The organism is Caulobacter sp. RHG1 (assembly GCF_013181195.1).
Classification (GTDB): Bacteria; Pseudomonadota; Alphaproteobacteria; order Caulobacterales; family Caulobacteraceae; genus Caulobacter.
Map to the genome: position 1 here is coordinate 683,179 of NZ_SMZP01000002.1, position 115,343 is coordinate 798,521.

94 protein-coding genes, 4 pseudogenes and 2 riboswitches (2 of these 100 only partly in view) are annotated in these 115,343 nt (G+C 68.6%); of the genes and pseudogenes, 50 read left to right on the forward strand and 48 right to left on the reverse strand.

The features are described from left to right. Positions 1–647, forward strand: the 3' portion of a protein-coding gene (locus E1H18_RS06940; RefSeq protein WP_172265221.1) for a LacI family DNA-binding transcriptional regulator. The gene continues 364 nt to the left of window position 1, outside the view; the window shows 647 of its 1,011 coding nt (coding positions 365–1,011); the start codon falls outside the window, past its left edge; it ends in the stop codon at positions 645–647. A 13-nt stretch (positions 648–660) separates the two neighbouring features. On the opposite strand, the gene E1H18_RS06945 is transcribed toward E1H18_RS06940, so the two are convergent. After that, positions 661–1,566, reverse strand: a complete 906-nt coding sequence (locus tag E1H18_RS06945; RefSeq protein ID WP_172265224.1) for a LysR family transcriptional regulator — start codon at positions 1,564–1,566, stop codon at positions 661–663. A gap of 170 nt (positions 1,567–1,736) precedes the next feature. On the opposite strand from E1H18_RS06945, the gene E1H18_RS06950 reads away from it, so the two are divergent. Further along, entirely contained in the window at positions 1,737–2,720 is a 984-nt protein-coding gene (locus E1H18_RS06950; protein ID WP_172265227.1) for an aldo/keto reductase, read from the forward strand. A 52-nt stretch (positions 2,721–2,772) separates the two neighbouring features. Next, on the forward strand, positions 2,773–3,609 hold the full coding sequence (locus tag E1H18_RS06955) for an SDR family oxidoreductase (protein ID WP_172265230.1): 837 nt from the start codon (positions 2,773–2,775) through the stop codon (positions 3,607–3,609). Here E1H18_RS06955 and E1H18_RS06960 read toward each other — a convergent pair. Then, the gene (locus E1H18_RS06960; protein ID WP_172265233.1) at positions 3,606–4,958 is read right to left on the reverse strand and encodes a HAMP domain-containing sensor histidine kinase; all 1,353 of its coding nucleotides are present in this window, start codon (positions 4,956–4,958) and stop codon (positions 3,606–3,608) included. The genes E1H18_RS06955 and E1H18_RS06960 overlap by 4 nt on opposite strands. Next, positions 4,945–5,619 carry a winged helix-turn-helix domain-containing protein gene (locus tag E1H18_RS06965; RefSeq protein WP_172265236.1) on the reverse strand — a complete coding sequence of 225 codons (675 nt, stop codon included), beginning with the start codon at positions 5,617–5,619 and terminating at the stop codon, positions 4,945–4,947. The genes E1H18_RS06960 and E1H18_RS06965 overlap by 14 nt, the downstream gene beginning before the upstream one ends. Before the next feature lie 284 nt (positions 5,620–5,903). Here E1H18_RS06965 and E1H18_RS06970 point away from each other — a divergent pair, with 284 nt between their 5' ends. Genes E1H18_RS06970 through E1H18_RS06980 form a run of 3 tightly spaced genes read left to right on the forward strand, consistent with a single transcriptional unit; the run spans position 5,904 to position 11,295 of the window. Next, the gene (locus tag E1H18_RS06970; RefSeq protein ID WP_172265239.1) at positions 5,904–7,226 is read left to right on the forward strand and encodes a TolC family protein; all 1,323 of its coding nucleotides are present in this window, start codon (positions 5,904–5,906) and stop codon (positions 7,224–7,226) included. Continuing rightward, on the forward strand, positions 7,223–8,251 hold the full coding sequence (locus tag E1H18_RS06975; RefSeq protein ID WP_172265242.1) for an efflux RND transporter periplasmic adaptor subunit: 1,029 nt from the start codon (positions 7,223–7,225) through the stop codon (positions 8,249–8,251). Before E1H18_RS06970 ends, E1H18_RS06975 begins: the two co-directional genes overlap by 4 nt. Then, the gene (locus tag E1H18_RS06980; RefSeq protein ID WP_206679037.1) at positions 8,248–11,295 is read left to right on the forward strand and encodes an efflux RND transporter permease subunit; all 3,048 of its coding nucleotides are present in this window, start codon (positions 8,248–8,250) and stop codon (positions 11,293–11,295) included. Before E1H18_RS06975 ends, E1H18_RS06980 begins: the two co-directional genes overlap by 4 nt. A 19-nt stretch (positions 11,296–11,314) precedes the next feature. Here E1H18_RS06980 and E1H18_RS06985 read toward each other — a convergent pair whose 3' ends face one another. Genes E1H18_RS06985 through E1H18_RS06995 form a run of 3 tightly spaced genes read right to left on the reverse strand, consistent with a single transcriptional unit; the run spans position 11,315 to position 14,317 of the window. Further along, positions 11,315–12,193: a hypothetical protein gene (locus tag E1H18_RS06985; protein ID WP_206679038.1), complete on the reverse strand. Its 879-nt coding sequence runs from the start codon at positions 12,191–12,193 to the stop codon at positions 11,315–11,317. Next, positions 12,186–13,103 (reverse strand): hypothetical protein, encoded by a 918-nt coding sequence (locus E1H18_RS06990; protein ID WP_194247889.1) that lies wholly within the window; start codon positions 13,101–13,103, stop codon positions 12,186–12,188. The genes E1H18_RS06985 and E1H18_RS06990 overlap by 8 nt, the downstream gene beginning before the upstream one ends. Beyond that, positions 13,100–14,317: a glycosyltransferase gene (locus tag E1H18_RS06995; RefSeq protein ID WP_172265245.1), complete on the reverse strand. Its 1,218-nt coding sequence runs from the start codon at positions 14,315–14,317 to the stop codon at positions 13,100–13,102. Before E1H18_RS06995 ends, E1H18_RS06990 begins: the two co-directional genes overlap by 4 nt. 156 nt (positions 14,318–14,473) lie before the next feature. Here E1H18_RS06995 and E1H18_RS07000 point away from each other — a divergent pair, with 156 nt between their 5' ends. The 3 genes from E1H18_RS07000 (at position 14,474) to E1H18_RS07010 (ending at position 19,907) form a co-directional block, all read left to right on the forward strand. Continuing rightward, positions 14,474–15,754: a glycosyltransferase family 1 protein gene (locus tag E1H18_RS07000; protein WP_172265248.1), complete on the forward strand. Its 1,281-nt coding sequence runs from the start codon at positions 14,474–14,476 to the stop codon at positions 15,752–15,754. A 17-nt stretch (positions 15,755–15,771) separates the two neighbouring features. Further along, positions 15,772–16,971 carry an LptF/LptG family permease gene (locus E1H18_RS07005; protein WP_172265251.1) on the forward strand — a complete coding sequence of 400 codons (1,200 nt, stop codon included), beginning with the start codon at positions 15,772–15,774 and terminating at the stop codon, positions 16,969–16,971. Positions 16,972–17,114: 143 nt separating this feature from the next. After that, positions 17,115–19,907, forward strand: coding sequence for a PAS domain-containing protein (locus E1H18_RS07010; RefSeq protein WP_194247890.1), 2,793 nt, complete (start codon positions 17,115–17,117; stop codon positions 19,905–19,907). On the opposite strand, the gene E1H18_RS07015 is transcribed toward E1H18_RS07010, so the two are convergent. Then, a complete protein-coding gene (locus E1H18_RS07015) occupies positions 19,904–20,362 on the reverse strand; it encodes an Lrp/AsnC family transcriptional regulator (protein ID WP_172265254.1) in 459 nt (152 codons plus the stop codon). The genes E1H18_RS07010 and E1H18_RS07015 overlap by 4 nt on opposite strands. 104 nt (positions 20,363–20,466) lie before the next feature. Here E1H18_RS07015 and E1H18_RS07020 point away from each other — a divergent pair, with 104 nt between their 5' ends. From E1H18_RS07020 to E1H18_RS07035, 4 genes are all read left to right on the forward strand, one after another. Continuing rightward, positions 20,467–21,258, forward strand: coding sequence for a tryptophan 2,3-dioxygenase (locus tag E1H18_RS07020; RefSeq protein WP_172265257.1), 792 nt, complete (start codon positions 20,467–20,469; stop codon positions 21,256–21,258). Beyond that, positions 21,255–22,424: an aminotransferase class V-fold PLP-dependent enzyme gene (locus E1H18_RS07025; RefSeq protein ID WP_370526444.1), complete on the forward strand. Its 1,170-nt coding sequence runs from the start codon at positions 21,255–21,257 to the stop codon at positions 22,422–22,424. Before E1H18_RS07020 ends, E1H18_RS07025 begins: the two co-directional genes overlap by 4 nt. 84 nt (positions 22,425–22,508) lie before the next feature. Next, entirely contained in the window at positions 22,509–22,886 is a 378-nt protein-coding gene (locus E1H18_RS07030) for a hypothetical protein (protein ID WP_172265260.1), read from the forward strand. Between the two features lie 159 nt (positions 22,887–23,045). Next, positions 23,046–25,202, forward strand: a complete 2,157-nt coding sequence (locus tag E1H18_RS07035) for a TonB-dependent receptor domain-containing protein (protein ID WP_172265263.1) — start codon at positions 23,046–23,048, stop codon at positions 25,200–25,202. Between the two features lie 27 nt (positions 25,203–25,229). Here E1H18_RS07035 and E1H18_RS07040 read toward each other — a convergent pair whose 3' ends face one another. The 6 genes from E1H18_RS07040 to E1H18_RS07065 all read right to left on the reverse strand — a co-directional run bounded on the left by E1H18_RS07040 (position 25,230) and on the right by E1H18_RS07065 (position 33,754). After that, entirely contained in the window at positions 25,230–25,592 is a 363-nt protein-coding gene (locus E1H18_RS07040; protein WP_172265266.1) for a response regulator, read from the reverse strand. A gap of 2 nt (positions 25,593–25,594) precedes the next feature. Further along, positions 25,595–25,987 (reverse strand): response regulator, encoded by a 393-nt coding sequence (locus tag E1H18_RS07045; RefSeq protein WP_172265269.1) that lies wholly within the window; start codon positions 25,985–25,987, stop codon positions 25,595–25,597. Between the two features lie 344 nt (positions 25,988–26,331). Continuing rightward, positions 26,332–27,321: an amidohydrolase family protein gene (locus tag E1H18_RS07050; protein WP_172265272.1), complete on the reverse strand. Its 990-nt coding sequence runs from the start codon at positions 27,319–27,321 to the stop codon at positions 26,332–26,334. Between the two features lie 64 nt (positions 27,322–27,385). Beyond that, positions 27,386–29,332, reverse strand: coding sequence for a prolyl oligopeptidase family serine peptidase (locus E1H18_RS07055; protein ID WP_172265275.1), 1,947 nt, complete (start codon positions 29,330–29,332; stop codon positions 27,386–27,388). Positions 29,333–29,410: 78 nt separating this feature from the next. Then, positions 29,411–32,110 carry a TonB-dependent receptor domain-containing protein gene (locus E1H18_RS07060; RefSeq protein ID WP_172265278.1) on the reverse strand — a complete coding sequence of 900 codons (2,700 nt, stop codon included), beginning with the start codon at positions 32,108–32,110 and terminating at the stop codon, positions 29,411–29,413. A gap of 116 nt (positions 32,111–32,226) precedes the next feature. Further along, positions 32,227–32,320, reverse strand: a riboswitch (glycine riboswitch). A gap of 3 nt (positions 32,321–32,323) precedes the next feature. Next, a riboswitch (glycine riboswitch) is annotated at positions 32,324–32,413 on the reverse strand. A gap of 264 nt (positions 32,414–32,677) precedes the next feature. Beyond that, complete coding sequence (locus E1H18_RS07065) at positions 32,678–33,754, reverse strand: ABC transporter substrate-binding protein (protein ID WP_172265281.1); 1,077 nt, start codon at positions 33,752–33,754, stop codon at positions 32,678–32,680. Between the two features lie 53 nt (positions 33,755–33,807). On the opposite strand from E1H18_RS07065, the gene E1H18_RS07070 reads away from it, so the two are divergent. Then, positions 33,808–34,476, forward strand: coding sequence for a response regulator transcription factor (locus E1H18_RS07070; protein ID WP_172265284.1), 669 nt, complete (start codon positions 33,808–33,810; stop codon positions 34,474–34,476). Next, positions 34,473–35,819, forward strand: coding sequence for a sensor histidine kinase (locus E1H18_RS07075; RefSeq protein ID WP_172265287.1), 1,347 nt, complete (start codon positions 34,473–34,475; stop codon positions 35,817–35,819). Before E1H18_RS07070 ends, E1H18_RS07075 begins: the two co-directional genes overlap by 4 nt. Here E1H18_RS07075 and E1H18_RS07080 read toward each other — a convergent pair whose 3' ends face one another. Next, positions 35,820–36,380 (reverse strand): hypothetical protein, encoded by a 561-nt coding sequence (locus tag E1H18_RS07080; RefSeq protein WP_172265290.1) that lies wholly within the window; start codon positions 36,378–36,380, stop codon positions 35,820–35,822. A gap of 238 nt (positions 36,381–36,618) precedes the next feature. On the opposite strand from E1H18_RS07080, the gene E1H18_RS07085 reads away from it, so the two are divergent. Both E1H18_RS07085 and E1H18_RS07090 read left to right on the forward strand, forming a co-directional pair. Next, the gene (locus E1H18_RS07085) at positions 36,619–38,121 is read left to right on the forward strand and encodes a DUF4118 domain-containing protein (protein ID WP_206679039.1); all 1,503 of its coding nucleotides are present in this window, start codon (positions 36,619–36,621) and stop codon (positions 38,119–38,121) included. Next, positions 38,111–38,815 (forward strand): response regulator transcription factor, encoded by a 705-nt coding sequence (locus E1H18_RS07090; protein WP_172265295.1) that lies wholly within the window; start codon positions 38,111–38,113, stop codon positions 38,813–38,815. Before E1H18_RS07085 ends, E1H18_RS07090 begins: the two co-directional genes overlap by 11 nt. Before the next feature lie 42 nt (positions 38,816–38,857). Here E1H18_RS07090 and pal read toward each other — a convergent pair whose 3' ends face one another. The 4 genes from pal to E1H18_RS07110 form a co-directional block, all read right to left on the reverse strand. Then, positions 38,858–39,400: a peptidoglycan-associated lipoprotein Pal gene (pal, locus tag E1H18_RS07095; protein WP_172265298.1), complete on the reverse strand. Its 543-nt coding sequence runs from the start codon at positions 39,398–39,400 to the stop codon at positions 38,858–38,860. 68 nt (positions 39,401–39,468) lie between these two features. After that, on the reverse strand, positions 39,469–40,809 hold the full coding sequence (locus tag E1H18_RS07100; RefSeq protein ID WP_172265301.1) for an ATP-binding protein: 1,341 nt from the start codon (positions 40,807–40,809) through the stop codon (positions 39,469–39,471). Further along, positions 40,806–41,471, reverse strand: a complete 666-nt coding sequence (locus E1H18_RS07105) for a response regulator transcription factor (RefSeq protein WP_172265304.1) — start codon at positions 41,469–41,471, stop codon at positions 40,806–40,808. Before E1H18_RS07105 ends, E1H18_RS07100 begins: the two co-directional genes overlap by 4 nt. Next, complete coding sequence (locus E1H18_RS07110; protein WP_172265307.1) at positions 41,472–41,798, reverse strand: PepSY domain-containing protein; 327 nt, start codon at positions 41,796–41,798, stop codon at positions 41,472–41,474. Between the two features lie 121 nt (positions 41,799–41,919). Between E1H18_RS07110 and E1H18_RS07115 the strand changes: the two genes are divergently transcribed. From E1H18_RS07115 to E1H18_RS07150, 8 genes are all read left to right on the forward strand, one after another. Then, positions 41,920–43,902, forward strand: coding sequence for a phytase (locus E1H18_RS07115; protein WP_172265748.1), 1,983 nt, complete (start codon positions 41,920–41,922; stop codon positions 43,900–43,902). Positions 43,903–44,095: 193 nt separating this feature from the next. Then, positions 44,096–44,401: a hypothetical protein gene (locus tag E1H18_RS07120; protein ID WP_172265310.1), complete on the forward strand. Its 306-nt coding sequence runs from the start codon at positions 44,096–44,098 to the stop codon at positions 44,399–44,401. Between the two features lie 286 nt (positions 44,402–44,687). Then, on the forward strand, positions 44,688–45,416 hold the full coding sequence (locus E1H18_RS07125) for a response regulator (RefSeq protein WP_172265313.1): 729 nt from the start codon (positions 44,688–44,690) through the stop codon (positions 45,414–45,416). Between the two features lie 5 nt (positions 45,417–45,421). Next, entirely contained in the window at positions 45,422–46,750 is a 1,329-nt protein-coding gene (locus tag E1H18_RS07130; RefSeq protein ID WP_172265316.1) for an ATP-binding protein, read from the forward strand. Between the two features lie 209 nt (positions 46,751–46,959). Further along, positions 46,960–47,655 carry a carbonic anhydrase gene (locus tag E1H18_RS07135; protein ID WP_172265319.1) on the forward strand — a complete coding sequence of 232 codons (696 nt, stop codon included), beginning with the start codon at positions 46,960–46,962 and terminating at the stop codon, positions 47,653–47,655. Further along, the gene (locus tag E1H18_RS07140) at positions 47,652–49,196 is read left to right on the forward strand and encodes a SulP family inorganic anion transporter (protein ID WP_172265322.1); all 1,545 of its coding nucleotides are present in this window, start codon (positions 47,652–47,654) and stop codon (positions 49,194–49,196) included. The genes E1H18_RS07135 and E1H18_RS07140 overlap by 4 nt, the downstream gene beginning before the upstream one ends. 82 nt (positions 49,197–49,278) lie before the next feature. Next, complete coding sequence (locus E1H18_RS07145) at positions 49,279–49,689, forward strand: MucR family transcriptional regulator (RefSeq protein WP_172265325.1); 411 nt, start codon at positions 49,279–49,281, stop codon at positions 49,687–49,689. A 233-nt stretch (positions 49,690–49,922) separates the two neighbouring features. After that, entirely contained in the window at positions 49,923–52,136 is a 2,214-nt protein-coding gene (locus E1H18_RS07150; RefSeq protein WP_172265328.1) for a transglycosylase domain-containing protein, read from the forward strand. Here the strand turns inward: E1H18_RS07150 and E1H18_RS07155 are convergent. Continuing rightward, entirely contained in the window at positions 52,133–52,723 is a 591-nt protein-coding gene (locus E1H18_RS07155) for a TetR/AcrR family transcriptional regulator (protein ID WP_172265331.1), read from the reverse strand. The genes E1H18_RS07150 and E1H18_RS07155 overlap by 4 nt on opposite strands. Positions 52,724–52,822: 99 nt before the next feature. On the opposite strand from E1H18_RS07155, the gene E1H18_RS07160 reads away from it, so the two are divergent. The 4 genes from E1H18_RS07160 to E1H18_RS07175 all read left to right on the forward strand — a co-directional run bounded on the left by E1H18_RS07160 (position 52,823) and on the right by E1H18_RS07175 (position 56,132). Next, on the forward strand, positions 52,823–53,287 hold the full coding sequence (locus E1H18_RS07160; protein ID WP_172265334.1) for a PaaI family thioesterase: 465 nt from the start codon (positions 52,823–52,825) through the stop codon (positions 53,285–53,287). 48 nt (positions 53,288–53,335) lie between these two features. Next, positions 53,336–54,028 (forward strand): aspartate/glutamate racemase family protein, encoded by a 693-nt coding sequence (locus tag E1H18_RS07165; RefSeq protein ID WP_172265337.1) that lies wholly within the window; start codon positions 53,336–53,338, stop codon positions 54,026–54,028. Between the two features lie 110 nt (positions 54,029–54,138). Continuing rightward, on the forward strand, positions 54,139–54,903 hold the full coding sequence (locus E1H18_RS07170) for a DeoR/GlpR family DNA-binding transcription regulator (protein ID WP_172265340.1): 765 nt from the start codon (positions 54,139–54,141) through the stop codon (positions 54,901–54,903). 38 nt (positions 54,904–54,941) lie between these two features. Beyond that, on the forward strand, positions 54,942–56,132 hold the full coding sequence (locus tag E1H18_RS07175) for an MFS transporter (protein ID WP_172265343.1): 1,191 nt from the start codon (positions 54,942–54,944) through the stop codon (positions 56,130–56,132). Here E1H18_RS07175 and E1H18_RS07180 read toward each other — a convergent pair. Beyond that, on the reverse strand, positions 56,089–56,493 hold the full coding sequence (locus tag E1H18_RS07180) for a DUF1636 family protein (protein ID WP_172265346.1): 405 nt from the start codon (positions 56,491–56,493) through the stop codon (positions 56,089–56,091). The two genes, E1H18_RS07175 and E1H18_RS07180, sit on opposite strands and share 44 nt — an antisense overlap. Next, the gene (locus E1H18_RS07185; RefSeq protein ID WP_172265349.1) at positions 56,490–57,980 is read right to left on the reverse strand and encodes an esterase-like activity of phytase family protein; all 1,491 of its coding nucleotides are present in this window, start codon (positions 57,978–57,980) and stop codon (positions 56,490–56,492) included. Before E1H18_RS07185 ends, E1H18_RS07180 begins: the two co-directional genes overlap by 4 nt. Positions 57,981–58,244: 264 nt before the next feature. Here E1H18_RS07185 and E1H18_RS07190 point away from each other — a divergent pair, with 264 nt between their 5' ends. Beyond that, the gene (locus E1H18_RS07190) at positions 58,245–60,584 is read left to right on the forward strand and encodes a TonB-dependent receptor (protein WP_172265352.1); all 2,340 of its coding nucleotides are present in this window, start codon (positions 58,245–58,247) and stop codon (positions 60,582–60,584) included. A 9-nt stretch (positions 60,585–60,593) separates the two neighbouring features. Here the strand turns inward: E1H18_RS07190 and treF are convergent, their stop codons facing one another. Then, on the reverse strand, positions 60,594–62,198 hold the full coding sequence (gene treF, locus E1H18_RS07195; RefSeq protein WP_172265355.1) for an alpha,alpha-trehalase TreF: 1,605 nt from the start codon (positions 62,196–62,198) through the stop codon (positions 60,594–60,596). 77 nt (positions 62,199–62,275) lie between these two features. Here treF and E1H18_RS07200 point away from each other — a divergent pair, with 77 nt between their 5' ends. After that, a complete protein-coding gene (locus tag E1H18_RS07200; RefSeq protein WP_172265358.1) occupies positions 62,276–62,623 on the forward strand; it encodes an arsenate reductase family protein in 348 nt (115 codons plus the stop codon). 122 nt (positions 62,624–62,745) lie between these two features. Next, a complete protein-coding gene (locus E1H18_RS07205; RefSeq protein ID WP_172265361.1) occupies positions 62,746–63,786 on the forward strand; it encodes a substrate-binding domain-containing protein in 1,041 nt (346 codons plus the stop codon). Between the two features lie 17 nt (positions 63,787–63,803). Here the strand turns inward: E1H18_RS07205 and E1H18_RS07210 are convergent, their stop codons facing one another. The 4 genes from E1H18_RS07210 to E1H18_RS07225 all read right to left on the reverse strand — a co-directional run bounded on the left by E1H18_RS07210 (position 63,804) and on the right by E1H18_RS07225 (position 66,946). After that, positions 63,804–64,184: a GFA family protein gene (locus tag E1H18_RS07210; protein WP_172265364.1), complete on the reverse strand. Its 381-nt coding sequence runs from the start codon at positions 64,182–64,184 to the stop codon at positions 63,804–63,806. 177 nt (positions 64,185–64,361) lie between these two features. After that, on the reverse strand, positions 64,362–64,709 hold the full coding sequence (locus E1H18_RS07215) for a hypothetical protein (RefSeq protein ID WP_172265367.1): 348 nt from the start codon (positions 64,707–64,709) through the stop codon (positions 64,362–64,364). A gap of 98 nt (positions 64,710–64,807) precedes the next feature. After that, complete coding sequence (locus tag E1H18_RS07220; protein ID WP_172265370.1) at positions 64,808–65,428, reverse strand: DUF882 domain-containing protein; 621 nt, start codon at positions 65,426–65,428, stop codon at positions 64,808–64,810. Positions 65,429–65,503: 75 nt separating this feature from the next. Continuing rightward, positions 65,504–66,946, reverse strand: coding sequence for a murein L,D-transpeptidase (locus E1H18_RS07225; RefSeq protein ID WP_241735911.1), 1,443 nt, complete (start codon positions 66,944–66,946; stop codon positions 65,504–65,506). A 225-nt stretch (positions 66,947–67,171) separates the two neighbouring features. Between E1H18_RS07225 and E1H18_RS07230 the strand changes: the two genes are divergently transcribed. From E1H18_RS07230 to otsA, 4 genes are all read left to right on the forward strand, one after another. Beyond that, positions 67,172–68,986: a glycoside hydrolase family 15 protein gene (locus tag E1H18_RS07230; RefSeq protein ID WP_172265376.1), complete on the forward strand. Its 1,815-nt coding sequence runs from the start codon at positions 67,172–67,174 to the stop codon at positions 68,984–68,986. 121 nt (positions 68,987–69,107) lie between these two features. Then, positions 69,108–71,981, forward strand: a complete 2,874-nt coding sequence (locus E1H18_RS07235; RefSeq protein ID WP_172265379.1) for a TonB-dependent receptor — start codon at positions 69,108–69,110, stop codon at positions 71,979–71,981. 133 nt (positions 71,982–72,114) lie between these two features. Further along, the gene (otsB, locus tag E1H18_RS07240) at positions 72,115–72,906 is read left to right on the forward strand and encodes a trehalose-phosphatase (protein ID WP_172265751.1); all 792 of its coding nucleotides are present in this window, start codon (positions 72,115–72,117) and stop codon (positions 72,904–72,906) included. After that, on the forward strand, positions 72,903–74,384 hold the full coding sequence (otsA, locus tag E1H18_RS07245; RefSeq protein WP_172265382.1) for an alpha,alpha-trehalose-phosphate synthase (UDP-forming): 1,482 nt from the start codon (positions 72,903–72,905) through the stop codon (positions 74,382–74,384). The genes otsB and otsA overlap by 4 nt, the downstream gene beginning before the upstream one ends. A 1-nt stretch (position 74,385) precedes the next feature. Here the strand turns inward: otsA and E1H18_RS07250 are convergent, their stop codons facing one another. From E1H18_RS07250 to E1H18_RS07265, 4 genes are all read right to left on the reverse strand, one after another. Continuing rightward, the gene (locus E1H18_RS07250) at positions 74,386–75,069 is read right to left on the reverse strand and encodes a Fe2+-dependent dioxygenase (RefSeq protein WP_172265385.1); all 684 of its coding nucleotides are present in this window, start codon (positions 75,067–75,069) and stop codon (positions 74,386–74,388) included. A gap of 146 nt (positions 75,070–75,215) precedes the next feature. After that, positions 75,216–77,540 (reverse strand): TonB-dependent siderophore receptor, encoded by a 2,325-nt coding sequence (locus E1H18_RS07255; RefSeq protein WP_172265388.1) that lies wholly within the window; start codon positions 77,538–77,540, stop codon positions 75,216–75,218. Between the two features lie 232 nt (positions 77,541–77,772). Next, positions 77,773–78,141: a BlaI/MecI/CopY family transcriptional regulator gene (locus tag E1H18_RS07260; RefSeq protein ID WP_172265391.1), complete on the reverse strand. Its 369-nt coding sequence runs from the start codon at positions 78,139–78,141 to the stop codon at positions 77,773–77,775. A gap of 98 nt (positions 78,142–78,239) precedes the next feature. After that, on the reverse strand, positions 78,240–80,756 hold the full coding sequence (locus E1H18_RS07265; RefSeq protein WP_172265394.1) for an ATP-binding protein: 2,517 nt from the start codon (positions 80,754–80,756) through the stop codon (positions 78,240–78,242). 217 nt (positions 80,757–80,973) lie between these two features. Between E1H18_RS07265 and E1H18_RS07270 the strand changes: the two genes are divergently transcribed. From E1H18_RS07270 to E1H18_RS07285, 4 genes are all read left to right on the forward strand, one after another. Beyond that, a complete protein-coding gene (locus E1H18_RS07270) occupies positions 80,974–81,795 on the forward strand; it encodes a fumarylacetoacetate hydrolase family protein (RefSeq protein ID WP_172265397.1) in 822 nt (273 codons plus the stop codon). An 11-nt stretch (positions 81,796–81,806) separates the two neighbouring features. Then, a complete protein-coding gene (locus E1H18_RS07275; protein ID WP_172265754.1) occupies positions 81,807–83,105 on the forward strand; it encodes an MFS transporter in 1,299 nt (432 codons plus the stop codon). 73 nt (positions 83,106–83,178) lie between these two features. Next, positions 83,179–84,237, forward strand: a complete 1,059-nt coding sequence (locus tag E1H18_RS07280) for an oxidoreductase (protein WP_172265400.1) — start codon at positions 83,179–83,181, stop codon at positions 84,235–84,237. Between the two features lie 60 nt (positions 84,238–84,297). After that, positions 84,298–85,530 carry a PQQ-dependent sugar dehydrogenase gene (locus E1H18_RS07285; protein WP_172265403.1) on the forward strand — a complete coding sequence of 411 codons (1,233 nt, stop codon included), beginning with the start codon at positions 84,298–84,300 and terminating at the stop codon, positions 85,528–85,530. Here the strand turns inward: E1H18_RS07285 and E1H18_RS07290 are convergent. Next, positions 85,527–86,270 carry a hypothetical protein gene (locus E1H18_RS07290; RefSeq protein WP_194247891.1) on the reverse strand — a complete coding sequence of 248 codons (744 nt, stop codon included), beginning with the start codon at positions 86,268–86,270 and terminating at the stop codon, positions 85,527–85,529. The two genes, E1H18_RS07285 and E1H18_RS07290, sit on opposite strands and share 4 nt — an antisense overlap. Before the next feature lie 95 nt (positions 86,271–86,365). Further along, a complete protein-coding gene (pip, locus tag E1H18_RS07295) occupies positions 86,366–87,451 on the reverse strand; it encodes a prolyl aminopeptidase (protein ID WP_172265406.1) in 1,086 nt (361 codons plus the stop codon). A gap of 70 nt (positions 87,452–87,521) precedes the next feature. On the opposite strand from pip, the gene E1H18_RS07300 reads away from it, so the two are divergent. Together E1H18_RS07300 and E1H18_RS07305 are read left to right on the forward strand one after the other, a co-directional pair. After that, the gene (locus E1H18_RS07300) at positions 87,522–87,833 is read left to right on the forward strand and encodes a DUF1244 domain-containing protein (protein WP_172265409.1); all 312 of its coding nucleotides are present in this window, start codon (positions 87,522–87,524) and stop codon (positions 87,831–87,833) included. Between the two features lie 623 nt (positions 87,834–88,456). Then, a complete protein-coding gene (locus E1H18_RS07305) occupies positions 88,457–88,684 on the forward strand; it encodes a hypothetical protein (RefSeq protein WP_172265412.1) in 228 nt (75 codons plus the stop codon). 13 nt (positions 88,685–88,697) lie between these two features. On the opposite strand, the gene E1H18_RS07310 is transcribed toward E1H18_RS07305, so the two are convergent. The 9 genes and pseudogenes from E1H18_RS07310 to E1H18_RS07340 all read right to left on the reverse strand — a co-directional run bounded on the left by E1H18_RS07310 (position 88,698) and on the right by E1H18_RS07340 (position 98,460). Then, positions 88,698–89,804, reverse strand: coding sequence for a sugar kinase (locus tag E1H18_RS07310; RefSeq protein ID WP_172265415.1), 1,107 nt, complete (start codon positions 89,802–89,804; stop codon positions 88,698–88,700). Between the two features lie 6 nt (positions 89,805–89,810). Then, a complete protein-coding gene (locus tag E1H18_RS07315) occupies positions 89,811–90,485 on the reverse strand; it encodes a bifunctional 4-hydroxy-2-oxoglutarate aldolase/2-dehydro-3-deoxy-phosphogluconate aldolase (protein WP_172265418.1) in 675 nt (224 codons plus the stop codon). Further along, positions 90,479–90,640 (reverse strand): annotated as a pseudogene (locus E1H18_RS27260) (hypothetical protein); the annotation flags it as partial. The gene E1H18_RS07315 and the pseudogene E1H18_RS27260, both read right to left, overlap by 7 nt. Positions 90,641–90,709: 69 nt before the next feature. Further along, positions 90,710–90,856: pseudogene (locus E1H18_RS27265) on the reverse strand (hypothetical protein); the annotation flags it as partial. Between the two features lie 323 nt (positions 90,857–91,179). Next, positions 91,180–93,906 carry a phosphoenolpyruvate carboxylase gene (gene ppc, locus E1H18_RS07320; RefSeq protein ID WP_172265421.1) on the reverse strand — a complete coding sequence of 909 codons (2,727 nt, stop codon included), beginning with the start codon at positions 93,904–93,906 and terminating at the stop codon, positions 91,180–91,182. A gap of 144 nt (positions 93,907–94,050) precedes the next feature. Further along, positions 94,051–94,809, reverse strand: a complete 759-nt coding sequence (kduD, locus tag E1H18_RS07325; RefSeq protein ID WP_172265424.1) for a 2-dehydro-3-deoxy-D-gluconate 5-dehydrogenase KduD — start codon at positions 94,807–94,809, stop codon at positions 94,051–94,053. 132 nt (positions 94,810–94,941) lie between these two features. Continuing rightward, positions 94,942–95,781, reverse strand: coding sequence for a 5-dehydro-4-deoxy-D-glucuronate isomerase (gene kduI, locus E1H18_RS07330; RefSeq protein WP_172265427.1), 840 nt, complete (start codon positions 95,779–95,781; stop codon positions 94,942–94,944). Between the two features lie 27 nt (positions 95,782–95,808). Next, entirely contained in the window at positions 95,809–97,266 is a 1,458-nt protein-coding gene (uxaC, locus tag E1H18_RS07335) for a glucuronate isomerase (RefSeq protein WP_172265430.1), read from the reverse strand. A gap of 105 nt (positions 97,267–97,371) precedes the next feature. Further along, a complete protein-coding gene (locus E1H18_RS07340) occupies positions 97,372–98,460 on the reverse strand; it encodes a substrate-binding domain-containing protein (RefSeq protein WP_172265433.1) in 1,089 nt (362 codons plus the stop codon). Positions 98,461–98,619: 159 nt separating this feature from the next. Between E1H18_RS07340 and E1H18_RS07345 the strand changes: the two genes are divergently transcribed. Beyond that, positions 98,620–100,128 carry a UxaA family hydrolase gene (locus E1H18_RS07345; RefSeq protein WP_172265436.1) on the forward strand — a complete coding sequence of 503 codons (1,509 nt, stop codon included), beginning with the start codon at positions 98,620–98,622 and terminating at the stop codon, positions 100,126–100,128. Next, positions 100,125–101,567: a mannitol dehydrogenase family protein gene (locus E1H18_RS07350; protein ID WP_172265439.1), complete on the forward strand. Its 1,443-nt coding sequence runs from the start codon at positions 100,125–100,127 to the stop codon at positions 101,565–101,567. Before E1H18_RS07345 ends, E1H18_RS07350 begins: the two co-directional genes overlap by 4 nt. A 108-nt stretch (positions 101,568–101,675) precedes the next feature. Here E1H18_RS07350 and E1H18_RS07355 read toward each other — a convergent pair whose 3' ends face one another. From E1H18_RS07355 to E1H18_RS07365, 3 genes are all read right to left on the reverse strand, one after another. After that, the gene (locus E1H18_RS07355; protein ID WP_172265441.1) at positions 101,676–102,236 is read right to left on the reverse strand and encodes a sugar transferase; all 561 of its coding nucleotides are present in this window, start codon (positions 102,234–102,236) and stop codon (positions 101,676–101,678) included. Beyond that, the gene (locus E1H18_RS07360) at positions 102,237–104,966 is read right to left on the reverse strand and encodes a polar localization protein TipN (protein ID WP_172265444.1); all 2,730 of its coding nucleotides are present in this window, start codon (positions 104,964–104,966) and stop codon (positions 102,237–102,239) included. A gap of 153 nt (positions 104,967–105,119) precedes the next feature. Next, positions 105,120–105,332: a hypothetical protein gene (locus E1H18_RS07365; protein ID WP_172265447.1), complete on the reverse strand. Its 213-nt coding sequence runs from the start codon at positions 105,330–105,332 to the stop codon at positions 105,120–105,122. A gap of 183 nt (positions 105,333–105,515) precedes the next feature. Between E1H18_RS07365 and cysD the strand changes: the two genes are divergently transcribed. After that, on the forward strand, positions 105,516–106,472 hold the full coding sequence (gene cysD / locus E1H18_RS07370) for a sulfate adenylyltransferase subunit CysD (RefSeq protein ID WP_172265450.1): 957 nt from the start codon (positions 105,516–105,518) through the stop codon (positions 106,470–106,472). Next, positions 106,472–108,379, forward strand: coding sequence for a sulfate adenylyltransferase subunit CysN (gene cysN, locus E1H18_RS07375; RefSeq protein ID WP_172265453.1), 1,908 nt, complete (start codon positions 106,472–106,474; stop codon positions 108,377–108,379). The genes cysD and cysN overlap by 1 nt, the downstream gene beginning before the upstream one ends. A 77-nt stretch (positions 108,380–108,456) precedes the next feature. On the opposite strand, the gene E1H18_RS07380 is transcribed toward cysN, so the two are convergent. Then, positions 108,457–109,677: an MFS transporter gene (locus tag E1H18_RS07380; RefSeq protein WP_172265456.1), complete on the reverse strand. Its 1,221-nt coding sequence runs from the start codon at positions 109,675–109,677 to the stop codon at positions 108,457–108,459. A 1-nt stretch (position 109,678) separates the two neighbouring features. Beyond that, positions 109,679–111,388 carry a methionine--tRNA ligase gene (gene metG, locus E1H18_RS07385; RefSeq protein WP_172265459.1) on the reverse strand — a complete coding sequence of 570 codons (1,710 nt, stop codon included), beginning with the start codon at positions 111,386–111,388 and terminating at the stop codon, positions 109,679–109,681. A gap of 99 nt (positions 111,389–111,487) precedes the next feature. Here metG and E1H18_RS27270 point away from each other — a divergent pair. Then, positions 111,488–111,603, forward strand: a pseudogene (locus E1H18_RS27270) (hypothetical protein). A gap of 133 nt (positions 111,604–111,736) precedes the next feature. Next, positions 111,737–111,805, forward strand: a pseudogene (locus E1H18_RS27275) (hypothetical protein); the annotation flags it as partial. Here the strand turns inward: E1H18_RS27275 and E1H18_RS07390 are convergent. Next, the gene (locus E1H18_RS07390) at positions 111,791–112,117 is read right to left on the reverse strand and encodes a YnfA family protein (protein WP_172265462.1); all 327 of its coding nucleotides are present in this window, start codon (positions 112,115–112,117) and stop codon (positions 111,791–111,793) included. The pseudogene E1H18_RS27275 and the gene E1H18_RS07390 overlap by 15 nt on opposite strands. Beyond that, positions 112,117–112,839, reverse strand: a complete 723-nt coding sequence (locus tag E1H18_RS07395) for an ATP12 family protein (RefSeq protein WP_172265465.1) — start codon at positions 112,837–112,839, stop codon at positions 112,117–112,119. The genes E1H18_RS07390 and E1H18_RS07395 overlap by 1 nt, the downstream gene beginning before the upstream one ends. A gap of 53 nt (positions 112,840–112,892) precedes the next feature. Between E1H18_RS07395 and E1H18_RS07400 the strand changes: the two genes are divergently transcribed. Then, the gene (locus E1H18_RS07400; RefSeq protein WP_172265468.1) at positions 112,893–114,320 is read left to right on the forward strand and encodes a DUF1800 family protein; all 1,428 of its coding nucleotides are present in this window, start codon (positions 112,893–112,895) and stop codon (positions 114,318–114,320) included. After that, positions 114,317–115,343 carry the 5' portion of a DUF1501 domain-containing protein gene (locus tag E1H18_RS07405; RefSeq protein ID WP_172265470.1) on the forward strand. Its footprint extends 179 nt past the window's final position, so only the first 1,027 of its 1,206 coding nucleotides appear in the window; its start codon is at positions 114,317–114,319; its stop codon lies off the right edge, out of view. The genes E1H18_RS07400 and E1H18_RS07405 overlap by 4 nt, the downstream gene beginning before the upstream one ends.

The following is a 115,343-nucleotide window of genomic DNA, read 5'->3' on the forward strand; positions in this document are numbered from 1 at the left end:
TGGGCCACCGCCTGCCCTCGACCCTGGTCGATCTGGTGGCGAAGAAGGGCGGCCAGGCCCCGGTGGTCAACGGCTGCGAGTTCAGCCCGGAGCTGGGCGTCTCCAGCGCCCATATCGACAACGCCAAGGCCGCCGGCGAGGCCATGGCCTATCTCTACGGCCTCGGCCACCGCCGCATCGGCGTGGTCACCGGTCCGCTGGCCAGCCCGATCAGCCGCGACCGCCTGGAAGGCGCCAAGGCGACCGCCGCCGAGCACGACGCCTGCGACCTGCTGGCTGTGGCGGTCGGCGATTTCTCGATCGAGTCGGGTTCGCGCGAGGCGCGGGCGCTGCTCGCAAGCCAGGACCCGCCGACGGCGATCTTCTGTTTCGGCGACGAGATGGCGATGGGCGCGCTGGGCGCGATCCGCGAACTCGGCCTCTCCTGCCCTGGCGACGTCTCGGTCGTCGGCTTCGACGACATCCGCTACTCGCGCTTCGTCACCCCGGCCCTGACCACGGTCAGCCAGCCGATGGAGCAGATCGGCCGCGAAGCGGTGCGTCTTCTGCTCGACGTACTGTCGGACAAGATCCAGGAGCCGATCAGCGTCACCCTGCCCCACGCGCTGATCGTGCGAGAAAGCACGGGGCCGCTGACGCCCCGATAAAGCCGTCGGGTCGTCAGCGCGAACGCTCTCCTCGGTACCGCAGGGCGTCGACGACGAGCGCGAAGGCCGCCGAAGGCTGTCGGCGGCTGGGGTAATAGAGGTGGTAGCCCGCGAACGGCGGACACCAGTCACCCAGAACCCGCACCAGCTCGCCCGAGGCCAGGGCCTCGGCCACCAGATCCTCGAGCACACAGGCAAGGCCCAGCCCATCGACCGCAGCGCGGACGATCATCCGCGAATTGTTGAAGATCAGCTGGCCGTCGACGCGGACGTGAAGGTCCCGACTGCCCTTCTCCAGCTCCCAGGCATAGAGGCCCCCGGCAGTTGGCAGGCGGAGGTTGATGCAGCGATGGTCAGCCAGATCCTGAGGCGCCTTGGGCTTCGGATGCTCCGCGAAATAGGACGGCGCCCCTACGACAGCCATGCGCAGCTCTGGACCGATCTGGATCGCCACCATGTCCTTGGCGATGGATTCCCCCAGGCGAACGCCGGCGTCGAAACGTTCGGTCACGATGTCCGTCAGACTGGAATCGATGACCAGCTCAACATTGAGGTCGGGGTAGCTGCGCAAAAGGGGTCGAAGCGCCGGCCACAGAACTGTGTGAGCCGCGTGCTCCGACGTGGTCATCCGGATCGTGCCGGCCGGCTTGTCGCGCAGCTCGCTCAGCGAGGCGATCCCGCCGTCGATCTCCGCGAACGCCGGACCGATCGTGCGCAGCAGCCGCTCCCCTGCTTCGGTCAGGGCGACGCTTCGCGTCGTACGCGACAGCAGGCGCAGGCCCAGCCGCGTCTCCAGGCGGCGAACCGTATGGCTGAGCGCCGACTGCGAGGTGGCCAGCTTCGCCGCCGCGCGTGTGAAGCTGCCCTCCTCGGCCACCGCCATGAACGCCAGCAGATCGCCGGCCTCATCCCGCTTCATTCATAACCTCAAAGCATGACTTCATGCGCAATCTAGCGGCTAATCAGCAGAATGAGCGAGGCCTATTGTCCCTCCATCGGTGAGGAGCCGACCTCGTGGTCACGCCGCGCGGCGCCCTTTTCACTGAAGTCCACCACGCCCGCGGCGTCTGTCGCGGAAGGAGACCCACGATGGAAAAGCGTACTCTTGGCGACAGCGGGCTGGAGGTTTCCGCCCTGGGTCTGGGATGCATGGGGCTGAGCTTCGGCTACGGCCCGCCGACCGACAAGGACACGGGCGTCGCCCTGATCCGCGGCGCCTTCGAGCGTGGCGTGACGTTCTTCGACACCGCCCAGGCCTACAGCCAGGGCGCCAACGAAGCGCTGCTGGGCGAAGCGGTCGCCCCGTTCCGCGACCAGGTGGTGATCGCCACCAAGTTCGGCTTCGTCGACGGCCTGGTCGCCAAGGGTCTGGACAGCCGCCCCGAGAACATTCGCGCCGTGACGGAAGCCTCGCTCAAGCTCCTGAAGACAGACACCATCGACCTGCTGTACCAGCATCGCGTCGATCCGAACGTGCCGATGGAGGACGTGGCCGGCGCGGTGAAGGACCTGATCCAGGCCGGCAAGGTCAAGCACTTCGGCATGTCCGAAGCCGGCGCCCAGTCGATCCGCAAGGCGCATGCGGTTCAGCCCGTGGCCGCGCTGCAGAGCGAGTACTCGCTGTTCTGGCGTGAACCGGAGACGGAAATCCTGCCGTTGCTGGAAGAACTGAGCATCGGCTTCGTGCCCTTCAGCCCGCTGGGCAAGGGCTTCCTCACCGGCGCCATCGACGACACCACGCAGTTCGCCGAAGGCGATTTCCGCACGGTCGTGCCTCGCTTCGAGGTCGAGAACCGCAGAGCCAACAGGGCGCTGGTCGACCAGGTGGGCGTGCTGGCCAAGAAGCATGGCGTCACCAACGCGCAGATCGCCCTGGCCTGGCTCCTGGCCCAGAAACCTTGGATCGCCCCGATCCCGGGCACGACCAAGCTCCATCGCCTGGAAGAGAACATCGGCGCCGCCAACGTCACGCTGTCGAGCGACGATTTACTGGAAATCGACACGGCGCTCTCGGCGATCGCTCTGGTTGGCGAACGCTACCCGGCCGCCATGCGCGACCGCCAGGGCCGCTGACCGGCCGCTCCCCTCAACAATGCGCGTTAAGCGCCAAAGCCATGGACTGTCCATGAACCCAGTGGTTGTCATCGTCGGCGCTGGCTCGATCGGCGTCGCGATCGCCCGGCGCATCAGCGCCGGCAAACATGTCCTCCTCGCGGACCTGAGGCTGGAGACCGCAGAGGCCGCGGCGAAGGTGCTCGCCGACGCCGGCTTTGCTGTCAGCACCACCGCGGTCGACATTTCCCAGCGCGCTTCCATCGAGGCGCTGGTCGCCAAGGCGACCGCGCTGGGGTCGGTCACGGGCTTGATCCACGCCGCCGGTGTCTCGCCCTCCCAGGCGCCGCCGGCGACGATCCTGCAGGTCGATCTCTACGGCACGGCTGTCATCCTCGAGACCTTCGGCGACGTCATCGCCCAAGGCGGCTCGGCCGTCGTCATCGCCTCGCAATCGGGCCACCGCCTTCCCGCCCTGACGGCCGAGCAGGACGCGCTGCTGGCGACGACGCCGGCCGACGAGCTCCTGGCCTTGGCCATGCTCCAGCCTGACCAGGTCACCGACCCGCTCAACGCTTATCAGATCTCCAAGCGCGCCAATGCCTTGCGCGTAAAAGCCGAAGCCGTGCGCTGGGGGCGGCGCGGCGCCCGCGTCAACACGATCAGCCCCGGGATCATCATGACACCCCTGGCCAATGACGAGCTGAGCGGTCCGCGCGGCGAAGGCTACCGACGGATGATCGACCTCTCCCCCGTGGGCCGCGCCGGCACGCCCGACGAGGTCGCAGCGGTCGGAGCGCTGCTGATGGGCGCCGAAGGGGCGTTCATCACCGGCAGCGACATCCTGATGGATGGCGGCGTGACCGCCAGCTGGTTCTACGGACCGCTGGCGCCGACGGCTCAAGCCTAGCCGGCGAAGACCAGCTCGACGCAGAAGCCGCTCGCACTGGGGGCGACGCGATAGCGCGCCTGGTGAAGGTCCGCGATGGCCGCCACCAGCGACAGGCCCAGCCCCGCCCCCGGCGTGGAGCGGCTGGCGTCGGCGCGATAGAACTTGTCGAACACCTTGTCGCGCTCGGCCTCGGCGATCCCGGGGCCATCGTCGCTGACCCGCGCCACCACCTGGCCGTCACGCGCGCTCAGATGGGTGGTGATCGTGACCCCAGGCGGCGTGTGGACGATGGCGTTCTCGACCAGGTTGATGAAGAGCTGGGTCAGCATCTCCCCATCGCCCTCCACGAACAGGCCCGGCTGATGGTCGCTGACCAGCCGGTGGTCGGCGTCCTCGACCACCGGCTCGTAGACCTGCCGCACCCGGTCCAGCAGTTCGCTGAGATCGACCGGGGCGAAGCGCTTGCGGCCCACGCCCCCCTCCATCATTCCGATGCGCAGCAAGGCCTGGAAGGTCGCCAGTATATCCTCGGTCTGCGCCACGGCCCCGTCGATGGCGGCCGGATCAACCGTCTCGGCCTCGCGCATGATGTCCAGGCTTTCGCGCAGGCGGGTCAGCGGCGTGCGCAGGTCGTGGGCGATGGCCGTGGAGACCTGCCGGACCGCGTCCATCGCCGCGGCCTTACGGTCGATCATGCGGTTGAGGTTGCGGGTCAGATGGTCGAACTCAGGCGCGACGCCGATGCTGGGCAGCCGCTCCTGGCCGTCGCCATCGACGATACGGTCGACCGCGCGGTTGACCCGATCCAGCCGTCCCAGGAACAGTCGTCCGGCCAGATATCCGCCGATCAGGGCGAACAGGGTGATGCCGACGCCGCTCAGCACGGTAAAGCGGACCAGTCGGCGCCGGACCTGATCGATATCGAAGGTGTCGGTGGCCACCACCAGGGTCAGGCCGCCAGGCAGCCGTTGGCCATAGCGCCTGAAGACCTGGGACAGGTCGGGCTCCTCCACCCGGGACTCGCCCCAGCCGACCTGTGCGGCGTCCGCCGGCAAGGTCCCGAACAGGCGCCGACCCTCGGCGTCGGTCAGCAGATACTGGAACTGCGCCTCCCGCTGGACGTCGCCATGGCGCCGCATGGCCTCGCTCAGCCCCGGCAGACCCTGGCGCTCGTAGTCGCCCGCCAGGACTTCGGCCTCGTTCAGCAGCATGGTCTCGGCAGCTTTCACCGCAAAGGTCCCGACCTGGCGCTCGACGGTCCAGAGCAGCAGGCCCGAGCCGCAGGCGAACACCAGGGCGAGCAGCAGCGCAAAGCGGAATGCGCCGCTGGCCAGTGCGCGGGGACCGCGCACCTCAGCCCGCGTCAAGGCGATAGCCTGCGCCGCGCACGGTCTGGATCAGCTCCCGCTCGAAGCCGCGGTCGATCTTGCCGCGCAACCGGCTCATGTGGCTTTCGATGACGTTGGTGCGCGGGTCGAAGTGGAACGACCAGACGTTCTCCAGCAGCATGGTGCGGGTGACCAGCTCGTCGGCGTGCAGCATCAGATATTCCAGCAGCTTGAATTCCTGGACCTGCAGGTCGATGCGCTTGCCGGCCCGGACGACGGTGCGCTTGAGCCGGTCCAGCTCCAGGTCCGCGACCCGCAGCACGGTGACGACCTCGGCGATCGGCGGACGGCGCGCCAGGGCGTTGACCCGAGCCAGCAGCTCGCTGGTCGCGAACGGCTTGGCCAGATAGTCGTCGGCGCCGGCCTCCAGCCCCTCGACCCGATCCTCGACGCCGGTCATGGCGGTCAGGAACAGCGCCGGGGTGCGCACCCCCGCCGCTCGCAGGGCCCGAAGCGCGTTCAACCCGTCCACCCCCGAGACCATCCGGTCCAGGATCAGCACGTCATAGGTGCTGCTGGTGGCGAGGAAGATCGCCTCCTGCCCCGTCGCGCAGGCGTCCAGCGTATGCCCGGCCGCGCTCAGCACCCGTTCCAGGTGACTGCGGGTGCGTTCATCGTCTTCGAGCAAAAGCAGCTTCACGGCGGCGGATCACTCCCTTTCAGGTGGATGATGCCGTTCCGCGACCCGGACGGGCAAGTTGGCAAGAATCAATGTTCGGCTCACCGGGGCCGAAGCTGTCGCCCCCTAGAACCGGGAACGAGCCCCTGCTGGCTCGACCACCCGGACGGACCTTGCCTTACAACGCCACGCCTTCCTCGCCCTTTTCGCCCCCCCAGGGCGATGACGGCAGTGCGCGTCTAAAGCCGTCCTCTGCCGCCGGAGCGCCTCGGCGTTCCGGCGGCCTTTTCTCCCGGATCGATCCCATGCTCGAAACCTCGCCGCGGCGCTGGCGCTGGGCGGCGTCCTGCGCCTTGCTGCTGGCCGGTTGCGCCCACTATACGCCCCTGCCCCTGCCGACCGCGCCGCCGCTCTCCGCCTCGCCGACGGTGACGGCGCCGCTCACGATCGACCAGGTCGCCGACCTGGCCCTGGCCAACAATCCCGACCTGAAGGCCGCGCGCCTGCGTCGCGGGGTCGCCGCAGGCCAGGCCAAGCAGGCCGGCATCCTGCCCAATCCCACTCTGAGCGGCTCGCTACTGCCGCTGATCTCGGGCGCAGGTTCGGCTCCGGCCTGGAATATCGGCCTGTCGCAGGACATTCGCGCCCTCATCACCTACGCCCCGCGCCGCCGCGCCGCGCAGGACAGCCAAGGCCAGGTCGCCGCCGACATCGTCTGGCAGGAATGGCAGGTCGCCGGCCGCGCCCGTCAGCTGGCCGCCGACCTGATCCTGGCCGACCGCGCACGGCCGTCCTACGCCTCTGCCTACCAGTTGCTGGCCCAGCGAAACGCCCGGCTCGAGCAGGCCCTGGCGGCGGGCAACCTGACCCTGACCGGCATCGCCCCCGACCGCGTGGCCCTGCAGGCCGCCCGGGCCGCGCTGGACGGCGTGGATCAGAAGCGGCTCGCGCTCAGGAGTCAGCTCAACACCTTGTTGGGCCTGGCGCCAGGAACCAACCTGCCGCTCGCCGCCGAGCCGACGGCGCGTCCATTCGATGCCGCTGCTATCCGCGCGGGCCTGCCCGACCTGCCAGGCCGCCGCCCTGACCTGCTGGCCCTGCGCCTGGGCTACGCCGCCGCCGACGAGACCGTGCGCGCCGAGATCCTGGGGCAGTTCCCCAACCTGGTGCTGGGCGCAGGCGTCAACAGCGACAACGCCCACGTCGTCAACGGCGGGCCGAACATCTCGCTGGGCCTGCCGATCTTCGACCGCAACCAGGGCGGCGTCGCCATCGCCAACGCCACCCGCGCCCAACTGCACGCCGAGTACGCCGCCCGCCTGGCCGCCGTGCAAGGCGAGGTCGGAGCCATGCTGGCCGAGATCGAGCAGCTTTCGGATCAGCTGACCATCGCCCGCCGCGACCTGCCTGCGGCGCAGGCCGCCGCTGGCCAGGCCCAGACGGCCTTCGACGCCGGCCGGCTGGATGAGCGCGGCTATGTCGACCTCGTCTCCAACCGCTTTGCCAAGGACCAGGAGATCATGACGCTGGAGAACGCGTTGCTGGATCGCCAGATCGCCATCGAGACCCTGGTCGGCGACGGCCTGCCGACCGCCGACCTTCCCGCCGAACCGGGGACTGGCCGATGAGGATCGCCGTCGCCCTGATCCCTTTGACCGCCCTGGCCCTATCCGGCTGCGGTCCCGCCGCTTCGCCCACCCCGCCGACGCCCAGCGTCGCGGTGACGACGGCCAAGGCGGCCCGCGGCGGTCTGCCCGCCATCGTGTCCGGTTACGGCACGGTGAGCCCGACGCTGGACGGCGCCCAGACCCTCAGCTCGGCCCAGCCTGGCCAGGTCGTCGGACTGACGACGACGCCGGGCGCGGCGGTCCAGGCCGGGCAAGCCCTGCTGACCTTCGCCGTGGCCCCCACCGCCCGCGGAACCTATCAGCAGGCCATCACCGCCCTGGCGACCGCCCAGAAGCAACGGGCCAACACCGCCCAGCTCCTGGCCCAGCAGCTGGCCACCACCGATCAGCTGGCTCAAGCCGACAAGGCCGTCACCGACGCCCGGGTCGTGCTCGACGCCCTGGGCGCGGAAGGCGCGAGCCAGGCGGTCCGCACCTTCGTCGCGCCGTTCGACGGCGTCGTCACCGCGATCCCCGTCGCGCTGGGCGATCGCACCGCCGCCGGCGCGCCGCTGGTCACCGTGGCCCGCAACGACGGCCTGGTCGTTACAGTCGGCATCGATCCGGCCCTGCGCAGCGGCGTCGCGGCCGGACAGTCCGCCAGCCTGACGCGTCTGAGCGGCGGCCAGGCCCTGACGGGACGGGTCGTACGCGCCGACAGCGCGCTCAATCCCCGCACGCGTCTGGTCGATGTCGATATCGCTTTCCCGACCGGCGCGCTGCTGCCGGGCGAGGCCCTGCAGGCGGCGATCTCCACCAACACCATGTCGGGCTGGATCGTGCCCCATGCGGCGGTGGTCACCGCGACCGCCCCGACCCGCATCTTCCAGGTCGCCGGCGGCAAGGCGCACGCCGTGCCCGTCCGGCTGCTGCTGTCGTCCGACGCCGGCGATGTCGTGGAAGGCGCGGTCGACGCCGCCAGCCCGGTGATCGTCGACGGCGCCTATCAAGTCAGCGACGGCGACGCCGTCCGGCGAGGTCAATGATGCTGGAACGCCTGCTGCGCTCGCAATCGCGGGTCGTCATCCTGGTCGCCGTCGCCCTGGCTGTGGCCGGCCTGGCCGCCGCCGCGGCCCTGCCGATCGGCCTCTTCCCGCAGGTCTCGTTCCCGCGCGTCGTGGTCGATCTGGACGCTGGCAGCCGCCCGGCGGCCCAGACCGCCCTCACCGTCACCCGTCCCGTGGAGGAGGCCATTCGGGCCGTGCCCGGCGTGCTCAACGTCCGCTCGGAGACCAGCCGCGGCTCGGCCCAGATCTCGGTCGATTTCGGCTGGGGCCGGGACATGGTCGCCAGCACCCTGCTGGTCGATTCCGCGGTCGCCCGCATCCTGCCGTCCCTGCCGCCCGGCGCGCAGTACAACGTCCGGCGGATGGACCCGACGGTCTTTCCGATCATCTCCTACGCCCTGGTCTCCGACACCGCCGACCCGGCCGCCCTGCAGGATCTGGCCCGCTACCAGATCACCCCGCTGCTGTCGTCGATCCCGGGCCTGGCCCGCGTCGGCGTCCAGGGCGGGCAGACCGCCGAGGTGCAGGTGCTGGCCGATCCGCACCGCCTGGCCGAACACAACCTGGCCATGACCGACGTCGCCGCCGCCATCCGCGCCGGCAACGTGCTGGGCGCCGTGGGCCAGGTGCAGGATCGCGGCCGCCTTTCGCTGGTCGTCGTCGACGCCAGCGCGATGACCGCCGCCCAGATCGGCGACATCGTCGTGCGCGCCGACCCGGCCGGCGTCGTGCGGGTGCGAGACCTGGCCACCGTCCAGAACGGCGCGGTCCTGCAATGGCAGCGCATCGTCGAGGACGGCCGTCCCGCCGTGCTGTTCAACATCTATGAGCAGCCCGACGGCAACGCCGTGCAGATCGCCCAGGCCGTGCGCCAGAAGCTGGCCGGCGTCGCCCTGCCGCCCGGCGTCAAGCTGGTGAACTGGTACGATCAGAGCGAACTGGTCGTGCAGTCGGTCGCCAGCGTCCGCGACGCGGTGCTGATCGGCCTGGTGCTGGCCGCCCTGGTGCTGCTGTGGTTCCTGCGCAGTTGGCGCGTGACCCTGGTGGCGATCATCGTCGTCCCCGCGACCCTGGCCATCACCATGCTGGTGCTCAGCATCCTGGGCATGAGCTTCAACATCATGACCCTGGGTGGCGTCGCCGCCGCCGTGGGCCTGCTGATCGACGACGTCATCGTCATGGTCGAGCACATCGCCCGCCGCGCGGGCGCTCCGGGTCCGGACGGCGAGCCCCTGGGCCGCGCAGCGGTCATCCCGGCCGCCCGCGAGTTCATGGCGCCCCTGACCGGCTCCAGCCTGGCCACCCTGATCGTCTTCGTGCCGCTGTCGTTCCTGAGCGGCGTGACCGGCGCCTTCTCCAAGGCCCTGTCGGTGACCATGGGCGCGGCCCTGCTGATCTCGTGGGCGATGAGCGCCTTCGTCGTGCCGATCCTGGTGGGCTGGCTGGTCGATTTCCGCAAGTGGCGCGACCCGGGCGAGGCCGGCGAAGGCCGGATGGCCGTCGTCCACGATGCGGCCCTGGATCGCCTGAACGCCAAGCCCTGGCTGCTGGCCGCCCTGCTCTTTCCAGTGCTGGCGATCGGCTATGTCGGCTATTCCCACGTCTCGACCGGCTTCATGCCCAAGGTCGACGAAGGCGGCTTCATCATGGACTACTTCACCGTGCCGGGCACGTCGCTGGACGAGACCGGGCGGCAGGTGGGCCAGATCGACGCCCTGCTGCGGGCCAACCCCGACGTCCTGACCTTCTCGCGCCGCCTGGGCACGGGCCTGGGCGGCGACCTGGGCCAAAGCTACCACGGCGACTATTTCGTCCGCCTCAAGCCCGGCCACGGCAGGCCGACCGCGGACGTCGCCGCCGCCGTGGCCGAGGAGGTCTCCGCCAAGGTCCCTGGCGTCGAGGTCGAGGTCGCCCAGCTGATGGAAGACCTGATCGGCGACCTGACGGCCGTGCCGCAGCCGATCGAGATCAAGCTGTACGCCGCCGACCCGACCATGCTGTACGCTCAGGCCCAGAAGGTCGCCGCGGTCGTCGGCAAGATCGACGGCGTCATCGAGGTCAAGGACGGGGTCCGCCTGGCCGGCGACGCCCTGGACGTCCAGGTCGATCCGGTGCGGGCCGGCCTGGAGGGCATCGCGCCCGCCGATGTCGAGAGCCAGCTTTCCGCGGCCTTGACCGGCGTCGTCGCCACCACCCTGGCCCAGCCCAGCAAGGCGGTCGACGTCCGCGTCCGGGTTCCCGACGCGACGGGCCTCAGCCAGACCCGCCTAGCCCAGCTGCCGCTGCGCGCCGCCGACGGCCACGTGTTCCCGCTGTCACGCGTGGCGACCCTGGTCCCGGTCGCGGGCCAGCCGCAGATCAGCCGCGAAAACCTGGAGCCGATGGTCGCGGTCACCGGCCGCATTCAGGGCCGCGGCATGAGCGCGGCGATCGCCGACGTGACCAAGGCGCTGGACCAGCCCGGCGTGCTGGCGCCCGGCGTACGCTACGAACTGGGCGGTCTCTACCAGCAGCAGCAGATCGCCTTCTCGGGCCTGATCAAGGTGTTCGCCGCCGCCCTGGTGGCCGAGTTGGTCCTGCTGCTGGCGCTGTATCGCCGCTTCTCGCTGGCCTTCATCGTGATCGGCTGCTCGCTGCTGTCGACGACGGCCGTCTTCACCGCCCTGTGGCTGGCCAAGGTCGACCTGAACATCACCGCGCTGATGGGCATGACCATGATCATCGGCATCGGCGCCGAGATGGCGATCTTCTACATCTCGGAGTTCGAGGAGCTGTCGCGCCACATGCCGCCGACCCAGGCCGCCCGCGAAGCCAGCCGCAACCGCCTGCGCCCGATCACCATGACGACCCTGGCGGCGATCCTGACCCTGGCCCCGCTGGCCCTGGCCATCGGTCAAGGCTCGGGCATCCAGCAGCCCCTGGCCATCGCCATCATCGCCGGCCTGCTGCTGCAGTATCCGCTGGTGCTGCTGGCCATGCCGGTGCTGGTCCGCCTGACCGCCCCGCCGCGCGCGGCAACCTGATCCCGGCTCTGGCCGGCGCTCAGCGCGCCGGCCAGAGCGACCGGTCGATCCGCTTGACGTCGAACAGAGTGACTGGCCCGCAGGCCGACAGCGTGTGCAGCCCGTGCCTGTAGCGCCCCACGCCGGACGGCAGATCCACAGGCGCAGACGCCTCGGCCTCGAAGGTGTTGGGCGTCAGCTTCAGGATGGTCAGCCGGCGGAGCCCGCCGCCATAGGTGCGCGTGCAATCCTGCACCGGCAGGCGCGGCAGGCCGTCCTCGATCCAGACCGTACCGCCGGGGCGGCTGGAGGCGCGATCGATCCGAACGGGATTTCCCGGATGCAGCCGCCACGGCCCGGTCAGGGTTTCGGCGAAGGCCAGATGCAGCCGTCCCTGCTTCCAGCGCTGTGGGCCGGTCGGCGAATAGGCCAGCCACCACAGACCATCGTAGCGGAACGGCGTGGCGTCGATGGCCGGCGTGTCCAGCGGCAGGCGAACGACCGGCTCCCACACGCGGGGGAACTCAGCTGCGCGATACAGGGTGAGCATGCCGGAACGATGGGCTTCGGGCAGCATCCAGACCTCGCCATCGGCCTCGAAGACCTGCGGATAGGACAGATGCCAGGGCTCTTCGAGCACCACCGCCCGACGCACCGGCGAGAAGTACGGCCCCAGCTCGAGCGCTTCGATGACGCCCTTGCGGGTGCGATAGTCGTAAGCTTCGGCGAAAAGATGTAGCCGCCCGTCACGCCAAAGGCCGAACGGATCAGCCAGGAACTTCAGCCCGCCCTCCTCGGCCAGCCAGCAGATCGGCGCATCAGGCGGAAAGCCGTTCCGGGCGACGTCGCCGATCGCGGCCTCGACCAGTCCGATCCGCCAGATGTCCCGACCGGGAATCCGCGTCGTCCAGTCAGTCATGAACGGCCTCGGCTGCGACGGGAGCGATCTCACCGCGCGCTCGCCAGACGCCGCGCGCCAAGCCGAGCGCCCCGAGGCCGACGATGACGGCCAGGTGCAGGAACAGGGTGATCAGCGCCAAGGCCGCCAGCAGCACCGCGACCGGCGCATGCGGCCCCAACACCAGCAGCATCAGATTGCCGAACACCAGTTCCTTGTTCGAGATGAATGGGATGCGTGAGACGAGGTAGCGGATAGTCAGGAACACGATCCACAGGCTGATGGCGACCTGCGGCAGCGCCATCCACCAGATCAGCACGGTAAGCCCGGTCACGACGATCAGCCGGAACGCATGGACCGCGCCGACGAACACCAGTTGGTCGCGCGGCAGCGAGAAGACCCGCCGCCCGAAGACCAGCAGCCCTAGCGAGATCGCCACCGGGATCAGTCCAGACCACAGGGCCGGGCCCAGTCGCTTGTCGAGCTCCAGGTCGCGCAGATGGGTCGCGCTGACCAGCGCCAGGGCCACGGTCAGCAGGTTGCCCAGCAGGGCCGACAGGATGTTGACGTCCTTGATGGCCTGGAACGGCGCAACCACCGCCCCGGCCGCCCGTCGCGCCCAGACATAGAGATAGGCCTCGCCGCTGTAGCCCAGCACCACCTCGTTGATAACGTTCTTGCGCAGCAGGGCCTCGAAGCCGGCGACCGGCATGTTCCAAAGCCGCCGGAAGACCACGAACTCGCAGAGCGGCTGCACCATGTAGAGCAGCACCAGGGCCGGCCAGACGAGCGGCGGCAGGCGGACGATCATGGTCATCGCGTCCGACGCGGCGCCGCGGAGTTGCCAGAGAATGGCGCCGACCAGCCCCACGAAGGCGGCGACGCCAAGCAGGCGCCATCCCAGAGACAGCTGTCGCGACTTGTCGCTCAAGGTCGGGCTCCGGCGGTCAGCAGCGAGGGGATCGGCGCGCGCGCCCTGGCCGGCCGGGTCTGCAGCGAGACGCGCTGGTAGTGGTCGAACAGATCGGCGAAGTGATCCATGTCGCCCCGAACGCCGGTGGCGGCTGCGACCGCCGCGGCCTTCAGCGTCGCAGCGTCGCGCGCCAGCAGCCGGCCGATGGCGGCGGCGGCGGCCTGGACGTCGCCCGAACGGTAGATCTCCGAGGTCGCCGGCCGAGCCAGATGGGCGAAGCCGCCGCGATCGGGTCCCACGACAGGCAGGCCGCTGGCCATGGCCTCGGCGGGCAGAAGGCCGAAGGTCTCCGACTCGCAGCCGTGGACCAGCGCATCCGCACTGGCCAGGTGCGCGGCCAACAGCGGCCGATCGTGGATGGGCGGCAGCACACGCACGTGCGGATTGCCGGCCGCCGCACGCGCGACCCGCACGCGGTCGATGCCGTCGCCGATCAAGACGAGGCCGATCGGCGTCGCGGCGCTGGCGCGCGTCACCGCCTCGATCACCATCGGCCAGCGCTTCTCGGGATGGAAGCGGCCGACGCCGAGGATGAGCTTGGCGTTCTCCGGGCAACCGCAGGCCTGCAGCAGGCGCGCTCTGAGGCTCTCGTCGCGCAGCGCGGGAGAAAAGGCTCCGCGGTCGATGCCCAGCGGCACGCTCGTCACCGCCTCGACTCCCTGCCCTTCCAGGCGTTCGGCCAGCCAGCCGCCGCCGGTGACGACGGAGGCGAAATGGCCCGTCAGATTGCGAAGGTAGAACCAGAACCAGCCGAACAGCTGATCGATCTGCTCGGGGCTGGCGATCGGAGCCAGCCAGCGCTGCGGATAGGACGCCACCGGATCGGCGTGCATGAACATGGCGCGCGCGACCGGTCCTTGCCAGTTGGCGACGATCCAGGCGCCGCGCCAGGGCGATGACGCCTCGACCAAATCCGGCGAAAGCTCGTCCAGCCAGCGGTGCACCGGCGCCGCGTCCCAGAACATGTGGTAGTTCGCATCGAACGGCAGTCGAGGCGACTTCACCTGGATGACGCCGCCCCCGCCGCGGGGCTCGAATCCATCCGCCGCCCCTGGAGCGATGACGAACAGCTCGTGGCCCATCTGGGCCGCGGCCTTGAATTTACGGTCGATATAGGTCCGCACGCCACCGCCGGTTGGCGAATAGAACTCGGCGACATCCACAACACGCATCGTGTTTTCCGGCCAGTTTCACGAAGAGGCCATATCGCCTCCGTATAAAGGCGTCGCGACAGCGCGCGAGTCTCACCGATTTCAAAATCCGTGTGGAGGGGGGGCATGTGCGACGTCGTAGTGCGCGGGGCTGGGCGTACACTTGGAAGGACGACTATGGACATCAAGACGCTGACGCACGCCGATGGCGCGCGCCCGTTGCGGATTGCCTTGTTCTCGGGGAACTACAACTACACGCTGGACGGCGCGAACAAGTCGCTGAACCGGCTGGTCGGTCACCTGCAGGATACGCTGGGCGCAACCGTGAGGGTCTATTCCCCCACCGCGCCGCAGGCGGCGTTCGAGCCCGTGGGCGATCTGGTCTCTGTGCCGTCGGTGAAAATCCCGTTCCGGAACGACTATCGTCTCGCTCTGGGCTTGCCCAAGGCCATCCGCCGCGACGTTCGGGCGTTCAAGCCCGATCTGGTCCACCTGTCCGCGCCAGACCTGCTGGGCAGCGCGGCCTTGAAGCTGGGTCGCGCGCTGAAGGTCCCGGTGGTCGCCAGCCTGCACACGCTGTTCGATTCCTATCTAGACTATTACGGCCTGGGCCGCCTGCAGCCCCTGGTGCGTCGCCAGCTGTGGAAGTTCTACGGCCAGTGCGACTACGTCATGGCTCCGACGGAAGCGATTGGCGACGAACTGCGAGCCCATACGCCGTCGACCCGCGTCCGCACCTGGGCGCGCGGCGTGGACTCCCATCTGTTCAACCCCGACCGTCGCAGCGAAGCCTGGCGGCTGAGCCAGGGCTTTTCGCCGGACCGTCCGGTGGTGGTGTTCCTGGGGCGACTGGTCATGGAAAAGGGCCTGGCGGCCTTCGCCGAGACCGTCCGGCGGCTTCAGGCCAACGGCCAGCCGCCGCAGGTCCTGGTGATCGGCGACGGCCCGTCGCGTCCGTGGTTCCAGGAGCAGCTTCCCGAGGCGGTCTTCGCCGGCTTCCTGTCGGGCGAGGCCCTGGCCACGGCGCTGGCCAGCGGCGACATCTTCTTCAATCCCAGCACGACCGAGACCTTCGGCAACGTCAATCTGGAGGCGATGGCGTCCCGGCTGACCATGGTCTGCGCCGACGCGCCCAACACGCGCGCCCTGCTCTGGCACGGCCGTAACGCCCTGCTCTGCGCCGACCAGCCGGCCGCCTATGCCGAGGCGCTTTCGCAAGTGATCCAGGATCGCGACGCCCAGCAGCGACTCGCGGCCGAGGCTCTGGACCGCAGCGCCGCCTATCGCTGGACGGAAATCCTGGACGAGGTCGTCGAGGTCTATGCCGAAGCCCTGGCCTCGCGCCCGACGCCCGCCATGGCGCTAGACCCCGGCATGCCGCAACCGCGCGCCCTGTGGCCAGCCCGCCGGACGGTGGCCGAGCCCCAGGCCGCCAGCCTGTCGGCGCTTTCCAGCTAGACGTCCGGTTCAGATCGATGATCCCGACAACGCTCGACCGGTACCTGCTGAGGCGCACCCTGGCGCCGATGACCGCCGTCCTGCTCAGTACGATGGTCGCCTTCCTGATGGAGCGCCTCATGCGCTCCTTCGACCTGCTGTCGCAGACGACGGAGGGCTTTCGCTTCCTGACTGAGCTGCTGGTGAACCTGGTGCCGCACTATGTCGGCCTCACCCTGCCCGGCGGCTTCTTCATCGGACTGTTCGTGGTGGTCAACGCCCTGAACAAGAGCTCGGAGATCGACGCCATCCTGGCCAGCGGCACGTCGCTGGGCCGCTTCGCCGCCCCCTTCGTAGGACTCGGGGCGGCGCTGATGCTGCTCAGCGTGCTGCTGTTCGGCTTCATCCAGCCCTATAGCCGCTACGCCTATCATGCCGTGCTGATCGCGGCCGAGAACGCCGGCTGGAACGGCGACGTGCGACCCAAGGCCCTGCTGTCCGCCGGCCCCGACATCCTCCTTACCGCCGACCGAACCGACCCCAGCGGGCGTCATCTGGAGCACATCTTCATCCGCCGGATCGCCGCAGAAGGCCGCGAGGACGTCCTGACCGCGGCCTCGGCTGTGGTCCGCAAGACCGACGGCGACCAGAGCGTGGCGCTGGAACTGGAAAACGGGCGCCAGGTCAGCACGACCCGCGACGCCCAGGTCTATGTCACCAACTTCTCGCGCGTGATGTTCAAACTCCCCCTGTCGCAGTCCACCAAGCTCCTGCGGCTGCGGGGCGACGACGTCAGCGAGCTGACCCTGATCGAGCTGGCGCAACAGGGTTTCGGCGCGGCGACGCCCGCCATGTTGCCGCGACAGTCCCTGCTCGCCGAGTTCTACTCGCGACTGGCCAGAGCGCTGATGCTGCCGCTGTTGCCCTTGCTCGCCGTGCCGTTCGGCCTGAGCGCCAAGCGCGCCGGATCGGGCTCGGCCATGGCGGTCGGCGGCATCCTGTTGTTCGCGTTCGAGACGGCGATGGTTCTGGGTCAGGCGATCGTTGCGGCTATCCACCTGCCGGCAGCCGTCATGATCGGAGGTCCGGCCGCCGTCTTCGCAAGCCTCTGCATCGCCACCTGGGTGGCCAGCCGCCGCCGGCCGGGCGAAAACCCGGTCAGCTGGATTTCCGAGCGCATCGCCGCGCTGTTCGCCGCGATCGCGAGAGCCGTCGGCGTGCGACGCCCAGCATCCTAGCGCTTCACCTCGGCCGCGTTTTCAACTCATGATGGGGAGACGACGACGTTTTCGTGTCATGAGCGTTTGTGCCGAGGAACCGCGGCGCTAGGCTCTGGGTCCTGGCGGGCGAGAGGGAACGGCGCGTGGGCGGTGATGGCGGCTTGGAACTGGACGCTGACGAAGCCGAACGCCTGGCCGCGCTCAAGCGCCACAACATTCTGGACACGCCGTCCGAACCCGCGTTCGACCGCATCGTCGCCCTGGCCAGGATCGTCTGTTCCGCGCCGATCGCCCTGATCAGCTTCATCGACCGCGACCGCCAATGGCTGAAGGCCAAGGTCGGCCTGGATGTCGACGAGACCCCGATCGACAAGTCGGTCTGCGCCCTGGCCATCCGCTGGCGCGCTCTGTTCCAGATCCAGGACCTTTCGACCGATCCGCGCACCCGGGACATGGCCCTGGACCGCGACGGCGAGCCGCTGCGTTTCTATGCCGGCATGCCGTTGGTCACCCGCGACGGCTTCGCCCTCGGCACGCTGTGCGTCGTGGACCTGCAGGCGCGCACCGGCCTGACCGATGACGAAGCGGCCGGCCTGGCGCTGCTGGCCCAGCAGATCATCGAGCTGATCGAGGTCCGCGTCGCCGTCGACGACCGCGCCCGGGTCGCCAGCGACAATCGCGAGAAGCTGGCCCTGGCCGTCAGCGCCGCCCGCATGGGGCAGTTCGACTATGTCCCGGCTACGGGCGAACTGGATTGGGACGATCGCTGCCGCGAGCTGTTCGGCCTGCCGCCGGGCGCGCCGGTGTCCTACGAGACCGCCTTTCTGGCCGGCCTGCATCCCGATGATCGCGACTATGCAGCGACGGCCGTCGGCGCGTCGCTGGAGGAAGGCAAGCCGTTCGACGTCGAGTACCGCACCATCGGTCTCGAGGATGGCGTCGAGCGCCACGTCCACGCCCAGGGCATGCCGATCCTGGAGAACGGCGCGCCCGTCCGACTGATCGGCACCGTCCAGGACGTCACCGCCGACCGTCTTCGCCGCGCCAAGCTGCTGGAGACCGAGGAACGGCTGCGGCTGGCCCACCGCGCCACCAATGACGCCATCTGGGACTGGGATCTGACCCGCGACCACGTCTTCTGGAATGAGGCGCTGTGCGAGGTGTACGGCTATCGTCCCGAGGATGTCGTCAACGACGGCGCCTGGTGGATCGAGCACATCCATCCCGACGACCGCGCCCGCATCGACGAGAGCATTCACCTGATCATCGACGGCGAGGCGTCCGACTGGACCGACGAGTACCGCTTCCGCCGAGCCGACGGGACCTATGCTGACATTCGCGATCGCGGCTACGTGCTGCGCGACGCGACCGGCAAGGCGGTGCGGATGATCGGCGCCATGCTGGACCAGTCCGAGCGCGTGGCCATCGAGCGCGGGCTGGTCAACCAGATCGCCCTCACCGCCTCGGAGCTGGAGCAGGTCTGGACCGCGACCAACGACCTGATGGGCCGCGTGGGTCAGGACGGACGGCTGCAGTCGATCAATCCGGCCTGGGAGCGCCTCCTGGGCTGGCGAGAGACCGATCTCCTGGGCCGCCCCTTCTTCGACCTGATCGACCCGGCGGACCGCACCGCGGCGGCCGGCGTAGCCCAGCGCCTGGCGCGCGGCGAACGTGTCAGCAACTTCGTCGACCGCCTGCTGGGCGCCGACGGCGACGCCCGGACGATCCTGTGGGACGCCATTCCCGACGGCGACCTCTTCTATGTCATCGGTCGCGACCTCACCGAACAGCGCGCCATCGAGGAACGCCTGCGCCAGAGCCAGAAGATGGAGGCGGTCGGCCAACTGACCGGCGGCCTGGCCCACGACTTCAACAACATGCTGACCGGCGTGATCGGCAGCCTGGAACTCTTGAAGCGCAACATCGCCGAGCAGCGCTTCGATCGCGTGGACCGCTACATCGACGCAGCGACCAGCTCGGCCCAGCGGGCGGCGGCCCTGACCCAGCGCCTGCTGGCCTTCTCGCGCCGCCAGTCGCTGGACGTGCGCACCGTCGACGTCGACCGCGTCATCGTCGGCATGGAAGAGCTGCTGCGGCGGACGCTGGGCGAAGGCGTCGGTCTGGACCTGAAGCTGGACGCCAAGGACTGGAACGCCCGCACGGACGCCAACCAGCTGGAAAGCGCCCTGCTGAACCTGGCCATCAACGCCCGCGACGCCATGCCGGACGGCGGCGTCCTGACCATCGAAAGCCACGACCGCACTTTGGACGTGGCGGCCGCCGGCGAACGGGAAGACCTGCGGCCTGGCGAATATGTCGAGATCACCGTGTCCGACACCGGCCAGGGCATGACCCCCGATGTCGCCGCCAAGGCCTTCGATCCGTTCTTCACCACCAAGCCGATCGGTCATGGCACGGGCCTGGGCCTGTCGATGATCTACGGCTTCGTCAAGCAGAGCGGCGGCGACGCCCGCATCAGTTCCGAGCCTGGCCATGGGGCGGTGATCCGGCTTTATCTGCCCCGCGACGCCGCCGAGGTCGAGGACCTCCCCGACGCGCCGACACTGCCCCTGGCCCCGGCCCGCGACGGCGAGCGGATCATGGTCGTCGAGGACGATCCCGCCGTGCGGATGCTGGTCACGGAGGTGCTGGGCGGCCTCGGCTACGGCCTGATCGAGGCGGCCGACGGGCGAGAAGCCTGCAGGCTGCTGGACGCCCGCCCCCAGATCGACCTCCTGGTCACCGATGTCGGCCTGCCAGGTCTGAACGGCCGCCAGCTGGCCGACTACGCCCGCCAGAAGCTGCCGGGCCTGCGGGTGCTGTTCATGACCGGCTATGCCGAGCAGGCGGCGGTGCGATCCGGCTTCCTGGAGCCCGGCATGGACATCGTCACCAAGCCCTTCGCCATCGACGCCCTGTCGGCCAAGATCCGTGAGATGCTGGAAAGCCGCTAGAGATCCGCTGTCAGCGCCCCGCCCTGCTTGATGGCTTTCATGCAGACCGTGGTCGAGAACCTCTGCACGCCCGGCAGCTGGCTGATTTCCTTGCGCAGCAGGTGATCCAGGGCGTCGACGTCGGCGGCGACGATACGCAGCAGGTAGTCGCCCGCCCCGGCCGTGGAGTGGCACTCGGTAATGGCCGGATGGCGCAACACGGCGGCCTCGAAGGCTTCGTAGCGCGCGAAATCGACGGTGGCCTGGGCGTAGACGGTCAGGCCCTTGCCCACGGCGCGGGCGTCGATGCGGGCGTGATAGCCGGCGATGACGCCCTGCTTCTCCAGCGCCTGGACCCGCGACCAGCACGGCGACTTCGACAGCCCCACCCGCTCGGCCAAGGCCGCGAACGAGATCCGGGCGTCGGCCTCCAGAATGCGGAGGATCGACAGGTCGATACGGCTCAGGGTCGACATTCGTTCTGCTCAGCCTTGGAAATTCGAGCCATCGTTCTAGCGCGAATGACGCCCGCCGCGCAAAGGAGGACAATGTGCCGAAGGAAGCCCCTTAAGGTTCCTCCATGGCCCAAGACATCACCTATGCGCGGTACCTCGCGCTCGACACCCTGCTTTCGGCGCAGCAGCCGCTGAGCGATCGGCATGACGAGCTGCTGTTCATCGTCATCCATCAGACCAAGGAGCTGTGGCTCAAGGAGATCATCCACGAGGTGACCCTGGCCAAGCGCCTGATCGCTTCCGGCGATGTCGAGCCGGCCTACAAGGCCCTCGCGCGGGTCTCGCGGATCCAGACGGTGATGACCCTGTCGTGGGACATCCTGGCGACCATGACCCCCGCCGACTACCTCAGCTTCCGGGGCTCGCTGGGGACCAGCTCGGGCTTCCAGTCGCACCAGTTCCGCACCCTGGAATACATGCTGGGGCTGAAGGACCAGAGCTTCCTGAAGTTCCACGAGGAAGGCTCCAGCGCGCTCGACCAGTTGCAGGCGGCGTTGTCTGCGCCCAGCCTGTATGACGTCGCTATCGCCCAGCTGCCGCGCCACGGCCTGACCGTGCCGGACGCGGCCTTGCACCGCGACTTCAGCCAGACCTACCAGCCCTCGCCCGAGATCGAAGCGGCGTGGCTGGAAGTCTATCGCGACACCCAGCGCTACTGGGAGCTCTATCAACTGGCCGAGAAGCTGGTCGACCTGGACGACGCCCTGGTCACCTGGCGCCACAAGCATGTGCTGACCGTCGAGCGGATCATCGGCGGTCGGCCTGGCACCGGCGGCACCGACGGCGTCGGCTATCTGGCCAGCACCCTGCGCCGCCGCGCCTTCCCGGAACTCTGGACCCTAAGAGGAAAGCTGTGACCGCCGCCCGCAAGGACCTGTTCTCGAAGGCCCTGGCCGCGCCTGGCCGACTGCACATGGCCGCCCACAGCCACCACCTGTGGCCCGACGTCACCCTGGCCGCCCAGGTCGAGGCCTGGGAGGACGCCGTCGTCCTGGCCGACCACAAGTGGGACAAGGCGCTGGGCGAGGTCTATCCGGCCGCGCAGGGGCTGGTGGCGCGCGAGCTGAACCTGCCGTCGCCCGAGACCGTGGTCTTTGGCCCCAACACCCACACCCTGCTGGCGACGCTGCTGTCGGCCTTTGACCGCAAGCCCGTGCGCGTGCTGGCCACCGACGGCGAGTTCCACTCGTTCCGCCGCCAGGCCCAGCGCTGGGTCGAGGCGGGCCAGATCGAACTGACCGCCATCGACAGCCAGGCCCCGGACTTCGCCGAGCGGTTTCTGGAGGCCGCGCGCGCCGGCGGCCACGACCTGATCTTCGCCAGCCATGTCTTCTTCAAGACCGGGACGGTGTTCGACCGCGCCTGGGAGCTGGCCGACCTGGCCCATCCCGAGGGTCCCTGGGTCGTGATCGACGGCTATCACGGCTTCCGCGCTGTCCCGACAGACCTGTCGGCCGTGGCCGATCGGATCTTCTACCTGGCGGGCGGCTACAAGTACGCCATGGCTGGCGAAGGCGCGGCGTTCCTGCATGCGCCGGCGGGCTTCGCGCCCCGCCCCGTGCTGACCGGCTGGTACGCCGAGTTCGGCGACCTGGAGGGCCCGCCCGGCGGGGTCGGCTACGCCCGTGACGCCAGCCGCTTCCTGGGCGCGACCTTCGATCCGTCGGGTCTGTATCGCTTCGTGGCGGCCGGTCGGATGCTGGAGGCCGAGGGCCTGACCAGCGCCAAGGTGGCCCAACATGTCAAAACCTTGCAGCACGACCTGCTAGGCCGCATCGCCGCCGGCGAGGCTGGGGCCCTGAAGGCCGCTATCGTGCTGAACCCGCCAGGCGAGCGTTCCCAGGCCCGTTTCCTGGCCCTACGCCATCCCGACGCCAATGCCTGGAAGCATGCGCTGGCCGAAAACGGCGTGGTGGTCGACGTCCGCGACGACGTGCTGCGGATCGGCCTGTCACTCTATCACGACGCCGACGACATCGCGGCTTTCACCGCCGCCTGCGCCCGATATATCGCCTCAGCATGACAATTTGATCTGGATTATTGCGAAGCATTGCTGAGCGGATATTTGGGATTGCGAATTATTCGCATTGCTCATAGAAGCCCGCCCGTGCTGTTCAACCTTCGCCTTTTTCTGGTCATGATTCACGCCGCCTTCGTGGTGGCGATGAGCCTGCAATCGGCGCTGGACACTCCACATCACTACACGCCGCCAGCCTATCAGGCTGAAGCGGCGGTCGGTGACCAAGGCGATGTCGGCCCAGGCAATCTTGGCCAAGACCAGATCCAGATCGCCGCCGACGACGCCTCGAACGCGCAGCACGAAACCGAGACCAGCGTCGATCACGCGATGATCGGCCCGGACGCCGTGGCGGGGCTCCCTCCCCTCCGGGCTCGGTCCCATCTCGACCTGACGACCGCCGGACTGCCTGGCAGCCGTCCGGCGACCACGATCGAACGCCCGCCGCGCGCCATTCTGGCCGCCTGAGGCGCCGGCGGAGCGCTGCTCCGCAACTGACTTCTAGACCCTAGCCCTAAGCCGCGGACGAAGCGCCGAACGGCCCTCCGCGTCCTTTTCCAAAGCTCGGACTGCGCGCGCCTGCGTGCGGCCACGGGCGCCTCTGTCTTCAACAATGGGGATCTGCCAATGTCCAAGTCGCTCAAACTGGCCCTGCTGGGCGCCGGCGCCAGCCTGACGCTCGCCCACGCCGCCGCGGCTCAGCAGCAGCTGGCCATGCTCGACACCGCCGTCGACAACAACAACACCAATGTCGACAGCCTGGTCGTCACCGCCGCCGGCTTCGAGCAGAAGATCGTCGACGCCCCCGCCAGCATCACCGTCATTCCGCGCCAGGAACTGGAAGAGATGCGGGCGGCCAGCCTGGCCGAGGTGCTCTCGACCGTCGAAGGCGTCGACGTCGGCGGCGCGGTCGGCAAGACTGGCGGCCTGACCATCAACATCCGTGGCATGGGCAGCGACTATACCCTGATCCTGATCGACGGCCGTCGCCAGAACACCGCCGGCAGCGTCACCCCGAACGGCTTCGGCGAGACCTCGACCAGCTTCATGCCGCCGGTCGCCGCGATCGACCGCATCGAGGTCGTGCGCGGCCCGGTTTCCACCCTCTACGGCTCGGACGCCATGGGCGGCGTCGTCAACATCATCACCCGCAAGGTCGGCAAGACGTGGACCGGCTCGGCCTCGGTCAACGGCACGCTGCAGGGCGACAGCGAGTTTGGCAATCTGTACGGCGGAGAGCTGTTCGCGACCGGTCCGCTCGTCGCCGATCGCCTGGGCCTGCAGGTGCGCGGCAGCTTCATGAACCGTGAAGCCTCGAAGCTGACCTTCGAGAACGTCACGGGCGCCGACGCCCCGATCACCGGCTTCGGCCGCAGCGCCACCAAGAGCGAGATCCGCAACATCGGCGGCCGCCTGACCCTGACGCCGCACAAGGACCACGACCTGTGGCTGGACGTCGACCACGCCACCCAGTGGTACGACAACTCGACCGGCCAGATGGGCACCAACACCTTGGCCGGCGGCTACGCCAACGCCCTGGAGTTCAACCGCACCCAGTACAGCCTGGCCCATGACTGGCGTCTGCCGTTCGGCACGCTGCAGAGCAACCTGTCGCGCGGCGAGACCGAAACCATCGGCCGCATCGTCCCCCCCGGCGTGGCCGGCGCCGGCGGCGCGCGCAAGCTGGAGTCGGTCAACACCATCTTCGACAGCAAGCTGCTGTCGCAGTGGCGCAACCACACCTTCACCGTCGGCGGCCAGTACTGGGACGCCAAGATGGTCGACGGCGTGGCGCCGGCCCCGTTCGTCTTCGAACAGTGGGCGATCTTCGCCGAGGACGAGTGGCGCTTCGCCAAGGACCTGGCCCTCACCGTGGGCGGTCGTCGCGACGACCACAGCACCTTCGGCAGCCAGTTCAGCCCGCGCGCCTATCTGGTGTGGACCGCCAGCCCGATGCTGACCGTCAAGGGCGGCGTGGCCCGCGGCTTCAAGACCCCGCGCCTCGAGCAGTTGGCCCCCGGCATCAACGGCTTCGGCAACCAGGGTCGCCTGCCGCTGATCGGCACCCCCACCCTGACGCCTGAAACCAGCACCAGCACCGAAGCCGGCGTCTACTACGACAACCTCAACGGCTTCACCGCCAACGTCACGGTCTTCAACAACGAGTTCAAGGACAAGATCGCCGCCGGCATCCCGGTGGCCAACTGCGCCTTCGGTCTCAACCAGGCCCAGTACGCCAGCGGCCAGGGCCGTCCGGCCGGCTGCGTCGACGTCGGCTTCTTCCCGGGTTCGGCGACCTTCGGCCAGACGGTCAATATCGACGAGGCGGTCACCCGCGGCGTCGAGGCGGCGGCCCGCTTCCGCTTCCTCGAGGACTGGACCCTGGGCCTGAACTACACCTACACCGACAGCGAGCAGAAGAGCGGCACGCAGTCGGGCCAGAAGCTGACCGACACGCCCGAGCACATGGTCAACGGCAATCTGCGCTGGCGCGTGACCGACAAGCTGAACGCCTGGGTGCGCGGCGAATATCGCAGCGAGCGCTTCCGCGGCGTGGGCGCGGCCTATGACGCCCTGGGCGACTACAAGGCCTACAGCCTGTTCCACCTGGGCGGCGCCTACCAGATCAGCGACAAGATCACGCTGAACGCCACGATCTACAACCTGTTCAACAAGGACTTCGTGCGTCAGCTGTCCTACGGGACGCCGATCGCCTATGCGCCGGAATACACCAACAACCAGGAGCCCCGCCGTCTGTGGGTCTCCCTGCGAGTGGACTTCTAGAGGCCAAGGATCCTGCCGGGTCGTCGCTCAGGCGGCCCGGCGGATTTCCGCGCCCAACCGGCCCACGGCATAGGGCTTGGCCAGGAAGCGGCCGCCCGTCGGCATCTGGTCCGCCGCCGGGCGCGCCTGGCCCGAGGTGAGCAGGCAACTGGTCCGCGGCCACCGCCGGCGGATCTCACAGGCCAGGTCCAGGCCGTTCATGCCCGGCATGTCGATGTCGGTGAACACCACGTCGACCCCGTGGCGCTCGGCGATCACGTCCAGCGCCTCTTCCGCGCAATCGGCCTCGTAGACGGTAAAGCCCTCGTCGCGCAGGCAGTCGGCCGCCACCATTCGCACCAGCGGCTCGTCGTCGACGACCAGCACCACGCAATCGTTCGGGGCGTCCATGCTCAGGCCTCCTCGCCGGCCAGGATCGGCTGCTCGGCCAGCACCTGGGCCAGCGCCGTCAGCATGTCCCGCGCGGTGAACGGCTTGGCGACGAAGCGCGCGCTATTCACGCCCTCGGCGGCGAAACGCCCGGCGCACAGGGCCGACATGTAGACCACGGGCAGATCGGGATGCCGCGCCCGCGCCTCGCGCGCCAGGTCGAAGCCGTCGGCCCCCTCGCCCAGATTGATGTCGGTCAGCAGCGCGTCCGGCGTCCCGCCCGTCTCCAGCCAGGTGCGGGCTTCGCGCACGCAGTCGGCCTGATGGACCTCAAAACCGGCGGCCGTCAGGATCGCCGAGCTCGCCTCGCGCAGCCCAGCGTTATCTTCGACAATAAGGACCAGAGAGCGTTCCATGCTTCCTCCTGATCAAGGAAAAGCGCGGAACGAAGATCAGTTTCAGGAAAATCGAGACTTAATTATTTGTAAATAATCGTTAATTCACAAGCTGTGGCAGTAAAGGCAGTAGCTATGCTTCTTCTGCCGCAAAATCAGGCCCCTCGGCCGGAAGGCGCCGCATCGCGTGGCGTTGGCGATGCGCGCGTCGCCTTCCGGCGCTCGGGTGTTTACGCCCTGCCCCGCTCGGCGCCAGCCTGAGATCGCAACAGGGAGTTTGCGACCATGCTCTCCAGACTGAAGACCGGCCTCTGGCAGATGATCCGCGACGGCTTCACCGGCAGCGACGGCCGTTACTGGCTGGCCTAGCGCTTACAGGATGTCCTCTCGGGCACGGTGGCGCTCATCACCTGGCCCCATTCGGTCGGGGTCAGGACAGGCCAGGCGAACTTGGTCGCGAAGTACGACTTGAGATCGCCGGAGAACGGCCAGTCCGAAGCGGCCAGGAAGTGGTCGGGCCCGATCCGGCGGATCAGGGCGGCCAGCTTGGCGCGATCGTCAGGCGACGTCTTGTCGGTCATCACCTGGGCCAGGTCGAAGCGCAGGGTCGCGCCCAGTTTCGGATCGGCCTGCAAGGCGTCGGCGAAGGCGCCCAGGGCGTCCAGGGTCACCACATCGATGCCGCCCCATCCGGCCGCATGGGCCAGCACCACCGACTGCTGGCCGGCGGCCGGCAGCACGTCTTTCAGGAACACCCGCACGTCCTGCGCGCCATAATCGGCGGCGCGGGTGCGCATGTGGATCATGATCGTCCAGCCGTTGCCGGCCGCGGCCTTGAACACCGCCGCCAGCTTGGCGACCTGGACCGGATCGCGCAGATCGACCTCGGAATTGGTCAGGTGCAGCTTCAAGCCCGTCACCGCACAGTCGCCCTTCCAGCGGGCGATCTCGTCCAGGGCGTCGGGGGCCAGCGGATTGACGCCGATGAAGATCGACAGGCGATCGGGCCGCGCCCGCGCCAGGCCGACCGTGAAGTCGTTGGCGTCGCGGGTGATCTGGGCCGCGTCGGGCAGCGCAGGGACCATCATCGGGCTGCGAGCCAGATAGGCCGTCGACATCAGCCAGCCATGCTGGACGCCGGCCTTGTCCATCTGCGCCAGAAGGTCGTCGACGGTCAGCGGTTCGGTGAAGCGCGGGTCGCACGCGCCCTTGCGGCCCGGACTGTCGCAATAGGCCGGCAGCATCTTCAGGATCGCCGGCGAGTGGACATGCATGTGGTAGTCGGTGCGAACTTGCGCCTCGGCGCCGCCCACCAGCGTCGCGGCAGCCAGAGCGCCCAGCAACAGGGTCTTCATCGGGGTCTCTTTCTCAGGAACGAAAAAGGGCGCGGAGTCCTCCGCGCCCTTCCCGGCTGCCGGCCTATTGGCCCAGCAGCGTCTTTCGCCAGAACATGATGCTGGTCCAGAAGTAGTAGTCCTCGTTCTCCTTCTTGCGGAAAACGTGGCCGTCGTTCTTGGCCAGCAGGTGCCAGGCCTCGCCGCCCTTGGCCCGGACGGCGCCGATCATCTGGTCGGCCTCCGAGGCCGGCACGCGCGGATCGGTGCCGCCTGTCGCCACCAGCAGCGGGATGGTGATCTTGTCGACGCTGGTCAGCGGCGAGATCTTCATCAGCTGGGCGCGCTGCTTGGCGTCGCGCTCGTCGCCATACTCCACCCGACGCAGGTCGCGGCGGTAGGACTGGGTGTTCTCCAGGAAGGTGACGAAGTTGGAGATCGCGACGTAGCAGTTGGCCCCCTTCAGGCGGGCGCTGTAGTGCGTGGCCGAGGCGTAGCACATGTAGCCGCCGTACGAGACGCCGTTGACCGCGAAGCGGCTGGCGTCCAGGGCCGGGTCCTTCTCCAGCGTGTCGAGGAAGGCGCCGATGTCCTTCACCGAGTCCTCACGCTTGAACGGGCCGTTGTCCAGGTTGACGAACCGCGAGCCAAAGCCCGAGGAGCCGCGCACGTTCGGGAAGAACAGCGCCACGCCAAGCTCGTTGAGCAGGTAGTTGTTCGGGCCCAGGAAGTCGGGACGGGTCTGGCCTTCCGGACCGCCGTGGATGTCGACGATCAGCGGGCGCTTGCCGGGGAACTTGGCCGGGTCGGGCTGATAGAGGAAGCCCGAGACCTTCTCGCCGTCGAAGCTGGCCACTTCGACCAGCTTGGGCTCGACGTTCTTCGTCGGGTCCAGGCCGCCAGTTTCGCTATGCGTCCACTGGGTGACGGCCAGGGTCTTGGGATCGATCGAGAAGGCGTCGCCCGGCACCTTGGCGCTGGACATCGACAGGCCGATCTGGCCCCAGGGCGAGACCTCGATGGCCGCACCGAGCGCGTAGGGAATGACCCCGTTCGGCAAGCCGTCCACGGTGCGCACGGCGCCGGTGGCGACGTCCATCACTCGCACGCGCGACACGCCGGCCTCGTTGATCGCATAGACCACGAAGCTGCCGTCCGGGGCGATGGCGTAGTCGCTGACGTCCCAGCGCGGCTCCTTGGAGACCGGGGCGAAGCCGCCCTTGGCGTCCAGCTTGCCCAGGCGCAGGAAGTCCGAACCCTTGTTCGAGGTCAGCCACACCGCGCCGTCATGGCCGTACTTGGGGTCGACGTAAGAGGCCTTGGTCTTGGCGTCGGTCAGGGCCTTCATCTTGCCGGTGGCCAGGTCCAGTTCGTAGACCATGGCCTCGTTGATCGACATGCGGTTCAGGACCAGAGCCTTCGAACCGTCGGCCGAGAAGTCGGCGATGTTCCAGCCGCCGCCCTTCACCTCGGCCACCAGGCGGTCGCTCTTCGGGTCGGCCGGATCGACGACGTACAGGTCCATGTCGGCGCCGTTGCGGCGCGACGAGGCGTAGCCCACGAGCTTGCCGGTCGGCGCCCAGGCGCCGAACCAGTTGCGGCTCTTGCCGTCGGTCAGCAGGCGCGGACGGCCGGCTTCCAGGGCGTAGAGCTGATAGAATTCGTCGCCGCCCTTGTCCTTCTGGATCACCAGCGTGTCGCCCTTGGGCGACAGGGCGGCGCCCGGGACCGGCTCCTTCTCGAAGCTGATCTGGCGGCGGTCGCCTTCCGGCTTGGCCACGACGTGGATCTGGTCGGTGTCGCCGAAACGGGTCTTGACCAGCATCGAGCGGTCGGCGGCGTTCCAGCCCAGGAAGTTGGCGTGGCGCGATTGCTGGTAGGGCGCGAGGCCGGCGACCAGTTCCTGCGGGATGGCGGGGGCGCCGTCGACGACCATGGCGGCCGGGGGAGCGACAGTCTGGGCCGCCAGCGGGGTCGCGACGACGGCCGCGCTGGCCAGCAAGGCCAGCGTCAGAGGAAGGCGAAGGGTCATTTGGGGATCACCTTGGAATAGGAAAAGCGCGCCACCGGGCTGGGGGGCCACCGGCGGCGCGCTGGGTGTCGGGCGGGCTTAGAAACGCATCCGCGCGCCGACGGTCACATAGCGACCGATCACGTCGTAGTAGGGGGAGTACAGCGAGCTGACCGGAGGCTTCTTGTCGAACAGGTTGGTCGCGTTAGCGTACAGTTCGACTTCCTTGCCGGCGATCTCGGGCAGGCGCGCCTGAACGCCCAGGTCCACATAGGTGTAGGCCTTGATGTGGTTGTTCACGAGATCGACGGTGTTGTTGTAGTTGCCCGCCGAGATGTAGCGAGCGCGGACGTTGGCGCTGAAGACGTCGCCGGCCCAGTCGAGCGAGGCGTTCGCACGGGTCTTGGGCGTGCCCAGGCCGAACGAGTAGCCCTGCGACTTGACGTACTCGATCTGGCTGACGCCGTCGTTGGTCGTCAGGCTGTTGATCCAGGTGCCCAGCAGGCGCGCGCGGACGCGGCCCGGTGCGCCCGGGATCAGGCGGTCGAACGCGGTCGAGTACGAGATCTCGGCGTCGAAGCCGTCGGTCTTGTAATTGGCCAGGTTGACGTAGGTCGAGACGATCCGGGTGATCGTGCCGCTGGCGTCACGGGTGACGCGCGAGCACAGGTCCTGGTTGCCGTTGGCGCAACGGGTGACGATGTCCTGAGCCGCGATCGTGGTGATCACGTTGTCGATGTTGATGTTGAAGTAGTCGAGCGACATGCTCAGGCCCGAGATCGACGGCGGCGAATAGACGAAGCCGGTCGTGAAGGTCTTGGCCGTCTCGGGGTTCAGGTTCGGGTTGCCGCCGCCGTTCGTCAGCACGTAGACGCTGGAGTTGTTCGTCGGGTCGGTCAGGGTGTTGTAACCCGTCGTCGTCGTCGTGAAGAGCTCGGTCAGGTTGGCCGAACGGATGTCACGCGACTGGGTGATGCGACCGCGGAAGCCCGGGAAGAACTCGTTGGTGGCGCCCAGCTTCCACGACCAGATCGAACCGGTGGTGTTGTAGTCCGAGACCCGCACCGCGGCGTTGACTTCCAGCTTGTTGAAGACGGGGATGTCGCGCACCACCGGCACCAGCACTTCGGCGAAGGCTTCCTTGACCGAGAAGCTGCCGGCCATGGCCGAGAAGCTGAACGAGCTGAAGGCCTTGGCCGCGTCCAGCGCGCCGACGCTGCGGTCGACGGACTCCTTGCGAGCCTCGGCGCCGACGGCGATCGAGACCGGGCCGGCCGGCAGCGAGAAGGGCTCGCCGCGCAGGCTGAAACCGCCGACGTCCAGCTTGGTGGTCTCACGCATCGACGGCGTGCCGGTGACATAGTTCAGCGCCGCCTGCGAGGGCGAGCCCTGGCCGAACAGGTTGATCGGCACGCAGTTGGTCGAGGCGTTGGTCAGGGCGACACGGCAGATGGCCTGGCCGGTCGTCGGGCTGATCACCGAGTCCACGGCGTTGGCGTAGTTCTGGGTCAGGAAGAACCCAGGCGTGTCGATGTTGTTCTCTTGCTCGCCGTGGCTGTAGTAGGCGCTCCAGCGCCAGCCGCCGTCGAGCTCGCCGTCCAGGGCGATCGTGCCCTGGGTCGCCACGCGCTCGAAGTCGATCGTCGGATAGGCCTCGGTGTTGAAGCGGCCCATGGTGAAGGTCGTCTGGCCGGCGGCGGCCATCGCCGTCTTCACGGCGGTCGGCAGGAAGGCGTTGTCCGACTTGATCGTCAGGTTGCCGCGGTTGTGGTCGCCAAACCAGATGTAGTTGTTCCACATCCGCGAGCGGCGCAGCTCGGCCGTCAGCTTGACTTTGTCGGTCAGGTCATAGGTGGCGCTGGCCATGGTGGCGTAGCGCTTCTGCGGCGTGACCAGCGGCGACAGGTCGTCGTTCGAGGGGCCTTCGCCGCCGATCGAGTTGGTGCCCTGTACCGTGCCGTAGTTGAAGTCGCGCAGGCTGCCGTCGGAATTGAAGGTCTTGCCGCGCAGCACGCCCGACATGATCAGGCCGCCAGGAGCCGCGTTCGCAAAGCCGACGTTCGGGGCCAGGATGAAACGACCCGCGCCGTTCGAGATGGTGGCCCAGCGGCCGATGTTCGGACGGCTGTTCTTGGGGATGACGCCGTCGTTGTCGAGATATTCGCCACCGATGACGAAGTGCCCGCGACCATTGGCGAAGGTCGTGCCCGCCGCGCCTTCGACGCGGATCTGCTTGGCGTCGTTGAACGACGACTCACCGCCTTCGATGCCGAACTTGAAGCCGTTGAAGTTGCGGTCGATCGACAGGTTGACGACGCCGGCCACGGCGCCCGAGCCCCAGGCGGCCGAGGCGCCGCCGGTCACGACGTCCACGCCCTTCAGCAGCACGCTGGGGATCATGTTCAGGTCGTTCTCGCCCGAGAAGCGACGACCATCCAGCAGAACCAGGGTGCGGTTGACGCCCAGGCCACGCAGGTCGACCGGAGCGACGCCCGCGCCGGTGTTGGTGCCGGTGGTCTGCGGCGAGGTGGTGGCGCGGAACTGCGGCAGGTCGTTCAGGGCCGCGGCCACGTTCGGACGAGCGCCGACGGACAGGTCCTCGGCGGTGACGCGCACGGTCGGGGTCGGGGCCTGGAAACCGGCGCGATCGATGCGCGAGCCGGTGACGACGATCTCGGCGACGCTGGAGTCTTCGGCGGTCGCGGTCTGCGCGAAGGCGGCGGTGTGCAGCATCATGGCGGCGGGCGCGATGGCGCAGCCCAGCAGCAGGCTACGGCGAGTTTGGCGAGAAATGGTCAAACGAGATCCCCTCGGTGTTGCAGTCGACAATCGCCCTTCCCCGCCGCCGCGTGATGCGGTCGGCCGGTCGCGGACCGGGGCTCCTCCCCCGATGCGCCAGGCGCTTCCTCTGCCCCCGCTGTCCTTGGGCCTGAGAGATTCAGGCGCCGCTCACGCCCTTGCTCCTTCGGCGAGGTCGCCCCTCTTAGAGGGCGATCCTACTTTCCAGCGTCCTCATGCTCTGCGGTCCGTTTGCCTGAGCGTTTCCGGGGCGGTTGCGCCTTCGGCGTCGGGCCGAAACCCGATCTCTTCCGCGAGAGCCATGACACCAAGCGCCGTGGTTCCGCTTTCGTCAAAACCCGCCAAACCGACAAAAACGGCCCCGAAACGCCGCTCCGAAGAGAAATCCTCCCAAGCTCGCGCCCTTCGCCGTCGGACTGTTCGCCGTTCTCCCATCGCACGACGGGGGCGTGACAGGTCCGTGACAGCTTCACCAAGGTTCAGAAACCGGCGCTATAATGGGTAGTGTTCGGAAAACGAACCCACAATGATCAATTATTGATCAAATCCAGATCAATAATTGAGCAATCAGCGTTCTTCGCCGGCTTTCGCAGCCCGCCAGCGGCTTAGCAAGGCCTCCCGCCGGCCCTGATCGAAGTTGGCCAACAACGCCGGCCCGACTCGGATCGGCCGCCCCCCTGCCGCCGCCGGCGCGCCCAGTCCGGCGCGGACCGGGGTCAGTCGCGCCTCCAGCAGGCGTCGCTGCCCGGCTTCCGACATCAGATAGTCCAGGAAGACCCTGGCCGCATGCGGATGCGGCGCCGCCTTGGCGATGAACGCCACCCGCGAGATCGACAGGTGATAGTCCTCGGGCACGATGTAGCCGATCTCGGCCTCGGTGCTGAGGTTGCGCCTGTACCAGTCGGCATAGGACCCGTTCATGTCGAAGGCCAGCAGGTGCTCGCCCGAGGCCACGCGATCCAGCATCGGCCGGCCAGGCACATAGGTCGCGCCGCCCACGTCCCGGATGGCGTCATACAGCGCCCAAGCGTCGGGATACACCTGGGTGTTGCTGGACAGATAGAGGAAGCCGACGGCGCTGCGCTCGGGGTCATACAGTCCCACCTTGCCCCGCCAGCGCCCGGGATCGGCCTTCAGCGCCGCCAGAAGCGCCGCGTGGCTGCGGGGCGCGTCCGGCAGCAGACGCTTGTTGTAGACGAAGACGATCGGCTCGTTGGTCATGCCGTAGCCCTGGTCGCGCCATCGCGCCCAGGCCGGCAGGTTGACGGCCTCGGGGCTGCGATAGGTCTGGGCGTAGCCGTCGTTGATCAGCTTGACCTGGGTGTCCATGGCCGAGGTCCAGACGACGTCGGCGACCGGCTGGCCGCTCTTGGCCTCCTGGATCACCTTCGCCTGCATGTCGCGCGAGGTCAGCACGACGAAGCGCAGCGTCACCTTCGGAAAGCGGCGCTCGAAATCCGCGACCACCTGCTCGTGGACGTCGTTGTTGATGTAGACGACGACCTCGCCTTCGCGCCCGGCCGCGCGGACGTCGGCGGCCCGCGTCGCCTGCCCCGGCGCGCCGGGACCACAGCCCGCCAGCATGGCTGCGCCGACCGCCCCGAGGCCGGCCAGGACGGCCCGTCTCTTGACCGCGACTGTCAATCGGCGTCGGATGGCCGCTTCTCCTGCTTTGCGCTTCGGTCCCTACATCCCCGATGAAGATACTCGTTGTCGAGGATGATCCGCCGTTGCGCCGCTCGCTGCAGGCCACGCTGGAAAGCGAGGGACATCAGCCGATCTGCGCCGAGACCGGCGAGGAAGCGCTCGCCCTGGCTCTCGCCGCCGGGGCCGATTTCGACGCCGTCGTGCTGGACATCGGCCTGCCCGACATCGACGGCTTCGAGATCCTGGGCCGCCTGCGCCGCGCCGGCTTGCTGACCCCGATCGTCATGCTGACCGCCCGCGACGCCGTGCGCGATCGCATCGCCGGCCTCGACATGGGGGCCGACGACTATGTTCTGAAACCCTTCGATCCGTTCGAGCTGGTCGCCCGCGTGCGCGCCGTGGCCCGCCGCCAGAGCGGTTATGCCTCGCCCACCGCCCATGTCGGCTCCCTGACCTGCGACTGGGAGGTCGGCGCGGCCTGGGTCGGCGACCGGCGCCTGGATCTGCGTCCGCGTGAGTGGGCAGTGCTGAAGGCCCTGGCCAGCCGTCCGGGCCGGGTCATCGAACGCGCCCGACTGGCCGCCGAGGTGTTTCCCGACGAGGAAGACCCCTCCCCCAACGCCCTGGACATCCATGTCGGCCGCCTGCGCCGCAAGCTGGCCCCGGATGGTCCGAACCTCAGCACGCTGCGCGGCGTCGGCTACCGGCTGGATCCGTGAGGAGACAACCTCCCAGCCTGGTCGGCCGCCTGCTGCTGGCCCAGGTCGCGCCGCTGGCCCTGCTGGGCGCGGCCCTGGCGGTGGCCGGCGCCCTGGTCGCCCATGCCGTGGTGGAGAAATCCTCCGACCGCCTGCTGGCCGGCTCGGTGGCCTCGATCGTCGCCCAGATCGGCGCCCGTGACGGCCAGGCCCAGGTCGCCCTGCCCCCGTGGTCGCTGGGCCTGCTGGACAGCCCCGAGCGCGACGCGGTGTTCTATGCCGTGCGCCAGGGTCCAAGGCTGATCACCGGCTATGACGACCTGCCGCGCCCGCCGCCGCCGGCCGCCAACGAGACCAATTTCAGCTACGCCCAGATGCGCGGCTATCGCGTCCGCATCGCCCAGTCGACGGTGAGGGTGCCGGGCGTGTCCCAGCCGGTGGTGGTCGCCGTGGCCCACACCCTGGACTCGCGCGAGGCCAGCGTGCGCGAGCTGCTGTTCAACCTGATCGGCCTGCCGGTGCTGCTGGTGCTGGCCGCCGGGGCGCTGGTCGCACCGGCCGTGCGCTGGGGCCTGGCCCCGCTGCGGCGGATGACCGACGACCTGACTGCCCGCTCCCTGGCCTCGCGCCCGGACCTGGCCTCGATCCGCGTCGACAATGCTCCGGCCGAACTCTCGCCGGTGGTCGAGGCCTTTAACCGCCTGATGCGCAGCCTGGAGCGCTTCACCCGGGCGCTGGAGCGGTTCTCGGCCGACGCCTCGCACCAGCTGCGCACGCCGCTGTCGGTGATCGTCGCCAACCTGGCCCTGCTGGAGCGCACCGCCGCCTCCCCCCGCGACAAGGCCCTCCTGAGCGACTCTCGCGAAGCCGCCGCCAACCTGCGCCAGGTGCTGTCGCAGTTCCTGGCCCTGGCCCGCTCGGAAGCCGCCGCCGCCGAGGGCGAGGCCGACCTCTCCGCCCTGCTGGGCGCCATCCAGGTCGAAGCCGTCCACGCCTTCCCCGAGGTCGAGGTGCTGGCCCGCCTGCCGCGCGACCTGCCGCACGCCCAGGGCAATCCTGTGCTGATCGGCGAGCTCTTGCGGAATCTGGTCTTCAACGCCTGCGCCTATGGCGGCGGTCAGGTGCGGATCGTCGCGCGCCAAGGCCGGGTCGTGATCTGGGACCACGGCCCCGGCGTCGCCGAGGCCGAGCTGGATCGGCTGTTCGCGCCGTTCAATCGCGGCGACTCCGACAAGCCGGGCGCTGGACTAGGCCTGGCCATCGTGCGCTCGATCGCCGACCGGCTAGGGATCGGCATCAGGCTACGCCTGCGCCGTCCCCGCCCAGGACTCGTCGTCGAGCTGACCTTCGAAAGAACGGCCTGATCAGGTGCCGCAGTAGGTCGCGATCACGCCCGCGCACGGGTCGTACGGCGCCGGCGTCGCGGCGGTGTTGGCCGCTCCCCCACCGCCGGCGCCGCTCGCGCCCTGCAGGCTTTGCAGGACGCTGACGCTCGTCCCGCCGATCGAGGCGGTCGCCATCTGGGCGCTCTGGCCGGTGGCCTGCAGCTGGGCGGTGACCGCCGGCGCGTTGGCGACCTGCTGGGCCATCTCGGGCGCGACGGCCGAGGCGATCGAGATCGCCACCCCCGCGCTGATGACGCCGGCGCCGACCGCGCTGATCAGGGCGGCCGAAATCTGTTCGGCGCTGGCGCCGCTGGCGGCCAGGGCCGCAGACACCGCCGCCTGGATCGCCGCCAGCTTCCGGGCGGGCGTCAGGCGCGAGAACCCAGGCTGGGCGGCGGCGCCGGCCGCGGCGCTGGCGATGGTCTGCTGCAGCGAGGCCGGCGTGACCGCCGGCGCCTGACGCGCCAAGGCGACGTTCGGCGCGGCCGAAGCGAACAGGGCCAGCGCGATCCCGCTGGCGACGATGGATTTGAAAGTCATGGTTCTGGTTCCCCCACCCGAATTGATGCGGCAGGGAGCGCTCCGGCGCGACCGCCGGCAAGTATAAGGAAATTATAATAAGTCGTTCAAAAACGGTGACTTACCACCGAATGATCGACCTTCTCACACGCCTGGATAGAACAGCTCAATCCGAAATCATACGCGCCGCCATAAGCGGTGCATAATTGCCCCGCGGACCGCCAGACCGCATGGTGCCGATCAGTCTTTCCGGATGACGATGCGCGCGTTCCCCGATTCCCGCTGGCGGCAGCCTCATCAGAAACGGGCCGATCAGCTGCGGGGTCTCTGGCGCTACGGCGCGGCCCTGGCGATCGTCGCGGCCTCGACCCTGGTCGCCGAGGGTTTCTATCGGGTCTTCGACACCACCCGCCTGTCGATGGTGTTCCTGGCCGGCATCCTGATCACCGCCGTGACCCTGGGCGCCTGGCCGGCCTATTTCGCCGCCGCCATCTCGTTCTTCCTCTACAACTTCTATCTGGTCGAGCCGCGCTTCACCTTCCAGCTGGTCTCGGCCGAGGACGTGCTGGTGCTGGTGGTGTTCGCCGCCGTCGCGTTCCTGACCGGCAGCCTGACGGGCCGCATCCGCGACCAGGCCCGACAGAGCGCCGACCGCGCCCACACCACCGCCGCTCTGTTCGAGGCCAGCCGCGAGCTGTCGGCCGCCGACGAGGAGGACCTGATCCGCGGCCGCATCGCCCAGCACATCGCCCAGGCCGCGCGCGGCGAGGCCCTGGTCTGGGACGCCGGCCGCACCTGGTGCGCGCCGATCGGGCTGAAGCCGCCGCCCGAACTGCTCGAAGCCCTGGCCTCCGCCGGCGGCGGCGAGCATCTGGTCGGCCCATGGCGCATCCGGCCCTTGCGGGCCGATGGCGCGCTGCTGGGCGTCGCCGCCTGGCGCGGTCCGGCCGACCAGGACGCCGCGCCCGAGGACGATCCGCTGGTCGCCGTGCTGGCCGACCTGGGCGCCGCGGCGGTGATGCGCGCCCGCCTGGCCGCAGCCCGTTCCGAGATCGAGGCCATGGCCCGCACCGAACAGCTGCGCAACGCCCTGCTGTCCTCGATCTCGCACGACCTGCGCACGCCCCTGGCCGCCATCCTGGCCTCGGCCAGCAGCCTCAAGGACTTCGGCGAGCGCTTCAGCCCCGAAGTCCGCGCCGACCTGGTGACGACCATCCAGGAGGAGGCCGTCCGCCTGAACCGCTTCGTCGCCAACCTGCTGAGCATGACCCGGCTGGAATCCGGCGCTCTGGACCTGGATCGCCAGACCTTTGGCGCGGCGGAGGTGATCGACCGCGTCGCCGTGCGGTTCGAGCGGCCCGGCCAGCCGATCCGCCGCGACCTGACCGACGGCGGTCTTCTGGCCAGCGGCGATCCGATCCTGCTGGAGCAGGCCCTGGGCAATGTCGTCGAGAACGCCCTCCGCTACGGGCCGGCCGGCGCGCCCGTGACCATCCGCGCCTGGCGCGACGATGGCGCGGTGCATATCGAGGTCGAGGACCAGGGGCGCGGCGTGCCGCCTGCGGATCTGGACCGCATCTTCGAGAAGTTCTACCGCTCGCCGGGCGCGGCGACGATCCAGGGCACCGGCCTTGGCCTGTCGATCGCCCGCGGCCTGGTCGAGGCCATGGACGGCTCGATCGCCGCCCGCGCCCGCGCCGACGGCGAGCCCGGCCTGGTCGTAGGCCTTATCCTGACGGGGAGTACGCCGCATGCAGCCTAGTCTGGGCCAGATCCTGCTGGTCGACGACGAGCCGCAGCTGGTGCGCGCCCTCACCCCCGCGCTGGGCGCGGCCGGCTACGAGGTCTCGGTCGCGGCAAGCGGCCAGGCGGCCCTGGAGCATCTGGCCGGCGAAGGCTGCGACGCCGTGATCCTGGACCTGGGCTTGCCCGACATGGATGGCAAGACAGTGATCGCCCGGATCCGCGAATGGTCCGAGGCCCCGATCGTCGTGCTGTCGGCCCGCGATATCGAGCAGGAGAAGATCGCCGCGCTGGACCTGGGCGCCGATGACTTCGTCAACAAGCCCTTCGCGGTCGGCGAGCTGCTGGCCCGGCTGCGGGCGGCCATGCGCGGGCGCGAGCGGCGCTTCTCGGCGCGGGCCCGATTCAAGGCCGGCGACCTTGAGATCAATTTCGCCGACCGGCGGGTCTTCCTGCAGGGCGACGAGGTGCGGCTGACGCCTCGGGAGTATGACCTGCTGCGAGCCCTGGCCCGCTATGCCGGCCGGGTGGTCACCCACCGCCAACTGATGGCGGCCGTCTGGGGTCCCAGCGCCCATATGGACGCCCAGTTCGTGCGAGTCCTGGTCGGCCAGGTGCGCCAGAAGATCGAGGAAGAGCCCTCGGCGCCGCGGATCCTGCTGACCGAGCCGGGGCTGGGCTATCGCCTGGTGGCCGAGGACGACGGCGGCTGACGGGCTGGCCAGCCGCCGCCTTCCCCGGCGCGCTCCGGAAGGTTAGAGCGGCGCGAGGTCGATGACGACGGAGCCGGCGTTGCGATTGCGCGACCACGCGTCCTCGCTGGCGCCGGCGTCGATCGGACGTTCCTTGCCGTACGAGACGGTCTGCAGGCGGGCGGCAGCGACGCCTTGCGCCACCAGGAAGTCACGAGCCGACGAAGCGCGGCGCGCGCCCAGGGCGAAGTTGTACTCGCGGGTGCCGCGTTCGTCGCAATTGCCGGCCACCATCACCCGGACGCCCGGATTGCGGATCAGCCACTGAGCCTGTGCGGCCAGGACGGCGCGGGCGTCGTCGCTCAGGGTGTGGCTGTCGAGGGCGAAGAACACGCGGTCGCCGGCGGCGGCGGCCAGTTGCTGCTGCAGGCTCAGAGCCTCGGCGCTCTGCGGCAGGGTCGGACGGCTGTCGTCCCAGCCCGGCGCCTCGGCCGGGGCTTGCGGCGCGGTGGCGACGGGCTGCGGCTTGGGCTTGGAGGCGCAGGCCGACAGGGCCAGAGCCAGGGTGATCGCGGCGGCGGCCGACAGGTGATGGGTCTTGAGCATGGCTAATCCGGACTGAGGGTTCGCCGCCCATGCAGCCGGCCCTCGCCGCAAGCTCAAGCATAAGAACCTTATAACGGCGAAGCTTGCGGCCAGGCGATGGAGGCCCGCAGCCCGCCCAGCGCCGAGCGGTCCATGCGCAGCGTCGCGCCCGAGGCCTCCGCCAGGTCGCGGACGATCGCCAGACCCAGCCCATGCCCCGGTCCCGCTTCGTCCAGCCGTGCGCCGCGCGCCAAGGCGGCTTCGGCGCGGCCTTCGTCCATGCCGGGGCCGTCGTCCTCGACGACTAGCAGCCCCGCTTCGCCTGAGATCCGCACCTGACGGCGGGCGAAGCGGGCGGCGTTCTCGATCAGGGCGCCCAGCATCTCGGTGACGGCGTCCTGCGAGGCCGGAACCTCAAGGTTTTCAGGGATCTCGACGTCGAACATCAACCGCTCGCCATCTGCCGTGCGCTCCAGCACCGCCACCAGCCGCTCGGCCACACGCAAGGGCGCGGTCGTGGCCGAGAAGGCGCTCTCGCGGGCGGCGGCGGCGCGCGCTCTCGCCAGCTCGGCCTCCAGGGCGGCGGCGACGGCGGCGATGGCGGCGTCGAGGCCGTCGGCAGCCTCGGCGGCGCCGGCCTCGCGGGCGCGACGGCTCTGAGCCGACAGCGCCGCCAGCGGCGTCTTCAGACTGTGGGCCAGATCGCCAGCCCGTCGGCGGGCCCGGGCGACGTCCCCTTCCCGCGCTTCGGCCAGGGCGTTGATGGCCTGGGCCAGGGGTGCGATCTCGCGCGGGTGGTCGTCGGACATGCGCGCCGCCGGGCTCTTGCGCAGGCGGGAAAGGTCCTCGCGCACCCGCGCCAGCGGCGAGAGGCCCAGGGTGACCTGAAGCGCGGCCGCCGCAGACAGCACGACCCACAATCCGGCCAGGAACAGCGCCAGATCGCGGCCGAACGCGCCGCGGGCCTCGCTCAAGGCCTTTGCGTCGCTGGCGGCCTGGACCAGCACCGGCGGGCCATGCTTGTCGGGCCGGACCATACGCTCGACCAGCAGCACGCGATCGTCGAACGGTCCGTCGGCCAGACGCGCGTGCCAGTCGTCGCCGTCGACCTTCGAGGCCGCCAGCGCCTGGTCCCACAGCGACACCGACCGCTGGCTGCCCGCCGGAGCGGTGACCTGCCAATAGAGCCCGCCGGCGGCCTTCATCAGGCGCGGATCGGCCAGGCGCGCTTCGACACTGGGTGTTCCGTCCGGCCCTAGCCGCAACCCCGCCACCACCGCCTGGCCGACGCGGGTCAGTTCGGCGGTCTCGCGGCGGACGATGTGGCGCTCGAACAGCCAGGTCATGGCCAGCCACGACACCGCCAGAGCCGCCAGAATCGCCAGCATGCCGCCGGCGATCAGCCGCCAACGGAGCGAGACGCCCTTCACGCGGTCACGCCCGTCAGCAGATAGCCGAAGCCGCGGCGGGTCTCGATCACCTCGGCCCCGACCTTGCGGCGCAGGCGGGTGACCAGGGCCTCGATCGCGTTGGCGTCCGCAGTGTCGGCGACGCCGTACAGTTGCTCGGCCAACTCGCCGGCCGAGACCGCGCGGCCCGGATTGTGCGCCAGGCAGTCCAGCAGCCGAAATTCCAGCGGCGACAGCTTGAGCGGCGCGCCGTCCAGGGTCGCCGACATCCGGCGGGTGTCCAGGGCCAGGCGACCGGCCTGAATCACCGGCGAGGTGCGGCCCGCCGCGCGGCGCACCAGCCCGCGGGCGCGCGCCAACAGCTCGCCCATCTGGAACGGCTTGGCCAGATAGTCGTCGGCCCCGGCCTCGATCCCCTCGACCTTCTCGGTCCAGTCGCCGCGCGCCGACAGGATCAGCACCGGAAAGGCCCGGCCGTCCTTGCGCCAGCGGCGCAGGACAGACAGGCCGTCCAGGCGCGGCAGGCCAAGGTCCAGGATCACGACGGCGTAGTCTTCGACCTCGCCCCTGTACGACGCATCCTCGCCGTCGCGGGATAGATCCACGACGAAGCCGGCCTCGCCCAGCGCCTTGGCCAGGTCGGGACCGACGACGGGATCGTCCTCGACGACAAGGGCGCGCATTCAGTCGTCCTCGAGCTTCAGGGTCGCGCCGGTCTTGGCGTCCAGCTCCAGCTCGCGGACGCGGCCGTTCTTGGAGAGAATCTTCAGGTCGTATTTCAAGCGGCCCTTGCCGGCCTCCTCCAGCTCGACCTCGATCACCTCGCCGGGCGCGCGCTGGGCGGCAATGGCCAGAATACGGGTCAGCGGCAGGACCTCCTTGCGCAGCAGCGCCTGGCGGGCGGCCTCGTGGGATTGCTTCTTCTTGTCGTCGGCGGACGCGCCGCTCGCGGACACGACGGTGACGGCGGCCAGCGCGAGCAAGGCGATGCGGATGGGATGCTTGATCATGGGCTCGATGATTCCACGGCTATCCTGACACGGCCCTGACGCACGGCAACGCTATCCGTCAGCCCGATGTCAGCCAGGCGCTTCTAAGGGAGCGGCCGACATGACCAGAGGGGCTACGACCATGAACCGCCTGAAGCTCGCCGCCAGCCTGCTGGCGCTCGCCGCCGCCACGCCGGCGCTTTCCCAGACCGTCGCGCCCATCGGGGCGACCGTTCCCACCGCCCAAGGCGGCGCCAACGGCGTGGCCTTGCTGAGGAATCCCTCGGATCCCGCCAAGAGCGTGATCCTGGCCAGCGGCGAACTGGGCGGCCTGGAAGCCTACGGCCTGGACGGCCAGCGCACCGGCGCGACGCCTGGCGGCGAGACCTACGCGGTCGACGTCCGCGACGACCTGATCGCCGTTCTCGACCGCAAGGAAGGCCGCCTGCGGCTGTCGCGCTACGACTTCGCCAGCGGCAAGACCACGGCCATCGGCGCCCGGCCGCTGACGCTGGGCTATGCCGGCGAAGGCGTGTGCCTGCATCGCAGCGCCCGCGACGGCGCGCTCTACGCCTTTTCGCTGGGCGGCGCGGGTCAGCTGGATCAGTGGCTGCTGTATCCCACGGCCGACGGCAAGATGGACGGCCGTATCGTGCGCCGCCTGACCCTGTCGTCGGAGGCCAAGTTCTGCGTCGCCGACGACGCCAGCGGCGCGCTCTATGTCGCCCAGGAAGCCGTCGGCGTCTGGCGCTACGACGCCGATCCCGAGGCCGAGGCGGTTCCCACGCTGATCGACGCCAACCGCCTGGGCAAGATCCAGGGCGAGGTCGGCGGCCTGGCGGTGTTCAATGGCGGCAAGGGCGGGAACTATCTCGTCGCCGCCAATGTCGAGGCCGGCGCGTTCAACGTCTACGACCGCAACGCCGACGATCGCTTCCTCGGGGCGTTCCAGGTCGCCATCGACAGCCCCTCGGGCCTGTACGGCCTGCGCGCGCCGGTCGGCGCGAGCCTTCCCGCCGGCGCGCTGCTGATCGCCGACGACCGCAAGCAAGGCGCCAACAGCAAGATCGTCTCGTGGGCCGACGTCGCCGCCGCCCTGAAGCTGCCCGTCGGCGAGGACGCGCCCGCCGTAGCGCCCAGCAAGCTGGCCCTGGTCCAGGCGTCCATGGAGACCACGCCGGTCGCCAATGACGGCGACGCCGCCGACGACCCGGCCATCTGGGTCCACCCGACCGATCCCGCCCAAAGCACGATCATCGGCACCAACAAGAAGCGTGGCCTGATGGTCTACGACCTGTCGGGCAAGCTCCTGCAGGACCTGCCGGACGGCAAGATGAACAATGTCGACGTCCGCCACGGCTTCAAGCTGGCCGGCAAGAGCGTGGCCCTGGTCGCCGCCAGCGACCGCACCCACAAGTCGATCGCTCTGTACACGGTCGATCCGGCGACACGGATGCTGACCAGCGTCGCCGACGGCCACATCCCGACCGGCCTGTCGGATCCGTACGGCCTGTGCATGTACCAGGACCGCAAGGGCGAGACCTTCGTGTTCATCGGCGATCCGGACGGCCTGATGCGCCAGTGGAAGCTGACCGCCACCGCCGCCGGCAAGGTCCGCGCCCTGCCCGTCCGCGACCTCAAGTTCGACACCCAGACCGAAGGCTGCGTCGCCGACGACGAGACCGGCGCGCTGTACGTCGCCGAAGAGGACGTCGCCCTGTGGAAGCTGGGCGCCGACGCCAAGACGGGCTCGGCCAAGACCGCCATCGCCCGCATCGCCGACAACCCGGCGCTCAAGGACGACCTGGAAGGCGTGGCGATCTACGCCCAGCCCAAAGGCAAGGGCTATGTCATCGTCTCCAGCCAGGGCAACAACACCTACGCCGTGTTCCGCCGCGAGGGCGACAACGCCTATGTCGGCAGCTTTGCGGTCAACGCCAACGGCGCCAGCGGCATCGACGGGATTTCCGAGACCGACGGCCTGGAGGTGACCTCCGCCTCGCTGGGCGCAGGCCTGGAGGGCGGAGCCTTCGTCGCCCAGGACGGCCGCAACGTTTCCCCGCCCGAAAACCAGAACTTCAAGCTGGTCCCGTGGTCGGTCATCGCCGAAAAGCTCAAACTCTGAGCAGAGGCGCCCAGACTCGCGGCGAGACATTCTTTGTCACGAACGCGATGCAGAACCGCAAGGCGTCCTCCCCAATCTTTAAACACAGCACGGCCGCTCCCACGATGGGGGCGGCCATCCCTTTTGAAGATGTGGATCGACGGCGACGGTCGGCCTTAGCCCCTCGCCCAGACGCCACCGGAGTCGTAACGTTATGAAAGTTCTCGCTTCCATCAGCCTCGCCGCCTTCGTGACCCTCGCCGCGGCTCCGGCCTTCGCGGGCCCGGCCGGCGAAGGTCGGACCTTCACCGAAGAAGTTCACAAGAAGCGCATGGTCACCGTCGAGGCGTCCATCGCCTGCGCCGCGCCGGCCGCCAAGACCCTGAGCGCCCGCGCCGACGTCGCCAAGGCTCAAGCTGGCGAAGGCGTGGTCCACGTGACCTTCCACAAGGCCTCCGCCGCCAAGTCGCAGGCCGACGCCGTGCGCGCCCAGGTCTCGGAAATCTGCCGCGCCGCCTAAGGCCCGGACACTAGACGCCGCTTCGGCGGCCAGCCTCCGCGCGTAATCCCCAATACCTGCAATACGCGCGGGGGCGCCCTTTCTTCACCGCGATGAAAGGCCGCGGCCAGCCCAGCCGGAAGACGCTTGGCGCCGAGGGAGGCCCGTCATACCCATTCCAGGGCAGCCCATTGCTGGGCGACGATGGCCGGAAAGCGCTAAGTTCACCTTGTTCGCGGCCTCGCCGCGCTTAAGTACCGGAATGATGGACTCTACAGGCCCAGGCACTATCGCTCTGCCCCGCGAGATGGCGACAGCTCCCGTCGCGCCCGTCGTGCTGATCGTCGAGGACGATCCGGCTCTGCGCACCCTGCTCATGCGCCTGCTGCGCGAGGAAGGCTTCCAGCCGCTCAGCGCCGCCCACGGCGCCGAGATGGCGCGGATGCTGGAGACCAACGCGGTCGACCTGATCCTGCTCGACATCATGCTGCCCGGCAGCAACGGCTTCGACCTGTGCCGCAGCATCCGCCGCGAGAGCGACGTGCCGATCGTCATGCTCAGCGCGCGCGACGACGAGACCGATCGCCTGATCGGCCTGGAGCTGGGCGCCGACGACTATATCGGCAAGCCCTTCAGCAAGAAGGAGTTGATCGCCCGCATCCGCGCGATCCTCCGCCGCACCCAGAACGGCGTTCAGACCGCCCAGCCGCGCGGCCATCAGCAGATGACCTTCGCTGGCTGGACGCTGGATCCGGGTCGTCGCGAGCTGCTGTCGCCCGACGGCGCCTTCGTGGACCTGTCCGGCGCCGAGTTCGACCTGCTGCTGGCGTTCCTCAGCTCACCGCAGCGCGTGATCGGTCGCGAGCGCCTGCTGGAGATGTCGCGCGCGCGCTTCTCCGACGCTTCGGATCGTAGTATCGACGTGCTGGTCAGCCGCCTGCGCCGCAAACTGGCCGTCACCGGTCAGGCCGAGGCTCTCCTGCGGACCGTCAGAGGCGTGGGGTACATCTTTACCGCCGCCGTGGAGCGTAGATAGCCTGCATGAAGCCGTTGCGGCTGTGGCCCCAGCGGCTGGTCGGCCAGGTCACCCTGGTCCTGATGCTGGCCGTGGCGCTGGAGTTCATCGGCAGCTCGATCCTCTTCGAGAACAGCCGGATCTATCCCAATCGCGACAACCAGATCCGGCGGGCCGCCGAACAGCTGGTGACCGCCGAAGCGCTTCTCGACGTCTCGCCGCCGGACATCCGTCCCTCGCACGCCGAGGAGATGTCCAGCCATGGCGTCAGCCTGCACTGGTCGGCGCTGCCGCCGCTGATCAACCATGATCGCGCCACCGAGCAGCAGATGCGGGAGCGTTTCCAGGACGCCGAGCCGACCCTGCGCGGCCGCGACCTGCGCTTCAATGCCGACATCGACCGCAGCCTGCCGCGCGACACCCACCTGAAGGTGGCGCTGAAGCTGCGCGACGGCACCTGGGTCACCCTGAAGACCAAGATCCGCGCCGCCTCATGGGCCGTCCTGCTCAGCAGCGCCGGCTCGGCCTTCATCCTGGGGCTGGGCGTCATCGCCGCCGCAGCCCTGGTGCTGCGCAATCTCAGCCGCCCCCTCCGCGCGCTGGCCGAGGCCGCCGACAAGATCGGCCAGGGCCAGGGCGCCCAGGTTCGGATCGCCGAAAGCGGGGCCGGCGACCTGAAGCTGGTGGCCAAGGCCTTCAACGCCATGCAGGACCGCATCGCCGGCTTGCTCAAGACCCGCACCGAGGCCCTCGCGGCCGTCAGCCACGATCTGCGCACCCCGCTCGCCCGCCTGCGCCTGCGCGCCGGCTTCGTCCAGGACACCGCCGCCCGCGAAGCGCTGGAGAACGACGTCGACGAAATGGCGGCGATGCTCAACTCCCTGCTGGCCTATCTGGGCGGCCAGGAGGATCCCGAACCGCCCCGCCGCATCGACCTGGCCGCGCTCGCCATGACCATCGTCGACGACGCCGCCGACGCCGAACGTCCGGCCACCTTCGCCGGCCTGGAACACGTTCCGGTCATGGCCCGACACCTGTCGTTGAAGCGCGCCATCAACAATCTCGTCGAGAACGCCCTGCACTATGGCGGCAACGCCGCGCTGACCCTGTCGCGCGAAGATCGCACCATCGTCCTGGCGGTCGAGGACAACGGCCCGGGCATTCCGGACGACCAGCTGGCGCAGGTTCTGCAACCTTTCCACAGGCTGGACGACGCCCGCGCCCGCAATACTGCAGGCCTGGGCCTGGGGCTGACCATCGTGCAACAGATATTGCAGCGCGAAGGCGGCAGCTTGGTGTTGAAGAACCGTGCTCAAGGCGGTTTGCGAGTTGAGCTTCGGCTTCCAGCGCTCTGAGAGCAGCTGATACCCTTTGTAACAAAACCGCTGCGACGCAGCAAAACCCCGACACGACCTTCGTAGTGTGTCAGGCGCCACCCGCCTGACGCCCGCCGCGGCGCCTGCCCCCCCTTTTCCAAGCGTCGCGGCGGATAAAGTTCACTTGAGGTTTGGCCCGTCGAGACCACCGCGTCTCGCCAGCCTGGCTTCAGCGCACGGAGGTTCCCTTGGAACAGTTTCTCGAACGCGCCGCGCTGTTCCGCGGCCAAGTCTTCCCCGCCCAGAGCGCCCTGTACGAGCGCCTGGCCAGCCACGGCCAAAGCCCGTCGGCCCTGATGATCTCGTGCGCCGATAGCCGCGTCGTTCCCGAGCTGATCACGCAAGCCGCGCCGGGCGACCTGTTCGTCTGCCGTAACGCCGGCAACATCGTGCCGCCGTTCAGCCAAGCCAATGGCGGCGTCTCGTCGGCCGTCGAATACGCCGTCATGGCGCTGGGCGTTCGCGACATCGTCGTCTGCGGCCACTCGGACTGCGGCGCCATGAAGGCGTTCTCGAACCCGGCCGCTCTGGAAAAGATGCCGAACGTCGCCGCCTGGCTGCGTCACGCTCACGCCGCCCACAGCGTCGTCTGCAACGCCTATCACGGCCTGGACGAGCACGGCACGACCCGCGCCCTGTCGCTGGAGAACGTCGTCGTTCAGCTGAATCATCTCCGGACTCACCCGTCGGTGGCCTCGGCCATGGCTCAGGGCAAGCTGACCCTGCACGGCTGGTTCTTCGAGATCGAGACCGGCCAGATCCAGGCCTATAACGGCGACACCGGCCAGTTCGAGCAAGTCTACGAAGGCTCGCCCCTGCCCGTCGCCGCCCGTCCGGCCAAGCGCATGGTCGCCGCCGATCACCTGGGCATCGCCGCCGAATGACCGCTCCCGCCGCCTCCTCCCCGGCTGCAAAGACCGGTTTCTCGGCGACCATCTCACGTGACTTCATCGCGTCGATCGTCGTCTTCCTCGTGGCGATGCCCCTGTGTATGGGCATCGCCGTCGCCTCGGGCGTTCCGGCCGAACGCGGCCTGATCACCGGCATCATCGGCGGCGTCATCGTCGGCGCCATGGCCGGCTCGCCCCTGCAGGTCAGCGGCCCCGCCGCCGGCCTGGCGGTCATCGTGTTCGAGATCGTGGCCAAGCACGGCCTGTCCATGCTGGGTCCGATCCTGGTCGTCGCCGGCCTGGTGCAACTGGTCGCCGGCGCGTTCAAGCTGGGCCAGTGGTTCCGCGCCATCTCGCCGGCCGTCGTGCACGGCATGCTGGCCGGTATCGGCGTGCTGATCGTCGCCGGTCAGTTCCACGTCCTGTTCGGAGACTCGCCCAAGGCCCACGGTCTGCAGAACCTGGCGGCCATCCCGGGCGCCATCGCCGGCGTGCAGTTCGCGACCCTGACCCAAGTCGAAGCGGCCCTGGCCGTCGGCGTGGTGACCATCGGTTCGATCCTGCTGTGGGAGAAGTTCCGTCCCAAGGCCCTGAAGCTGGTCCCGGGCGCCCTGCTCGGCGTCATCGCCGGCACCGTGCTGGCCATCGCGCTGAACCTGGACGTCCAGAAGATCGTCGTGCCGGAATCGATCGTCGCGGCGATCGCCATCCCCGGCGTCGCCGACTTCGCCAAGATGGCCAACCCCATGCTGCTGGTGACCGCTGTCGCGGTGGCCTTCATCGCCTCGGCCGAGACCCTGCTGTCGGCCGCCGCGGTGGACCGCATGCATGACGGCGAGCGTACGAAGTACAACAAGGAGCTGGGCGCCCAAGGCATCGGCAACATGTTGTGCGGCTTTGTCGGCGCCCTGCCGATGACCGGCGTGATCGTGCGCAGCTCGGCCAACGTCCAGGCCGGCGCCGTGACCCGCATGTCGGCCATCCTGCACGGCGTGTGGATCCTGGCCTTCGTCGCCCTGCTGCCCTGGCTGCTGCGCATGGTGCCGTCCGCGGCCCTGGCCGGTGTGCTGGTCGTGACAGGTTGGAAGCTGGTCAGCCTCGACCACGTCCGCCACCTGTTCGCCCGCTACGGCTTGCTGCCGGCCCTGATCTGGGGCGCCACCTTCGTGATGGTGGTGGCCACGGACCTGCTGACCGGCGTGCTGGTCGGTATGGCCCTGACGCTGCTGGAACTGGTTCCGAACCTCAAGAAGATGCGCCTGAACATCGCCCAGCAAGACGTGGGCGACGAGAAGGAAATCCGTCTCGAGGGCGCGGCCACCTTCGTCCAGCTGCCGAAGATCGCCAAGGTTCTGGACGCCGTTCCCAACAACGGTCGCGTCAAGCTCGACACCCGGGGCCTCACCAGCCTCGACCACACGGTGGCCGAAGCGCTGAGCGACTGGATGAAGGGCAAGGCGCGGGTCGGGGTTCACGTCGAACTCCCCAGCCCCTGCGCCTTCGGTGACCGCCTGCGCGCCGCCGGAGCCCACTAGGACCTAACCCGCCTACCCGGCCCGGGGACGCCCTTCCAAGCGTGTTCCCGGGCCTTTTTCTTAAGCGAAAGCGAGACTTGTGATGAACAAAGCTCAGGAACGCGCCGCGGAGATCGCCGCTCAGGTCGTCGCCGCCTATGTCAGCAACAATTCGGTCGCCGCCGACGACCTGCCGGGCCTGACCGCCCGCACCTACGCCGCCCTGGAGCTGGTGTTCGCCGGCCAGCCGGGCGCGATCGCGCCGCGCAACGCGCCTTCCGAGGAAGAGATCGCCGCCAGCATCACCGACGATGCGATCATCAGCTTCGAGAACGGCCGCCGCTATCGCTCGCTGCGCCGTCATCTGAACCAGTTGGGCCTGACCGACGACCAGTACCGCGCCAAGTGGGGTTTGCCGGACGACTACCCGCTGGTGGCCAAAAGCTTCTCGGACCTGCGCTCCAACGCCGCCCGCGCCCAGCGCTTCGGCGGCCTGGCCGTCGCGGCCGAATAGACAAACGCGCAAAAGAAAAGCCCGGGCGAAACCGTCCGGGCTGAGAAGTTAGGGAGGAAACGCCCAGGAAGGGCAGAGGCTCTCGCCTCACAGAGGGTGAGTTATGCTCGCTTTCTGGCCATTCAAGGGCGGGGTGCGAAAAAACTTCCCGTTCCGCGCGCTTGGCTTGCCGGGGCCGTGTGGTATTCCAGCCGCCGAGACGAGTGAGGGCGTGCGCCCGAAGCGAGCGCCCCATGTCCGACGATCCCAAAGACGTTTCTCCCGCAAGCCCGGCGCCGAAGCCGCGCAAGCCTCGCAAGCCCCGCGCTTCGGCGGCGATGTCGGCTTCGGCCGGCGAGCCGACCGCCACGGCCTCGGATCCCGCGCCGCCCAAGCCGCGTCGCCCGCGCAAGGTCGCCGCCGCACCGGTCGAGCCTGAAGTCGAGATCCCGGTCGTCGAGCCCGAAACGCCACCGCAGGACGCCGAGCCTGAGGTCGCGGAAACCGAACTCCCGGAAGCCGTCGAGGCCGTTCCCGAGGCCGCGCTTTCCCCGGCCGAGCCGGTCGCCAAGCCCGCCAAGAAGCCGATCTGGAAGCGCCCGCTGTGGATCGGCGGCGCAGCCGCCGCCCTGGTTCTGATTGCGGTGCTGGTCGCCTCGCTGTTCTGGTCGCTGCCGCTGAGCCGCGCCCTGGAGCCGCTGGACAACTCCGCCATCGTTCTGGTGGCCCAGGACGGCTCGCCGATCGCCCGCCGCGGCTCGTACAAGGAAGCCCCGATCGATGTGGCCAAGCTGCCGGCCTACGTGCCCGGCGCCTTCATCGCCATAGAGGATCGCCGCTTCCGCAGCCACATGGGCGTCGACCCCAAGGCCATCATGCGCGCCCTGGGCCGCAACGCCCAGGCCGGCGGCGTGTCCGAAGGCGGCTCGACCATCACCCAGCAGCTGGCCAAGAACGCCTTCCTGAGCAGCGACCGCAACCTGCGTCGCAAAGCGCAGGAGGCGATGATCGCGGTCTATCTGGAGATGCGCCTCTCCAAGGACGAGATCCTGTCGCGCTATCTGTCGTCGGTCTATTTCGGCGACGGCGCCTTCGGCCTGCGCGCCGCGGCCCGCCACTATTTCGGCAAGTCGCCCGAACAGCTGTCGGTCGGTGAGGCCGCCATGCTGGCCGGCATGGTCAAGGCCCCCTCGCGCCTGGCCCCCACCGGCAACCTCGACGGCGCCCGCGAGCGCATGGCCGTGGTGCTGGAAGCCATGGTCGAGACCGGCACGATCACCCGCGCCCAGGCCGACGGCGTGCGCAACGTCGCCCCGGTCGAAGCGCAGGACAAGCTGCCGACCGGCTCGTACTTCGCCGACTGGGTCCTGCCCCAGGCCCGCGCCACGATCGGCGCCCGCTATGGCGAGACGCAGGTCCGCACCACCCTGGATCCCAAGCTGCAGGCCCGCGCCGAGCAGATCCTCAACGACTACATCAGCCGCGACGGCAAGGTGCTGAACGTCACGCAAGGCGCCCTGGTGGCCATGCGCAAGGACGGCCGCATCGTGGCCATGGTCGGCGGCCGCGACTATGCGACGAGCCAGTTCAACCGCGCCGACGCCGAGCGCCAGCCGGGCTCGGCCTTCAAGCTGTTCGTCTATCTGGCCGGCCTGCGCGAGGGCATGACCGTCACCAGCCCGATCCTGGACACCCCGGTAGCGGTCAGCGGCTACATGCCCAAGAACCACGAGGGCAAGTATCACGGCCGCGAAGTGCCGCTGATCACCGCCTTCGCCGGCTCGTCCAACGTCGCCGCCGTGCGCCTGGCCCACGAGCTGGGTCCGGCAAAGGTCATCAAGGTCGCCCGCGACCTGGGCGTCACCGAGGACATCCCCACCGACCTGACCATGGCGCTGGGCACCGGTCCGATGAGCCTGACCCGACTGACGGCGGCCTACGCCTCGGTGGCGGCGGGCGAGTATCCGATCGTCGCCCACGGCCTGGAGACCTTCCAGAAGCCGGCCACGCGCCAATACGACAAGGCGGTGCTGGCCAACATGCGCGACCTGCTGCGCTCGGCCACCCATCGCGGCACGGGCCTGGAAGCGGCGATCGCCGGCGCCTACGGCAAGACCGGCACCACCCAGAACTATCACGACGCCCTGTTCGTCGGTTACGTCGAGGACCTGGTGGTCGGCGTCTGGCTGGGCAACGACAACAACAGCCCGATGAACGGCGTCGTCGGCGGCGGCGAGCCGGCCAAGATCTGGAAGGCCTTCATGCTGGCGGCCCTGGGCCGTCCGGCCGCCGCGCCGGTCGAAGTCGATCCGCTGGAAGACCTGGGCCTGCCGCTGGAAGGCGAGATCGGCCCCGACGGCCTGCCGCTGGCCCCGCTGGTCGTGCCGGACGCGCCTGAAGCGCCGCCTGCCGCCCCCGCGGCGCCCGCGGCGCCCATCGCACCCCCTCCGCCTGAGCCGCGCCCCTAGACCACGTAGCCGAGATAGGCGCGGCCCAGCCGCACCAGCTCGTCCTCGAACGCCTGGCTCTGCAGGAAATCGGCGCCCTCCAGCACGGCCGCCCGCAGGGCCCCGTGCACCGCGCGTGACAGCACGAAGGCCTGGACGCGGGTCAGCGGCTGACCGTTCGCATCGAGGATGCCTTCCTCGGCCGCCGAGAACCGCGCCGCCAGCTCGGCATGGTCGGCCTGGGCCAGCATCGCCGACGCCGCGATCCGTCGCGCCCGGTTGCGGCCGGCAAAGGCCTGCACGAAGGCGCGGATGATGGCCCGGTCACGAGCCAGACCCGGCGCGCCGTCCTCGACCACCGCCATCACGGCGCGCCGGTGCGCCTCGGTCTCGCGCAGGGCCAGGGCGCGCAGGATCGACTGCTTGTCGGGAAAGTAGCGATAGAGGGCGCCGATGCTGACCCCCGCCCGCTCGGCGACGGCGTTGGTGTTGAACCCGGCCTCGCCCGAGGCTTCCAAAAGCTGAGCCGCCGCCTCCAGCACGACGTCGACCGTGTCCTGGGCGCGGCTCTGGCGCGGGATTTTCCGCATGTTTTCAGCGGTGTCCATTCCAAGCCCTCCCCGGCCCGGCAGTCCCCGGAAAGTCGAGTAACAGAGCCGGGCCGCCTCCCCTAGCCTTCCGTCAGGTTCGACAAGCCGGAGACTGCCATGACCTGGGCCACCGATCGACTGGACGCGCTGAAGGCCGGGACGGCGACGCCGCCCCCGATCGTCGAGACCCTGAGACTGGGCCTGATCGACGACTGGGGCGACGGCTGGGTGCGCAAGTCCTGGCGGCCGACGCCCGAACTGGCCACCGCCGACGGCTCGCTGTTCGGTGGCTATCTGGCCGCCCTCGCCGACCAGGTCCTGGCCTTCGCAGCCATGACCGTCGTGCCGCACGACCGGCTCTATCGCACCGTGAACCTGCAGATGAGCTTTCTGAAGATCGGACGCGATGGCCCCCTGGCGATCGAAGCCCGCATCGTGGCCCGGACCCGCCAGCTGATCACCGCGCGGGCGGAGTTTCGGCGCGCGGACGGCGCCCTGATCGCCGAGGCGACCGCCCAGCAGATCCTGCTGGCCTTCGACCACTGGCCCGCCGAGCAGGCGGCGATCCAGGCCCTGGCCTAGACTCGCGGCGTCCGCCTAGACTGGCCGCTCAAGTTCAGGAGTGATGCGATGCGCAAGATCGGGCTGGTCGGCGGAATGAGCTTCGAAGCCACGGCGATCTACTATCGCAAGATCAACGAGGCGGTTCGCGCCCGGCTGGGCGGCTTCAACTCGGCCGACCTGGTGCTGGGCTCGGTGAACTTCCAGGAGGTCGTCGACATGCAGAAGTCGGCCCGCTGGGATGACGCCGGCCGCCATCTTGGTGCGGTCGCCAAGGCGCTGGAAGGCGCCGGCGCCCAGTGCGTGCTGATCTGCGCAGTGACCATGCACCTGGTCGCCCCGGCCGTCGAAGCCGCCGTCAGCGTCCCGGTCATCCACGTGATCGACGAGACCGCCGCCAAGCTGAAGGCGGCCGGCTTCCGCCGCCCCCTGCTGATCGCCACGCGCTACACGATGGAGAACGGCTTCTACCAGGCGCGCATGGAGCGCCACGGGATCGACGTCGTCGTCCCCGACGCCGAAGGCCGCACAGCGACCCACGACATCATCTTCGAGGAACTGTGCGCCGGCGTCGTCAAGGACAGCTCGCGTGAGGTGCTGTTGGGCCTGATCCAGACCGCCAAGGCCCAGGGCGCCGACAGCCTGATCTTCGGATGCACCGAGATCTGCATGATCCTGGACGTCGAAACCTCACCCCTGCCCGCCTTCGACAGCACCGATATCCACGCCAATGCCGCTGTGGACTTCGCGCTGGCGGAGTGAGGCAAGGCGACGAAACATGCAAAAACATGCATAGCTCACCACGCACATCGACGACACTGCAGCCAAACACGACTTGAAATGCACGATTTTGCACGATATGGCGTGCAATCATGAACGACACTCCTCCCGTCGCGCGTCGCGAGCTGATCGCCAAAAGGCTGGACCAGGGCCAGACCGTCGTCGCGGCGGCGCTCGCCGAAGAGTTCTCGGTCTCCGAGGACGCCATTCGCCGCGACCTGCGCGCCCTGGCCGCGCAGGGCCGCTGCCGACGCGTCTATGGCGGGGCGCTGCCGATCTCGCCGATCTCGGCGTCGATGAGCGTTCGCGCCGCTGAGGACGTGGACCGCAAACGGACCCTCGCGCGGGCGGCGGCCCGGCTGGTCACCCCCGGCGAGGTCGTCTTCCTGGACAACGGCAGCGCCAATCTGGCCCTGGCCGCCGAACTGCCCGACGACCTGGACCTGAAGGTCATCACCAACTCGGTGCCGATCGCCTCGGTCTTGTTCGAGCGCCAAAGCCTGGACTTCATGATCCTGGGCGGAATGGTCAATCGCGAGGTGGGCGGCGTGATCGACGCCTCGGCGGTGCTGGCGGTTCAACAGCTGAGCATCGACCGCTGCTTCCTGGGCGCCTGCGCGTTGTCGGTCCGCCACGGGGCCTGCATTTTCGACGCCGGCGACGCGGCCTTCAAACGCGCCCTGGTCGGCGTCAGCGAAGCCATCGTGCTGATGGCCGTCACCGAAAAGCTGGAGACCCGCGCACCGCACCGCGTGGCCCCGCTCGAGGCTCTGGACACCCTGATCCTGGAAGCCGACGCGCCCCAGGGCGTCCGGGATGACCTGGCCCAGGGCGGCGCCCGGATCATCCTGGCCTAGCAACCTCCACCGCAGATCGTCTCCCGGAGCTCCCCACCATGGCCTTGCCGTCTTCCGCGGCGGCGCGCCTCGCCACGCGCCTCGCCTTCCTCGTCGCCGGCTTCGGGGTCGCCTCCTGGGCCCCGCTGGTGCCCTTCGCCAAGACCCGGCTGGCGATCGGCGACGGCGCCATGGGCATGTTGCTGCTGTGCCTGGGCCTGGGCTCGGTCGTGACCATGTCGGCGACGGGCGCGCTCGCCGGCCGCTTTGGCAGCCGTCCGATCATCATTCTGGGCGGCGTGGGCGTCAGCGTGTTCCTGCCGCTGCTGGCGATCGCCGACTCGCCGGTGGCGCTGGGCGCGGCGCTCTTCGCCTTCGGCGCGGCGCTGGGCACTCTGGACGTGGCCATGAACATCCATGCCGTCGATGTCGAGCGCGTCTCGGATCGGCCGCTGATGTCGGGCTTTCACGCGCTCTACAGCATCGGCGGCGTCGCGGGCGCGACCGCGATGACCGTCATGCTGTCGCTGGGACTGTCGCCGCTGACCGGCGTGATCATCAACGCCGTCCTGATGCTGGCGGCCATGGGCCTGACCGCCCCGCGCCTGATCCGCGCCAAGGGCGATCCGGACGGCGCTGGGTTCGCCCTGCCGCGCGGCGTCGTGCTGCTGCTGTCCCTGCTGGCGGCGGCGACCTTCCTGGCGGAGGGCGCGATGCTGGACTGGAGCGCGCTGCTCATCACCAAGAACGGCTTGGTGGCGGTGGCGCAGGGCGGCCTGGGCTTCATGCTGTTCTCGATCGCCATGACCGCCGGACGCCTGGTCGGCGACAAGGTCGTCGCGCGCCTGGGCGACGAGACGGTGCTGCGCTGGGGCGGGCTCCTGGCGGTAGCCGGGTTCGTCGTGCTGCTGGCAGCCCCGGTGGCCGTCGTGGCGCTGAGCGGCTTCATCCTGATCGGCCTGGGTGCGGCCAATATCGTGCCGGTGCTGTTCCGCCTGGCCGGCGTCCAGACCGCCATGCCGGCCGCCCAGGCGATCTCGGCCCTGTCGACCATAGGCTATGCCGGCATCCTGATCGGCCCGGCCGGGATCGGCGGCGTCGCACAGATCACCGGCCTGCACGGCGCCTTCTGGCTGCTGGCCGGCCTGTTCGCCCTGACGCCGCTGCTGGCGGGCCGACTGACGGCGCCAGCGCGCGACCGCGAGGTCAGTCCGCCACCAGCTTCCCAGCCGGCGGAACCCGGACGATGAAATGGCCCTTCACGCCCTCGGGCCACTGGCGGTAGGGCACGACGCCTTCTTCGCTGGCGGCGTAGGCCCGGGCGTAGGCGACGATGGCTTCGGCGGCCTCGGCCGTGGGCTCGAACCGGCCCAGGACGTAGCCGATCTTTCCGGGCGCGCGCAGGTGGATCGAGCAGTGTTGCGCGCAGTTGAACAGGCACGGCATCTCCTGGATCGCCACGTCCGTACCGGCCGCGGCTTCGCGCAGGGCCGACGCCAGCAGCGCGCCGCCGCGCACGCCCTCGGGCGTCTCGCGCTCCTCCGCCGAGACCCGGCAGGTGTTGCAGACGACGATGGCGGCCGCATCGTCGGCGTCGCGCAGAACCGTCACTGCGGCAGGGCCAGTCGGTAGACGAGGACCAGGCTGTCGTTGTCGCCCGTCCCGGTCTCGCCCTTCAGGCCCGCGTCGAAGTCCTGGCCGTTGACGTAGCCCTTGGCGGTGGCGAAGTCGTTGTCCGAGCCGACCAGCAGGAAGACGTCGTTGGGCGCCGCCGCGTCGAAGGCCGAGCCGACGGCCAGGGCCTCGATCTTCTCCGGCAGGCTGGTTTGGGTCGAGGGAGACACCTCCAGATTCAGGCCGAACCTGGCCAGTTGCACGGGGTTGAGGATGTTGACCAGCTCGGCCTGGGCGGCGGGCTTGATGTCGGGGTTCAACACGCCGTCCTTGGCGATCGGCTTGGCGTCCTGTTCGTAGGGCGTGCCGGCCAGATTGGAGGCCCGCTCCAGGTCGACCAGCAGGATGCTCTTGTAGACCGGGACGTTGGGCGTGCCCTTGCCCCGGCCATTGCCGTCGCGGGCCAGGACCAGAAGGCGCGTGTCGCTGAGCGCCAGGGCCTCGGACTGGGCGGCGGTGATGTCTGCAGGCCGGCCATCGCCGGCTTCGCGCACGATCGGCAGCTGCAGCACGTAGTGACCGATCGGGGCCTTGGGCAGCTTGGTCCTGGTGATGTCGTAGACCAGCACGCGGGTGTTGTTGCGGGTGGCGTTGTCGCCCGACTGGTCCTGCATGGCCGCGCTCTGCAGCACGGCGATCAGGCGCTTGCCGTCGGGGCTGACGGTCAGAGCCTCCAGGCCCTGGTTGTTGCGACGACCGGTCGTCGGCGCCTTCTCGGCCCCGAAGTCCAGCTGACCCTTCTTCATCGGCAGCAGGGCCGGCACGGTCTGGATGGCGCCGACCAGCTTTGCGGTCTTGTCGAACAGGTAGATGCCCGCCGCATACTCGTCCGAGACGTAGAAGCTTCCATCCGGCAGGTAAGCGATGGCCTCGCTGTCCAGGCTGATCTTGCCTGCGCCCTCGCCGCTGGCCGGCGAGGGATAGCGCACCTCGCCGCGCACGACGACGTTCGAGCCCGGATCCATGCCGGTGAACGGCTGGCCGGCCTGGTCCTTCAACAGGACGCCGCCGGTGGGGGTGATGGTCAGCCCCTGACCCGGAACCAGGCGGACCTGATGCTCGTGGACGCGGTTGGCGTAGTCGGTCGTGCCGACGAACGGTCCGACCATGTTCGGCCCGCGATCCGGCAGGGTCCGCAAGGTCCCGACATAGGCGCCGTCGGCCATCTTCTTCCAGTTGGACAGCGCCATGCTGGAGAACGAACCCAGGGTCTCGCCCTGGAAATCACGCGTCGCAGCCGGCAGCCAGCCCACGGCCACCAGGCCGCGGTTGATGTAGGTCTTGCCGCCGAAGGTCACCGCCGTCTCGCCCGCGCTCTGGTCCCAGTGCGGCGTGAGATAGGCCTGAGACTGGGCCGCAGCTTCGCCGGTCAGGGTCAGGGCCAACAGGCCCGCAAGAGTTCCGGCGAGACGGCGACGCGACATCAGGCGTTCCTCATAAGGGGTGGCGGACTTTCCCAGCGCGCCATCGCACGCCGCCGCAACAAGACGCAATGCGCGCCTGGAGTCGACGAGAATCCGGCAGGCCCACAGCTACCGCTCTCAGCGCCCTTCAACCGATAACGCCTCGCCATTGCGGGGCCAACAGCAGCAAAAGTGTCATCAAGCTGTGAAATAGACGCGACGCTCAAGAACAAACCCAGCGTCAGACGCGAATCCGCGCGGCGCTTGATATCGGGGGATATCCCAATGCTGCTGAGATCCGCTAGCGTGGTGGCCATCGCCGCCAGCCTGATGCTTGCCGCCCAAGCCCATGCCGCCGACGCGCCAGCCCCGGCCGCCGCAGACAACACCGAACTGGACGCCGTCGTCATCGTCGGCGCCGGTCAGACCCGCTCGGTCTCGACCCTGGTTCCGGCGCACCTGGAAGTGCTGCCGCCGGGCTCGAGCGTCCAGAAGGCCCTGAACTTCCTGCCGGGCGTCAGCGCCCAGTCGATCGACGCCCTGGGCGTCAACGAGCAGTCGCTGACCCTGCAGGTGCGCGGCTTCAACACCACCCACCTGGGCTATTCGCTGGACGGCATGCCGCTGGGCGACGGCGCCTACAACAACTACAACGGCCTGACCATCAGCCGCGCCCTGATCTCGGAAAACCTGGGCCGCGCCGACCTGGCCACCGGCATCGCCGGCCTCAGCATCCCGTCGACCAGCAACCTGGGCGGCGCGCTGATCTACGTGTCCAACGATCCTAAGAAGGACATGGGCCTGTCGGTCAGCCAGAGCTTCGGCAGCGAAGACACCTACCGCACGTTCGTCCGCGTCGACACCGGCGAGCACAAGGGCTGGTCGGCCTATCTGTCGGGCCACTACGCCCAGCAGGACCTGTTCGTGAACCAGGGCGCCTACAACAAGTCGACCGGCAAGCAGTTCAACGGCAAGGTCACCTACAAGGGCGAGCGCGGCCAGCTGACGGCCTTCGTCGACCTGTCGCGCACCAACCAGGCCGACGACGCCTACCTGTCCAAGGACATGCTGAACCGCCTGGGCTGGGACTGGGCCGGCTACGCCCCGGACTGGAACAAGTACGTCAGCCGCGCCGCCTGTTCGGTGGCCTCGCAGGCCTCCAAGTGCGTTCAGCCGACCGGTCCGGAGAAGCTGAGCGACATCACCTTCACCAACGGTCAGATCCTGCGGAACGACGACCTGTTCTACATCGCCGGCGACTACAACATCACGCCGACCCTGAAGGCCCACGCCCAGGTCTACCGCCACACCGACAAGGGCGCCGGCAACAACTTCATCACCGGCCTGTCCAACCAGGGCACGACCGACACCTCGGACGACCTGCCGGTCCAGATCCGCGACACCCGCTACACGATCGAACGTGACGGCGTCGTCGCCAGCCTGTCGTGGAACATCGGCTTCAACCACATCCAGGCCGGCCTGTGGCTGGAGCAGAACACCAGCAGCGCCGCGCGCTACATCTGGACCAACGTCACGGGCCCGTTCAGCCTGGCGCAGTTCCTGAAGGGCCGTCCGGACACCGCCCAGTGGGTGCAGTCCACCGACTGGAACACCCAGCAGTTCTACATCCAGGACACCATCACCCTGCTGAACGACGCCTTGAGCATCGACTTCGGCTTCAAGAGCACCAACGCCAAGTCGAACGCCCGGGCCCTCCCCGGCATCGCCAAGGCCCCGGCCGCGGCGGCGACCCAGTTCGCCACCGGCTCGCTGAAGGCTTCTGACAACTTCCTGCCGGAAGCCGGCGTGCGTTGGCGCATCGCTGAAGGCCACGAGGTCTTCGCCAGCTACGCCGAGAACATGGCCATGTTCCAGGGCGGCTTCAAACTGGGTCCGCAATCGGTGTCGCAAGCCGTCTGGGACGCCCAGGGCCGCTATCTCGAGCCCGAGACCTCGACCAGCTTCGAAGGCGGCTATCGCTACATCAGCGGCCCGCTGCAGGTGTCGATCTCGGCCTATGAGGTCGACTTCAACAACCGCCTGCTGCAGTACAATCCCTGCCCGACCAACCAGCAGCAGAACCCGGGTTGCGGCAACTCCTTCCACAACGCTGGCAGCGTCACCAGCAAGGGCGCCGAGATCGGCGTGATGTGGCGTCCGACCGCGTGGCTGAACTGGTACAACTCGGCCTCGTACAACAAGTCGACCTACGACGAAGACCTGAACTGGTGCACGGGCGCCACCTGCGTGATCAAGAAGACCGCCGGCAAGCAGCAGGTCGACACGCCGAAGGAAATGTTCGCCTCGATGCTGATGCTCAAGCAGGGCGGCTTCTCGGCCTCGCTGCAGGGCAAGTACACGGGCCGTCGCTACTACACCTACACCAACGACCAGGGCTTCGGCGGCTACACCACCTTCGACCTGGGCGTCAGCTACAAGTTCGAAGACGTGGGCTTCATGAAGGGCGCCAAGGCGTCGCTGAACGTCACCAACCTGACGAACAAGCGCTACGCCTCCAACTTCGACGGCAGCGTCTATGCGCCGGACGACGCGGCCGGCGCGATCGTGGTCTTCCACTCGTCGGCGCCGCGCCAGTTCTTCGGCACGCTCAGCTTCGACTTCTAAGAGCCGAGACTACGACTCCTCTCCGCCTTCGGGCGGAGAGGAGATGCTCGGCTCCATCAGCGCGCGCGTGACGCCGTTGGTCCAGCCGAAGCCGTCCTGGGTGGGATACTCCCCGCCCCCGCCGGCCCTGACCTCCTGGATATCGTACTTCTCCAGCATCTTGCCGCTGGCCTGGTACTCGCGCTCGACCGTCGCCAGCCAGCGCTTGGCGATCTCGCCCGACAGCGCCTGTTCGCCGTAGCGGCGCAGCCCCGCCACCGCCACCCACTGCAACGGCGCCCAGCCGTTGGGATCGTCCCACTGCTGGCCGGTCTGTTCGGTCGTGGTGCGCAGGCCGCCGGGGGCCAGCAGCTCGTCCCAGGCCTTCATCGCCACGATGTGCGCGCGGCGCTCGTCCGAAGCCCCGACGAACAGCGGATAGAAGGTCGCCGCGCTCAGGTGGTCCAGGCGCTCGCCGGTCTTCCACAGCGCGTCGAGATAGCCGCCCTTGGGACCATCCCACAGGTGATGGGTGATCGCCGCCGCCCGCGCCTTGGCCCGGCCATCATAGGCCTGGACGCACGCCGCGTCGGCCAGCTTGGCGCAGCCTTCCGAGATCGCCTTTTCGAGGCCGAACAGCAGGCTGTTGAGGTCGACCGGCGCGATGGCCGTGGTGCGGATCGTGGCCAGCGTCTTGCCGTCGTCCATCCAGCGCGAGGAATAGTCCCAGCCGCTCTCGGCCCCGGCCCGCAGGTCGCGGAACACCTGCGCGGGCAGCCGACCGCTGTGCAGCGCCGTCTCCAGGTCCTCGCGGTAGGACTCGTCGCGCGGCGTGTCGCGGTCGTCCCAATAGCGATTGAGGATCGCGCCATCCGGCATGGCCACCACCCGGCGATGGGCCTCTCCGGGTTTCAGGCCCTGCTCGCCATCCATCCAGAAGGCGTGCTCGCGCCGCATCCGCTCGACCCGCGCCTTGACCACCGCTGGGTCGGAAACGTCCGACAGCCCGACCATGGCGTAGAAGAACGGCGGCTGCGAGCGGCTGACATAATAGGTCCGGGCGCCGTTGGGGATGTGGCCATAGGCGTCGATCAGCCCGCCGAAGTCGTCGATCATGTTTTCCACCAGATCGGCGCGGCCGTCGGCCTTCAGGCCCAGCATCGTGAAATAGCTGTCCCAGTAGTAGATCTCGCGGAAACGCCCGCCCGGCACGACGAACGGCTTGTCCATGGCCAGGGCCGAACCACCGGCCACGGCCTTGACCGGCGGCCGGGTCAGCTGCGGCCACAGGCTGGCGATGTGGGCCTTGAGGTCGGTGCGCGTGGGGGTCGCCTTGGCCGCAGCCCCCTGCTCCGGGACCACGAAGTTGGCGTGGACGAAGCGCTTGAGCGCCGCGTCGCTGAACCGGGCCCGCGCGCGATAATCGGCCATGATCGCGGCCGGGGCGCGCTTGGGGACCGCATCGACGAAGGTCTTGCCGTCGGCGAACAGCTTACGGGTCTGCACCTGGTGGAACAGCGGGCCGTACAGGTCGGCCGGCGTCTGGACCGAGGTCGCGCTGGGGGTCTGGGCGTGGGCGGACACGGCCAGGCTCAGGGCGACGGCGGCGATCGTGAACGGGCGGATGCGGACCATGCGGACTCCTCGACTGGGCCGGGACTTTACATCCCGCGCCCTGGCTGGTTCACGGAGCGCACCCAGGAGACTCCCGCATGTCCGTCACCGTCTATCACAATCCAAAATGCAGCACCTCGACCAAGGTTGTCGCCCTGCTGCGCGAAGCCGGTCACGATCCCAAGGTGGTCGAGTATCTGAAGACGGGCTGGACCCGCGAGCAGTTGCAGGACCTGACCGCCCGCTCGGACACCGACCTCAAGGGTCTGCTGCGCAAGATGGGCACGCCGGCCGAAGAGCTGGGCCTCCTTGAGGCTGACGTCTCCGACGACGCCCTGCTCAGCGCCATGGTCGAGCACCCGATCCTGGTCAACCGCCCCATCGTCGACGGCCCCAAGGGCGTGGTCCTGGCGCGTCCGATCGAGAAGGCGCTGACGGTCGTCTAGCCGTCCAGACGCCCCCTGCCCGCGTCGCAAAACTGTCTTTAAGCTGTGACACAAGCCCGGACATCGGTCCGGCAAGGTCGCCCTATCGTCGCCCGCCTCGGCCGAACAGGATCCAGACGACAATGAACAAGCTTCTCGGCGCCGTCGCCACGCTCGCCCTGCTCGCCGTCGCCGACAACGCCCATGCCGCCCGCGACTACGTCTGGTCCGCCGGCTCGTCGACCGTGTTCCCCTTCACCACCCGCGTGGCCGAGAACTACTCCAAGAAGACCGGCCGCAAGTCGCCCAAGGTCGAGAGCCTGGGCACCGGCGGCGGCGTCAAGATGTTCTGCGGCGGCCTGGGCGAGCGCTTCCCCGACATGGCCAACGCCTCGCGTCCGATGAAGGCGTCCGAATACGCCAACTGTCAGAAGAACGGCGTCAAGGACATCATCGAGATCCAGTTCGGCTTCGACGGCATCGTCATCGCCAGCGACAAGAAGGGCCCGACCTTCGACTTCAAGCTGGAGCAGATCTATCTGGGACTCGCCAACCAGACCTTGCGGGGCGGCCAGCTGGTCAAACAGCCCTACAAGACCTGGAACGAGGTCGGCGCCAACCTGCCCAAGGCCCGCATCCTGGCCTATGGCCCGCCGCCCACCTCGGGCACCCGCGACGCCTTCGTCGAGCTGGGCATGGAAGCCGGCGCGGCCAAGCTGCCGACCCTGGCGGCGATGAAGAAGGCCGACGAGAAGAAGTTCAAGGCCACCGTCTCGCCGATGCGCACCGACGGCGGCTGGATCGACGCCGGCGAGAACGACAACGCCATCGTCGGCACGATCGAAAAGACCCCCAACGCGCTGGGCGTGTTCGGCTTCTCCTTCCTCGGCGAGAACGCGGCCCGCATCAAGGGCGCGGCGATCAACGGCGTCCTGCCGACCCCGCACACCATCGCCACCGGCCAGTACCCGCTGTCGCGCTCGCTGTACGTCTATGTGAAGAAGTCGCAGATCGGCGTCACGCCGGGCCTGCGCGAGTTCATCAACGAGCTGGTCTCCGACGCCGCTACCGGCCGTGGCGGCTATCTGCGCACCCGCGGCCTGATCCTGCTGCCCGCCCCGCTGCACGCGACGATGAAGGCCGAAGCCAAGGCCGGCAAGGTCATGGCTCCGCCGAAGGACTAGGCTCAGCGGGTCCGTCCTCACCCTGAGCCTGTCGAAGGGCGGGGTTTTCGGTCCCACGGCGCTTGATCCGGCTCGTATTCGTGGAAGGTCGTCGTGATCCCCGGATCGTCGTCCAGGCAATTGGCGGCGATGGCCAGGATGCGGCCGCTCTCTGGATCGCCTAGCGACGCGCCGCAGCGCTTGCAGAAGGTCCGCGTGAAGCGGTGTGGCGGCTTGGGGCGGTAGCGGGTCAAAAGGTCCCGCCCCGCCAGCCAGCGGAACGCTTCGGCCCGGACATAGACATAGGCCTCCGATCCCGCCTTGCGGCACCGCGAGCAGTGGCACACGCCGAGCATCGCCGGCGGCTCGAACAGCTCGAACCGCACCCCGCCGCAGCAGCAGCTTCCCTTGATGGTCAATACAGGCCTCCAGCATCGCCCGCTGTGGACGACCTGGGGATAATTGCGCCTCCCCTGCCGCCAGCGCGGTGTCAGCAGAGGTGGGACGGCGGTGTGGCGGGGTGTCGCGGCTTGGCTCGGACAACCAAACCCGTCATCCCGCGCTTTATGCGCGGGATGACGACGAAGGAGGAGCGTCTACCGCGTCCGCGAGGTCATGCCCGCTGCGGCCGCGTCATCGGCCACCTGCGGATCCAGCTCGTGCGGAACCGTCGCCGGGCGTTCGACCGGCGCAGCAACCACCGGCGCCGTCGCTGCGGGCGGCGTGGCCTGTTCCATCCGGTGCGGAGGCGGTTGCGACGCGCTGGTCTCGCCATTCATCGCCGCGGTGGCCGCATCATCGGCAGCGGTGCGGATCTCGGACGGACCGTCCTCGTAGCCGCCATCGCTGGAGCTGAGAAACAGGATCACCCCGAAAGTGGCCAGCACACCGACGATGAAGCCGAGAATGACCCAACCAAACGGGTTACCGCGACGTTCGCTCATGGGGTGCGCATCTCCTGCAGGCCAGAACGGCCCGCTACCATGCTCTAAACGCGCAAACTAGAGCATGGTTACTGTTTCGGCTGTGAGGCGAACCCAGTTCAGGTCCCAGACCATTTGCGCACGCGACCCACGTCGACGTGCACGAACTTGCTGACCGGATAATAGCCGACGCCCCCCTTGCCGACGTCCAGGGCGGCGGCCTGTAGATGCTTCAGGTCGACGTCTTCCAGGAAGACATCCATGGCCTGGCCATCCATGTGCAGGCTGTGCTTGGCGACCTCGCCGCTGCGGGCGGCCAGCATCTTGTTGGTCGCCGGCGAGCGATAGCCCGAGATCACCTGGAACGGCGTCTTGGCTTCGGTCTTCACGTGGATCTGGTTGAGAATGTCGTAGAGCCCCGTGTCCATCGGGTGGCTCTCGTCGTTGCGATAGTCGCGCAGCACCTTGTTCAGGGCCTGCACCGCGTCGGGCACGTACTCGCCCTTTTCCCAGTAGACGGCTTCCAGCTTTTCGCCGGTGTGCACGTTGCGCAGGTTCACCCACTTGGGCTCGACCAGCGGAACCGCCGCCGCCGTGGGAACCACTGGCGCGGGAAGCGGTTTCCCTTCCAGGATCGCGCCGATGATGTCTTCCTGCGTGCGCGCATTCGCGTCCGCGACCGGCAAAAGGCCAGCGCCAAGCGCGCTGAGGCCCAGCTGAAACAGCTTACGTCGATGCATTCAGGGTACGCCCTATCCCGACACTAAGGTGCGGGAGGACACCCCAAGAATGTTACAATTGCAAGCGGAGCCGGATCACAGTGCGGCGATCCGCTGCACCAGGTCACGATCCCAACCATACGGATCGTCGCGGAAGTTCACCTGCCCGTCCGGGGTCACATAGGCCGTCCAGTACAGCAGGAAGACCGCGATCTGTTGCGGCAGCTTGGCGCGCACGGTGTCGCCGCCGGCCAGGGTCGCGTCGATCTTTTCCGGCGTCCACAGCGGGTCGCCCGACAGCAGCGCCTTGGCCAGCTCGATCGGCTTCTGCAGGCGCACGCAGCCGTGGCTGGCCAGGCGACTGAAGCTGTCGAAGCGGGCGCGGCTGGGCGTGTCGTGCAGATAGACGCCATAGGGGTTGTTGAAGTCGAACTTCACCTTGCCCAGCGCCGCCAGCGGGCCGGCCTTCTGCTGCAGGCGCGAACCACCGCCCCCGGTCGGGATGACGATGAAGTCGTTGCGGCGGAAGTAGCCGGGGCTCTTGCGTTCCTTGGGCCACAGCTCCTTGGTCGCGATCGACTGGGGCACGTTCCACGGCGGGTTCAGCACGATCGAGTGGATCATCGACTGCAGCATCGGCGTCTCGTCGCCGGGACGGCCGGTGACCGCGCGCATGGTCAGGGTCGGAGTGTCGTGGCTGAACACCGACAGGATAGCGGCGGCGACATTCACCTGGATGCGATCGGCCGGCAGGGTCTGGGGCAGCCAGCGCCAGCGCTCCATATTGGCGTTGATCTGGTCGATGCGCAGCTCGACGGGCGTATTCAGGGCCGCAAGGGTCTGCTTGCTGACGATCCCGGTCGGATTGAGGCCAAAGCGCTTCTGGGCCCGCTGCACGGCCTGGGTCAGGGCGGCGTCGAAGATCGGCGCGCCGTCGACGGCGATGGTCGGGTCCTCGGCGGCCAGACGCGCTTCCAGCGCCACGACGCGCGGACCGGTCGAGCCTTCCTTCAGGTCGGGACCGGCGGCGATCGGCTGCCAGCCGCCGCGCGCGGCGATGTCGCGATAGGTCGCCAAGCCCACGCGCAGGGTCTGATAGCCGGTATAGGGCGGCGGCAAGGTATCCAGCCACTGGGCCAGGCGGTCCTGCTGCACGGCGTTGATGAAGTCGACGGTCGGGTCGTAGGCCGCCGGGCGCAGGCCCCACTCGTTCTTGAAGCCGCTGGCCGGCAGCTGGCCGGTGCGCACGGCCTTGGCATACGCCAGCGCCATGCCGATCAGCTGGCCTTGCGTCTGGGCGCGGTCGGGCGCGAACTGACCCGGCTTGAAGCCGTGGGTGTGGGCGTCGCCCAGCACGCGGCGCAGCACCTCGACCTGATCCTGGCGCAGTTGCACGCTGGCGATGTCGGGCTGGAAAGTGTTCGGACGCGGCGCCACCAGCGGAACGTTCTGGACCTGACGGCCGCCGGCCAGCATCGGGCGCTGCGATTGCGCCTCCGCGGCCGCCAGCGACAGAACGCTGAACGACGCCGCCAGCAAGGCGCAGGATCTGGAAACTCGCTTCACCGTCGAACCGCTCGCCACACTCGTGCGGCCAGGCCGCGTTAAGATTTCCAGATGGCGGGCACAGGGCGCCCCCGTCAACGCCAGGAGCGTGAAAGGCGAACCCAAGGCCCCGGCCCGACACCGGATTTTCAAGGACAGGAACCCGCAAGCCACACCGTTGGTTTCACCCGGACCGGGGATGTACGCGTAGAGGGCCAAATGACGGACAAGACTGTGAACAAGAAGACGCTGGACCTCTATTCGATCGGCAACTGCGCGGTCAGCGCGCTGATCGACACCGCGGGCCGCTTCGTCTGGGGCTGCGCGCCGCGCGTCGACTCCGACCCGATCTTCAGCGCCCTGCTGGACGACGCCGATCCCGATGGGCCCGAGGCCAAGGGCGTGTGGGAGGTGCTGGTCGACCACCAGGCCGAGGTCCGCCAGGGCTATCTGCGCAACACGCCGATCCTGCGCACCGAGATCGCCGACCAGGATGGCGCACGGATCGAGATCATCGACTTCTGCCCCCGCTACCAGCAGTTCGGCCGCACGTTCCGGCCCACCGCCTACATCCGGCTGATCCGCCCGATCGTCGGCGTGGCCCGCGTCACCCTGCGCCTGCGGCCGACCGCCGACTGGGGCGCCAAGGTCGCCGAGCACACTTCGGGCTCGAACCATATCCGCTATCGCTGCGCCGACATGACCCTGCGCCTGACCACCAACGCGCCGGTCTCGCACATCCTGGAAGAGCGCACGTTCCGGCTGGAGCGGCCGATCGCCATGTTCCTGGGCCCGGACGAAGGCTTCGACGCCGACGTCACCCAGACCTGCGAACGCATGCTGCGCGAGACCGACAACTACTGGAAACTCTGGGTGCGGGGCCTGTCCCTGCCGCTGGACTGGCAGACGGCGGTGATCCGCGCCGCCATCACCCTGAAGCTGTGCATGCACGAGGAGACGGGCGCGATCGTCGCGGCCCTGACCACCTCGATCCCCGAGCACGAGGGCAGCCAGCGCAATTGGGACTATCGCTACTGCTGGCTGCGTGACGCCTATTACGTGGTCCAGGCCCTGAACCGCCTGGGCGCGGTCGACATCCTCGAGAACTATCTGGGCTATCTGCGCAACATCGTCGATCGGGCCGAGGGCGGCCATATCCAGCCGCTGTTTGGCGTGGGTTTCGAGGAGACCCTGACCGAGCGCTTCGCCCCCGACCTGCCCGGCTATCGCGGCATGGGACCGGTGCGGGTCGGCAACCAGGCCTTCGAGCACCTGCAGCACGACGTCTACGGCCAGATCGTGCTGTCGACCGTGCAGGCCTTCTTCGACGAGCGCCTGCTGCGTCCGGCCACCGTCGAGGACTTCGAGGCCCTCGAGCCCGTCGGCGAGCGGGCCTACAAGCTGCACGACCAGCCCGACGCCAGCCTGTGGGAGTTCCGCGGCCGCGCCAATGTCCACACCTATTCCTCGGCCATGTGCTGGGCGGCCTGCGACCGCCTGGGCAACGCCGCCGAGAAGCTGGGCCTGAAGGACAAGGCGGCGCTGTGGAACGCCCGCGCCGCCGAGGTGCGGATGGTCATCGAGACCCGCGCCTGGAACGACACGCTGGGCCGCTATTCGGCGACCTTCGAGGGCGACGTGCTGGACGCCTCCCTGCTGCAGCTCGTCGATCTGCGCTTCCACAAGGCCGAGGACGCCCGCAACTTGGCCACCCTGGCGGCGGTCGAGGATGGCCTGCGCCGCGGCGCCTATCTGCTGCGCTACGCCATCCCCGACGACTTCGGCTCGCCGCAGACGGCGTTCAACATCTGCACCTTCTGGCTGATCGAGGCCCTGCACATGTCGGGCCGCGGCGACGAGGCGCGCGAGCTGTTCGAGGACATGCTGTCGCGTCGCACCGGCGCGGGCCTGCTGTCGGAGGACATCGGCTTCGCGGACGGCGAGCTGTGGGGCAACTACCCCCAAACCTATTCGCTGGTCGGCCTGATCAACTGCGCGGTGCTGCTCAGCAAGCCCTGGACGGCGGTCCGCTGAGCCCCAAGGGCCGGCATTTTGGCAACACCATTGTTGCAACGAAGCCAAAAACTGAAATGCGCTCGTCATGCAACGCGGCGATGTGCAAGCCAGGGACATATTTGAATCGGAGAAGACGTCCATGAGCCGCAAATTGGCCCTGGTCGGTGTCCTGGGAGTCGTCGCGTCCGGCGCGGCTCACGCGCAGCAGACTGCCCCTACCGCCCCTGCTCCCGCGCAACCCGCCCGGCAGGCCGCCGCGCCTGTGCAGCATGAGGCGGACGACACCGAGGTCGAAGCCGTCACCATCACAGCCAGCGGCAAGCCGTTCGGCGCCGTGGTGGGCGACATCAAGCCCGAAGAGACCTTCAACATGGCCGACATCCGCTCGTTCGGGGTGTCGTCGATGGAGGATCTGCTGGCCGAGCTGACGCCGCAGACCACCAGCGGCTTGGGCGGCGCGCCCGTGACCCTGCTGAACGGCCGGCGCATCTCGGGCATGGGCGAGATCCGCGACATCCCTACCGAGGCCATCCAGCGCGTCGAGGTGCTGCCCGAGGAAGTCGCGCTGAAGTACGGCTATGCGGCTGACCAGAAGGTCGTGAACGTCGTGCTGCGCCAGCGCTTCCGCGCCTCCACCCTGGACGGCCAGATCGGCGGCCCGACCGAAGGCGGCCAGCTCAGCCAGCAAGGCGCGTGGAGCCAGCTGCAGCTGAACCGCCAGGGCCGCACCAACCTGGCGATCAAGGTGCAGAACAGCGACTGGCTGCGCGAGAGCGACCGCGACCTGATCAGCAACGCCCAGAGCGGCCTCTACGACTTCGTCGGCAATGTCGCTGCGCCCAATGGCGATCCCCTGGCCAGCCTCAGCGCCTTGGCCGGCCAGCCGGTCACCGTGGTCGGCGTCCCGGGCTCGGCCGCGAACGGCGCGCAACCGCTGTCGGCCTTCCTGCCCGGCGCGAACCTGGCCAACACCAGCGATCTCTCCGACAGCCGCACCCTGCTGCCGGCCAGCCAGCAGGTGACGATCAACAGCGTCACCAACCGCTATATCCTGGACGACGTGTCGGCGACGCTGAACCTCAGCCTTACCGCCAACAAGAGCCAGTCCCTGTCCGGGCCGGCCCGCGCCCTGCTGCGCATCCCCGGCGCCAGCCCGTTCTCGCCGTTCGGCCAGGACGTGTCGCTGTATCGCTACCTCAACGAATTCCCGGCCCTGTCCCAGACCTCGCGCAGCCTGCAAGGCCACGCCGGCTTCACGCTGAACAAGGACACCGAGGACCTTCGCCTGTCCCTGACCGGCAACTACGACCGCACCATCAGCCGCACCCTGACCGACCGCGGCGTCGACCTGACCGGGGTGCAGTCGCGCCTGACCGCCCTGGACGCCAACCTCAACCCGTTCTCCGCCCTGGGCGGCCTGCCGGTGACGCAGGATCGCGCCCGCTCGACCACCGACAGCGCCGACCTGCAACTGGTCGCCAACCGCGCTCTGGCCAAGCTGCGCGCCGGCGACCTCTCCACCACCCTCAAGGTGGGCGTCAGCGGCTCGCGCCTGAAAGGCACGTCGATCCGCTCGGGCGTCGAGGTCGAGAACGAGCAGTCGCGCGGCGACGCCAACGCCCAGGTCAGCTTCGACCTGCCGCTGGCCAGCCGCCGCAAGGGCGTGCGCGCCGGCATCGGCGACCTGTCCACCAACCTGAACATGGCCGTGCGCCAGGTCTCCGACTACGGCGCCCTGACCACGATCGGCGGCGGCGTGAACTGGTCGCCGCTGGCGCCGATCAGCTTCACTGTCCAGGCCAGCCGCCAGGAAAACGCCCCCAGCATCGCCCAGTTGGCCAACCCGCTGGTCACCACGCCCGACGCCCGGGTGTTCGACTATGTGCGCGGTCAGACCGTGGACGTCACCCGCATCACCGGCGGTAACGCCGACCTGAAGGGCGAGGAGCGCAACACCCTGCGCGTTGGCGTTAACTTCCGCCCCGTCCAGGTCACCGGCCTGACCCTGAACGCCAACTACAGCCGCACGCGCATCGACAATCCGGTGGCCAGCTTCCCGGCCGCCACCGCCGCCGTCGAGGCCGCCTTCCCGGACCGCTTCCTGCGCAACGCCGATGGCGACCTCGTCCGCATCGACACGCGCCCCGTCAATTTCGTCAAACGCGAGAGCGAGCAGGTCCGTTGGGGCTTCAACTTCTCGCGTCAGATCGGCAAGACCCCGCCTCCGCTGGCCGGCGGCTGGCGCAACCGCCAGGGCCAGCAGGGCGCGGCGGCGGTTCCTGGCGGCGAATTGCTCCAGCAGCGCGGCCAGCGCGACGAGAGCGCGCCGCGTCCGCCCTCGACCGAGCCCGAGCAGCAGAACCGCCCAGACGACAACACGCCGGCGCGCACCGACGGCGCGCCGCCTTCGGACGCGCCGCGCAACTTCGGCGGTGACGGCCCTCGCTTCGGCGGCGACGGCCCGCGCGGTCCGGGCGGCGGCGGCTTCGGCGGCCGAGGCCCCGGCGGCGGCGGCAATCCCCGCGCCACCCGCCTGCAAATGTCGCTCTATCACACCGTCCACCTCAGCGAGCAGGTGGTGGTCGCCAGCGGCATTCCCGCCCTCGACCTGCTGGACGGCGACGTCCTGGGCTCGAGCGGCGGCCAGCCGCGCAACGAGATCGAGGCCCAGGCCGGCCTCACCCGCTACGGCCTGGGCGCGCGCGTCACGGCCAATTGGCAGAGCGGCAGCCAGGTCCGCGCCGGACTGGGCGGCGCATCCCAGGACCTGGACTTCTCCAGCCTGGCGACGGTCAACCTGCGCCTGTTCGCCGACCTGGGCGTGCGCCGCGAGCTTGTTCAGAAGCACCCGATCCTGCGAGGGACGCGCCTGACGCTCTCGGTCAACAACCTGTTCAACGAGCGTCAGACGGTGCGCGACGCCAACGGCGCGACGCCGATCAACTATCAGCCGGACTACCTGGACCCACGCGGGCGGGTCATCCAGTTCAGCGCCCGGAAGCTGCTTTTCTAGGCATTCCGCCCCAATGCCGGCCACGCGTCGCATTGGGGCGAAAATCCGGCGAGCTTGAGCTTCGGATAGGGATCGAACTGTCGCGCACGGCGTTCTGTGCGGCATGTTGCATACCAATCAGGGGGTTTTCGCCATGGCCTCGGCCCAGCCGGTCCTGCGTACGGAGTCCGTCGTGCTCCCGCCCCCGCCCCTCGACCTTCCGCGCCGCTCGGCCCTGTTCCTGGACCTGGACGGCACCCTGGCGCCGATCATGCCGCGGCCTGACGACGTGGGTCCCGACCCGCGCCGCGCCCGCCTGATCCAGCGCCTGCACCAGGCGTTCGACAACCGCGTCGCCGTGGTCAGCGGTCGCGATCTGCCGAACCTCGACTACATCCTCGGCGGCGGCGTCAAAGCCATCGGCGCGGTCCACGGTCTGATGCGTCGGGCTGCCGACGGACAGGTGGTGTCTCGCGAACCGCATGCCGGCCTCGCCGACGCGCGCCGCATCCTGGTCGAGCTGGCCCATTGCGAACGCGGACTGCTGTTCGAAGACAAGGGCCTGTCCGTCGCCCTGCACTATCGCAACGCTCCGGCCTGCGCCGACGCCGTGATCGAGGCGGGCGAGCGCCTGTCCCAGGCCACCGGCCTGGTCCTCCAGCTGGGCGACATGGTCGTCGAGCTGCGCACGCCCGGCGCCGACAAGGGCGCGGCCGTCACCGCTTTCCTGCGCGAAGCCCCGTTCCTGGGCGCGACGCCGGTGTTCGTCGGCGACGACCTGACCGACGAGGACGGCTTCCTGGCCGCCGCGCGCCTGGGCGGCTTTGGCGTCCTGGTGGGCGAGCCCCGCCCGACCGCCGCCCGCTATCGCCTGGACGACACCCACGCCGTCGCCCGGTGGCTGGAGGGGCTGACAGCCCCCGCCGAGCTGGGGATCCCCGCATGAGCCGGCTGATCGTCGTTTCCAACCGGGTCAATCCGCCCAACCCCGCCGAGGGCGGCGAAGGCAGCGTCGGCGGCCTGGCCATGGCCCTGGCGGCGGCCCTGCGCGAATATTCTGGCATCTGGTTCGGCTGGTCGGGCAAGACCATCCCCGAGTTCACCGGCCAGCTGAACATGCAGCGGATCGAGGGCGTCACGGTCGCCACCGTCGACCTCGAGGAGACCGACTATCAGGAATACTACAACGGCTACGCCAACAAGACGCTGTGGCCGCTGTTCCACTACCGCGTCGACCTGACCGCCTACGACCGCTCGTTCGGCGAGGGCTATGAGCGGGTCAACAAGCGCTTCGCCGAGACCCTGCTGCCGCTGATCGAGCCCGACGACATCGTCTGGGTCCACGACTACCACCTGATCCCCCTGGCCAAGGAACTGCGGCGGATGGGCGTGAAGAACCGCATCGGCTTCTTCCTGCACATCCCCTGGCCGGCCCACCAGTTGGTGGTCACCCTGCCCCGTCACCGGCAACTGGTCGAAGCCCTGTTCGACTACGACCTGATCGGCTTCCAGACCGAGGAGTCGCTGCAGGCCTTCGAAGGCTACGTCTATTCCGAGGTCCACGGGACCAAGAACGCCCGCGGCGAGCTGGAGGCCTTCGGCCGCCGCGCCCAGGCCGCCGCCTTCCCGATCGGCGTCGACGCCGACGACTTTGCCTCGATCGTAAAGGGCGAGACGGCGCGCAAGACCTACGACCGGATGATGGCCCACAGCGTCTTCCGCAAGATGGTCGTGGGCGTCGACCGCCTCGACTATTCCAAGGGCCTGGAAGAGCGGCTGATCGGCTTCGAGCGGTTCCTGCACGACCACCCCGACATGGTGCGCGAGGTCATGCTGCTGCAGATCGCCCCGCTGTCGCGCGACGAGGTCGAGGCCTATCAGGATCTGCGCGGACGCCTCGACGGCCTGATCGGCCGCATCAACGGCGCCTATGCCGAGATGGACTCCACGCCGATCCGCTACGTCAATCGCTCGTACCGCCGTGACGAGCTGGCCGGGGTCTATCGCGCCGCCAAGGCCGCCCTGGTCACGCCCCTTCGCGACGGCATGAACCTGGTGGCCAAGGAATATGTCGCCGCCCAGGACCCGGAAGATCCCGGCGTGCTGATCCTGTCGCGCTTCGCCGGCGCGGCCCGGCAGATGAAGGACGCCCTGATCATCAATCCCAACAGCCCGGAAGAAATCTCCGACGCCCTCGAACGCGCCCTCTCGATGGACGTGTCCGAGCGCAAGCGCCGCTGGGAGGCCCTGTTCGACAACGTCCAGCGCGAGGACGTCACCGCCTGGCGCGACAACTTCGTCACCGCCCTGCGGGGCCGACCGGAAGCCGGCGACGAAGAGGCGCCCGCCCCGGTTCGCAGCCTGGACGTGGCCAGCAAGGTGCTGCGGGCCAAGACGCCCGAGGCCAAGGCGATGCGAGCCTAGGTCAGACCTCGGACCACTGCCTCAGCAGGTTGTGGTAGACGCCGGTCAGCGACAGGATGCCCTGGTTGTCCGGCTCGACCTCGCGCGCCAGGCGCTGGATGGCGACGTCCATGTCCAGCAGGATGGTGCGCTTGGCGTCGTCGCGGATCAGGCTCTGGATCCAGAAGAAGCTGGCCGTGCGCCGCCCGCGGGTCACGGGCGTAACGTGGTGCAGGCTGGTGCTGGGATAGAGGATCAGGTCGCCGGCCTCCAGCTTGACGACGTGGTCGCCATAGAGGTCGTTCACGACCAGCTCGCCGCCGTCGTAGTTCTCGGGCTCTTCCAGGAAGAGCGTCGCCGACAGGTCGGTGCGCAGGGTGCGGCCGCTGACCGGATCGCGGCGGATGGCGTTGTCGACATGGTCCTTGAAGCCCATGCCCTGGCCGTAGCGGTTGAACATCGGCGGCAGGATGAAGTTGGGCAGCGCCGCCGAGACGAACAGCGGGTTGGCGTTCAGCGCCTGGACGATCGCGGCACCGACGGTGCGGGCGGCTTCGCTCTCCTGCGGCAGTTGCTCGTTGCTCTTGGCCATGGCGGCCTGGAAGCCCGAGGTCAGGTTGCCGTCGACCCACGGGCCAGCGTCCAGGATCGCGCGGCACTCGGCCACCTGCGCCTTGGTGAGAACCTGGGGAATCTGCAACATCATCTGGACCGCTCCTCGTCGTCCCCGAGCCTTAGGCCCTGCCCCGCCCTTCCCCCTTGATCAGGATCAGGTCAAGAGCGGGAAAATAAAGCGCCCCGCTCGTCGCGAAACGAGCGGGGCGTAAGCCTGAAGGACTGAAAGGGGAAAGATCAGTACTTCACGGCAAGGGTCAGGATCGCCTGGCGACCCGGCGCCGGGTCGGCGTGGTGCACGCCGTTGGTGCGGGCGATGTAGCGCTTGTCCGTCAGGTTCTGGACGTTCAGCTGCAGGTCGACCTTGCTGTTGATCCGGTACGAGGCGAACGCATCCAGGCGGGTGTAGGACGGGGCGAAGACCTTGTTGGTCCCGCCGCCGGCGCCGCCCTGGTTGCCGCCGAACATCTTCGACACGTAGTAGACGCCGCCGCCGACCGACAGCGCGGGGATCACGCGATAGGTCGAGAACACGCTGACGGTGTGCTTGGGCGTATTGGCCAGCGGGTCGCCGATGTTGACGCTGGTGTAGGGGCCCTTCACCAGCTCGCTGTCCATGTAGGTATAGCCGCCGAACACCTGCCAGGCGCGGGTGACGTTGCCCGAGACGCCCAGCTCCAGGCCCTGGACGCGGACTTCGCCAGCCTGGGCGATTTCCGTGGCGCTCAGCGCGATCTGGGCGTTCTTGCGCTCGGTGCGGAAGACCGCGCCCGAGAGGGCCAGCTTGTCGTGGAACACGTTCCACTTGGCGCCGGCCTCGATGCTGGTGCTGTCTTCCGGATCCAGCACGACCTGGGCCGGGGTGGCCGCGGTGTTCTGGTCGCCGCCGGCGATGTTCGGCGGCGTCGAGGACGTGGCGTACGACACATAGAGGCTGCTGGACGGGGTGGGCTTGTAGTTCAGGCCGACCTGGTAGTTGACGAAGTCCCAGCCGCCCTTGGGCAGGGTGGCGTAGGTGACGCCGGTGACGACGCCGTTCACCGTGGTGGCGGTCGCATTGACGCCTTGGGTCGAATAGTCGTCGTAGCGGACGCCCACGTTCAGCAGCAGCTTCTCGGTCAGGTGGACCGTGTCGAAGCCGTAGATCGAGCCGTTGCGGGTCTTGGATTCCGAGGCTGGGCCACGCTTGATGACGCCCGTCCAGGCGTCGCCCGGATTGGGGGCGTAGAGACGGGTGCAGCCGGCAGTCGCGCCGGTGAAGCCGGTCGGACAGGCCGAGCCGCCGGTGGTGAAGAAGGTGTAGCTGGCGTTCTCGTTGATCTCGCGCGACAGCTCCAGACCCAGGTTGAAGCGGTTTTCCATGCCGCCCAGGTCGAACTTGCCGGTCAGGTCGGTGACGAAGGCCGTCGTCGTGGCGTCGTTCCAGCGCGACTTGGTGCCCCGCAGCATCCACCACTCGCCGGCCACGAACTGAGCCGCGCCGCCGTCGCCAGGGTTGGTGACGAAGTAGTCGTTGACCGTCTTGGACAGGCGGATGACCTGGCGCACGGCGAGGTCGTCATTGATCTCGTGACGGATGGCGAAGGTGCCGATGTCGGCCTTGGTCTTCATCCAGTCGCGGTCGAGGCCGTAATAGGCGTTGCGCGAGACATCCAGGATGCCGTTGGCCGGCCGCGTGCGGCCGTCGGTGCCGGCCACGCCCCAGGTGCGCTTGGACGCCAGCGGGATGCCGTAGTCGGGGTCCTGGTCGGTGTCGAGGTGATAGAAGCTCAGGGTCGCCTGGGTCTGGGTGTCGATGCCGACGGCGACCGACGGGGCCACGCCCCAGCGCTTGAACTGGATGTGGTCGCGGCCGGGCGTGTCGCCGCCGGTGGCCATCAGGTTGACGCGGAAGGCCGCGTTCTGGGTCAGGGCGTAGTTGCCGTCGGCGGTGACGCGATAATACGAGTCCGTGCCCGCGGCGGCCGAACCGGATGCGAAGCTCTTGGCCTTGGGGGTCTTGGTCGACAGGTTGATGCTGCCGCCGCCCGAACCGCGGCCGCTGTAGACCGAGTCAGGGCCCTTCACGACCTCGACCTGTTCCAGGTTGAAGACCTCGCGGGTCTGGCCGCCGGTGTCGCGCACGCCGTCCACGAAGATGTTGTTGCCCGAGCTCTGGCCGCGGATGAACGGACGGTCGGCCAGCGGCTGGCCGCCCTCGCCCGCGCCGAAGGTGATGCCCGGCGAGGTGCGCAGGATGTCCTGCAGCGACGTGGCGGCGGTCTGCTCGATGATGCGCGAGGGAATGACCGTGACCGAGCGCGGGGTGTCCAACAGCGGCGCGGTAAACTTGCTCGAGGACGGATCGACGGTGCGCTTGGCGTCGATACTGACGCTCGAGACCTCGTTCTTGTCCTTTTCCTTGTCGGCGGCCGGCGCGGTGGCGACCGGCGCATCGGCGGCCATGTCAGGCGCGGCGATCGCGGCTTGGGCCAGGCCCAGACCGGCCAGGCCGGCGACGGCGGCGACGCTCAAGGCGTGACGAGGCCGGCTCATGACGCCGGCAGAGGTCGATTTACGCATGATAGGTCCTATCCCCCAGCGGACGCGGTGAAAGGCGTCCGTCCTGAATCTGCGGGGGCGGTCTACAGCTCCTGCAACGCAGTCGCAATGATAATCACTCTCAATTGCGCCCATTGTGACCGGAAAGCTACAACCGACAACGGCAGCCGCCGGCAGGCGGCGCCCGTTGAACAGATCATCAGCAGCTATTGCAGAGCTTTCGGCGGTCGATGCGCCGACGCAGGCCGCGGGGCTAGCGCTTCTCTTCCAGGCCCGCGATCAGGGTCTTCAGCTTTTCGACCTCATCGGCCTTCAGCGGACGGTGCTGGGCGAAGTGGCTGATCAGCGGCGCAAGTTGGCCGTCGAACAGACGGTCCAGCAGGCCCTGGCTCTCGGTCTGGACATAGGCCTCGCGCTCGACCAGCGGGCGATAGCCATGCTTGCCCTCGGCCCGCTCTGACTTGATCGCCTTCTTCTTCAGCAGGCGATTGATCAGGGTCTTGACCGTGGCGTCGCCCCAGCTCTGGGCGGCCCCGACCTCGGCGACCAGTTCGTCGGCCGACAAGGGGTGGCGGCGCCAGAGCGCTTCCATGACCTGGGCTTCGGCGGAAGTGATGTGCATGACGCTTACATCCGTAATTCTCGCCGGACGCTATACCCGCTATTACGGGTGTCAAGCACATGCGGCTCTGGCCGGGTGAGAATGCCCGGACAGCCGGCCTAGGTCGTCCCTCGGTTCCGCTGCAAAGCCAGGTTGATGCCTTCCAGCAGACGCTCAAGAACGACCGGCTTGGCGACGTGGCCGTCAGCACCGGCCTCGCGACCGCGCCGTTGATCCTCACTGCTGGCGTCGGCCGAGAAGATGACGATGGTCGTCCGGGCCCTCCCCGTCTCGGCCTCAAGGGCGCGGATGGCGCGCGTCGCGTCCAAGCCGCCCATGACCGGCATCTGCATGTCCATCAGCACGACGTCGAAGGTGTCGGCGGCGAAGGCGTCCAGCGCCTCCTGGCCGTTCTCGGCGTAGTGCAGCTCGGTGGAGTCGTCGTCCAGCAGCATGCCCAGGATGGTGCGGTTGGCGACATGGTCGTCGACGATCAACAGCTTCAGCGCATGCTCGCTCGCCTCTTCAGGGGGCAGCTGGTCATCCGGCGCGGCCGCGGGAGCCTCGGCAGGCGGCAGCGGAATCTCGAACCAGAAGCGCGAGCCCTCGCCCGGTGTGCTGTCGCAATCCAGCTCGCCGCCCATCAGGTCCACCAGTTGGCGACAGATCGACAGGCCAAGGCCCGTGCCGCCGAAGCGCCGGGTGATCGAGCCGTCCGCCTGCTGGAACCGCTCGAAGATCTTCTGCTTCTGCGCGGCGTCAAAACCCACCCCGGTGTCGCTGATCGTGAACCGGATACGATCGCCCTGCCCCGCGGCGGCTGTAAGAATGACCTGCCCCTCGGCCGTGAACTTCAGGGCGTTGCTGACCAGGTTGTTCAGCACCTGGCTCAGTCGAACGCGATCGCCCATGGCCCAACGGTCGACGACAGGGTCCAGGCGCGCCTCGACCGTCACGCCCTTCTTCTGGGCGGCCTGGGTCCAAAGCGCCTCGATCTCGCCGACGGTTTCCCCCAGGTCGAACGGGATCACCTCGATCTCGATCTGACCCGCCTCCATCTTGGCGCTGTCGAGGATGTCGGAAAGCAGCCGCTCCAGGGTAGCGCCGGACGAGGCGATGATCCGGACCATGTGCGCGGCCTGGTCGTTCAGCGCCATGCGCCCCAGGGCGTCGGCCATGGCCACCACCCCGTTCAGAGGCGTGCGGATCTCGTGGCTCATATTGGCGAAGAAGGCCGACTTGGCGTCATAGGCCTCCTGCAGGCGGCGACCGGCCAGGGCCAGCTGAGCGCTCAGCTGACGCTGCCGCCAGAACATTAGCGCCGCGCCCAGCGCCAGCACGATCGTCAGGCCGATCAGCCAGCGCTGGGTGGTGATGACCTTGGCCTTGAGGGCGTTCTGGTCCGTGGCGGTCTTCAGCTGCTCGTCGATCCCGACGACCACTTGCTCCATGGCGGCGGCGGCGGACTTCGAGGCCTTGAGGAAGCGATCGAGGTGGTACTCTCGCAGCAGGGGCACGCCTTGGGCATAGTTCCCCTGGGCGATCATCAGCTCGGCCCGGGCGCGCTTCACGGCCCCGCCGGCGACCATGCGTCCCGCGGCGACCCGCTTGTCGATCTCGGCCATGTCGCGCTGGGCCAGGGCCACCTGCCCCGTGCGGGCATAGGCCGCCGCGCGCTGCGGCAGCATGATGTCGGCGACCACTTCCGGCGCGGCCAGGTCGGGCCCGAACGGCGCCAGGCACTGCAGCACCACCGGCCAGTCGTCACGCGCCGTGGCCGCATAGGCGCACAGATTGGCGGCATAGGCTCGCGAGGTCGGGGTGTTGGTCCGCGCCGCCAGCCGGGCATAGGTCTGGACCAAGATCGAGGCTTCGTCGTAGCGGCCCAGAAAGCCCAGCGACTGGGCCAGATTGTAGACCGACTCATAGTCGGGACGCGGATAGTCGGACGCGGCCATGTAGGCCTCGGTCCGGTCGATCGCCTTGAGATAACCGGGAACGTCGTCGACCATCATGTGGGCGATGGAGACCCGGTCCCAGGCCGAGGCGGCGACGCTGGCGACGCCGGCCTGATCCTCGGGAATGGTCGGGATCACCTGCGCCAGCAGCCGGATGGCGTCGCCATTGCGCCGCTCGTCGATCAGCATGCGCGCCACGCCGGTCTGGGCGACGGCCCTGGCCAGCCAGTCGGTCTGGGCGTCGGCCAAAGCCTGCATCTGGGCCAAGGTGACGTTGTGGTCGCGGAAGTGAGCGATCTGCAGGGCGTTGGCCTGGGCGATCGCCAGATAGGGCGCGCTCTTCTGGCGCTCGGCCGACTGCTTGAGCGCCGCGTTCCAGCGCTCGGCCGTCGGAAAGTCTTCCTGGTTGATCATGATCCAGGTGACGTGCTGAAGGCGGCTCAGGCCTTCGGCGTCCTGGCGCTGGATGGCGGCGCGGCCGAACGCCTCCAACGCAGCGAAACTGGTGCGAGACGCCCGCTGCTCAACGCGGCGGGCATGAGCCACCGCGGCGCTGGGCGGATCTTTCTGAGCAACCGGCGAAACGGATCCGGCAGAAGCCCAGGTCAGCGACGCCGAAAACAGCACGATACAGAACGAAAGCGCGCATAGGCGGATGGCGTTAAGCATGCTCTTCATTCGACGAACGCTACAAGTTGAGTTGTCACCGAAAGATTATCGTACGTGGCGCCGTCCAGGACTGAAACAGCCCTCTGCGCGCGCCCTTCCTCCCCCGCGTGATCGCCCCTTCCGCGTCCGTTAACGGCCGCATTGTCAATGACACCGGTTTCCACTAGACACGTGACAAACCCGCCAAGCGGGGCTTGTACCGAAGTATCGAGGGAGGATTTACGGCGTGACCGTTTCTGAGGCCGACAGCAAGGTTTTCACCCCTGCGGCGATCGCTCCCCAATTCGTAAAGGCCCGTCAGGAAGGCGTCTTCGTTCCCGGCTATCCGGGCGACGTGATTCCCGACAGCATGGCGCAAGGCTATGCCGTCCAGGACATCGCCATCGACCTGTGGCCCGACGAACTGGTCGGCTGGAAGGTGGGCCTCGTCCCGCCGCAGCACCGTGAACGCCTGGGCGCCGAGCGCCTGGCCGGCTGCATCTTCAAGAGCAAGGTTCAGGACGCCAAGGTCGGCGCTCCGAACGAATACCGCGCCATCGAAGGCGGCTTCTGCGCCGTCGAGGCCGAGTTCATCATCCGCGTGGGCAAGGACGCTCCGGCCGACAAGACCGAGTGGACCGCCGAAGAGGCCGCCGAGTACGTGGGCGAAGTGATCGTCGGCGTCGAGATCGCCGGCAGCCCGCTGGCCACCATCAACAAGCTGGGCCCGCCGGTCGTGTCGTCGGACTTCGGCAACAACGACGGCCAGATCCTGGGCCAGGTGATTCCCAACTGGCGCGACGTCGCCTGGGAAGACATGCCGGTCGAGACCATCATCAACGGCGTGTCGCTGGGCAAGGCCACGGCCGCGACCATTCCAGGCACGCCCCTGGCCGCCTTCGCCTTCCTGCTGGGCCTGGTGGCCTCGCGCGGCAAGCCGCTGAAAGCGGGCCAGATCGTCACCACCGGCGCGACCACCGGCATCCACGACGTGGTCGCCGGCGACGTGGCCAAGATTGACTTTGGCCCCTACGGCGTCATCGAGTGCGTCGCCGTTCCGGCCAAATAAAAAGAAAACCCCTGGGGAAGGAAAGCGTGTCCATGGTGGACTTTTCCAAAGCGCCCGCGCCGTCCGAGAAGATCGGACGGTATCGGTGGATCATCGTCTCGCTGCTGTTCGCGGCGATGGTCATCAACTACGTCGATCGCCAGACGATCGGTCTGCTGAAGCCCAACCTCTCGCATGAGTTCGGTTGGGACGAGAAAGACTACGCCGACCTCGTCTTCTACTTCCAGATGTCCTACGCCATCGCCTATCTGGCCTGGGGCAAGATCATGGACAAGATCGGGGCCCGCTGGGGCTTCGGCATCGCCTTCCTGATCTGGCAGCTGGCCCACATCGCCCACGCCGGCGCACGGGGCCTCAACGGCTTCATCTTCGCCCGCATGGGCCTGGGCGTCGGCGAAGCCGGCGGCTTCCCGGGCGGCATCAAGGCCGTGGCCGAGTGGTTCCCCAAGAAGGAACGCGCGTTCGCCACCGGCATCTTCAACGCCGGCACCAACATCGGCGCCATCGTCACGCCGCTGGTCGTGCCGGGCATCGTGCTGGCCTGGGGCTGGCAGATGGCCTTCATCGTCACCGGTCTGGCCGGCCTGATCTGGCTGCCGATCTGGCTGCTGGTCTATCGCCGTCCGCGCGAAGTGAAGAAGCTCGGTGCCGCCGAACTGGCCCATATCGAGCAGGATCCGGCCGACCCGGTCGAGAAGATCGCCTGGACCAAGCTGCTGACCAAGAAGGAAACCTGGGCCTATTCGCTCGGCAAGTTCCTGATCGACCCGATCTGGTGGATGTTCCTGTTCTGGCTGCCCGACTTCCTGGGCAAGCGCTATGGCCTGGACCTGAAGTCGTTCGGTCCGCCGCTGATCGCCATCTACCTGCTGTCGGACGTCGGCAGCGTGGGCGGCGGCTGGCTGTCGTCGAACTTCATGAAGATGGGCTGGAGCATCAACAAGTCGCGCAAGATCACCATGCTGATCTGCGCCCTGCTGGCCGTGCCGGTGATGTTCGCGGCCAATGTCGACAACCTGTGGCTGGCCGTCCTGATCATCGGTATCGCCACCGCGGCCCACCAGGGCTTCTCGGCCAACCTCTACACCCTGCCGTCGGACGTGTTCCCGCGCGGCGCGGTCGGTTCGGTCGTGGGTATCGGCGGCATGCTGGGCGCCTTCGGCGGCATGGTGTTCTCGAAGTACATCGGCCAGGTCCTCGAGAGCATCGGCACCTACACGCCGATCTTCATCGTGGCCGGCAGCGCCTACCTGATCGCTCTGCTGGTCGTGCACCTGCTGAGCCCCAAGATGGAAGAAGTGAAGATCTAAGGATCGTCACCCTCTATCGAGACGACGAAGGCCGGGGAGAAATCCCCGGCCTTTTTCGTGCTAGCAAGGCGGCATGACCGCCTCCCCTCCCCTGAACGTCGCCCTCATCGGCTACGGCTATGTCGGCAAGACGTTCCACGCTCCGCTGGTCGCCGCCACGCCGGGGCTGACCTTGCACACCGTGGTGTCCAGCGACGCGGCCAAGGTGGCGGCCGATTTCCCGGACGCGCGGGTCGTGGCCGAGCTGGACATGGCCTTGGCCGATCCCGCCATCGACCTCGTCGTCATCGCCACGCCCAACGCCCTGCACGCGCCCCAGGCCCTGGCGGCCTTCGCGGCCGGCAAGTCCGTGGTCGTGGACAAGCCGTTCGCGCTCGATGCGGCCCAGGCCCGCCAGATGGCCGACGCCGCCCAGGCCGCCGGCAAGCTGCTGGCGGTGTTCCACAACCGCCGCTGGGACAGCGACTTCCTCACCCTGCAGCGCCTGATCGCCGAGGACGCCCTGGGCGAGGTGGTCCAGTACGAGAGCCACTTCGATCGCTTCCGCCCGCAGGTCCGCGACCGCTGGCGCGAGCGGGCCGGTCCGGGCTCGGGGGCCTGGATGGACCTGGGGCCGCACCTGCTGGATCAGGCGCTGGTGCTGTTCGGCAAGCCGCTGGGCGTTTCGGCCGACATCGGCGTCCAGCGCGAGGGCCCATCTGGGCAAATTGGGGCCGACGACTATTTCCATGTGGTGCTGCGCTATCCGACCTTGCGCGCCATCCTGCACGGCAGCCTGCTGACGGCGGCCTCCGACCTGCGGCTGGCGGTGCACGGGACCAAGGGCAGCTATCTCAAGCACGGCCTGGACCCGCAGGAGGCCCAGCTGAAGGCCGGCATGACCCCCGGCGCGCCCGGCTGGGGCCGCGACAGCCGGCACGGCGTGCTGGTCACGGTCGAGGACGACCACCAGATCCGCGCCGACGTCCGCCCCGAGATCGCCGGCTACCGCACCTTCTATGCCGGGGTCCGCGAGGCGATCCTGCACGGCGCCCCGTCGCCGGTTCCGATTGAGGACGCGCTGCGCATGATGGACCTGCTGGAACTGGCCCAGCGAGCGAGCGACGAGCGGCGGGAGCTGGCGGTCAGCTAGCAAAGAAACGTCACGTCCAGACGGGTAGCCGCTACAGGCGAAACCGGCTTAACCTCCGGCATGCGCCAGATCCTGCTCACCGCCGCCTCCGCCCTCGTCGTGCTCGCCGCTTGCGGCCCCGCGCCCGCCCAGCCGGGACAAGCCGCCGGCGCCGCCGCGCCCGTCGAGAGCCGACCCGCCAACGCCAGCAGCCAGAAGCCGGCCCTCGCAGGGCAGACCCGGGCGCCGGGGCTGAACTCCAACACTGTCGGCCAGTACACGACCGTGGCCAGCGGCCTGGATCACCCCTGGGGCCTGGCCTTCCTGCCGACCGGCGAGATCCTGGTCACCGAGCGCGCCGGCCGTCTGCGCGTCGTGGGCAAGGACGGCGCCCTGTCGCCCGCCGTCGCCAACCTGCCGGCCGTGTACGCCTCGGGCCAGGGCGGCCTGCTGGGCGTGGCGATCGATCCCGACTACGCCAACAACGGCCTCGTCTACTGGGCCTTCTCCGAGGAACAGGACGGCGCCAACGGCACGAGCGTGGCGCGCGGCAAGCTGAGCCTGGGCCCCGCCCCCAAGCTCGACAATGTCCAGGTGATCTGGCGCCAGGCGCCGAAGATGAAGTCCAGCCTGCACTTCGGCGGCCGCCTGGTGTTCGCCAAGGACGGCAAGCTCTTCGTCACCACCGGCGAGCGCTCGGTGCGCCCCGGCCGCGTCCAGGCCCAGCAGCTGGACGGGACCCTGGGCAAGGTGGTGCGCATCAACGCCGACGGCTCGATCCCCTCGGACAACCCCTTCATCGGCCAGGCCGGCGCCAAGGCCGAGATCTGGTCGCTGGGACACCGCAACCTGCAGTCGGCCGCGCTCGATCCCCAGGGCCGCCTCTGGACCGTCGAGCACGGCGCGCAGGGCGGCGACGAGCTGAACCGTCCCGAGCCGGGCAAGAACTACGGCTGGCCGACCATCACCTACGGCCAGGAATATTCCGGCCAGCCGATCGGCGACGGCCTCACCCAGAAGGCCGGCCTCGAGCAGCCGGTCTATTACTGGGATCCGGTCATCGCGCCCTCGGGCATGACCTTCTACGAAGGCGACCTCTTCCCGGCCCTGAAGGGCAGCGTCCTGATCGGCTCGATGGCCGGCCTGAACGTCACCCGCCTGGTGCTGAAGGACGACAAGGTCGTGGGCGAGGAACGCCTGTTCTCCGACATCGGCGCGCGCATCCGCGACGTCGTGGCCGGGCCGGACGGGGCGATCTACGTCCTGACCGACGAAGGCGACGGCAAGCTGATCAAGATCACGCCCAAGGGCTAGAAGCCCGGAACCTCGGCGGCCGTCGCCACCACGTTCAGGGGCGGCTGGGTCGGACCAAACGGGATGCTGCCGACCGGCGGAGCAACCGGCGCCGGCGGCGGGACCTCCGGCGCGGCCACCTGCACAGGCGCGGGCGGCGGGACGGGCTCCGCCGCCACGAAGACCGGCTTGGGCGCGGCCTTGGCCGAGACGAACACCAGGCGGTCGCCCTTGCAGGTCCCGGCGTTCTGCAGGCCCTTCAGATAGCCGCGACGCACGAAACCCGCCTTGATTGCGTCACGCACCAGCTGGTCGTGGCGCTCGGCCCCAGTCAGGCGGCGCACCCAGCCGCGCATCGGGATGACGTCGGTGATCGTGCGCGCCACCACGCCCATAACCGGGCGCGACAGACCGCCGGCCTCGGGGTCGTTCTTGCCGTCGTCCTTGGGGTCGTCGTAGTCGTCGCCCAGCACGGCGTCGAGATTGTCGATCTCGGTCTTCAGCGGCGCGCAGCCGGTAGCCGGCGGCGCATAGGGATCGGCCATGGCCGTCTTCAGCAGGTCGGGGATCTGCGAGCGCACCACATTGATGTCGCGCAACGGCGCCACCACGGCCGAGCCCAGGTTCTCGCTGTTGGCCTCAGCGGAGGTCTGTGGCGGCTTGGCCTGCTTGCCGGCCAGCGCCGCGCTGCTGGCGCCGACGCCGAAACACAGCGCCACGGTCGCCATGCCATACCGGCTCATGCGAAGGGGCGAAGTCATTGTCCGGCGCTCACGCTGTTGTCTCACGCCGAAACAACCCGGGAATCGCCCGCGCCGTTCCGTTCGGCGCGGGATCGTGATCCGCAGTCTGGGTTCTAGATCCGGGGCAACCCGTCCATGATCGCCGTCAGGGCCAGGACGGTCTGGCCTTCCATGGCGCTGTGGCCGGCGTCGGTGCGGACATAGGTCGCCGGCGGCGTACCCGCCGCGTTGAGCGCCTGGACCAGGCGCGAGGCCTGGGTCAGCGGACACACCTGATCGAAGCGGCCGTGGACGATGTGGACCGGCACGTCCTTCAGCGCCCCCACCCCATCGGTGATCTCGTCGGGTTTGAGGAACAGGTCGTTGGCGAAGAAGTGGGCCTCGATCTGGGCGAACGACAGCGCGAACGCGGCCTCGCCGAACTTGCCCGGGTCGGCAGCGGCCGGGATCATGTTCGAGATCGTGCCTTCCCAGACCGACCAGGCGACGGCGGCCTGAAGCTGGCGCTCGCGCCCTTCGTCCGTCGACGGACGGCTATCGAAGATCGCCTTGTAGGCCCCCATGATGTCGCCGCGCTGCTCGGGCGCGATGACCTCGACGAAGGCCTTCCACTCTTCGGGATAGGTGATGTAGGCGCCCGGCTCGGTCAGGGCGTAGGGCTGCGTCTCGAACGTCGCCGCGTTGCCCTGGTACATGTAGAGCAGGTCTTCCTGCCGGCCCAGGAAGATGCCGCGCAGGATCAGCGAGGCGACCTTCTCCGGATTGCGGATGGCGTAGACCAGCGCCAGGGTGCTGCCCCAGCTGCCGCCGAAGACGTGCATCTTGCCGGTGATCCCCAGCGCTTCGCGCAGGGCGTTGATGTCGGCCACGAGGTGGTCGGTGGTGTTGTGCGCCAGGGCCTTCTCCGGACCGTCGGCGGCCACGGTCGGGCGGCTCTGGCCACAGCCGCGCTGGTCGAACAGGATCACCCGGTAGCGGGCCGGATCGAAGAACCGCGACATCACCGGCGCGCACGCCCCGCCGGGTCCGCCGTGCAGGAACATCACCGGCTCGCCGTCGGCGTTTCCGTATTCCTCCCAGTAGAGTTCGTGATCAGGCGCGGTGTCGACCCGCAGCCAGCCGGTGCGCAGGGCCTGACCTTGCGGGTAGGTCCATTCGGTCGTGACCTTGCTGGTCTTGCGCAGCGCCGCGAAATCCATGGTCGAATCCTGTCGTATGAGATCGTCATAGTCTTTAGACCAAATGCGGCCTGAAGACGGATCAAAGCCCATGCCTAACGAGATCGAAGACCGCCACGCCGCCGCCGCGTTCCGCCGCCTGGTCGAGCACCTGCGCATGCGCACCGACGCCCAGAACGTCGACCTGATGGGCCTGGCCGGCTTCTGCCGCAACTGCCTGGGCGACTGGGTCGAGGAAGCCTCGGAAGGGACACTGGACAAGGCCCAGGCGCGCGAAGCGATCTACGGCATGCCGCAGAGCGAGTGGAAGGCCAAGCACCAGGCGCCGGCCAGCCCGGAGCAGCTGGCGCGGATGGAGGAAAGCGTGGCGCTGAACGCGAAGCTGCGCGGCGAGCGCTCGTAAAGCTTCCTCGTCATCCCGGGCCTCGTGCCCGGGAACCCTATATCCCCGGCAAGCGAGGAGCGGAAATTCGCGCTCACGTGTGAACTGAACCAGGGGTCCCGGGCACAAGGCCCGGGATGACGGGTGTTTTTGGCTCAGAGCCAAAGTCACACTCACGAGCGCATCACGAGCATTCCCGCCGTTCCGTCCTCCCCTCCGAAACCTGACGTATCCTCTACCCACCTCGAAGCACTGGGGAGGGCGCGCGGCCAGCGACCTTCGCGGCTTCGGGAGGCGGTCGAGCGGGGACAGGTCTGAGGGGGATACTCGGACGGTCCGGGGATCTGGTTCGCTGACCAGGCCCGCCCGCCGCCGGCGTGGTCGAAGGCAAAAGGGCGTCCTTGGCGTAAGCCCGTCCTCTTCGACCGTCGGAGCCTGCTGGAAACAGCCGGATCCGGGTCCCGTTAAGGCCTGAACAGGGCCACCCGGCGGGTCGCTGGCGGATAACGGTCGCGCGGAGCGTCTGGCTTCGTCGAAACGGTACTCCACTTCCCTGCTCCGGACGCTGTCCGGCGCTCCGCATCCCTCCCCGTCCGCCCTCGCGGCTTCCGCCGCGAGCCGATCTGTCATGCCTGGAGGTTTGGATGCCCCACCCCCGCAAGCCCCGTCCCGAGCGTTTCGCCGGCGAGACGCGCTCTCGCCGTCGCCACATCCGCCAATGCGTGTGGCTCTATCACCAGCTCGAGGAGCGGTTCGCCTATGTCGCTGACCTGATCGAGCAACAGCGCCAGCAAATCGCCCATGAAAAAGCCCTCGGCCATGCGGCCGAGGGCTGTTCCAATGTTGTCCTCCCGGGCGAAGACCCGGGATGACAGTCCTGGCGGACTAGCGGATGACCCGCGCGCCCTTGCCCTTCATCACGGCTTCGACTTCCGCGGCCTTCACCATCGAGGTGTCGCCCGGGGTGGTCATGGCCAGGGCGCCGTGAGCCGCGCCGTACTCGACGGCGGCCTGGGGACCCTTGCCTTCCATGAAGCCGTAGGCCAGGCCCGAGGCGAAGCCGTCGCCGCCGCCGACGCGGTCGTAGATCTCGAGGTTCTCGCGCATCATCGAGGCGTAGAACTCGCCGCCGGCGTACAGGATCGCCGACCAGTCGTTGACCGAGGCGGTCTTGGCGTTACGCAGCGTGGTGGCGGCGACCTTGAAGTTCGGGAACTGCTTCACGGCAGTCTCGATCATCTTCTTGAAGTTGGCCGGATCGATCGAGCTGATGTGCTCGTCCAGGCCTTCGACTTCAAAGCCCAGGCAGGCGGTGAAGTCTTCTTCGTTGCCGATCATCACGTCGACGTATTGCGCGATGTTGCGGTTGACCTTCTGGGCGCCTTCCTTGCCGCCCTGCGACTTCCACAGCGAGGCGCGGTAGTTCAGGTCGTAGGAGACGACGGTGCCGTACTTGCGGGCCACTTCCACGGCTTCGATTACGGCTTCGGCCGTGTTCGAGGACAGGGCGGCGAAGATGCCACCGGTGTGGAACCAGCGAACGCCTTCTTCGCCGAACAGCTTTTCCCAGTTCACTTCACCGGGGCGGATCTGCGAGGCGGCGGTGTGGCCACGGTCCGAGCAGCCCAGGGCCGGACGGACGCCGAAGCCCTTTTCCGTGAAGTTCAGGCCGACGCGGGTGTTGCGGCCCAGGCCGTCGAAGTCGCGCCAGATGACGTGCGACTGGTCGACGCCGCCTTGCATCATCAGGTCTTCGACCAGCCAGCCCAGGTCGTTGTTCGGCAGGGCCGTGACGACGGTCGAGCGCTTGCCCCAGCACTTCTTGAAGGCGCGGGCGACGTTGTACTCGCCGCCGCCTTCCCAGACGTTGAACTGGCGCGCGTTGCGAACCCGGCCGAAGCCCGGGTCGAAGCGCAGCATGACTTCACCGAAGGACGCGCAGTCCCACTTGGTTTCCGATTCCGGACGGATGTTCAGGATGTTGTCGGTCATTTGGTCTTAGGCCTTCCCACGAACCTTCTTGATCAGATCGACGGTCTCACGGACCTTGGCGGTGATGCCGGCGTAGTCGCCCGCATCCAGCAGCTCCTGCGTGATCAGCTTGGAGCCCATGCCGGCGGCGACGATGCCCGCGCCGAACCACTTCTTGACCGAGGCTTCGTCGGGATCGACGCCGCCCGTCGGCATAATGCGGGTCCAGGGCATCGGGCCCAGCACCGCCTTGACGAAGTCAGGGCCGCCGACCGACGAGCCGGGGAACACCTTGACGATCTCGCAGCCCAGTTCTTCGGCGTACGAGATTTCCGAGGCCGAACCGCAGCCCGGCGAATACGGGATCTTGCGACGGTTGCAGACCTTGGCGACGTCGGCGTTCAGGATCGGGCCGACGATGAACTTGGCGCCATTGGCGATGTAGATGCCGGCGGTCGGGGCGTCGACGATCGAACCCACGCCCATGATCACGCGCGGATCAGCTTCGGCGAAGTGCTTGGTGACTTCGTAGAAGACGTGGCTGGCGAAGTCGCCGCGGTTGGTGAACTCGATGCAGGGCGCGCCGCCGTCGGCGCAGGCCTGGATCACCTTCTTACAGACCTCGGCGTCGGGGTGATAGAAAACCGGGATCACACCCTGGTCCATGATCGCGGTCAGAACCGCCATACGATCTTTCACCATCTCAATTCCCTTCCCGAAGGATCGTTATTGCGCGAACCGCCGATAGGGTCGCCGCGCGAGCAATTTTTCGCCGGAACTGGCTCAGGGCGTTCCCTTAGACCGCGTTGCGCGCGCGCGCCACACCGGGCTTGCCGCAACGTCAAACTAAGGCGGATTTGGGCGCGGATCTGGAGCTGTGTCGCTCGCTGTTCCGCGCAAGGACCTCTGGCCCCGGCTTCCTTCCCCTTGCGTTTTCCGTCAGCTCCCCTTGCCCGCCTCAGACGCAAAATTGAGGGCGTCGGATTTCGCCGACGCCCCAAAAGTTTGCGCAGGAGCGAGCTCAAAGAGCCGCAAAACGAGACGGCCAACCACGACGCTGAACCGAAACGTATGACACCGGTGTCACTGAAGACAGGAGAATTGGCCAAGCCACTTCGCCACCGGTGTCAGAGCGCAGATAAACAGAAACCGCCGGTTCGCGCAAGCGCCGTAAAGCTAGGTTTTGAGCGCCGGCAAGACTTTGAAATTCATCAGGTTTGGATATTTCGAGGGGACCTGAATTCCCATCCGGCGCCCTCCCCCGTTTCCCCGGCGAAAGCCGGGGCCCAGATTCATCCGGAGCAGCTGGTGTTGACCCGAGATCCGCCCTTCAAACTGGTCAATGCAGTCGGTTCGACCTGGGCCCCGGCTTTCGCCGGGGAGATCGGATTTCAAGTCACCCGGTGTTGCGCAGGCCCGCCGCGATGCCGGCCACGGTCAGCTGGATGGCCAGACGAAGCTCCTCGTCCTGGTCCCCTGCCCGGCGGCGCGACAGCAGCTCCAGCTGCAGGTGGTTCAGCGGATCCACCGAGCGGCTGGCCAGGGCCACCGACTCGGCCAGGTCCGGCTGGTTGTCCAGCAGGGTCGAACCGCCGCGGATGGCCAGGGCCAGGCCGGTCGCCGCCTCGTGTTCGCGCTGGATGGTCGCGAAGATGCGCTGGGCGTCGGCCTTGTCGGGCGACAGGTCCACGTAGCGGCTGGCGATGCCCATGTGGCTCTGGGCCAGGGCCAGCTCCATGTTCGACAGCAGCGAGGCGAAGAAGTCGAAATTGCCGGCCAGGTCGCGCAGCTGCTCGACCGACAGACCGGCCCGCTCGACGCCCGAGGCGAAGCCGTACCAGCCGGGCAGCATGAAGCGGCTCTGCGACCAGGAAAACACCCACGGAATGGCCCGCAGGTCCTCGATCTTGCGGCTGGCGGTCCGGCTGGCCGGACGGCTGCCGATATTGAGGCCGACGATCTCGCTGATCGGGGTGACCGACCAGAAGAAGTCCTCGAACGCGGCGTCGTCGTACACCAGGGCGCGGAAGCCGTGGAACGAGGCCTCGGCCAGGGCGGTCATCGCCGCCTCGACCTTGGGATCGGGCTTGCTGGCCGGGCGCTCGCTGGCCATCAGCACCGCGGCGGCCAGGCCGTCCAGGTTGCGGCGGGCGGTGGGCTGGTCGCCGAAGCGGCGGGCGATCATCTCGCCCTGCTCGGTCATGCGGATGCGGCCCTGCACGGTGCCGGCCGGCTGGGCCATCACCGCCTCGGCGGCCGGGCCGCCACCGCGACCGACGCTGCCGCCGCGGCCGTGGAACAGCTGCAGGCCGACGCCCATCCGGTCGGCCTCGAAAGCCAGGGCCGAGGCCCCGGTGGCGACGCCGCGACGGCTGGCGACGTACCCGCCGTCCTTGTTGCTGTCGGAGTAGCCGAGCATGATTTCCTGCACCGGCCGATCGCCCAGGATGGTCCGGCTCAGCGGCAATTCAAGCCACTGGCGCAGCACGGCCGGGCCGTTCTCCAGGTCGCCGATGGTCTCGAACAGCGGCGCGACCTTGACCGAAGCCCGCGGCGCGGCCCCGCCCCAGACCATGCCGACCTGCTTGAGCAGCACCAGCGGCTCGAGGATGTCCGACAGGGTGGCGGCCTTCGAAATGATGTAGGCGCCGAGACAGCCGTGGCCGTAGTCGCGGACCGCCTGGGCGGCGGCCTCCATCGTGGCCAGCTCCTTAGCGGTTTCCTCGCTGTAGGCGGTGAACGGCGAGACCAGAGGCCGCTGATGCGACAGCTCCTCGATCAGGACCTTGCAGCGGGCCTCTTCGTCCAGCTTCAGGTACTCGACGCCGGCGCCGGCCCCGGCGCGGCGATACAGCTCGTCCAGGGTGCGCTCGTGAACGTCGGCGTTCTGGCGCAGGTCCAGGCTCATCAGGTGGAAGCCGCAGGCCTTGGCCACCTCGACCAGGGTGCGCAGAGCCGTGCCGACCAGACGGTCGCCGCCATTGCGCTCCAGGCTGTCGATAATCACCGACAGGTCGGCGACGAAGGCGTCCGGGTGACCATAGGGCTCGACGTCGGTGTCGCCGTTGGCGAAGGCGACGGGCTGGCCGGTCAGCTTCTGCGAGACGGCGGTCAGGCGGTCGAAGATCAGCTCCAGGGCCAGGCGATAGGGCTCGTCCAGGCGGTGGACCGACGGGTCCCGGGTCTGGGCGGCCAGGGCCAGCAGCTCCTGCGACACCGGGGTGTAGGCGGTCGAGACGGCCAAGTTGGACCACAGCTTGCGGACCTCGCCGGCGTACCAGTCCAAGATCACGCGGGACTGGCTGGCGAAGGCCAGCTTCAGGGTCTCGCCATTGACGCCGGGATGGCCGTCGCGGTCGCCGCCCAGCCAGCTGCCCATCTTCAGCAGCGGGGCAAGGTGGCCGTGCTCGCCGACCTTCTGGGTCCAGTCGCCATAGAGGTCGATGATCGCCGGCAGGATCGAGGTGCGGACGATCGACAGCGCGTTGCGGATCTCGTCCTTCACCGTGATCCGCTCGGGACGGTAAAGACGGGTGCGCCACATCAGGGCGATCTCGCGGAACAGGCTCTCGCGGATCTCGGCGTCCAGATCCGGCGGCAGATGGTGACGACGCAGGGCCATCAGGCGCGAGATCTCGGTCTCGCGATCGACCATGCTGCGGCGGCGCACTTCGGTCGGGTGAGCGGTCAGCACCGGCACCACGTTCATGGCCGCGAAGATCTTGGCCAGGTCCGCGTCGGTCTTGCCGTGTTCCTTCAGGATGCGGACGGCGTCGATCAGGGTGCGGGGGCGCTCGTCGCCCGGCTGGGCGTCGACCTCGGCGTGGCGGCGGCGGCCAGCGACGTCCTCGCCGATATTGGCCAGCAGCGAGTGGCTGGCGAAGGCGCGGGCCAGGAACACGGCCTCCTCGTTCGACAGGTCGCCGAACACCTGGTCCAGCATCGGCGCGTCGCCGTTGGCCACGTCCTCGCGAGAGGCGGCCTTGCGGGCCTTGGCGACCAGGGCGGCAGCTTCCTCGCCTTCCAGATAGGCGATGGCTTCCGACAACAGGTCGCTCAGCAGATTGGCGTTCTGGCGGACATGCTTGCTGGTGGGACGGTCGACATCGATCGACAGGGGCATGAACGACCTCCGGGGCACTGCAAAAACAAAGACGGCGCCGCGAGCGTTGACGTCGCGGCGCCGTCTAGCGCGCTTCACCGAACGGGAAAACCCGTCCGGCAAGATGGTTGCGCTACCAATGTGGATTGGCGCGCTTTTCTTTCGTTAGCGGGCCAGCCAGCCGCCATCCACGGGCAGAGTAATGCCCTGGACGTAGTCGGCGGCCGACGAGGCCAGGAACACGGCGGCGCCGCCGATGTCCTCGGGACGGCCCCAGCGGGCGGCCGGGATGCGGGCCAGGATCGCGGCGTTGCGGTCCTGGTCGGCGCGCAGGGCCTCGGTGTTGTTGGTGTCGAAATAGCCGGGCGCGATGGCGTTGACGTTGATGCCCTTGGTCGCCCACTCGTTGGCCAGGATCTTGGTCAGACCGGCCAGGCCCGACTTGGCGGCCGTGTACGACGGCACGCGGATGCCGCCCTGGAACGAGAGCAAGGAGGCGATATTGATCACCTTCGCGCCCGTCCCTTGCGCCAGCGCCTGCTTGGCGAAGGCCTGGGTCAGGAAGAAGACGACCTTCAGGTTGGTGTCCATCACCGCGTCCCAGTCGGCTTCGCTGAACTCGATCGAGTCGGCGCGACGGATGATGCCGGCGTTGTTGACCAGGATGTCGACCTTGCCGAACGCGGCCACGGTCTCGTCGACCACGCGCTGGACGGGTTCGGTCGAGCCGAAGTCGGCCTTGATCGACAGGAACTTGCGGCCCAGGGCTTCGACGGCGGCTTGGGTTTCGGTCGGTTCGCTGCGGCCCGCTGCGGCGATGTCGGCGCCGGCGGCGGCGAGCGCGATGGCGATGCCCTGGCCGATGCCGGTGTTGGCGCCGGTGACGAGCGCGACCTTGCCTTCGAGGCTGAACGGATTGGCCATGGTTCTTATGTCCTGATCAAAGATGTCGTCATCCCGGTGAAAGCCGGGACCGCCGCAAGCGCGCTGGGCGGTCCCGGGTCTACGCTATGCTTCGCCCGGGATGACAGGTCGAAAGCGCGTCGGCTTGCGCCGCTACTTCAGCTGGCAGATGTCCAGCACGTTCATGTCGGTGTAGTCGAGGTTCTCGCCGCCCATCGCCCAGATGAAGGTGTAGTTGGCGGTGCCCGAGCCCATGTGGATCGACCACGGCGGGCTCATGACGGCTTCCTCGTTGGCGATCACGATGTGACGCATCTCGTCCGGCTCGCCCATGTAGTGGAACACCCGGTCGTTCTCGCCCAGGCCGAAGTAGAAATAGGCCTCCGAGCGACGGTCGTGCAGGTGGGGCGGCATGGTGTTCCACACGCTGCCCGGCTTCAGCACGGTCATGCCCAGCAAGAGCTGTGCCGACTTGCAGGTGGTCGGGACGATGTACTGATAGATCGTCCGCTCGTTGCTGGTCTCCAGCGCGCCGCGCTCCAGCGGGATGGCGTCGGCGAAGGCCAGCTTCTTGGTCTCGAACGCGGCGTGGGCCGGCAGGCTGACCAGATAGAAGCGGGCCGCGCCCTCGACGCCCTCGAAGGTGACGTCCTTGGCGCCCATGGTGACGTACAGGCCGTCACGCGGCACGATCTCGTAGACGACGCCGTCGACGGTGATCTTGCCGGTGGTGTCGCCGACATTGATCACGCCCAGCTCGCGGCGCTCGAGGAACGGATGGCCAGCGGCCGAGGCGGGCTCGGTCTGGTCGGGCAGCTTGACGGCCGTGGTCGCCACCACCCCGCCGACGACGAAGCGTTCGGCGTGATTGTAGGTCAGCACGATCTGGCCGTCCTGGAACAGGTCCTGCATCAGGTAACGATCGCGCAGGTCATCGTTGCTGACCGCGAACATCATGTCCGGATGCGTGGCGTGATAGGTCTTGGCGAACATCGAAAAGCCTCCTCCGAAGATGGGTTCTTACTCGGCAGCCAGCTTGGCCGGACGCGCCCAGGCGGGGCGTTGATCAAGCTTGTAGGCCTTCTTAGGCAGGTTGTACGTCAGATCGACGATCAGCTCCTCGGCCTCGACCAGGTCCATACGGTGCTCGGCGACCATGCGGCCCAGGAACGAGGAGTCGACGCGACGGGCGACGTCGTGACGAGCCGGGATCGACAGGAACGCGCGAGTGTCGTCGTTGAAGCCCACGGTGTTGTAGAAGCCGGCGGTTTCCGTGACCTGCTCGCGGAAGCGCATCATGCCTTCCGGGCTGTCATGGAACCACCAGGACGGACCCAGCTTCAGCACCGGATAGTGGCCGGCCAGCGGAGCCAGTTCGCGGCTGTAGACAGTCTCGTCCAGGGTGAACAGGATCACCGACAGGCGCGGGTCATTGCCCAGGCGGCCCAGCAGCGGCTTCAGCGCCGAGACATATTCGGTGCGGGTCGGGATGTCGGCGCCCTTGTCGCGACCGTGCGACGCCAGCAGGCCGGCGTTGTGGTTGCGGTGCGAGCCGGGGTGGATCTGCATGACCAGCCCGTCGTCCAGGCTCATCTTGGCCATTTCCGTCAGCATCTGGGCGCGGAACAGCTCGGCCTTCTCGGGCGTGATGTCGCCCTTCACCAGGCTCTGGAACAGGGCCTCGGCCTCGACGTCCGACAGATCGGCGGTCGCGGCGGTGGGGTGGCCGTGGTCCGACGACGTCGCGCCGGCCTCAATGAAGGCCTGGCGGCGCAGACGGTGGGCCTCGAGATATTGCTTCCAGCTGTAGACGTCCTTGCCGGACACCTCGGCGAAGCGCTCGAACGAACGCGGCGAGCGCTCGTCCTCGAAGTCGATGACGGCGTCGGGACGATAGGCCGTCACCACGTGGCCGCCCCAGCCGCTTTCGCGGATGGCCTGGTGGTGCTTGAGCACCTCATGCGGGCCTTCGGTGGTGGCCAGGGTCTCGATGTTGAAGCGGTCGAACAGGGCGCGCGGACGGAACGCTTCCGAAGCCAGGGCCTCGTTGATGCGGTCGAAATAGTCGTCGGCGTTCGAGGCTTCGAGGAATTCGGTGAAGCCGAACACCTTGGAGAATACGTGGTTCAGCCAGATCCACGAGGGCGTGCCGCGGAAGAGATAGAAGTTGTCGGCGAACAGCTTCCAGGCCGCGCGCGGATCGGTCTCCGGGATGCCAGCCTTGGACCGCACCTTCAGCGCGTCCAGGCTGATGCCCTGGCTGTACAGCATGCGGTACAGATAGTGGTCCGGCGCCAGCAGCAGGTCGGTGGCGTCCTGGAACGGCTCGTTGGTCGCGAACCAGCTGGGATCGGTGTGGCCGTGCGGGCTGATGATCGGCAGGTCCTTGACCAGCGCGTACAGACCCTGCGCGTAGGAGCGCGTCTTGGCGTCCGCCGGGAAAAGCCGATCGTCGTGGAAATTCAGAGGCCTGGGCATGGCGTTACGTCTGCTCCCTATCTAACCGGCTTCGCGGTTGGCCGCTTGTGCCAGCTTGGTAACCGGTGTCATGTTTCGATGCAACCCGCCGGAGGTTGCGCGTGGTCAGCCCGGAACCGGGCCGGAGGACTCGCGCACCACCAGGGTCGGTTCGGTCTTGGTCATGTCGCGCGGCTCGCGGCGCTCGACGCCGATCAGCTTCTCGGCGGCCATCTTGCCGATCTCGCGGGTCGGGGTGTGGATCGTGGTCAACGGCGGCCAGACGGCTTGGGCGATCTGGAAGTCATCGAAGCCGACGACGGTCAGGTCCGCGGGGACGGACAGACCGGCCTTGCGGGCCGACTGCAGCACGCCGGCGGCCATTTCATCGTTGCCGCAGAAGATCGCAGTCGGACGCGGCGTCCGGGCCAGCAGCGCGTCGCCGCAAGCCATCCCGGACTCGAAGGTGTAGGCGCCCTGGACGATATCCTTCTCGGTCAGCTTCAGGCCGCTTTCCGCCAGGCCGTCATCGAAGCCCCCTCGCCGCTCGTGCGACGACCGGAAGGTGTCGGGACCCGAGATGAAGGCGATGTTCTTGTGGCCCAGATCAATGATGTGCCGCGCAGCCTGGTAAGCGCCCAGGCGGTCATGACCGACGATCATGTGCTCGGGCTTGTCCAGCTCGACCGAGGCGATGCGGATGTACGAGCAACCGATCTCGGTCAGCAGCTTGGCCACGCGATCGTCCTCCGAGACCGACGGCGGCAGGACGACGCCGAACAGCTTCTGGCGCTCCACGAACGAGCGAACGTCGGCCAGGAAGGTCGGGCTGGCGCGGTTGCACGGGTGGACGACCAGCTCGAAGCCCGAGCCGCGCATGCCGTCCAGCAGGCCCAGCTGCATGTTTACGACGTATTGCGGGTTGGGGTTGTCGTAGATCATGCCGATCAGGAACGAGCGGCGGAACGCCAGGCCGCGGGCCTGGGGGTCGGGGGCATAGCCCCACTCGGCGATCACCGCCTCGATGCGCTCGCGGGTCTCGTCACGGACGAACGGCGACTGGTTGATGACGCGGGAGACGGTCTTCTTGGAGACGCCGGCCAGTCGGGCGATGTCGTTGATGGTCGCTCTGCGACGACCGCCTTCCAGGCCGCTCTCCCCATCCCCCGGGGTCAGCTCATCGGGTGGCGAGGACGGCGTCTTCGAAGCGGTCACGGCGTTTCCAGCAGCTTTGTTCGTTTTCTTTTGTCATACTCTAGCCGCGCGGACGTCGCCAACCTAGGCAGAAACGTTCGCTCTTGGCATCGGTGACACCGGTTACCATGTCATCATACAAGTCTTTTTGCGATCCTGAACGCGGCGACGACCCTTCCCATGACTGAAACGACCCTGGCTCAGCCCGAATCAATTCACCCGGTGGACCCGCGCGATCATGTCGCCACGGCCCTTCGCGACATCGCTGCCGGCGAAGCGTTGGACCTGCACGGCGAGACGATCACCGCCCGCGCCGACGTGCCCAAGGGCCACAAGATCGCGATCCGCGCCGCCGCGGCCGGCGACGACGTGCTGAAGTACGGCTGGCCGATCGGCCGGGCGACCGCCGACATCGCCGTCGGCGACCATGTCCACGTCCATAATGTCGCCACCCGCCTGGACGGCGTCGAGGGCTACGCCTTCACCCCGTCCGCGCCGGAACCCCACGCCGAACCCGCCGCCCGCACCTTCGACGGCTTCCGCCGCAAGAACGGCCGCGCCGGCACCCGCAACGAGATCTGGGTCCTCTGCACCGTCGGCTGCGTCGCCAACACCGCCCGTCGCATCGCCGAGAAGGCCAACCAGCGTTTTGCCGGCCGCGTCGACGGCATCTTCGCCTTCCCGCATCCGTTCGGCTGCTCGCAGCTGGGCGACGACCTGATCCACACCCGCTCGCTGATCGCCGGCCTGGCCGCCCACCCCAACGCCGGCGGCGTGCTGATCCTGGGCCTGGGCTGCGAGAACAACCAGCTGAAGGCCCTGCTGGAGTCCGCGCCCGACATCGACGGCGAGCGCCTGAAGAGCTTCACCACCCAGATGGTCGAGGACGAGCTGGAAGACGGCCTGGCCGCCATCGAGGCCCTGGTCGAGATCGCCGAGAAGGACCGCCGCGAGCCGATCCCGGTCTCGGAACTGGTCGTGGGCCTGAAGTGCGGCGGCTCGGACGGCTTCTCGGGCGTCACCGCCAATCCGTTGGTCGGCCGCATCGCCGACAAGGTCGCCGACGCCGGCGGCACCCCCGTCCTGACCGAAATCCCCGAGGTGTTCGGGGCCGAGAACGTCCTGCTGCAGCGCGCCGCGACCCGCGAGATCTTCGACCAGGCCGTCGCGGTGATCGACGACTTCAAGCGCTACTTCATCGACAACAATCAGCCGATCTACGAGAACCCCTCGCCAGGCAACATCGCCGGCGGCATCACCACGCTGGAAGAAAAGTCCCTCGGCGCGGTGCAGAAGGGCGGCCGGGCCCAGCTGGTCGAGGTGCTGCGCTACGGCCAGCGTGTCGGCCCGCACGGACTGACCTTCCTGGAAGCGCCCGGCAACGATGCGGTGTCGTCCACCGCCCTGACGGCGGCCGGCGCTACGGTCATCCTGTTCACCACTGGCCGCGGCACGCCGCTGGGCTTCCCCGCCCCGACCCTGAAGATCGCCTCGAACTCGGGCCTGGCCCAGCGCAAGCCGGGTTGGATCGACTTCGACGCCGGCCAGGTGCTGGCGGGCGTGTCGATGGACGACGCGGCCGACCGTCTGATGGACCTCGTCGTCGACACCGCCTCGGGCAAGGCCACCAAGGCCGAACTGAACGGCGAACGTGAAATCGCTATCTGGAAGCAAGGCGTTACCCTGTGACTGACACCCTTTCGAAGCCGCTGCGTCTCAATACCGTCAGCTATCCCGCCGCCCTGCCCGGCGTCGCCCTGCCGGCCTATGACCGCGACAAGGTCCAGATCGGCGTCGTCCACTTCGGTCCCGGCGCCTTCCACCGCGCCCACCAGGCGTTCTATTTCGACCAGCTGCTGGCCACGGACCCGCGCTGGGGGATCTGCGCCGTCTCGCTGAAGAGCCCTGGCGTCCGCGACGCCCTGGCCCCGCAGGACGGCCTCTACACCCTGGCCCAGCTGGACGCCGAGACCACCTTCCGCGTGGTCGGCGCCATCCGTGAAGTGCTGGTCGCGCCGGAAGATCCGCCGTCGGTCTTCGCGCGCCTCGCCGCCCCGACCACCCGCATCGTCACCCTGACCGTGACCGAGAAGGGCTACACCCTGTCGGCCGAGGGCGGGCTGGACGAGAGCCATCCCGACATCGTCCACGACCTGGCCAACCCGCGCGAGCCGGTCAGCGCCGTCGGCTATCTGGTCGAGGGCCTGCGCCGTCGTCACGCCGCCGGTCTCGCGCCCTATGCCGTCGTGGCCTGCGACAACCTCGCCGACAACGGCTGGCGCCTGAAGTCGGCCGTCGTCGCGTTCGCCGCCAAGCAGGACGCCGACCTGGCCGCCTGGATCGACGCCGAGGGCAGCTTCCCGCGCACCATGGTCGACAGCATCACCCCGGCCACCGACGACGCCCTGCGAGCCCGCGTCCAGACGGCGACGGGCCTGGAAGACGCCTGGCCGATCCAGCGCGAAGCCTTCACCCAGTGGGTGGTCGAGGACGTGCTGCCGGCCGATGCGCCGGACCTGGCCAGCGTCGGCGTCATCCTGACCGACGACGTGCGCGGCTTCGAACGCGCCAAGCTGCGCCTGCTGAACGGCGTCCACTCGACCCTGGCCTATGCCGGCATCCTGCGCGGCCATGAGACCGTGTTCGAGGCGGTCAGCGATCCGGCCCTGGAAGCCCTGGGTCGCGAGCTGATGGCCAAGGATATCATCCCGACCCTGACCCCGCCCCGCGGCCTGGATCTGGCCGAATATGCCGACGCCATCATCGCCCGCTTCCGCAATCCGGAGATCCGCCACCTGCTGTCGCAGATCGCCTGGGACGGCTCGGCCAAGCTGCCCTTCCGGGTGCTGGGCACGCTGACGGAAACCCTGGACGCCGGCCGCTCGATCGAGCGCCTGGCCATCCCGCTGGCGGCCTGGATGCGCTTCATCGCCCTGCGCGCCAAGGCCGGCGAAGCCATCACCGACCCGCTGGCCGCCAAGCTGACGGAAATCGGCGCGGCTGCGACCGGCGACGCGAAGGCCGATGTGGCGGCGTTCCTGGCGCTGGATAGCGTGTTCCCGGCCAAGCTGACGAGCAACCCGACGTTCGTGGAAGCGATCGAGAAGGCCTACGCGGACCTGGCATAACTCTGCGGTACCGAAACCTCGCCCTTCGACAAGCTCAGGGTGAGGTTTCTACTGCGGCGTCTAAATTAGTCCTCACCCTGAGCTTGTCGAAGGGCGAGGACGGCTCCGCTAGCGCGTAACCCCACGCGCCGTCAGCACCGGCACTACGGTGCTGACCAGGATTTCCAGATCAAACCGGAACGAGTGGCGGCGCAGGTACTCCGCGTCCAGGGCTACCTTGTCGGGGATGGCCAGCTCGTCCCGGCCATTGATCTGAGCCCAGCCGGTGACGCCGGGCCGCAGCACGTCGACGCCGGCGGCCTTGCGCGCCGCGATCAGATCGTCCTGGTTGAACAGCGCGGGCCGCGGCCCGACCAGGCTCATATGGCCGACCAGTACGCTCCACAGCTGCGGCAGCTCATCCAGGCTGAGCTTGCGCATTAGCGGCCCCAGCGGCGTCAGCCAGCGGTCGGGGTCTTCCAGGAGGTGCGTGGCGACCTCGGGCGTGTCGATGCGCATGGTCCGGAACTTGGGCATCGGAAACAGCGCCGAGCCCTTGCCGACCCGCTGCGACCAATAGAGCCCCGGCCCCGGCGAGGTCAGGCGCACCAGCAGCCACAGCACCGCCAGCGGGACAGCCAGCACGAAGAGGCCGGCCGCCGCCGCGGCGAAATCGAACAGGCGCTTCACCTAGCGCAGGTCGCCGCTGGCCGCGTCGAGCAACAGATAGGCCCGGCCGGCGTCCGATGACAGCAGCGCCGCGAGCAGGAAGCCCTCGCGATCCTGGCCGGCCGCTTCGTCGATCATGCCGGCATAGCGGGCCAGGAAGCGCTCTGTGTTGCTCTTCAGCGTGGCGTCCGAGAACAGGCGACGCACCAGACGGCGGATGGCGGCGGGCGCCAAACGTTTGACCACCTCGCGAGCGCCGGACGCGTCGCGGGTCTGCAGGGCGGCGGCGATCTCGTCGATCCGGCCGCGTGGCAGCAGGGCGTGCGGGTCGATGCCCATGGCGGTGATTTCGCTCGCCAGCTTCTCGCCAAGGGCCGTGTCGCCCGGCGAGCTGTTCTCGATGCCGGCCAGCAGGTTGCGCCAGCTCCAGCCGCCCTCGCCTTCCGGTTCGGCGGAGGGCAGCGGCGGGGCCTGCTTGCGGGTCTGGGCCTGCTCGAACACCGAGCGGAACTCCTCGTCGGTCGCGGTCGGCGTCAGACGCAGGCGGCGACGGTTGTCGGCCGGCGGCTCGTCCTCGTCGTCAAACTCGGCCATCGGCAGCGGTTGCGTCGGCTGAGGGGCCGGCGGTTGGAACGCGACGGGCGGCGGCGTAGGCGCAGCCCGACGCGGCGGCGCGATCGGCGAGGCGGCGCGGGCGGCCATGGTCGAATTGGTCGAGGCGGTGACGGCGCCGGCCGCCTCGCTCAGCATCTCGTAGTTGCGGCGCACGCGTTCCTGGAACGCCTGGTCGATCGCAGCCGTCTCCTCGGCGGTGCGACGCACGGCGTTCATCAGCTGCTCGACGCCCTGCTCGATGGCCACGCGAACCTCGGCGGCTTTTTGCAGGGCTTCGGCCGGCAGGTCGGCGGTGCGCTTGCCGATCTCGGCCAGCATGCCTTCCAGCTCGTCCAGCGTGCCGCGCGCCGACTGCACCGAGTCCTGCAGCTTCTGCGAGGTGCGCGCCCCGGCCTGCTCGACCATCTGAGCCGAGTGCTCGATGATGTCGCGCGCCTCTTCCATGCGGGATTCGAATACCGCATCAGCCTTCTGGCCAGCGGCAAAGGCGATCTCGTTCAGTTGGTCGACGCGGCTGCGAGCGGCCTCGACGCGGGCCTCGACGCCTTCGCTGGCCTTCAGAGCTGCCTCGGCCATGGCTTCCATGGCCGCCTTCAGCTCGTCTTCCAGCAGGTTGCGCTGGTTCTCGGCGACGTCGCCGATGGCCTCGAGCGTCTTCTTGACCTCGTCGTTCAGGCCATCGCGCTGGTTGCGGGCGCCGTCGACCATCTCGCGGAACTGCTCGGCGGCGGCGCCGATCAGGCCGCGCAGGATTTCCGCGCCCATGGCGGCGCTATCCGACAGCTCGGTGGCCCCGACGCGGGTGTAGGCGACGAATTCGGTCAGCTGAGCGGTGCGGGTCTCGGCCTCGGAGGCGAAGTCCTCCTGCTCCGAGCGCAGAGCCTGGCTGGCTTCGACCAGCGCAGCGCGCTGGGCGGCAAGGCTCTTCTCGACCGACGAGATCTGGTCGCCGACGCCGTGGCCGGCGGTCTCAAGGCGCGCGATCTGACGCGACAGGTCCTCGGCCCCGACGCGAGCGGCGTCCGAAGCTTCGGCGGCGGCGGCGGCGAGATCGGCGGCGCGGGCGGCCAGGGCCGCCTCAGCTTCACGCAGCTGGGTCTCGGCCAGATCGGAGGCCTCGGCCACCATGCGGGCCTGGCTGCCGATCGCATCGACCACCGCCGTGGAGCGCGCGTCCAGCGAGTGCGACAGGCTTTCCATGGCGGTGCGTTCGTGACCCAGACCCTGGGCCAGCTGGTTGGCGGTCTTGGCGGAGTCGGCGGCGGCCTCGGCGAGACGGGCAGTCTCTTCGGCCAGGGCCTGACGCAGCGAGATGATGTGCTCGCGGGCGCGTTCGGCGGCGGCGGCGGCCTCGTCCACGCCCTGGCGCATGGCGTCGACGGCGCTGGAGGCGCCGACAGCAGCCAGGGCGGCTGGGGTGACAATGCGGTCGGTCAGAGTGCGGGTGCGACGCAGCTCGTCCGAAATGCCGTTGGCCTGGCGCAGCAGATAGGCGCCGAGCAGGGTCAGCAGGGCCGGCCCGATGGCCAGACCGGCGAAGACCATCAGGGCGAAGCCTTCGACCCGGAAGGCGGGCACGCCGCGGGCGTAACCCAGGGCGAAAGCGATCGGAGCCAGGGCCCACAGAGCAGCCACGGCGGTGGCCAGAGTCCAGAACAGCACGCCCGACATGCGGCGCGGGGCCTTCTCGGCCACCAGCGGCGTCGGGGCCTCGGCCATGGGGCCGCGCAGGTCCAGCGAGGTGTCACGGCTCGGAGCTGGGGTCGGGACGTCGGGCTCGACGATCGGCGCCGGCGGCTGGGCGCTGGCGGCCAGCGAGGTCGCCGGCTTCAGATCGGGCTCGGCGAAGGTCTTGAAAGCTTCGGACTTGGGTTCGCGGCGACGGCGCGAGCGCACGGTCGACGGCGGCGGCACGTCCAGGTCGTCGCCCACGGTGTCGCGCAGCGTCAGGGGCTCGGCGCTGGGAAGCTCCGCTTCCGGCTCCGCAAACGAGGTCGTCTCGGGGAAATCAGGCACGGCCGGGGGTTCGACGGCCTCGACTTCAGCAGCCTTCACCTCGGCCGCCAGGGTCTCTTCGCGAGGCGTCTCCGTCGGCGTCGCGGAAAAATCGAATGGTTGGCGCTTCTTAGGCTTCATACACAGCCACGATCCCAGGACGTCGCGAGGGGCGCAGGAACAACCGCACGCGCCGGCCCCTCCTTCGCGTGTCGCATGAACCTAACGGCGAAAAGCCTTGTCGGAAAGCGGCTTTGGTTGTGTTCGCACACGTCGCGGCGGTTGAGCCGCGCTTCAGGCCTCGCACTGGGGCGTGGCAGGCGCGGTCGCGGCGATGGGGGACAGCTTGGACAGCGCGTCGCGTGGGGAGCGGGCGACGGTCTTGGCGCCCTGCGATTGAGCCGCCTCGGGGCGCGCACGCGTCTCGACCGCCACGCCGAACTGGCACAGCGCGAAAGAGGACAGCCAGACGACCGCCGCAGCCAGCATTTCGGCCAGGAAACTCATCACCCCGTCCCAGGAGACAACCGCGTGAAACGATAGCGACGTTATGCAAGACTATCGCAACAAGCGTGCATGAACATTTGGTCATGAACGTCGAAGCCTCTCCCCTGTGGCGCCAAGTCAACTGACAGCGCCCTCAGAATTCCCGCGTTGTCCCGTCCGACGGCCGGGCCTAGGTCGCAGAGTATGGCCCTGACCCAATTCGCCCCCGCTATGACGCCGGACCTGACGGCGCTCTCGCCCGCCCGGCTGACGCACCTCCAGCGCCTGGAGGCCGAGAGCATCCACATCCTGCGGGAAGTGGCGGCTGAGTGCGAACGCCCGGTCATGCTGTACTCGATCGGCAAGGACAGCGCGGTGATGCTGCACCTGGCCGCCAAGGCCTTCTACCCCAGCAAGCCGCCCTTCCCGCTGCTGCACGTCGACACGACCTGGAAGTTCCGGGACATGTACGCCCTGCGCGACAAGGTGGCGTCCGAGCTGGGCTTCGACCTGCTGGTCCACAAGAACCCCGACGCCGAGGCCCGCGGCGTCAATCCGTTCGACCACGGCAGCGCCCTGCACACCGATCTGTGGAAGACCGAAGGCCTCAAGCAGGCCCTGTCCAAGTACGGCTTCGACGCGGCCTTCGGCGGCGCCCGCCGCGACGAGGAGAAAAGCCGCGCCAAGGAGCGGGTTTTCTCGTTCCGCTCGTCCGAGCACCGCTGGGACCCGAAGAACCAGCGGCCCGAGTTGTGGAACCTCTACAACACCCGCAAGCACCCCGGTGAGAGCCTGCGCGTCTTCCCGATCTCGAACTGGACCGAGCTGGACGTCTGGCAATACATCCATCTGGAGAACATCCCGATCGTGCCGCTGTACTTCGCGGCCGAGCGGCCGGTGGTCGAGCGCGACGGCGCGCTGATCATGGTCGACGACGACCGCTTCCGCCTGCGCGAGGGCGAGGTCCCGCAGCTGAAGAGCGTCCGTTTCCGCACCCTGGGCTGCTACCCGCTGACCGGCGCGGTCGAGAGCACCGCCGCCACCCTCCCCCAGGTCATCCAGGAAATGCTGCTGACCACGACCAGCGAGCGCCAGGGCCGGGTCATCGACCACGACCAGTCCGCCTCGATGGAGAAGAAGAAGCAGGAAGGCTACTTCTGATGGCTCACCAGTCCGCCCTGATCGCAGAAGACATCGACGCCTATCTGCACCAGCACCAGCACAAGTCGCTGCTGCGCTTCATCACCTGCGGCAGCGTCGACGACGGCAAGTCCACCCTGATCGGTCGCCTGCTGTACGACAGCAAGATGATCTTCGAGGACCAGATGGCGGCCCTCGAGGCCGACTCCAAGCGGGTCGGCACGCAGGGCGGCGCGATCGACTTCGCCCTGCTGGTCGATGGTCTGGCCGCCGAACGCGAGCAAGGCATCACCATCGACGTCGCCTACCGCTTCTTCTCGACCGAGAAGCGCAAGTTCATCGTCGCCGACACCCCCGGCCACGAGCAGTACACCCGCAACATGGTCACCGGCGCCTCGACCGCCGACGCGGCCGTGATCCTGATCGACGCCCGCAAGGGCGTGCTGACCCAGACCCGTCGCCACAGCTATCTCGTGTCCCTGCTGGGCATCCGCCACGTGGTGCTGGCGGTGAACAAAATGGACCTGGTCGGCTGGAACCCGGCCGTGTTCGACCAGATCGTCGCCGACTACCGCGCCTTCGCCGAGCAGATCGGCCTTACCGTCTTCACCCCAATCCCGATCTCGGGCCTGGGCGGCGACAACATCGCCAGCCGCAGCGAAGAGACGCCCTGGTTCAAGGGCCCGATCCTGATGGACTGGCTGGAGGGCGTGGAGGTCGAGGACGACCTGCAGTCCAAGCCCTTCCGCATGCCGGTGCAGTGGGTCAATCGCCCGAACCTGGACTTCCGCGGCTTCTCGGGCCTGATCGCCTCGGGCTCGATCAAGCCGGGCGACCGCATCCGCGCCCTGCCCTCGGGCCGCGAGAGCCGGGTGGCCCGCATCGTCACCCTGCCGGGCGATCTCGACCAGGCCGTCGCCGGTCAGTCGGTGACCCTGACCCTGGAAGACGAGATCGACATCTCGCGCGGCGACGTCATCGCCGCCGCCGACGCGCCGGCGCCAGTCGCCAATCAGTTCGAGGCCACCGTCGTCTGGATGGACGACGAGCCCCTGCCGCCCGGTCGCACCTATCTGCTGAAGCTGGGGGCCCGAACGGTCGGCGCCAGCGTCACCGACATCAAACACCGCGTGAACGTCAACACGCTGGAGAAGACGGCCGCCAAGCGCCTGGAGCTCAACGAGATCGGGGTCTGCAACCTCTCGCTGGACCAGGCCATCCCGTTCGAGGCCTATGCCGACAACCGCGCCATGGGCGGCTTCATCCTGGTCGATCGCCTCAGCAATCGCACCGTCGGCGCGGGCCTACTGAACTTCGCCCTGCGCCGAGCCGAGAACGTCCACTGGCAGCACACCGACATCAGCAAGGCCTCGCGCGCCGCCCTCAAGCGCCAGCGCGGCCAGGTGGTCTGGCTGACCGGCCTGTCGGGCGCCGGCAAGTCGACCATCGCCAACCTGGTGGAAAAGCGCCTGCACGCTCTCGGCCGCCACACCTATCTGCTGGACGGCGACAATGTCCGCCACGGCCTGAACAAGGACCTGGGCTTCACCGAGGAGGACCGCGTCGAGAACATCCGCCGGGTCGCTGAGGTGGCCAAGCTGATGGTCGACGCCGGGCTGATCGTGCTGACCGCCTTCATCTCGCCGTTCCGCGCCGAACGCCAGCTGGCCCGCGACCTTCTGGACGACGGCGAGTTCATCGAGGTCTTCGTCGACACGCCGCTGGCCGTCGCCGAAGCCCGCGACGTAAAAGGCCTCTACAAGAAGGCCCGCGCTGGCGACTTGAAGAACTTCACCGGCATCGACAGCCCTTATGAGGCGCCCGAGACGCCCGAACTGCGCATCGACACCACCGCGATCGATCCCGTGGAGGCGGCCGAGCAGATCGTCGCGTGGCTGGAAGGCCGCGAGATCGACTACGACATCTGATCTCCTTCTTCGCTCATCCCCACGAAAGCGGGGACCCAAGCGGCGCTGATCGTTCGCGCGGCGCTTGGATTTGAGCATCAGCTTGGGTCCCCGCTTTCGCGGGGATGAGCGGTGTTGGGGCGTTGGGCCCGCCTCCACAAAAGCACCGCGCCGCCCAGGCCCAGCAGGGCCATGGCGGCGGTGGCTCCGTAGCCGCCCGCGCCGAAGGCGTCGAACAGCGGACCTGACGCCAAGGTCGCGATACCCAGGGTGAAGCCCGACGACAGCGCAGAGTTGATCGCCTGAGCCGGCGACGCGGCCGACGGCGGGGCCAGCTTCTCGATCAGCCGCAGAGAGGCCAGGAAGCTGGCGGCGAAGGTCAGGGCATGCAGGGCCTGCAGCGGAAACAGCGCCCAAAGCGGCGGCTCGAAGGCGTAGAGCGTCCAGCGCAGCACCGCCGCGCCCGCCCCCAGGATCAGGAACAGCTCGGGTCCCCAGCGGCGACGCAGCGGTTCCAGGAACCACATGAAGCCGACTTCGACGGCGACGCCCACGCCCCACAGGACGCCAATCATCGGCTCGCTGATCCCCTGCTTGCGCCAGAGGATGGCCGAGAAGCCGTAGTAGAACGCGTGAGCCCCCTGGATCAGGCCCGCCGTGACCACCGCCAGCACGAAGGTGCGGTTGCGCATCAGGTCGCCCAGGCCCCTCCAGCGCTCGGACCGGGCCGGCTTGGCGCCCTCGGCGTGGACCCGCTCGGGTGGAATCAGGGTCGCGGCGGCGATGGCGGCGATGAAGCAGGCGGCGGCGACCCAGACGGCGATGATCGTCGGCGCGACCAGCGTTAGGATCACGCCCATGGCCAGGTTGGCGACGATGAAGGCGCTCGAGCCCATGCCGCGCGGAATGCCGTAGTTGAAGCTCTCGGTCCGCGCCCGGCGCAGGGTGATGACGTCGGTCAGGGGCGAGACGGTCGACAGCAGGGTCTGGCCGATGAACCAGAACAGGATCAGCCACAGCAGGCTGTGGGTCGCCAGGAGGCCCGCATAGCCCAGGCCCGCCCCGACCAGCAGCAAGATCATCGGCGTGCGGCGCAGGGTGAAGCCGTCGGCCCACACCGCCAGGGCCGGGCCGGTGAAAGGCTTCAGCAGTAGCGGCAGGGCCAGGATCAGGCCGATCTGGCCGCCGTCCATGCCACGATCGCGCAGATAGGTGCCGATATACGGCAGGCTGACGCCGGTGCTCAGATAGATCGCGGCGTAGAACAGGCTGAGGCGGACAAGACTCGAGAGTCCCGACCTGTCCGCCCCATCCGTCATGCTATTCGGCGCCGCCGAAGCGGGCCGTCCACTCGGCGATCTGCTCGTCTTCGATCTTCTTGAACAGGACCTCCGGCACGGTCAGCGCCTGGCCGACCGGCAGCTTGTCCAGCTCGGCCTTGGCGTCGTTCGACGGCCATTGCGCCGGATAGTCCAGGCTCATCGCCGCGCCGATCGTCTCGGCCGCGAACGGGATGAACGGGGCCGAGATCTTGGCGTACAGCGCCACCAGGTTCAGGGCGGTGCGGACGATGACGGCGGCGCGGTCGCGATCGGTCTTGATCGCGGTCCACGGCGCGGCTTCCTGAAGGTACTCGTTGCCGACCACCCACAGCGCTCGCAGCGCCTGGGCGCTCTTGCGCATCTCGATGGCGTCCATCTGCTCGGTAAGATCGGCCAGGCGCGCCGAGACGTCGGCGAACAGCTTCTCTTCCAGCGGGCCAGGCTCGCCGCCCGCCGGGACGACGCCTTCGAACTTGCTCTCGTTGAACTTCAGGATGCGGTTGACGAAGTTACCCAGCACGTCGGCCAAGTCGCGATTCACGGCGCTGGCGAACATCTCCCAGGTGAAGGCCGTGTCGCTGCCTTCCGGCGAGTTGGCGGTCAGGTACCAGCGCCACAGGTCCGGCGGCAGGATGTCCAGGGCCGCGTCCATGAACACGCCGCGCTTGTTGCTGGTCGAGAACTTGCCGCCGTACCAGTTCAGCCAGTTGAAGGCCTTGAGCATGTCGACGCTCTTCCACGGCTCTTCCGAGCCCAGGATGGTCGCCGGGAAGCTGACGGTGTGGAACGCCACATTGTCCTTGCCCATGAACTGGACGTAGCGGACGTCGTCGGCGCCCTCGTCGGTGCGCCACCAGCGCTTCCAGTCGCGGTCGGCGCCGCCCTCGGCCCACTCCTGGGTGGCGGCGATGTATTCGATCGGCGCATCGAACCAGACGTAGAAGACCTTGTCCTCGAAGCCCGGACGCGGAACGCCGTCCTTGGCCACGGGAACGCCCCAGGCCAGGTCGCGGGTGATGCCGCGATCGATCAGCCCCTCGTCCAGGAACTTGTAGGCGATCGAGCGCGCCAGTTGCGGCCAGTCGCCATGGCTGTCGACCCAGGCGCGGATCTTGTCCTGCATCTTGGTCTGCAGCAGGTACAGGTGACGCGTGTCGCGCACCTCGATGTTGCGCGAACCCGAGATCACCGAATAGGGCTCGATCAGGTCGGTCGGGTCCAGCAGGTTGCCACAGTTGTCGCACTGGTCGCCGCGGGCCTTCTCGAACTTGCAGTGCGGGCAGGTCCCCTCGACATAGCGGTCGGGCAGGAAGCGCTTGTCGTCGACCGAATAGACCATCTGGTCGACGCGTTCCTCGATCAGGCCGTGATCCTCCAGGGCCTGGCAGAAGTGCTGGGTCAGGCGATGGTTCTGCGGTGACGACGAGCGGCCAAAGTGGTCCCACGACAGGCCGAACGCGCGGCCCACATCGTGCTGCAGCACGTGTTGCTCGGCGCAGTAGGTGGCGACGTCCTGGCCCGCGGCGGTGGCGGCGAGTTCCGCCGGCGTCCCGTGTTCGTCCGTGGCGCAGATGTAGAGCGTCTCGTGGCCTTGCGAGCGCTTGAACCGCGCATAGACGTCCGCCGGCAGCATCGACCCCGCCAGATTGCCCAGGTGCTTGATGCCGTTGATGTACGGCAGGGCGGAGGTGATCAGGATGCGAGCCATGAGGGCGCGGCCTTTCGGGGGAGTCACGGGAAGCGAAGAAGCGTCCGCATATAGAAGGGTCGGGCCGGAAGGGAAAGCCGTGCGTCCTTCGAGGCTCGCCTGCGGCTCGCACCTCAGGATGAGGAATTCAGGACAAAGCTCCTCATCCTGAGGCGCCCGCGCAGCGGGCCTCGAAGGACGCACGGCTTCGCAGCCTCACGCGGCTTCACCGCTGAAGTCATGGGAAGGGGCTGCGGAGCGCCGGGCCACGCCCGGAAGAGCTTGAGTCAGTTACCGTTCCGACGCAGCAGATGCTCCGCGCGATCGTTATCCGCCAGCGTCCCGTCGGGTGGGCCAGTATAGGCCTGGACAGACCCCTTTGCCTTCAATCACGTCGACGGCGGGCGGGTGAGCCCGGCAAGCTCAGCCCCCTCGCGGCCCCAGCAGGATCACCGCCGCGCCAGCCAGGCAGATCGCGCCGCCGATCAGGTCCCAGCGGTCGGGCCGCGCGCCTTCCACGAAACGCATCCAGCCGATCGAGGCGACGATGTAGACGCCGCCATAGGCCGCGAAGGCCCGTCCCGCGACGCTGGCGTCGATCCGGGTCAGCAGCAGGGCGAAGGCGATCAGCGACAGGGCGCCAGGCAGGATCCACCACGGCGAACGGTCCAGGCGCAGCCAGGCCCAGAAAGCGAAACAGCCGGCGAGTTCGGCCAGGGCCGCCGCCGCATAGACGGCGAAGGTTCCCATCAGCGCAGGCCTGCGAACCAGCGATCGATCATCTCGGCTTCCACCGCCAGGGCCGCCGCGCGGGCCGTGGCCTCATCGTCCTGGCCCCACTGCTCGGCCTGGAAGATCTCCTCCAGCCGCGACAGGTCCAGGGCCCTCGGGCCCGTCAGGCGGCCGGCGCGCACGGCCAGGGCCAGCACCGCCGAGCCAAAGAGGCCGTTGGCGAAGGCCACGCCGCCCAGGGCGAAATCGTCCAGGGTCAGGAGCAGGGCCTCGACCGCCGCCACGGTGGCCGGCGGCTGCGGCTGGTGGATGACGCCGGCGACCGGGGTGAAGATCAGGCCGTGTTCGGCCTTGGCCCAGTCCAGGATCGCGCCCCATTCGCGCGCCTGACGCTCGACCAGCGGCGTCGGATGCTCGGCGCGATAGCACAGGTGCTCGGACGCGGCGTAGGCGGTGATCTCCTGGGCGACGCCGGTGCGGGTTTCGGGAATGCGGTCCAGGGTCGTGAAAGCCAGGCGCGTGGCCGGCATCAGACTGTGGTCGATATACTCGACCTGGGCTTCCCACTCGGCGGCGATCATCTCGGCCAGCGCCCGCGTCGGCAGCACCAGCGGCTTCTTGTCCGGCGTCTTGGGCGTGCGGCTATCCAGTTGAACAGCAAAGCCGCCTTCTACCGGCGCCGCGGCGGCGGCCTTGTAGAAGCGCTTGGGTTTCAGCAGCAGCTCGGACTTGTCGGACACGGGAGAGACTCTTTTCGCCAGCTCGCGACGGAATGGGCCGCCACCGGCGTTGAATGGTCAATGTCGAGTGTTCACGCAAGGGAGAGCGCCGCTTGAGCCTGCCCAGCAAAGATCTGATGGCCGCCGTCGCCGTCACCCGTTTTGGCCTGGGCGCCCGCCCCGGGGAGATCGAGGCCGCCAAGGCCGATCCGCAAGGCTGGCTGACCGCCCAGGTGCGCCGCGACGGCGCGGACCTGCCCCAGAGCGACGGCGAGAGCGCCGCCCAACGCTTCGCCTGGATGCGCGACTTCCAGGAGCAGCGCCGCATGGAGCGCGAACGCAAGGATGGAGAAACGCCCCAGAACGGCGTCGCCTTCATGGACGCCCAGCGTCAGCTGCGCGAGCGGGTCAATGGCGACTTCCTGGCCCGGGCGCAGTTGGGCGCCAGCACGCCAGCTAGCTTCCGCGAGCGCTGGGCGCTGTTCTGGGCCAACCATTTCACTGTCTCCTCGACCAAGCAGATCACCTCGGTGCTGATCGGACCGTTCGAGCGCGAGGCGATCCGGCCCCACGTCTTCGGCCGCTTCGAGGACCTGCTGGTCGCCTCGTCCACCCACCCGGCCATGCTGACCTATCTGGATCAGGCTCAGTCGGTGGGTCCGGGCAGCATGGCGGTCAGCCGTCGCCGGCAAGGCCGCGGCGGGCTGAACGAGAACCTGGCGCGCGAGATCCTCGAGCTGCACACCGTGGGCGTCGACGCCGGCTACAGCCAGGCCGACGTCACCGACTTCGCCCGCGCCCTGACCGGCTTTTCCATCGGTCGCGACGCCGAGGACCGCGCCGGCCAGTTCGTGTTCCGCGTCAACACCCATGAACCGGGCGCGCGGAAGATCCTGGGCAAGACCTACGCCGAGGGCGGCGTCGACCAGGGCCTGGCGGTGCTGAAGACCCTGGCCGCCGATCAACGCACCGCCCGCCATGTCAGCCGCAAGCTGGCCCGCCACTTCGTGTCGGACACGCCCCCGCCGGCCCTGGCCGCGCGGCTTGAGAAGCGCTGGATGGACACCGGCGGCGACCTGTCGGCCGTCGCAAAGGCGCTGATCGAGAGCCCGGAGGCCTGGGAGCCGACGCCGGCCAAGTTCAAGACGCCCTACGAGTTCACCCTGTCGACCTGGCGGCTGATCGGCGCCGAGCCGTCCGCCTATGAGCGCATCGCCCCGGTGCTGACGGGGATGGGCCAGCGGCCGTTCTACGCCCCCTCCCCCAAGGGCTGGCCTGAGGAGGCGGGCGCCTGGGCCTCGCCCGACGGCCTGATCAAGCGGATGCAATGGGCGCAGGGCATGGCCGCCGCCGCAGCCGACCGCACCGATCCAAACGCGCTGGCCCTTCAGGCCCTGGGCGCACGTCTGACGCCGCCCGTCGCCAAGGCCGTGTCGCGGGCCGAGACCCGCCGCGAGGCCTTCGCCCTTCTCGTGATGAGCCCGGAGTTCCAACGCCGATGAACGCGCCTCTGAACCGTCGCGCCCTGCTGGGTCTGGGCATCTCCGTCAGCTTCCTGGGAACCCAGGCCTTCGCCGCGTCCGAGGGTGACCTCGCCAAAAAGAAGCTGGTCGTCGTCATCTGCCGCGGCGGCATGGACGGCCTGTCCGTCTCCCCCCCGGTGGGTGACCCCGACTATGCGGCCTTGCGCGGCTCGATCGCCATGCGGCCCGACCAGGTGCTGAAGCTGGACGACACCTTCGGCCTGCATCCTGAGCTGAAGACCGTCCATGCCCTCGCCCAGCAAGGCCAGGCCCGCATCGCCCCGGCCATCGCCAGTCCCGATCGCGCCCGCTCGCACTTCGAAGCCCAGGACGTGCTGGAGACCGGCGCGGCCGGCGTCTACGGCGCCGAGACCGGCTGGCTGAACCGCACGCTCGAAGCCCTGGCTCCCGTCCGCAAGGTCGAAGGCCTGTCTGTCGGGACCACCGCCCCGCTCATCCTGCGCGGCAAGGTGCAGGCGGCCAGTTGGTCGCCCGGCAAGGGCGTCGACGAGACCGCCCGCCTGCCGACCCTGCTGCAGGATCTCTACAAGACCGATCCGCTCCTGGGCCCCGCCTTCGCGCGCGGCCTCGAGACCGAGACCATGGCGCAATTGGCCATGACGGGAATGGCCGCGCCCACAGCCCCCATGGCCGCCCCCCAACCGAACCGCGCAGGCAGCGAGGCCGCGCGCAAGCTGGGCTCGACTCTGGGCGGCTTCATGATCCAGGCCGGCGGCCCGCAGATCGCGGCCGTGTCGCTGGACGGCTTCGACACCCACGCCGGACAAGCCGGCCAGATCGCTACGCGCCTGTCCTACATGGACGCGGTGCTGGCGGGCCTGCACACGGGCCTGGGCGCGGAGTGGAAGAACACCGTGGTCGTCGTCGTCACCGAGTTCGGTCGCACCGCCCGCGTCAACGGCACTGGCGGCACCGACCACGGCACGGGCTCGACCGGCCTGATCCTGGGCGGCGCCCTCAAGCGCGGCGGCATCGTCGGCG

Bases quoted from the DNA above. Each gene is read 5' to 3' on its own strand.
- E1H18_RS07230 (WP_172265376.1), top strand. From the start codon at position 67,172: ATGACGGACAAGACTGTGAACAAGAAGACGCTGGACCTCTATTCGATC.
- E1H18_RS06945 (WP_172265224.1), bottom strand. From the start codon at position 1,566: ATGAAGCGGGATGAGGCCGGCGATCTGCTGGCGTTCATGGCGGTGGCC.
- cysN (WP_172265453.1), top strand. From the start codon at position 106,472: ATGGCTCACCAGTCCGCCCTGATCGCAGAAGACATCGACGCCTATCTG.
- E1H18_RS06970 (WP_172265239.1), top strand. From the start codon at position 5,904: ATGCTCGAAACCTCGCCGCGGCGCTGGCGCTGGGCGGCGTCCTGCGCC.
- E1H18_RS07020 (WP_172265257.1), top strand. From the start codon at position 20,467: ATGGCCCAAGACATCACCTATGCGCGGTACCTCGCGCTCGACACCCTG.
- E1H18_RS07380 (WP_172265456.1), bottom strand. From the start codon at position 109,677: ATGACGGATGGGGCGGACAGGTCGGGACTCTCGAGTCTTGTCCGCCTC.
- otsA (WP_172265382.1), top strand. From the start codon at position 72,903: ATGAGCCGGCTGATCGTCGTTTCCAACCGGGTCAATCCGCCCAACCCC.
- E1H18_RS07305 (WP_172265412.1), top strand. From the start codon at position 88,457: ATGCCCCACCCCCGCAAGCCCCGTCCCGAGCGTTTCGCCGGCGAGACG.
- E1H18_RS07290 (WP_194247891.1), bottom strand. From the start codon at position 86,270: ATGACTTCGCCCCTTCGCATGAGCCGGTATGGCATGGCGACCGTGGCG.
- E1H18_RS07055 (WP_172265275.1), bottom strand. From the start codon at position 29,332: ATGACCCTTCGCCTTCCTCTGACGCTGGCCTTGCTGGCCAGCGCGGCC.
- E1H18_RS06985 (WP_206679038.1), bottom strand. From the start codon at position 12,193: ATGACTGACTGGACGACGCGGATTCCCGGTCGGGACATCTGGCGGATC.
- E1H18_RS07035 (WP_172265263.1), top strand. From the start codon at position 23,046: ATGTCCAAGTCGCTCAAACTGGCCCTGCTGGGCGCCGGCGCCAGCCTG.
- E1H18_RS07235 (WP_172265379.1), top strand. From the start codon at position 69,108: ATGAGCCGCAAATTGGCCCTGGTCGGTGTCCTGGGAGTCGTCGCGTCC.
- E1H18_RS07285 (WP_172265403.1), top strand. From the start codon at position 84,298: ATGCGCCAGATCCTGCTCACCGCCGCCTCCGCCCTCGTCGTGCTCGCC.
- E1H18_RS07170 (WP_172265340.1), top strand. From the start codon at position 54,139: ATGAACGACACTCCTCCCGTCGCGCGTCGCGAGCTGATCGCCAAAAGG.
- E1H18_RS07185 (WP_172265349.1), bottom strand. From the start codon at position 57,980: ATGTCGCGTCGCCGTCTCGCCGGAACTCTTGCGGGCCTGTTGGCCCTG.
- E1H18_RS07205 (WP_172265361.1), top strand. From the start codon at position 62,746: ATGAACAAGCTTCTCGGCGCCGTCGCCACGCTCGCCCTGCTCGCCGTC.
- E1H18_RS07215 (WP_172265367.1), bottom strand. From the start codon at position 64,709: ATGAGCGAACGTCGCGGTAACCCGTTTGGTTGGGTCATTCTCGGCTTC.
- E1H18_RS07105 (WP_172265304.1), bottom strand. From the start codon at position 41,471: ATGCGCGCCCTTGTCGTCGAGGACGATCCCGTCGTCGGTCCCGACCTG.
- E1H18_RS07160 (WP_172265334.1), top strand. From the start codon at position 52,823: ATGACCTGGGCCACCGATCGACTGGACGCGCTGAAGGCCGGGACGGCG.
- E1H18_RS07110 (WP_172265307.1), bottom strand. From the start codon at position 41,798: ATGATCAAGCATCCCATCCGCATCGCCTTGCTCGCGCTGGCCGCCGTC.
- kduI (WP_172265427.1), bottom strand. From the start codon at position 95,781: ATGTTCGCCAAGACCTATCACGCCACGCATCCGGACATGATGTTCGCG.
- E1H18_RS07400 (WP_172265468.1), top strand. From the start codon at position 112,893: ATGGTCAATGTCGAGTGTTCACGCAAGGGAGAGCGCCGCTTGAGCCTG.
- uxaC (WP_172265430.1), bottom strand. From the start codon at position 97,266: ATGCCCAGGCCTCTGAATTTCCACGACGATCGGCTTTTCCCGGCGGAC.
- E1H18_RS07265 (WP_172265394.1), bottom strand. From the start codon at position 80,756: ATGAAGAGCATGCTTAACGCCATCCGCCTATGCGCGCTTTCGTTCTGT.
- E1H18_RS07260 (WP_172265391.1), bottom strand. From the start codon at position 78,141: ATGCACATCACTTCCGCCGAAGCCCAGGTCATGGAAGCGCTCTGGCGC.
- E1H18_RS07050 (WP_172265272.1), bottom strand. From the start codon at position 27,321: ATGAAGACCCTGTTGCTGGGCGCTCTGGCTGCCGCGACGCTGGTGGGC.
- kduD (WP_172265424.1), bottom strand. From the start codon at position 94,809: ATGGCCAATCCGTTCAGCCTCGAAGGCAAGGTCGCGCTCGTCACCGGC.
- E1H18_RS07125 (WP_172265313.1), top strand. From the start codon at position 44,688: ATGGCGACAGCTCCCGTCGCGCCCGTCGTGCTGATCGTCGAGGACGAT.
- E1H18_RS07085 (WP_206679039.1), top strand. From the start codon at position 36,619: ATGCGCGCGTTCCCCGATTCCCGCTGGCGGCAGCCTCATCAGAAACGG.
- pal (WP_172265298.1), bottom strand. From the start codon at position 39,400: ATGCTCAAGACCCATCACCTGTCGGCCGCCGCCGCGATCACCCTGGCT.
- cysD (WP_172265450.1), top strand. From the start codon at position 105,516: ATGGCCCTGACCCAATTCGCCCCCGCTATGACGCCGGACCTGACGGCG.
- otsB (WP_172265751.1), top strand. From the start codon at position 72,115: ATGGCCTCGGCCCAGCCGGTCCTGCGTACGGAGTCCGTCGTGCTCCCG.
- E1H18_RS07070 (WP_172265284.1), top strand. From the start codon at position 33,808: ATGAAGATACTCGTTGTCGAGGATGATCCGCCGTTGCGCCGCTCGCTG.
- E1H18_RS07045 (WP_172265269.1), bottom strand. From the start codon at position 25,987: ATGGAACGCTCTCTGGTCCTTATTGTCGAAGATAACGCTGGGCTGCGC.
- E1H18_RS07115 (WP_172265748.1), top strand. From the start codon at position 41,920: ATGAACCGCCTGAAGCTCGCCGCCAGCCTGCTGGCGCTCGCCGCCGCC.
- E1H18_RS07310 (WP_172265415.1), bottom strand. From the start codon at position 89,804: ATGACCGACAACATCCTGAACATCCGTCCGGAATCGGAAACCAAGTGG.
- E1H18_RS07040 (WP_172265266.1), bottom strand. From the start codon at position 25,592: ATGGACGCCCCGAACGATTGCGTGGTGCTGGTCGTCGACGACGAGCCG.
- E1H18_RS07390 (WP_172265462.1), bottom strand. From the start codon at position 112,117: ATGGGAACCTTCGCCGTCTATGCGGCGGCGGCCCTGGCCGAACTCGCC.
- E1H18_RS07255 (WP_172265388.1), bottom strand. From the start codon at position 77,540: ATGCGTAAATCGACCTCTGCCGGCGTCATGAGCCGGCCTCGTCACGCC.
- E1H18_RS06955 (WP_172265230.1), top strand. From the start codon at position 2,773: ATGAACCCAGTGGTTGTCATCGTCGGCGCTGGCTCGATCGGCGTCGCG.
- E1H18_RS07175 (WP_172265343.1), top strand. From the start codon at position 54,942: ATGGCCTTGCCGTCTTCCGCGGCGGCGCGCCTCGCCACGCGCCTCGCC.
- E1H18_RS07190 (WP_172265352.1), top strand. From the start codon at position 58,245: ATGCTGCTGAGATCCGCTAGCGTGGTGGCCATCGCCGCCAGCCTGATG.
- pip (WP_172265406.1), bottom strand. From the start codon at position 87,451: ATGGATTTCGCGGCGCTGCGCAAGACCAGCAAGGTCACGACCGAATGG.
- E1H18_RS07140 (WP_172265322.1), top strand. From the start codon at position 47,652: ATGACCGCTCCCGCCGCCTCCTCCCCGGCTGCAAAGACCGGTTTCTCG.
- metG (WP_172265459.1), bottom strand. From the start codon at position 111,388: ATGGCTCGCATCCTGATCACCTCCGCCCTGCCGTACATCAACGGCATC.
- E1H18_RS07150 (WP_172265328.1), top strand. From the start codon at position 49,923: ATGTCCGACGATCCCAAAGACGTTTCTCCCGCAAGCCCGGCGCCGAAG.
- E1H18_RS07145 (WP_172265325.1), top strand. From the start codon at position 49,279: ATGAACAAAGCTCAGGAACGCGCCGCGGAGATCGCCGCTCAGGTCGTC.
- E1H18_RS07220 (WP_172265370.1), bottom strand. From the start codon at position 65,428: ATGCATCGACGTAAGCTGTTTCAGCTGGGCCTCAGCGCGCTTGGCGCT.
- treF (WP_172265355.1), bottom strand. From the start codon at position 62,198: ATGGTCCGCATCCGCCCGTTCACGATCGCCGCCGTCGCCCTGAGCCTG.
- E1H18_RS07130 (WP_172265316.1), top strand. From the start codon at position 45,422: ATGAAGCCGTTGCGGCTGTGGCCCCAGCGGCTGGTCGGCCAGGTCACC.
- E1H18_RS07250 (WP_172265385.1), bottom strand. From the start codon at position 75,069: ATGATGTTGCAGATTCCCCAGGTTCTCACCAAGGCGCAGGTGGCCGAG.
- ppc (WP_172265421.1), bottom strand. From the start codon at position 93,906: ATGCCCCTGTCGATCGATGTCGACCGTCCCACCAGCAAGCATGTCCGC.
- E1H18_RS07090 (WP_172265295.1), top strand. From the start codon at position 38,111: ATGCAGCCTAGTCTGGGCCAGATCCTGCTGGTCGACGACGAGCCGCAG.
- E1H18_RS07345 (WP_172265436.1), top strand. From the start codon at position 98,620: ATGACTGAAACGACCCTGGCTCAGCCCGAATCAATTCACCCGGTGGAC.
- E1H18_RS07005 (WP_172265251.1), top strand. From the start codon at position 15,772: ATGATCCCGACAACGCTCGACCGGTACCTGCTGAGGCGCACCCTGGCG.
- E1H18_RS07015 (WP_172265254.1), bottom strand. From the start codon at position 20,362: ATGTCGACCCTGAGCCGTATCGACCTGTCGATCCTCCGCATTCTGGAG.
- E1H18_RS07165 (WP_172265337.1), top strand. From the start codon at position 53,336: ATGCGCAAGATCGGGCTGGTCGGCGGAATGAGCTTCGAAGCCACGGCG.
- E1H18_RS07120 (WP_172265310.1), top strand. From the start codon at position 44,096: ATGAAAGTTCTCGCTTCCATCAGCCTCGCCGCCTTCGTGACCCTCGCC.
- E1H18_RS06975 (WP_172265242.1), top strand. From the start codon at position 7,223: ATGAGGATCGCCGTCGCCCTGATCCCTTTGACCGCCCTGGCCCTATCC.
- E1H18_RS06980 (WP_206679037.1), top strand. From the start codon at position 8,248: ATGATGCTGGAACGCCTGCTGCGCTCGCAATCGCGGGTCGTCATCCTG.
- E1H18_RS06950 (WP_172265227.1), top strand. From the start codon at position 1,737: ATGGAAAAGCGTACTCTTGGCGACAGCGGGCTGGAGGTTTCCGCCCTG.
- E1H18_RS07300 (WP_172265409.1), top strand. From the start codon at position 87,522: ATGCCTAACGAGATCGAAGACCGCCACGCCGCCGCCGCGTTCCGCCGC.
- E1H18_RS07360 (WP_172265444.1), bottom strand. From the start codon at position 104,966: ATGAAGCCTAAGAAGCGCCAACCATTCGATTTTTCCGCGACGCCGACG.
- E1H18_RS07080 (WP_172265290.1), bottom strand. From the start codon at position 36,380: ATGACTTTCAAATCCATCGTCGCCAGCGGGATCGCGCTGGCCCTGTTC.
- E1H18_RS07000 (WP_172265248.1), top strand. From the start codon at position 14,474: ATGGACATCAAGACGCTGACGCACGCCGATGGCGCGCGCCCGTTGCGG.
- E1H18_RS07155 (WP_172265331.1), bottom strand. From the start codon at position 52,723: ATGGACACCGCTGAAAACATGCGGAAAATCCCGCGCCAGAGCCGCGCC.
- E1H18_RS06995 (WP_172265245.1), bottom strand. From the start codon at position 14,317: ATGCGTGTTGTGGATGTCGCCGAGTTCTATTCGCCAACCGGCGGTGGC.
- E1H18_RS07200 (WP_172265358.1), top strand. From the start codon at position 62,276: ATGTCCGTCACCGTCTATCACAATCCAAAATGCAGCACCTCGACCAAG.
- E1H18_RS07280 (WP_172265400.1), top strand. From the start codon at position 83,179: ATGACCGCCTCCCCTCCCCTGAACGTCGCCCTCATCGGCTACGGCTAT.
- E1H18_RS07365 (WP_172265447.1), bottom strand. From the start codon at position 105,332: ATGAGTTTCCTGGCCGAAATGCTGGCTGCGGCGGTCGTCTGGCTGTCC.
- E1H18_RS07315 (WP_172265418.1), bottom strand. From the start codon at position 90,485: ATGGTGAAAGATCGTATGGCGGTTCTGACCGCGATCATGGACCAGGGT.